Origin of the sequence: Vibrio sp. T3Y01, assembly GCF_013114525.1 — a bacterium.
GTDB lineage: Bacteria > Pseudomonadota > Gammaproteobacteria > Enterobacterales > Vibrionaceae > Vibrio > Vibrio chagasii_B.
Map to the genome: position 1 here is coordinate 57,672 of NZ_VTXJ01000013.1, position 107,353 is coordinate 165,024.

89 protein-coding genes and 2 tRNA genes (1 of these 91 running past the window's edge) are annotated in these 107,353 nt (G+C 44.7%); 62 read left to right on the forward strand and 29 right to left on the reverse strand.

The genetic code is table 11. The features are described 5' to 3' along the window. The 4 genes from F0232_RS15100 to F0232_RS15115 all read left to right on the forward strand — a co-directional run. Positions 1-546, forward strand: partial view of an ammonium transporter gene (locus F0232_RS15100; RefSeq protein ID WP_004738202.1) — the end only. It extends 684 nt beyond the left edge of the window; the window shows 546 of its 1,230 coding nt (coding positions 685-1,230); its start codon lies off the left edge, out of view; its stop codon occupies positions 544-546. A gap of 295 nt (positions 547-841) precedes the next feature. Continuing rightward, a complete protein-coding gene (locus tag F0232_RS15105; RefSeq protein ID WP_105057572.1) occupies positions 842-1,855 on the forward strand; it encodes a Fe(3+) ABC transporter substrate-binding protein in 1,014 nt (337 codons plus the stop codon). A 248-nt stretch (positions 1,856-2,103) separates the two neighbouring features. Continuing rightward, positions 2,104-3,729, forward strand: a complete 1,626-nt coding sequence (locus F0232_RS15110) for an iron ABC transporter permease (RefSeq protein ID WP_061032489.1) — start codon at positions 2,104-2,106, stop codon at positions 3,727-3,729. Continuing rightward, positions 3,729-4,757, forward strand: coding sequence for an ABC transporter ATP-binding protein (locus tag F0232_RS15115; RefSeq protein ID WP_105057571.1), 1,029 nt, complete (start codon positions 3,729-3,731; stop codon positions 4,755-4,757). The genes F0232_RS15110 and F0232_RS15115 overlap by 1 nt, the downstream gene beginning before the upstream one ends. 131 nt (positions 4,758-4,888) lie before the next feature. Here F0232_RS15115 and F0232_RS15120 read toward each other — a convergent pair whose 3' ends face one another. The 13 genes from F0232_RS15120 to F0232_RS15180 form a co-directional block, all read right to left on the reverse strand. Continuing rightward, positions 4,889-6,301: a phosphoglucomutase/phosphomannomutase family protein gene (locus F0232_RS15120; protein WP_105057570.1), complete on the reverse strand. Its 1,413-nt coding sequence runs from the start codon at positions 6,299-6,301 to the stop codon at positions 4,889-4,891. A 73-nt stretch (positions 6,302-6,374) separates the two neighbouring features. After that, on the reverse strand, positions 6,375-8,780 hold the full coding sequence (locus F0232_RS15125) for a N,N'-diacetylchitobiose phosphorylase (RefSeq protein ID WP_105057569.1): 2,406 nt from the start codon (positions 8,778-8,780) through the stop codon (positions 6,375-6,377). A gap of 127 nt (positions 8,781-8,907) precedes the next feature. Then, positions 8,908-10,842, reverse strand: coding sequence for a beta-N-acetylhexosaminidase (locus tag F0232_RS15130; RefSeq protein WP_105057568.1), 1,935 nt, complete (start codon positions 10,840-10,842; stop codon positions 8,908-8,910). 12 nt (positions 10,843-10,854) lie between these two features. Next, positions 10,855-11,739, reverse strand: a complete 885-nt coding sequence (locus F0232_RS15135) for an N-acetylglucosamine kinase (RefSeq protein WP_061032494.1) — start codon at positions 11,737-11,739, stop codon at positions 10,855-10,857. Positions 11,740-11,741: 2 nt separating this feature from the next. Then, positions 11,742-13,463 (reverse strand): glycoside hydrolase family 9 protein, encoded by a 1,722-nt coding sequence (locus F0232_RS15140; protein ID WP_061032495.1) that lies wholly within the window; start codon positions 13,461-13,463, stop codon positions 11,742-11,744. Between the two features lie 98 nt (positions 13,464-13,561). After that, the gene (locus F0232_RS15145; RefSeq protein WP_008222184.1) at positions 13,562-14,557 is read right to left on the reverse strand and encodes an ABC transporter ATP-binding protein; all 996 of its coding nucleotides are present in this window, start codon (positions 14,555-14,557) and stop codon (positions 13,562-13,564) included. A gap of 88 nt (positions 14,558-14,645) precedes the next feature. Then, on the reverse strand, positions 14,646-15,629 hold the full coding sequence (locus F0232_RS15150) for an ABC transporter ATP-binding protein (RefSeq protein ID WP_008222182.1): 984 nt from the start codon (positions 15,627-15,629) through the stop codon (positions 14,646-14,648). Between the two features lie 2 nt (positions 15,630-15,631). After that, a complete protein-coding gene (locus F0232_RS15155) occupies positions 15,632-16,657 on the reverse strand; it encodes an ABC transporter permease (protein ID WP_008222181.1) in 1,026 nt (341 codons plus the stop codon). Positions 16,658-16,659: 2 nt separating this feature from the next. Further along, positions 16,660-17,646 (reverse strand): ABC transporter permease, encoded by a 987-nt coding sequence (locus tag F0232_RS15160; RefSeq protein ID WP_004738220.1) that lies wholly within the window; start codon positions 17,644-17,646, stop codon positions 16,660-16,662. 169 nt (positions 17,647-17,815) lie between these two features. Next, complete coding sequence (locus F0232_RS15165; protein WP_008222178.1) at positions 17,816-19,498, reverse strand: ABC transporter substrate-binding protein; 1,683 nt, start codon at positions 19,496-19,498, stop codon at positions 17,816-17,818. A gap of 698 nt (positions 19,499-20,196) precedes the next feature. Further along, positions 20,197-23,586, reverse strand: coding sequence for a response regulator (locus F0232_RS15170; RefSeq protein WP_105057566.1), 3,390 nt, complete (start codon positions 23,584-23,586; stop codon positions 20,197-20,199). Between the two features lie 216 nt (positions 23,587-23,802). Further along, positions 23,803-24,825 (reverse strand): 16S rRNA (guanine(1207)-N(2))-methyltransferase RsmC, encoded by a 1,023-nt coding sequence (rsmC, locus tag F0232_RS15175; protein ID WP_105057565.1) that lies wholly within the window; start codon positions 24,823-24,825, stop codon positions 23,803-23,805. Positions 24,826-24,935: 110 nt separating this feature from the next. Next, a complete protein-coding gene (locus tag F0232_RS15180; RefSeq protein WP_008222174.1) occupies positions 24,936-26,021 on the reverse strand; it encodes an AI-2E family transporter in 1,086 nt (361 codons plus the stop codon). Positions 26,022-26,097: 76 nt separating this feature from the next. Here F0232_RS15180 and F0232_RS25195 point away from each other — a divergent pair, with 76 nt between their 5' ends. After that, positions 26,098-26,223, forward strand: coding sequence for a hypothetical protein (locus tag F0232_RS25195; protein ID WP_258166754.1), 126 nt, complete (start codon positions 26,098-26,100; stop codon positions 26,221-26,223). Positions 26,224-26,354: 131 nt separating this feature from the next. Here F0232_RS25195 and hemL read toward each other — a convergent pair whose 3' ends face one another. Beyond that, a complete protein-coding gene (gene hemL, locus F0232_RS15185) occupies positions 26,355-27,650 on the reverse strand; it encodes a glutamate-1-semialdehyde 2,1-aminomutase (RefSeq protein ID WP_105057564.1) in 1,296 nt (431 codons plus the stop codon). A gap of 296 nt (positions 27,651-27,946) precedes the next feature. Here hemL and erpA point away from each other — a divergent pair, with 296 nt between their 5' ends. The 3 genes from erpA to F0232_RS15200 all read left to right on the forward strand — a co-directional run bounded on the left by erpA (position 27,947) and on the right by F0232_RS15200 (position 32,767). Then, on the forward strand, positions 27,947-28,288 hold the full coding sequence (gene erpA / locus F0232_RS15190; RefSeq protein ID WP_004738231.1) for an iron-sulfur cluster insertion protein ErpA: 342 nt from the start codon (positions 27,947-27,949) through the stop codon (positions 28,286-28,288). 251 nt (positions 28,289-28,539) lie between these two features. Then, entirely contained in the window at positions 28,540-29,664 is a 1,125-nt protein-coding gene (locus F0232_RS15195) for an efflux RND transporter periplasmic adaptor subunit (RefSeq protein WP_105057563.1), read from the forward strand. A gap of 10 nt (positions 29,665-29,674) precedes the next feature. Continuing rightward, positions 29,675-32,767: an efflux RND transporter permease subunit gene (locus F0232_RS15200; RefSeq protein WP_105057562.1), complete on the forward strand. Its 3,093-nt coding sequence runs from the start codon at positions 29,675-29,677 to the stop codon at positions 32,765-32,767. 83 nt (positions 32,768-32,850) lie between these two features. Here F0232_RS15200 and F0232_RS15205 read toward each other — a convergent pair whose 3' ends face one another. Next, the gene (locus F0232_RS15205) at positions 32,851-34,140 is read right to left on the reverse strand and encodes a peptidoglycan DD-metalloendopeptidase family protein (RefSeq protein WP_105057561.1); all 1,290 of its coding nucleotides are present in this window, start codon (positions 34,138-34,140) and stop codon (positions 32,851-32,853) included. Positions 34,141-34,269: 129 nt separating this feature from the next. Between F0232_RS15205 and tyrS the strand changes: the two genes are divergently transcribed. Both tyrS and F0232_RS15215 read left to right on the forward strand, forming a co-directional pair. Further along, positions 34,270-35,457, forward strand: a complete 1,188-nt coding sequence (gene tyrS, locus F0232_RS15210) for a tyrosine--tRNA ligase (protein ID WP_105057560.1) — start codon at positions 34,270-34,272, stop codon at positions 35,455-35,457. A 423-nt stretch (positions 35,458-35,880) separates the two neighbouring features. Beyond that, a complete protein-coding gene (locus F0232_RS15215; protein WP_061032502.1) occupies positions 35,881-36,726 on the forward strand; it encodes a magnesium transporter in 846 nt (281 codons plus the stop codon). A gap of 108 nt (positions 36,727-36,834) precedes the next feature. On the opposite strand, the gene dacB is transcribed toward F0232_RS15215, so the two are convergent. Both dacB and F0232_RS15225 read right to left on the reverse strand, forming a co-directional pair. Then, positions 36,835-38,268 carry a serine-type D-Ala-D-Ala carboxypeptidase gene (gene dacB, locus F0232_RS15220; protein ID WP_105057558.1) on the reverse strand — a complete coding sequence of 478 codons (1,434 nt, stop codon included), beginning with the start codon at positions 38,266-38,268 and terminating at the stop codon, positions 36,835-36,837. Between the two features lie 111 nt (positions 38,269-38,379). Further along, positions 38,380-39,414 (reverse strand): porin, encoded by a 1,035-nt coding sequence (locus F0232_RS15225; RefSeq protein WP_019824353.1) that lies wholly within the window; start codon positions 39,412-39,414, stop codon positions 38,380-38,382. A 513-nt stretch (positions 39,415-39,927) separates the two neighbouring features. Here F0232_RS15225 and greA point away from each other — a divergent pair. Next, complete coding sequence (gene greA / locus F0232_RS15230; protein WP_008222155.1) at positions 39,928-40,401, forward strand: transcription elongation factor GreA; 474 nt, start codon at positions 39,928-39,930, stop codon at positions 40,399-40,401. A 126-nt stretch (positions 40,402-40,527) separates the two neighbouring features. Here the strand turns inward: greA and yhbY are convergent, their stop codons facing one another. Further along, positions 40,528-40,824 (reverse strand): ribosome assembly RNA-binding protein YhbY, encoded by a 297-nt coding sequence (gene yhbY, locus F0232_RS15235; protein WP_004738252.1) that lies wholly within the window; start codon positions 40,822-40,824, stop codon positions 40,528-40,530. A 114-nt stretch (positions 40,825-40,938) separates the two neighbouring features. On the opposite strand from yhbY, the gene rlmE reads away from it, so the two are divergent. From rlmE to F0232_RS15320, 17 genes are all read left to right on the forward strand, one after another. Continuing rightward, positions 40,939-41,568 (forward strand): 23S rRNA (uridine(2552)-2'-O)-methyltransferase RlmE, encoded by a 630-nt coding sequence (rlmE, locus tag F0232_RS15240; RefSeq protein ID WP_004738253.1) that lies wholly within the window; start codon positions 40,939-40,941, stop codon positions 41,566-41,568. Between the two features lie 107 nt (positions 41,569-41,675). Beyond that, positions 41,676-43,643 carry an ATP-dependent zinc metalloprotease FtsH gene (gene ftsH / locus F0232_RS15245; protein ID WP_105057557.1) on the forward strand — a complete coding sequence of 656 codons (1,968 nt, stop codon included), beginning with the start codon at positions 41,676-41,678 and terminating at the stop codon, positions 43,641-43,643. Positions 43,644-43,731: 88 nt separating this feature from the next. Then, positions 43,732-44,562, forward strand: coding sequence for a dihydropteroate synthase (gene folP / locus F0232_RS15250; protein ID WP_105057556.1), 831 nt, complete (start codon positions 43,732-43,734; stop codon positions 44,560-44,562). A 21-nt stretch (positions 44,563-44,583) separates the two neighbouring features. Then, positions 44,584-45,924 (forward strand): phosphoglucosamine mutase, encoded by a 1,341-nt coding sequence (gene glmM, locus F0232_RS15255; protein WP_105057555.1) that lies wholly within the window; start codon positions 44,584-44,586, stop codon positions 45,922-45,924. Between the two features lie 279 nt (positions 45,925-46,203). Further along, positions 46,204-46,536, forward strand: a complete 333-nt coding sequence (gene secG, locus F0232_RS15260; RefSeq protein WP_105057553.1) for a preprotein translocase subunit SecG — start codon at positions 46,204-46,206, stop codon at positions 46,534-46,536. A gap of 16 nt (positions 46,537-46,552) precedes the next feature. Further along, positions 46,553-46,637 (forward strand) — tRNA-Leu (locus F0232_RS15265). A 53-nt stretch (positions 46,638-46,690) separates the two neighbouring features. Continuing rightward, positions 46,691-46,767, forward strand: a tRNA-Met gene (locus F0232_RS15270). A 234-nt stretch (positions 46,768-47,001) separates the two neighbouring features. Continuing rightward, complete coding sequence (gene rimP, locus F0232_RS15275) at positions 47,002-47,457, forward strand: ribosome maturation factor RimP (RefSeq protein ID WP_004738265.1); 456 nt, start codon at positions 47,002-47,004, stop codon at positions 47,455-47,457. Positions 47,458-47,492: 35 nt separating this feature from the next. Next, positions 47,493-48,980 carry a transcription termination factor NusA gene (gene nusA, locus F0232_RS15280; RefSeq protein WP_008218818.1) on the forward strand — a complete coding sequence of 496 codons (1,488 nt, stop codon included), beginning with the start codon at positions 47,493-47,495 and terminating at the stop codon, positions 48,978-48,980. A gap of 22 nt (positions 48,981-49,002) precedes the next feature. After that, positions 49,003-51,693: a translation initiation factor IF-2 gene (infB, locus tag F0232_RS15285; RefSeq protein WP_008218816.1), complete on the forward strand. Its 2,691-nt coding sequence runs from the start codon at positions 49,003-49,005 to the stop codon at positions 51,691-51,693. A gap of 133 nt (positions 51,694-51,826) precedes the next feature. Continuing rightward, entirely contained in the window at positions 51,827-52,240 is a 414-nt protein-coding gene (gene rbfA / locus F0232_RS15290; RefSeq protein WP_004738271.1) for a 30S ribosome-binding factor RbfA, read from the forward strand. Then, complete coding sequence (truB, locus tag F0232_RS15295; RefSeq protein ID WP_008218812.1) at positions 52,240-53,193, forward strand: tRNA pseudouridine(55) synthase TruB; 954 nt, start codon at positions 52,240-52,242, stop codon at positions 53,191-53,193. The genes rbfA and truB overlap by 1 nt, the downstream gene beginning before the upstream one ends. Positions 53,194-53,411: 218 nt before the next feature. Beyond that, on the forward strand, positions 53,412-53,681 hold the full coding sequence (rpsO, locus tag F0232_RS15300) for a 30S ribosomal protein S15 (protein WP_004740633.1): 270 nt from the start codon (positions 53,412-53,414) through the stop codon (positions 53,679-53,681). A gap of 355 nt (positions 53,682-54,036) precedes the next feature. Next, positions 54,037-56,157, forward strand: coding sequence for a polyribonucleotide nucleotidyltransferase (gene pnp / locus F0232_RS15305; protein ID WP_008218809.1), 2,121 nt, complete (start codon positions 54,037-54,039; stop codon positions 56,155-56,157). Positions 56,158-56,281: 124 nt separating this feature from the next. Beyond that, the gene (gene nlpI, locus F0232_RS15310; protein WP_004740631.1) at positions 56,282-57,205 is read left to right on the forward strand and encodes a lipoprotein NlpI; all 924 of its coding nucleotides are present in this window, start codon (positions 56,282-56,284) and stop codon (positions 57,203-57,205) included. 153 nt (positions 57,206-57,358) lie between these two features. Beyond that, positions 57,359-57,766 carry a MarR family winged helix-turn-helix transcriptional regulator gene (locus F0232_RS15315; protein ID WP_029235552.1) on the forward strand — a complete coding sequence of 136 codons (408 nt, stop codon included), beginning with the start codon at positions 57,359-57,361 and terminating at the stop codon, positions 57,764-57,766. An 88-nt stretch (positions 57,767-57,854) separates the two neighbouring features. Beyond that, on the forward strand, positions 57,855-59,192 hold the full coding sequence (locus tag F0232_RS15320; protein ID WP_105057552.1) for an MATE family efflux transporter: 1,338 nt from the start codon (positions 57,855-57,857) through the stop codon (positions 59,190-59,192). Positions 59,193-59,277: 85 nt separating this feature from the next. Here the strand turns inward: F0232_RS15320 and F0232_RS15325 are convergent, their stop codons facing one another. The 3 genes from F0232_RS15325 to F0232_RS15335 all read right to left on the reverse strand — a co-directional run bounded on the left by F0232_RS15325 (position 59,278) and on the right by F0232_RS15335 (position 63,396). Continuing rightward, a complete protein-coding gene (locus F0232_RS15325) occupies positions 59,278-60,156 on the reverse strand; it encodes a U32 family peptidase (protein WP_017059237.1) in 879 nt (292 codons plus the stop codon). 18 nt (positions 60,157-60,174) lie between these two features. Next, a complete protein-coding gene (locus F0232_RS15330) occupies positions 60,175-61,188 on the reverse strand; it encodes a peptidase U32 family protein (RefSeq protein ID WP_105057551.1) in 1,014 nt (337 codons plus the stop codon). A gap of 168 nt (positions 61,189-61,356) precedes the next feature. Continuing rightward, the gene (locus tag F0232_RS15335) at positions 61,357-63,396 is read right to left on the reverse strand and encodes a bifunctional diguanylate cyclase/phosphodiesterase (RefSeq protein WP_105057550.1); all 2,040 of its coding nucleotides are present in this window, start codon (positions 63,394-63,396) and stop codon (positions 61,357-61,359) included. Between the two features lie 215 nt (positions 63,397-63,611). Between F0232_RS15335 and F0232_RS15340 the strand changes: the two genes are divergently transcribed. The 12 genes from F0232_RS15340 (at position 63,612) to deoD (ending at position 74,720) form a co-directional block, all read left to right on the forward strand. Then, positions 63,612-64,181 carry an SCP2 domain-containing protein gene (locus tag F0232_RS15340; RefSeq protein WP_008218795.1) on the forward strand — a complete coding sequence of 190 codons (570 nt, stop codon included), beginning with the start codon at positions 63,612-63,614 and terminating at the stop codon, positions 64,179-64,181. Further along, complete coding sequence (locus F0232_RS15345; protein WP_061032515.1) at positions 64,165-64,668, forward strand: GNAT family N-acetyltransferase; 504 nt, start codon at positions 64,165-64,167, stop codon at positions 64,666-64,668. The genes F0232_RS15340 and F0232_RS15345 overlap by 17 nt, the downstream gene beginning before the upstream one ends. A 158-nt stretch (positions 64,669-64,826) precedes the next feature. Next, positions 64,827-65,225 (forward strand): DNA polymerase III subunit psi, encoded by a 399-nt coding sequence (locus tag F0232_RS15350; protein ID WP_061032516.1) that lies wholly within the window; start codon positions 64,827-64,829, stop codon positions 65,223-65,225. After that, a complete protein-coding gene (rimI, locus tag F0232_RS15355) occupies positions 65,218-65,673 on the forward strand; it encodes a ribosomal protein S18-alanine N-acetyltransferase (protein ID WP_061032517.1) in 456 nt (151 codons plus the stop codon). The genes F0232_RS15350 and rimI overlap by 8 nt, the downstream gene beginning before the upstream one ends. Positions 65,674-65,833: 160 nt before the next feature. Beyond that, on the forward strand, positions 65,834-67,414 hold the full coding sequence (prfC, locus tag F0232_RS15360; protein WP_061032518.1) for a peptide chain release factor 3: 1,581 nt from the start codon (positions 65,834-65,836) through the stop codon (positions 67,412-67,414). Positions 67,415-67,512: 98 nt separating this feature from the next. Then, entirely contained in the window at positions 67,513-67,668 is a 156-nt protein-coding gene (locus F0232_RS15365; RefSeq protein WP_171731593.1) for a DUF5363 family protein, read from the forward strand. Beyond that, on the forward strand, positions 67,649-68,461 hold the full coding sequence (locus F0232_RS15370) for a TatD family hydrolase (RefSeq protein ID WP_061032520.1): 813 nt from the start codon (positions 67,649-67,651) through the stop codon (positions 68,459-68,461). The genes F0232_RS15365 and F0232_RS15370 overlap by 20 nt, the downstream gene beginning before the upstream one ends. 204 nt (positions 68,462-68,665) lie before the next feature. Beyond that, a complete protein-coding gene (locus F0232_RS15375) occupies positions 68,666-69,928 on the forward strand; it encodes a NupC/NupG family nucleoside CNT transporter (protein ID WP_061032521.1) in 1,263 nt (420 codons plus the stop codon). Positions 69,929-70,437: 509 nt separating this feature from the next. Then, the gene (gene deoC, locus F0232_RS15380; protein ID WP_008218778.1) at positions 70,438-71,214 is read left to right on the forward strand and encodes a deoxyribose-phosphate aldolase; all 777 of its coding nucleotides are present in this window, start codon (positions 70,438-70,440) and stop codon (positions 71,212-71,214) included. Between the two features lie 93 nt (positions 71,215-71,307). Then, a complete protein-coding gene (gene deoA / locus F0232_RS15385; protein ID WP_171750855.1) occupies positions 71,308-72,636 on the forward strand; it encodes a thymidine phosphorylase in 1,329 nt (442 codons plus the stop codon). A gap of 76 nt (positions 72,637-72,712) precedes the next feature. Further along, positions 72,713-73,933 (forward strand): phosphopentomutase, encoded by a 1,221-nt coding sequence (locus F0232_RS15390; RefSeq protein ID WP_105057863.1) that lies wholly within the window; start codon positions 72,713-72,715, stop codon positions 73,931-73,933. 67 nt (positions 73,934-74,000) lie between these two features. Beyond that, complete coding sequence (deoD, locus tag F0232_RS15395) at positions 74,001-74,720, forward strand: purine-nucleoside phosphorylase (RefSeq protein WP_061032524.1); 720 nt, start codon at positions 74,001-74,003, stop codon at positions 74,718-74,720. A gap of 97 nt (positions 74,721-74,817) precedes the next feature. On the opposite strand, the gene F0232_RS15400 is transcribed toward deoD, so the two are convergent. Continuing rightward, the gene (locus F0232_RS15400; protein WP_080566560.1) at positions 74,818-75,429 is read right to left on the reverse strand and encodes a YtjB family periplasmic protein; all 612 of its coding nucleotides are present in this window, start codon (positions 75,427-75,429) and stop codon (positions 74,818-74,820) included. Between the two features lie 109 nt (positions 75,430-75,538). Here F0232_RS15400 and serB point away from each other — a divergent pair, with 109 nt between their 5' ends. After that, positions 75,539-76,519: a phosphoserine phosphatase gene (gene serB / locus F0232_RS15405; protein WP_105057548.1), complete on the forward strand. Its 981-nt coding sequence runs from the start codon at positions 75,539-75,541 to the stop codon at positions 76,517-76,519. Between the two features lie 110 nt (positions 76,520-76,629). On the opposite strand, the gene F0232_RS15410 is transcribed toward serB, so the two are convergent. Further along, entirely contained in the window at positions 76,630-78,978 is a 2,349-nt protein-coding gene (locus F0232_RS15410) for a PilZ domain-containing protein (protein WP_105057547.1), read from the reverse strand. Positions 78,979-79,139: 161 nt separating this feature from the next. On the opposite strand from F0232_RS15410, the gene radA reads away from it, so the two are divergent. Together radA and fusA are read left to right on the forward strand one after the other, a co-directional pair. After that, positions 79,140-80,519 (forward strand): DNA repair protein RadA, encoded by a 1,380-nt coding sequence (gene radA / locus F0232_RS15415; protein WP_105057546.1) that lies wholly within the window; start codon positions 79,140-79,142, stop codon positions 80,517-80,519. A 234-nt stretch (positions 80,520-80,753) separates the two neighbouring features. Further along, on the forward strand, positions 80,754-82,844 hold the full coding sequence (gene fusA, locus F0232_RS15420) for an elongation factor G (protein ID WP_008218763.1): 2,091 nt from the start codon (positions 80,754-80,756) through the stop codon (positions 82,842-82,844). 246 nt (positions 82,845-83,090) lie between these two features. Here fusA and F0232_RS15425 read toward each other — a convergent pair whose 3' ends face one another. Both F0232_RS15425 and F0232_RS15430 read right to left on the reverse strand, forming a co-directional pair. Further along, the gene (locus F0232_RS15425) at positions 83,091-83,303 is read right to left on the reverse strand and encodes a VF530 family DNA-binding protein (protein ID WP_004740608.1); all 213 of its coding nucleotides are present in this window, start codon (positions 83,301-83,303) and stop codon (positions 83,091-83,093) included. A 39-nt stretch (positions 83,304-83,342) separates the two neighbouring features. Beyond that, positions 83,343-84,299 carry a LysR substrate-binding domain-containing protein gene (locus F0232_RS15430; protein WP_061032528.1) on the reverse strand — a complete coding sequence of 319 codons (957 nt, stop codon included), beginning with the start codon at positions 84,297-84,299 and terminating at the stop codon, positions 83,343-83,345. A gap of 103 nt (positions 84,300-84,402) precedes the next feature. Between F0232_RS15430 and F0232_RS15435 the strand changes: the two genes are divergently transcribed. Then, positions 84,403-84,609 carry a DUF1127 domain-containing protein gene (locus F0232_RS15435; RefSeq protein ID WP_105057545.1) on the forward strand — a complete coding sequence of 69 codons (207 nt, stop codon included), beginning with the start codon at positions 84,403-84,405 and terminating at the stop codon, positions 84,607-84,609. Positions 84,610-84,756: 147 nt separating this feature from the next. Here the strand turns inward: F0232_RS15435 and F0232_RS15440 are convergent, their stop codons facing one another. From F0232_RS15440 to F0232_RS15450, 3 genes are all read right to left on the reverse strand, one after another. Continuing rightward, a complete protein-coding gene (locus F0232_RS15440; RefSeq protein ID WP_105057544.1) occupies positions 84,757-85,662 on the reverse strand; it encodes a LysR substrate-binding domain-containing protein in 906 nt (301 codons plus the stop codon). Positions 85,663-86,000: 338 nt separating this feature from the next. After that, on the reverse strand, positions 86,001-87,689 hold the full coding sequence (locus F0232_RS15445) for an AMP-binding protein (RefSeq protein ID WP_061032531.1): 1,689 nt from the start codon (positions 87,687-87,689) through the stop codon (positions 86,001-86,003). 83 nt (positions 87,690-87,772) lie between these two features. After that, positions 87,773-88,516: an AraC family transcriptional regulator gene (locus tag F0232_RS15450; RefSeq protein ID WP_105057542.1), complete on the reverse strand. Its 744-nt coding sequence runs from the start codon at positions 88,514-88,516 to the stop codon at positions 87,773-87,775. A 193-nt stretch (positions 88,517-88,709) separates the two neighbouring features. On the opposite strand from F0232_RS15450, the gene F0232_RS15455 reads away from it, so the two are divergent. The 17 genes from F0232_RS15455 (at position 88,710) to F0232_RS15535 (ending at position 104,765) form a co-directional block, all read left to right on the forward strand. Further along, complete coding sequence (locus F0232_RS15455) at positions 88,710-88,883, forward strand: Flp family type IVb pilin (protein ID WP_061032533.1); 174 nt, start codon at positions 88,710-88,712, stop codon at positions 88,881-88,883. A gap of 173 nt (positions 88,884-89,056) precedes the next feature. Next, positions 89,057-89,587, forward strand: coding sequence for a prepilin peptidase (locus F0232_RS15460; protein ID WP_105057541.1), 531 nt, complete (start codon positions 89,057-89,059; stop codon positions 89,585-89,587). Positions 89,588-89,625: 38 nt separating this feature from the next. Further along, on the forward strand, positions 89,626-90,963 hold the full coding sequence (locus F0232_RS15465) for an AAA family ATPase (RefSeq protein ID WP_171750856.1): 1,338 nt from the start codon (positions 89,626-89,628) through the stop codon (positions 90,961-90,963). Between the two features lie 3 nt (positions 90,964-90,966). Continuing rightward, a complete protein-coding gene (gene cpaB / locus F0232_RS15470) occupies positions 90,967-91,716 on the forward strand; it encodes a Flp pilus assembly protein CpaB (RefSeq protein ID WP_105057540.1) in 750 nt (249 codons plus the stop codon). Positions 91,717-91,724: 8 nt separating this feature from the next. Next, entirely contained in the window at positions 91,725-93,179 is a 1,455-nt protein-coding gene (locus F0232_RS15475) for a type II and III secretion system protein family protein (RefSeq protein WP_061032537.1), read from the forward strand. After that, on the forward strand, positions 93,169-93,441 hold the full coding sequence (locus tag F0232_RS15480; RefSeq protein WP_061032538.1) for a hypothetical protein: 273 nt from the start codon (positions 93,169-93,171) through the stop codon (positions 93,439-93,441). The genes F0232_RS15475 and F0232_RS15480 overlap by 11 nt, the downstream gene beginning before the upstream one ends. 16 nt (positions 93,442-93,457) lie before the next feature. After that, positions 93,458-94,726, forward strand: coding sequence for a Tad domain-containing protein (locus F0232_RS15485; RefSeq protein ID WP_061032539.1), 1,269 nt, complete (start codon positions 93,458-93,460; stop codon positions 94,724-94,726). 2 nt (positions 94,727-94,728) lie between these two features. After that, positions 94,729-95,157 carry a TadE/TadG family type IV pilus assembly protein gene (locus F0232_RS15490; protein WP_105057538.1) on the forward strand — a complete coding sequence of 143 codons (429 nt, stop codon included), beginning with the start codon at positions 94,729-94,731 and terminating at the stop codon, positions 95,155-95,157. Further along, positions 95,157-95,651 carry a TadE/TadG family type IV pilus assembly protein gene (locus tag F0232_RS15495; RefSeq protein WP_061032541.1) on the forward strand — a complete coding sequence of 165 codons (495 nt, stop codon included), beginning with the start codon at positions 95,157-95,159 and terminating at the stop codon, positions 95,649-95,651. The genes F0232_RS15490 and F0232_RS15495 overlap by 1 nt, the downstream gene beginning before the upstream one ends. A 16-nt stretch (positions 95,652-95,667) precedes the next feature. Continuing rightward, positions 95,668-96,882 (forward strand): AAA family ATPase, encoded by a 1,215-nt coding sequence (locus F0232_RS15500; RefSeq protein ID WP_061032542.1) that lies wholly within the window; start codon positions 95,668-95,670, stop codon positions 96,880-96,882. 33 nt (positions 96,883-96,915) lie between these two features. After that, positions 96,916-98,367 carry a CpaF family protein gene (locus F0232_RS15505; RefSeq protein WP_061032543.1) on the forward strand — a complete coding sequence of 484 codons (1,452 nt, stop codon included), beginning with the start codon at positions 96,916-96,918 and terminating at the stop codon, positions 98,365-98,367. 9 nt (positions 98,368-98,376) lie between these two features. After that, positions 98,377-99,342 (forward strand): type II secretion system F family protein, encoded by a 966-nt coding sequence (locus F0232_RS15510; protein WP_061032544.1) that lies wholly within the window; start codon positions 98,377-98,379, stop codon positions 99,340-99,342. Between the two features lie 3 nt (positions 99,343-99,345). Continuing rightward, positions 99,346-100,317 carry a type II secretion system F family protein gene (locus tag F0232_RS15515; protein WP_105057537.1) on the forward strand — a complete coding sequence of 324 codons (972 nt, stop codon included), beginning with the start codon at positions 99,346-99,348 and terminating at the stop codon, positions 100,315-100,317. Then, a complete protein-coding gene (locus tag F0232_RS15520) occupies positions 100,314-101,318 on the forward strand; it encodes a lipopolysaccharide assembly protein LapB (protein WP_061032546.1) in 1,005 nt (334 codons plus the stop codon). The genes F0232_RS15515 and F0232_RS15520 overlap by 4 nt, the downstream gene beginning before the upstream one ends. A gap of 34 nt (positions 101,319-101,352) precedes the next feature. Then, a complete protein-coding gene (locus F0232_RS15525; RefSeq protein ID WP_171750857.1) occupies positions 101,353-103,116 on the forward strand; it encodes a hypothetical protein in 1,764 nt (587 codons plus the stop codon). Continuing rightward, positions 103,113-104,042: a glycosyltransferase family 2 protein gene (locus F0232_RS15530; protein ID WP_171750858.1), complete on the forward strand. Its 930-nt coding sequence runs from the start codon at positions 103,113-103,115 to the stop codon at positions 104,040-104,042. The genes F0232_RS15525 and F0232_RS15530 overlap by 4 nt, the downstream gene beginning before the upstream one ends. A 9-nt stretch (positions 104,043-104,051) precedes the next feature. Beyond that, positions 104,052-104,765 carry a class I SAM-dependent methyltransferase gene (locus F0232_RS15535; protein WP_017065822.1) on the forward strand — a complete coding sequence of 238 codons (714 nt, stop codon included), beginning with the start codon at positions 104,052-104,054 and terminating at the stop codon, positions 104,763-104,765. A gap of 75 nt (positions 104,766-104,840) precedes the next feature. Here F0232_RS15535 and chrA read toward each other — a convergent pair whose 3' ends face one another. Further along, positions 104,841-105,989 carry a chromate efflux transporter gene (gene chrA / locus F0232_RS15540; protein WP_171750859.1) on the reverse strand — a complete coding sequence of 383 codons (1,149 nt, stop codon included), beginning with the start codon at positions 105,987-105,989 and terminating at the stop codon, positions 104,841-104,843. Positions 105,990-106,090: 101 nt separating this feature from the next. Here chrA and F0232_RS15545 point away from each other — a divergent pair, with 101 nt between their 5' ends. Next, positions 106,091-107,017 (forward strand): LysR family transcriptional regulator, encoded by a 927-nt coding sequence (locus tag F0232_RS15545; RefSeq protein ID WP_171750860.1) that lies wholly within the window; start codon positions 106,091-106,093, stop codon positions 107,015-107,017. The last annotated feature ends 336 nt before the right edge of the window (positions 107,018-107,353 follow it).

Sequence of the window (107,353 nt, forward strand, 5' to 3'; positions counted from 1 at the left end):
CTGATGGTTTCAGATTTCGAGAACGCAACAGCAGTGGGTCAAATCTTCCTTAACACCAACGCAGCAGCAGCAGCAGGTGCAATCGCAGCACTACTAGTATGTAAGACAACTTGGGGTAAAGCGGACCTCACTATGATTCTCAACGGTGCGTTGGCTGGCCTAGTAGCAATCACTGCAGACCCTCTATCACCATCACCTCTGTTTGCAGTAGCAATTGGTTCGGTATCTGGCGCATTGGTTGTATTCAGCATCATCGCTCTAGATAAAGCTAAGATTGATGATCCAGTAGGTGCAATCTCAGTGCACGGTGTATGTGGTTTCTTCGGTCTAATGGCTGTGCCACTAAGCAATACAGACGCTACATTCGGTGCACAACTATTCGGTGCAGCAGTAATCTTTGCTTGGGTATTCGGTGCGAGCCTGGCGGTATGGGCTGTACTTAAAGCAACAATCGGTATCCGTGTAAGTGAAGACGAAGAGCTAGAAGGTATGGACATGCACGATTGTGGTGTTGGCGCTTACCCAGAGTTTGTATCAGTAAAATAATCAATAGTATTTGTTTAGCCTGAACGGGTTAGGCAGGACAAAGAAAACCCCATAGCCATTGGTTGTGGGGTTTTGTTATTAATGGTCGAGTAGTTTTGATTGATTTAGATAAACCGAGCTAGCCGGCAACTCTTCGCAAGAATAAGCGGTCACTTTGAAATAGATTGTTACAAAAGTGCGAGACTGATGGCGCAGAGCGAACAATTTTTTTGTCGGATATCATTGTAATTGTGTTATTGATGAATATAATAACGCAACTGATATAGATTATCATTTCGATATAAAGGATTTTACCATGAAAAAACTGCTAACTCTTTCAGCTCTTGCGTGCAGCACTATCGCACCAGCAGCAATGGCTGCAGAAGAAGTAAACGTATACTCTTACCGCCAACCTTTCCTTGTTGAGCCAATGTTCGATGAGTTCACAAAGGAGACGGGTATTGAGGTAAATGTTAAGTTTGCTAAGAAAGGTTTGGCAGAAAAGCTAGCTCAAGAGGGTGAATACAGCCCTGCAGACGTGGTATTAACAGTTGATATCAGTCGTCTATCTGAGCTAACTGAAAAAGGCTTAGTTCAAGCGGTAAACAGCGACGTTCTAGAAAAGAACATCCCGGCTCAATACCAAGATACAGACAACGAGTGGTTTGCTCTAACAACACGTACTCGTAGCGTTTACTCTTCACGTGACCGCGTTGGCCGTCTAGGTGAAGACTTCACTTACGCTGATCTAGCGAAGCCTGAATTCAAAGGTAAAATCTGTACTCGTAGCGGTAAGCACCCATACAACGTTTCTCTAGTATCTTCTATGATTGCTCACAAAGGTGAAGCGGAAACTAAAGAGTGGTTAGAAGGCGTAAAAGCAAACCTAGCTCGTAAGCCTCAAGGTAACGACCGTGCACAAGTTAAAGCTATCAAAGAAGGTCTATGTGACGTTTCTCTTGGTAACAGCTACTACCTAGGTAAGATGGTTAACGATAAAGAGCAAAAAGCTTGGGCTGACGCTGTTTACATTAACTTCCCTAACCAAGAGACGACAGGCACTCACGTAAACATCTCTGGTATGGCAATGGCTAAGTACTCTCCAAACAAAGAGAACGCAGTTAAGCTAATGGAATTCCTATCTGGTAACACAGCACAAGGTATGTACGCAGAAGTAAACTACGAATATCCAGTTAAAGCTGATGTTAAGCCTTCTGAGCTAGTCGCTTCTTGGGGAGATTTCAAAGCAGATACTATCTCTCTAGACCAAATTGCAGATCACCACGAAGCTGCAATCAAGCTTCTAGACGAAGTTAAATTCGACCTGTAATTATTAATATAGGCTTCGGCCAATATTAGATTTAACAACCTCAAGTTGCCGTTTTGGGTACTTGAGGTTGTTTTGTTTTTAGTTAAGTCACTTTTTGAAACAAAGCTCTCGTTTGATCTTGAGAGTTATTAGCACAGCTCCTTGAAGTCATTACCGTATATGGGTATAAATAACCCCCACCACTAAAAGGGCATGAGATGTATTTGCAACTGCATTTGTGTTTCATTAAGCCTCGTTGTAATTAGGCGATGAAAGAAAAGAATTATTTATGGAACACCAGTAGTGGTTTGATAGCTTTACTACTGGTTTTTCCGATCTTAGCGATATTCACCACCGCTGTAGGTGAAACAAATGAGCTGTTTTCTCATTTGATGTCCACAGTGATGCCGACTTACGCTTATAACACTGTTGTTTTAGTGATAGGAACCATGTTCTTGTCGCTGCTATTTGGTATCCCCTCAGCTTGGATCATGGCGATGTGTCGCTTGCCGGGTGAGAAAGTGTTGCAATGGGCATTAGTTTTGCCACTAGCAATGCCAGCTTATATTGTTGGATACATCTTTACCGATTGGTTTGACTTCGCCGGGCCTGTGCAGATTCTGCTTCGCGACCTAACTGGCTGGGGGCCTGGGGAGTATTGGTTCCCGGACATTAGAACCTTGTCTGGCGCAATTATTGTTCTGTCACTTGTTCTATACCCTTATGTATACCTGTTGTGCCGTGCTGCATTCATGGAGCAGAACGTCTCTCTACTCCAATCCGCTAGATTATTGAAATGCTCACCCTGGGAAAGCTTCCGCCGCATCTCTTTGCCGCTTGTGCGTCCATCAATGGCTGTCGGTTTATCACTTGTTGCCATGGAAACCATCGGTGACTTCGGCACGGTCAGCTACTTTGCGGTGAACACCTTAACAACGGCGGTTTATGATACCTGGTTAGGCTACTCAAGCTTGACCGCGGCAGCGAAAATATCGGCAATCATGTTGGTTATCGTGATTCTATTGTTAAGCTCGGAGCGATACAGTCGCCGTAAACAGAAGCTATTTCAAAATCAATTCAGTAGTAGTGAAGATTTTCGTTATGACCTGTCTGGTTGGAAAAAATGGCTAGCAATGTTTTGGTGTTGGGGTCTAGTCTGCGTCGCATTCTTGTTCCCGCTTGGCCAGTTAATTATTTATGCTTATAAATACTTCGGTCAAAGCTGGACTCCAGAATTTAGAGAATACGCGGTTAACAGCTTATATGTTTCTATTGTGGCTGCGATTATCGGTGTGATCATTGCTCTCATTGTGAACTTTAATCAGCGAGTAAGCCCAGGTAAGAGAAGTCAGGCATACATGCGTCTTGCTTCTATGGGTTATGCCGTACCTGGCACCGTGTTGGCAATTGGTGTGATGGTGCCGGTTTTGTTCATGGACCACTTAATTAATGATATTGCGAAAGTGATGGAGTGGGGACGTCCGGGGCTGATCTTCTCTGGCTCTATGTTCGCGCTTATTTTTGCGATGGTAGTGCGTTTTTCTGCGGTTGCTATCGGCAGTGTGGAAAGTAGCCTAAGTAAAGTGTCGCCGTCTTTGGATATGGCTTCAAAGACCATGGGTTGTAACACCAACCAGATGTTGCGCCGAGTGCATCTGCCTCTGATTAAGCGTGGTGCTTTGATTGCAGGACTATTGGTGTTTATCGAATCGATGAAAGAGTTGAATGCAGCGCTATTGCTGCGTCCGTTTAACTTTGAAACTCTAGCTACCTATGTTTATAACTATGCCTCAGACGAGCATCTAGAGCTGGCTGCGATGCCTGCTGTGTTACTTGTACTTGTGGGTCTAATCCCATTGATCATCGTCAACCGTTCTTTGGAGCAAAAAAACTAATGAGCTGTGCATTATCTATTAAAGAGCTGACTTGTAAGTATGAGTCTCAAACGGTTCTCGAGTCGCTTTCTCTTGAAGTTGAACATGGCGAGATCGTATGTCTACTTGGCGCTAGTGGCTGTGGTAAAACAACCTTACTAAAGGCGATTGCTGGATTACTTCCGTTGAGTCATGGGGTGATGGATCTTAACTGTCAGACTATTGATGATGGTAAGAATTGGCTACCACCAGAGCAACGTAACATCGGCATGATCTTCCAAGATTATGCGCTGTTTCCGCACCTTACCGTAAATCAGAACGTGGCATTTGGGCTGCGTGATATGTCTGAGCAAGACAAGAAAGCAAAAGTGAAAGAGATGCTAGAACTGGTTCACCTTGATCAATATGGTGAGCGCTATCCTCATCAGTTGTCTGGTGGGCAGCAGCAACGTGTCGCTATTGCTCGCTCTTTGGCTTATAAGCCTGACTTATTGCTACTTGATGAACCGTTCTCGAACATTGATACCCAAGTTCGTCATGAGTTGATTTCTCAGATCCGCAAGATCTTTAAGAAGCAGGGCGTAACCGCTATTTTTGTTACTCACAGTCGTGAAGAAGCGTTTGCCTTTGCGGATAAAATGGCCGTAATGAATCATGGAGTGATTGAGCAATATGGTTCAGCTTCTGAGTTGTACTTCCATCCATCAAGTAAGTTCGTGGCTGATTTCTTAGGTGGTGGTAGTTACTTAAATGCTCAGCGTATCTCAGATAATGAATTCGAAACCAGCTTGGGCTTAGTGGAAGCAAAAGCGCAAACGGAGATTGATGTTGGCTCTGAGTGTGCGCTGTTACTACGACCTCAGCACATTGTCGCGAGCCATGATACAGACAGTAACTTGTCGGTATTGGAGCAGCAATTCATGGGTGACCATTGTCGCTATGTGATTGAAGCCAATGGGCAAAAGCTACTGGCGACTTCGTCGGAAGCGTTAGAAGTTGGTATGCCAGTGACCGTGAAAGTAGACACTAAAGGCGTACTGGCTTTTTAGGTGTTTTAGTGGCTCAGCTATAAAAAAGCCCAGTACTTTCACCAAAGTACTGGGCAAGAGTTCTTCACCTATAGGCTTTAACAAGGCAGTGATTTGTTAAGTCCCATCTAAAACTGCTGCACTCTATAAGCCTATAGAGAGAGGAAGTCTTTCACTTTTTGAAGAACACGTTCTGCTGTCTCTTTATCTTCCATTTCTGCGAAGATTCGTAGTAAAGGCTCTGTTCCAGAGAAACGAGCAATCACCCAGCCGCCATTCTTAAAGTACACCTTGGCACCATCTTCATAGCTGACTTTTTCAATCTCGTACTCGAACTCAGGCAACTGCTTCTCTACGTAGAGCTTGGTGTAGAGCGCTTCTTTTTCTGAAGGTTTGAATTTGCAGTCACCTTCCGCGGTGTAGGCATAGCCATATTTAGAGTAGATCTCATCAAGGAGCTCAGACAATTTCTTACCCGTTACGCTGATCATCTCAACCAGTAGGCTTGATGCAAAGACACCATCTTTACCTTTGATGTGGCCGCGAATGGTTAAACCACCCGAACTTTCACCACCAATCAGAGAGTCGTCGGCTTCCATTTGCGAGCTGATATGCTTAAAGCCTACTGGAACCTCAAAGCTCTTCTCACCATGATCGGCCGCCACTTTATCGAGTAGATGAGTGGTTGCGATATTGCGAACTACCGAGCCTTTCCAGCCTTTGTATTCCAACAAGTAATAGTAAAGCAGCAGTAGCACTTCGTTTGGGTGAATGAAGCTACCTTTCTCATCGATAATACCTAAGCGGTCAGCATCGCCATCGGTACCAATACCGATGTCATACCCTTCAGCTGCAACCAAGTGCTTCAAGCGATAGAGCGTAGCCGCGCTTGGTGAGGGCATTAGTCCACCAAAATCTGGGTTTTTACCATCGTTGATCACGTCGACATCACAACGACCATTGATAAGTACCGTTTGTAGAGCGTTCTTCGCTACACCAAACATAGGGTCAATCAGTACGCGCAGATTCGCTTTCTTAATCGACTCGATATCGATGAAGTTAATGATCGAATCAACAAAGTCGTTCATTGGATTGATGATCTCGATCTCTTTGTCATTCAACGCTTGTTCGAAGTCGACGCGGATAACGTCTTCGTTGGTTAGAGTTGCGATTTGCTGTTCTATCTTCTCTGTGATGATCTCGTCAGCATCACGGCCACCTTCAATGAACACCTTGATACCATTGTAATCGGCTGGGTTGTGAGAAGCGGTAATACATGCCGAGTAGGTGCAGCCCATCTCTTTCGCTTGGAACATGACGATAGGTGTTGGAACAAACTTATCGATGAAGCTGACTTTGATGTTGTTAGCGGCTAAAACTTCAGCAAACCAACATGCAGCTTTATCGGAAAGGAAGCGACGGTCATAACCGATCACAAATCCGTTTTTGGCTGCATCTTCATTGTTGATGATGTTTGCCAGCGCTTGTGCCACAAGGCGAACGTTCTCTCTGGTGAACTCTTCACCAATGAAAGCGCGCCAGCCACCTGTACCAAATTTAATCATTAGAAAATCCTTTTAGTCTCTTTGCCTCAAACCCAATAGGCTTGAGGCAAGAGTGGTTGGTTAAGTTGCGTGACTAGCCTAGAACAACGACAACATCGTTCACGCTGCCTTCTGCTTGAACTGGGATTGCGCCTTCTACTGACTCACCGTTGATAGTGATAGAGGCAACCCCTTTGCTTACTGCATTCGGGTTCTGTACTGTGATGTTGTATGTCGCACCACGCCATTGACGAGTCACTTCAAACTCTGGCCAATCTGTTGGGATACAAGGATCTACGGTTAAGCCTTCAAAGCCAGTACGGACACCAAGAATGAAGTTGGTTACCGCAAAGTATGCCCAACCAGAAGTACCGGTTAACCAAGGGTGGTTAGCACGGCCATGGTCTTGGTGGTCTTTACCCATGATGAATTGCACGTACGAGTATGGTTCTGCGTAACGTGTTTCAATCATGTCGTTTTGGTTGTATGGGTTAAGTGCATCGTAGAATTTCATCGCACGGTCACCACGGCCAAGTTTCGCTTCTGCTACCCAAGCCCATGGGTTCGGGTGAGAGAAGATAGCGCCATTCTCTTTTACGCCTTGGTAAACGCGAGTGACGAAGCCGATATCATCGTTTGGTGTCGCGAACGATGGAGAGTTTAGGTGCAAGCCGTATTCAGAGAATAGGTTCTCATCGACTGCATCCATCGCTTTCTCTCCGCGCTCCTGAGAAACCGCACCAGATAGAACTGCTAGCGTGTTTGACTCAAGATGTACACGACCTTCAGCTTGTTGAGCTGTACCGATCTTGTCGCCATTTTTGGTTAGACCACGAATGTACCAACCGCCTTCATCATCCCAAAGGTGTGTTTCACACGCTTCACGAACGTTCGCTGCCATTTCTGTGTATTTCGCAACATCAGCGTCGTTATTGCGGAACTTAGCTAAGTCTAAGAATTCTTGCAGAGCCCAGAAGTGTAGGAATGAAACCATTGAAGATTCACCGCCACCTAGGTTCAAACAGTCATTCCAGTCAGCACGTAGACCTTTACAGATACCTGTTTGACCAACGTATTCTGCAGAGAAGTTCAGTGCCGCTTTCATGTGTTCGTAGACTGTCGCTTCACCGCCGTCTGCGTAAGGAATCACTTCGTCAAAGAAGTCGTGCTCGCCAGTTTCCATTACGTATTTGATGATGGTCGGAACGATCCATAGGTGATCATCAGAACATGTGTCTTCAATGCCGTGGATCTTGTCGTCATCTGACGGTGTTGGAACAACCGTTGGTGATTTTGATGGCTCGACGTCTGCTTTCTCTGGATCGAACCAGTCTGGATCGAACAAGTGTAGACCGTAGCCCGCTTTAACTTGGCCGCGTAGTAGGTCGACGATACGTTTACGAGTCATCGCAGGGTTCGCGTGAGGCACTGAGATAGCGTCCTGCGCGGTATCACGGTAGCCAAGACCTGTACGGCCGCCCACTTCAATGAATGATGCAAAGCGCGACCACACCACACAGGTTTCTGCTTGGTATAGTGTCCAGGTGTTGATCATGGTGTCTAAGCCTTCGTTTGGAGACTTGACTTGGAACTTGTTGCAACGCTCGTCCCAGTGATCCTTGATGCCTTGGAACGCTGCATCTACGTTTGCAGTGTCTTGGTACTTTTCACGTAGGCGCTCACCGTTGCCTTTGCCGATACCTAGTACGTAAGCAAAGCGAACTTCTTCACCTGGTTGAATGGTAAATTGCTTATGCAGAGAACCACAGTGGTTGTAACAGGTTTGAGCGCTGTTCGAACACTTACCGTTTTCAACCGCAATCGGGTTAGCTTCATCGCGGTACATACCAAGGAAGTTGTCACGTTGGCCATCGTAGCTGTCTGGTGAGAAGGTTGACGCTAGGTAGTAGAAGCCTTCAAAGTCGTTAGTGTTGTAGTACAGGTCGTATTCCAACACACCTTCTTGGTAAGACGTGCCTGCAGAGTACAGAGACATCTGGTGGTTTTGGTTGTCTGATTGAATGTGGCTGAACGAGAACTCTACAAATGAGAATGTGCTGATAGTACGTGGCTTATCAGTGTTGTTCTTTAGTACAACGTCCCAAACTTCTGCATCTTCGCCCTTAGGTACGAATAGCGTTTTGGTTGCGGTAATACCGCTGTATTCACATTTGAACTTTGAGTATGACAGGCCGTGACGAACTTCGTAGTTTGCTTCATCTAGGCTCTTTGCCACTGGCTGCCAAGAGATAGACCAGTAATCACCAGTCTCATCATCACGCAGGTAGACATAGTGTCCTGGACGGTCAAAGGTGCCGTTTGGACGGAATTTAGTAACACGGTTGTATTCCGGAGAATTGTAGAACGAGTAACCGCCCGCATTGTGCGAAATTACAGTACAAAACTTTTCAGTACCTAGGTAGTTGGTCCAAGGTGCTGGTACATCAGGGCGAGTGATGACGTATTCGCGATTGTCGTTATCGAAATAGCCGTATTTCATTGTCATTTCCTTTTTAACAAACTGCATCTATGCAGCTAATTTTTAAATAGTGATGCTGAGTTTTGTTGGACTGAGCACCTTAATTTGAGTCAGCTATCACTCGGTATGAGCATGCTGTGGTTTGGTTTTATTCAGCTTTCCAAGGGTTGCGGTAATCAACATTGAGTCTGTCGAGTAGCGGCAAGTGACCCTTTAGGCGAGACAGGTAATCAAGCCAGTTTCGGTTGTTTTTGTGTGTCCAACATCCTTCAGCTAAAGCGCTAATTCTTGGGAATACCATATAATCCATACGCTTTTGGTTGGTGACGATCTCACACCATAGAGCACACTGAATTCCGCGGATCCGCTTACGAATTGGGTCGGTGTCGGATATCTCAGCAAGCGCTTCATAGGTATAAGCTTGTTCTAATGGGATAACGGCAGCCCAATCTACGCCCGGCTCTTCCGGAGCATAATCTTGGGTCATGTCGAGATAAGTAAATTGTGCGGGTTGCAGAACCACATCAAAGCCTTGGCGAGCACAGTTTACGGCGGCCTCTTCGCTGAGCCACGAGTAGATGATGGTCTCTTTGCTCACCTTGTCGCCGTGTTGTGCCTCTTCCCAGCCCACCATGCGTTTGCCTAGCTGCTTAAGTTTGTTCTCGGCATAGCGGAACAAGTGGCCTTGTAGATCTTTGCTGTCTTGGTATTGATGTTCTTTCATCAGTGCTTGAGCAGCAGGGCTGTTGGTCCACACTCCAGGTGGCACTTCGTCTGCGCCCATATGAATCAATTCACTCGGGAAGAGTTCTGCGACTTCTTCAATAACGATATCTAAGAACTGATAAGTCCCCGATAAACCTGGATTTAGTACATTGTCGTTGTAGTGCTGAATGCTCTTATATTGAGTGGTGTCCGCTTGCTCTACCAACATATCAGGCAGTGACTTGATCGCGGCGCGGCAGTGTCCCGGGATATCGATCTCTGGGATAACCGTGATGCTGCGCTGTTCTGCGTATTCAATAACTTCGCGAATCTGTTGCTGTGTGTAGAAGCCGCCGTAGTTTTCCGCAATATGGGTATATTGCGGTTCCAATGCATAGTCAGGGCCGCGCCAAGCACCGATTTCAGTGAGTTGAGGTAGTCGCTTAATCTCTATTCTCCAACCTTCATCATCGGTTAGGTGCCAATGAAAAACATTGAATTTGTAGTGCGCCAGTTGGTTGATTAAACGCTTCACTTGCTCCACCGAGTGGAAGTGACGTGCGCAGTCCAACATCATGCCTCGGTATTTGAAACGAGGTTGATCGGCGATTTTGCAATATGGCACAGAGAAGTGTTCAGCATCTTGTTGTTGAACCAATTGGATTAAGCTAGCGACGGCATGCGTAAAGCCTGATTGGCTGCCGGATTCTACGACCACTTGCTGAGCGGTGATCGTTAGCTTGTACTCGGCTTCATCTAAAGTCGGATTACTACGCAGTAGAATGTCACCGTTTTCTTCTGGTGAGAGTTCTGCTGAAACCGCTAGCTCAAACGTAGTCAGTAATTCTTGTTGCAGCCAAGTGCTAGCTTTCTCTGCAAGGTGTGACTGAACTTCAACTGTGCACGCTTTGTTCAGTGCGAAGCCGCCTTGTTTCAGCTCGAATTGATTCGGTTGGGGGATCAGTGCTACCGCTGCCGAATCTACTTCTGGGATTTGGCTGCGTTCACGATATGGTGAAGCCAGCACTATTGGTGATATCGCAACTGGCAGTACCGAGGTTTCGCCTTGGTTATGTGTTTGGATAAAGGCGTCATTGAGACCATCAGAATAGAAACGGAATGGAGCGCTTTGAATACTGAATTCAAGGTAGTAATGGTTGTTCGCCTTTAATACGGTGGTACTTGGCTGGTAAGAACAAAAGCTTCCTACTTGAGTTAATTCACCTTGCGACAGACTCTCTGGAAGGATGAATCGGTCAAATGCAAAATGGAGTGACCAATCAGTTACGTCAAGATCACTTAAGTTATGTACCGTAAGGCCAAATCGGCAGTTGTGTTTTTGTTCAGAAAGAACAGCTAAGTCGATGCGATAATTCATATAACTTCCCTGCTAAGCCTGTTGATACAAGTTGTGTTGTGGTTTTCCGGCAAACATCAATGCGCCTTCGATAGCGTCAAATTGAGGTTCAACGATCCATTGTTGTACTGGTGGTGATAACCAGTTGAGAATGCGCTCTGCGATACTGCCCATCAGGCATACCTTGTCCGCACCTTTGCGATGCAGTGCTAGTACAAACATTTCGATATCAGCGGCGGTTTGCTTGAGCATCTCGATAGCGAGCTCATCGCCTTCGTTAGCTAGTTGAAAAATTACTGGCGAGAATTGACCGTAGTCTTTTGGAATAGCGCCTTTTGACCATTCGACGATGGCATCAACATCATTGCCAAAGTGGTTCATCACGTGTTGAGTCAGTGCTGTCTTGTTGCGAATGCCATCTTCTGCCAGCAGAACTTGTTGAATCAAGCGAAGCCCCATCACCGCGCCGCCACCTTGGTCAGAAATTGGGAATTCACGACCGCCAACCACGTGCTGCTCACCATCTTGTAGGTAGATGCCGCATGAGCCAGTGCCACCAATCATGATGGCGCCGTTTTGGCTATTGTGAGCGCCAATACAAGCACCGTAAGCGTCAGTGTTGAGCGTCATACTGGCGAAAGGGTGTGGCTGAGCCATGAAGTTGAACCATGCTGACTTTTGCTCAGCACCAGCCAGTGCAAGGCCGACATGCATATTTGAAAAATGACTTGATTCGAGTTGCCCTTGTTGTGCCGCTTGAGTAATGGCATCAATAATTGAGCTCATCGCAACATCAACACCTAAAAGGATGTTAGCGCTGCCGCTTTTCGCTTCACCAATGAGTGTGCCTTGGTCATCGCGAATACGAGCACGACAAGACGTGCCGCCACCATCAATACCTACGTAGTAAAGCGTCATGATTATTGCTCCTTACGCTGTGCTAGGAAATTGAATTGCGCAGCGGTTGCCAATAGGAACCAAGCACCGTGAGGGATCCATTGTTCGCCCCAGCGCCAGTTTTGAAGCATGTCATCTTTTTGTGCTGGTGGATTGAACGCAATGTCTTGATCATCTTCAAAGCCAGCGGTGACACCGTTACAGATACCGCCTTTGGCATTGAAAAAACCAAGCTGAGGTAAGTAGTCAGGGTTGTTATGACCGTGGCCATCAAGCATGCACATGTGGTAAGGGTTAAGGCCCAAGATCCAGTCGAGGCTGTTCTGTGAAAGCTGGATCAAACGTTCTTGCAAGCCGTGATCTTTAATATGTGGTTGAACGAGGTAAGCCATGGTTGCAATGGAACCAAGACGTGCGTTTTCACCTTGCCACCAGTAGCCGGTTTCGTTCTTCTGAGCGACGAAGAAAGCATCGCGCTTATCACCATCAACATTTTTTACGTACTGTCTTGGGTAGCCAAATGGGTTGGTGACTTTATCGGTGATGTTGATTTCGAACTGACATGCTTGTTCAACAACAATGCGAGCTTGTTCTTTGAGCTCTGCGTCAGTTTCATTATTGATGTATTCGCACAGGGCTATCACTGGCAACCCTGCTTCCGCGGCGTGGAAGTATGGGCGAGAGCCATCAGCATTAGCTGACCAGAAGTGCTCAAATGAATCATCTGACTGTTGGCGAGAGATTAAACGAGTCGCCCAAGTTCTTGCTTCTGAAAGGTATTGTTCGTCTTGTGTTACTCGGTAAAGCTCATTGGCCGCGAGTAGGGCGCAATACTCATCGATGATGTTCTCTTCACCATCGTTTAGGTACTGTAAGTTGTATTCTTTTAGGTGCCAGTAACCTTTGGTCGCGGTATCAAGATAGGTTTGGCTCGAGTAGCTACCCGATATGTCTAGTTCAGACGCTGCGGCAAGTGCTGCAATAGCCACACCAGCACCTTGTCGGTAGCCGGCTTGCAAATCTGTTGATTTATGGCCTTCTTGAGTGGAGTACGCGCAGATGTCGCGTTGGTTGATATCTTTGCTCCACTTATCGAATACTGTCATGTAGAAGTATCCAGCCGCGTCTTGCATACGTACTAAGAAATCGGCACCGAATAGCGCTTCTTCCATTAGTCGTGTCATAGAGAATTTAGGGAAATCTGGGTTGTTGCTGGTTAAGCGCACGCTTTTAAGCATGTTCCAAACTACCATTGGAATCTGTTGTGGGTTTAGGTAATTGCCATACGACAAGTGGCTAAAATACTTGCTTACATCGCCTGATGCGTCGTACCAACCACCATGAACATCAACGTATCGGTCGGTGCCAAGAATTTGGGCTTGACGATCTTTCTTATCAAAAATGCCGCCACAACGTTGTGACTTAAAGTAGTGAAGCACATCAGAAAAAGTGTGGCTCATTAGTAGGTTGTTACCAATCTCGAACACTTCAGAGCGAAGGTTGTCAAAGCGCAGGTAGTAACGTCCGCTCTCAGTGAATGCGCTGAAATCGATCGTGAAGAATTGCCCTTGATGCCAGTTTGCTACGCGACCCTGTTTTACAACGTCGAAGTTACCCACGGTAATGTGGTTGTCGGCACACACGAGCAATGCAGTGGTACTGGATAAACGCGCTTTCTTTGTCTGCAGAATAGCTTGCTTAGGAGCCGAAGATTCGTAGCCAATATGGTTGGTCAATAACAGCATCAATATTCTCCAAAGGTCCTAGTTTCTTGTGGCTAGGTACCTGAATTGTTTTGGATATAAGTAGTTAGGGTCCGCAGACCCTAACTCAGTCTTAATGTTTAGCTTTCGTGTAGGTAGCAACGAACGAAGTGGTTCTCTGCTAATTGAGTCACGCCAGGAAGTTGTTCTTTACACTTGTCCATCGCGTGAGTACAACGGCCAGCGAATGGACAGCCTACAGATGCTGGCGTCCAAAGCGGGATTTCACCTTTGTTGCCAGCTAATTGGTCATGGATTGATTTCTTTGGATCTGGAACCGCTGAAACCAATAGTTGGGTGTAAGGGTGCTGAGGGTTAGCAATTACGTCATCGGTATCACCCCACTCAACCATGTGACCCACATACATTACTGACAGGTCTTCAGCGATGTAACGCGCAGTGGCGATATCGTGGGTGATGTAAAGCAGAGACATTTGTTTCTCAAACTTCATCTCTTCCATCAAGTTCAGAACACCGGCACGAATCGAAACGTCGAGCATTGACGTCGGTTCATCGGCAAGAACGACTTCTGCACCTACCGCGATGTTACGTGCAAGGTTGACACGCTGACGTTGGCCACCAGACAGCTGGTGTGGATACTTTTTCGCTGTCTCTTTTGGTGGGATTAGGCCTACTTGCTCTAAAAGATCGTATACACGCTCTTCTAGCTCTCTCTTGTTGCCAGAAGTCACCTTCTTGTGGATCAGCAGTGGTCGAGCAATATGGTGGAAGATGTTATGGGTTGGATTCAGAGAACCAAACGGGTCTTGCCATACCATTTGCACACCTTCACGGTAATGCATCAGATCTTTACGGCTTGAGATATCTTGAATATCACGGCCTTTGTACTCAATGGTGCCGCCTGAAGGCGCGTACATTTTTGCGATCATTTTTGCTGTGGTTGATTTGCCTGAACCAGACTCACCAACGACGGCTAGGCCGCGGCTTTTGTACATTTTGAATGACACGTCGTTAATCGCACGCATCATTGGGGTTTGAATGGTGGTACTGCTTATTGGGAAGTCTTTTACGACGTTCTTACCTTCTACCAATAATTGACCGAAATCTTTGCTCATAATTGTCTCCAGAATCCTTATTCGCTTCGCTTGCTTTTTGGCGGTCGGAGCCGCCTTGTTCGTTATTCACGCTGAATCAGCGTGCAAGCTATAGCTTCCTTTGTACTATTGGGTCACCGTACAGGTGGCAGTTCGACAAGTGTCCCGGCTCGATAGAGCGCAGCTTGGTTGGCACCTTGGTACAGGTTTCATGTACACGGTCACAACGAGCTTGGAAGCGACACCCTTCAGGGATCTCTAATAAGTTCAGAGGGTTGCCTGGAATACCGGTTAGTTTTGTCTTTGGCCCTGTTAGTGGAGGGAAAGAACTACCCAGCCCTTTGGTGTAAGGGTGGTAAGGGTTTTCTAGAATATCTTGTGAGTTAGCGACCTCGATAAGCTCACCCGAGTACATGATGCCGATGCGGTCAGAGAACTCGACCATCAACGATAAGTCATGGGTGATAAACAGAATCGAGAAACCAAACTCTTCTTTTAGTGCATAGATCTTTTGTAGGATTTCGCGTTGTACAACCACATCGAGTGCTGTTGTTGGCTCATCCATGATGATCAGCTTTGGATTCAGTGCTAACGCGATAGCAATCACTAGGCGTTGACGCATACCACCAGAGAATTGGTGAGGGTAATCACTCAAACGGCTCGGGTGAATGTCTACGATTTCCAGTAAGCCTTCAGCGCGCTTTTTAGCTTGCTCACGAGTCATGTTCGTGTGACGCATGATTACGTCACAGAACTGCTCTTCCATTGGTAATACTGGGTTGAGTGCGTTCATCGCACTCTGGAATACCATCGACATCTCACTCCAACGGAACGCTTGCATACGGTCATCACTGTATTCAAGAATGTTTTCACCATTGAAGATTACCTCACCACCACTGATGTAAGCTGGCGGCTTATGAAGACGCATTAGCGAGAAAGCAACGGTTGATTTACCACAACCCGATTCACCGGCTAGACCAAATACCTCACCAGGCGCGATATCGAAGCTAACGTTGTTACACGCACGCACATCGCCTGACTCTGTGATGTAATCCACGCATAAGTTGCGGATAGAAATTAGTGGTTCAGACATGATTATTTATCTCCGCTCCAAAGTGCATTTTGTGGTGGTAGTTCTGGTTCGCGTTCTTGTTTATCTTGAGCTGCAAGCTTCTTCCAACGCTTCATACCTTTGTGAGAACGTAGTTGCGGGTTAGCAATCTCATCGACAGCGAAGTTAAGCAGAGCAAGGCCTGTAACTAGCATTGTCAGTGCGATACAAGGAGCTAACAATTCCCACCAAGCCCCAATCAGCATTGATGAAGAGGTTTGAACGTTGTAAAGCATGATGCCCCAGCTGATTGTGTTCGGGTCACCAAGACCTAGGAACGAGATTGTTGCTTCCATCATGATTGCGTACATTACTGAGCCGATGAAGCTTGCACCTACGATAGAGATAAGGTTTGGCAGAATCTCAACGAAGATGATGCGAATTGGAGACTCACCAAGTACTTCTGCTGCTTTGACAAACTCTTTTTCACGCAGTGCAAGAGTTTGAGAGCGAACAACACGGGCGCCCCAAGCCCAGGACATAAAGCCGATAACCAAGGTTATTGTGAGTGGCCCTGCCTCACCGATGAAAGCTGCTACTACGAACAGTAATGGGTATTGAGGGATAACCAGCATGATGTTCATTGCAGCGGTTAGTACATCATCTACACGACCACCGAAGTAACCTGCAGAAACACCGATAACGGTTGCTAGTAAACATACTGTTAGACCAGCACCGAAGCCTACAGCGAGCGATACGCGTGCGCCGTATACCACTTGTGACCAAACGTCACGGCCCATACGAGTCGTACCTAATACGTGGTCTGCTTTTTTAGACATGATCAACGTGCGACGGTCGTCTGCAAGGTTTTGTGCCACCCAGCCGTTCGGGCTAGTTTGTGCAGACTTAACAACAAAGCCTGGGTACTCGTGTGGGTTACCTGTGCGCTTGTCTGGTGCATGTTTGGTGATCAGTGGAGCAGCAAGAGCGCCAAGAACAAAGATGCTTAGGATGATGACGCCAGTTAGGGCCATCGGGTTACGCCAAATGAGTTTTAGAAAGTCTTTCATGATTATTTACCACCCTTACGAAGACGAGGGTCAAGAACTACGTACAGCATGTCTGCAACCAAGTTAAAGAACAGCATGAATAGCGTCATGATAAGTAGCTGACCTTGCAGTACTTGGTAATCACGAGCGTTAATTGCGTTGAAAAGTACGCTGCCAAGACCTGGGTAGTTGAAGATGATTTCGATAATTAGCTGACCACCGATTGCCATACCTAGCGACATAGAAAGTGCTGTCACACTTGGTAGCATTGCGTTACGCGCTGCGTAGTTGAATACCACTCGGTTTTCGCTCAGGCCTTTGCCTTTCGCCATAGTGATGTAGTCTTCAGCAAGCAGGTTGATCATGTTGTTACGCATGTTCACTAGGAAGCCACCAATTTGAACAACTGAAGCACAGAACAGCGGTAAGAAAGCGTGGTAAGCCACATCTTTAATGAATGCCCAGCTTGTCCAATCAGGCACAGTACCAGCGGTGTAAGCGTAACCCGTCGGGAACCACTTCAAGCCGATTGCAAAGGTAAATAGTGCAATCATCGCGATAACTACTTGAGGAACGGCTTGTAGAATCAGCATTCCTGGCGTTACAAAGGCATCGTATTTACTGCCACGTTTCCACGCCGCGAAAATACCTAGGATTGAACCGATAGAGAAAGAAAGAATTACAGCGGTACCAGCTAAGAAAAGCGACCAGCCGAATGCTCCACCCAACAATGAGTTTACAGAAAGAGGGTAGAATTGAATTGATGTACCAAGCTCCCAGCTAAGGATGTTCTTCATGTACGCTGCGTATTGAACTAGCAAGCCGCCATCAACGAAACCTAATAGCTCTTTCATTGCAGCAATACGTTCTGGAGTAACTTGTACCGAAGCGTTCGCAAACATCATGGTAACTGGGTCACCAGGCATTGCTCTTGGAATAATAAAGTTTAACGTCGCTGCAACTAATAGCGCGACAAAATAAAATGACAAACGTCTTAAAAAATAACCCATAACTCACACCTTACTCACCCAGATTGTTTCCCTGTTTCTGGATTCAGGTCGCTCCTAGCGAAATTTGGAACGAAAAATCCCCTGACGACGAGCGCCATACTTTCAATTGAGAGTGTGGGGATTTTTATAAGCGGCGTAAGAGATTACGCCGCAAGGATTGAACGATTACTTATTTAACTGGTTTTAGGTCCAGTACATGAAGTAGACGCTCTGGAATACCAGCCCAAATGTTTGGACGGCCTTTTGGATTTTCTTCGTTCCACCAACCAGTGAAGCGAGTTGTGTTGTATTGGTACATGTAAGCACCAGACATCACAGGGATTGTCACTTGGTCTGCAGCGATGATTTGCTGGATACCGTGTGCAATGTCTAGCTGTTCGTTCTTATCAGCTGTTTTGTAGAAGCTGTTTAGAAGACCATCTAGTTTGTCGTTTTTGTAGAAGTGCATAGCGAAACGAGGCATACCGTCACCAGATTGTAGTGATGAGTTGTAAGCACTGTTCCAGTACGTGTATGGATCCGCACCGTGGAAGTAGTTTGTGTATGCTACGTCGTATGTACCTTCAAGCATTGCTTGGTTGTATACAGAGAAGTCTGGCGTACGAGCTTTCGCTTTGATGCCTACTTCGTTTAGCTGCTCTACCGCTAGTTGAACTGTGTTGTTGAAGTCAGTCCAGCCGTTTGGCGATTGGATCATTAGTTCGAAAGACTTACCAGATGGAGTGTCAACAAAACCATCATTGTTTACATCTTTGAAGCCAGCGTCAGCAAGAAGCTTCTTCGCGCCTTCAGCGTTGTAAGTGTTAAAGCCTTTGTACTTGTTGTGAGTCTTTTCATCAGACCAAGCTTCGAATGCGTAGCCAAGACCAGATGCGAAGTCGTTCACTGTACCGCCACCGTAGAATGCGATGTCGATGATAGTTTGACGGTCAAGCGCCATAGAGAAGGCACGACGGAATTCAACGTTGCTTAATGCTTCATGCTTCGCAGCATCTGGGTGCTTGAAGTTAACAACGAATGCTTGTGTACCTGCAGGCGGGTACCAGTAGTGGTGTTTAGGGCTAGCTGCCGCGTACGTACGGTCGATATCTGGAACGAAAGAAGACGTCCAGTCCATTTCACTGTTTACAACTTTACCTAGGAATTGGTCGTTGTTAGCAATTTGTGGAACACGTAGACAGTCAACATCTAGGTTGTCTGCATCCCAGTAGTTCGGGTTTGCACACTGGATGTATAGTTGTGCTGTAAACGTATCGATTTCTGTAAATGGACCAGAACCTACCGGGTTTTCATTGGTAAACGTTGATGGATCTTTAACGTCTTTCCAGATGTGCTTAGGTACTACAGGTACTTTAGCAATCTCGTAAGGTACGTTTGAGTTTGCTTCTGTTAGGTTGAACTTAACTTGGTTGTCGTTTAGTTTTTCTACAGAAGTTACCCAAGAGTTGATACCAGATTGGTCAAGCTCTGGCTTCTCTTTTACAAGGTTGAAAGAAAAAACAACGTCATCAGCAGAGAAAGTTTCTCCATCAGACCATTTAACACCCTTACGAATGTCGAAAACAACGCTCATCAGATCATCTGACATTTTGAAGTTTTCAGCTAGACGGAACACAGGAGTGTTACCGTGCATTTCGTTAAATACTACTAGCGGCTCGTATAGGAAGTCAGTTGTAGTATGAAGGTTAGTAGCACCAAGGTACGGGTTAAAGTTACGTACGAATGTTGTGTACTCTTTCGGGTGAATAGTCAGTTCGCTGCGTTCTGCAGCTGTTGCTACTGATGCAAAACCTGTCGTAGCAGTTGCAATAATTGCTGTTGCTAGTGCTGTTTTTTTTATATTGGCAAGCATAGCTGTTCCTTACTATTTGCTTTCATTTCACTAATGGATTGAATGTTATCTATCGCTAATTGGTTACTAGATACACACTCTGGTTAAAGGCCTACCTCTTCTTCGTTGCTCCAGATTCATCGCTGTTTCTGAGAAGTGGTAAGAGTGGCCTGTAGGCCTTTGGCAGGAGTAAGAAAACACCTTATCGATGAATTAATCAAACTCGTTTCCCGTCAAAAACGTTAAAAACAGATAACCTCACGTCATTAACGTCAAAACAAGGCGCTTTGGTGGTTTTTTGTTCGTAATTGTTAGGGTGATGTGACTCGCAACTAGTTGAGTGTTGAATATTATATGTAAGTGGTTACTTACATCGGGTGTTTTTAAAGATGGCGGTTATTTCTAATTTAATCTAATTGTAGATCTTGGTCACTTACTAATTTTACGTTAAATTTTCCGAGAAAATTAAATCTGCCGTTCTGTTGTGACTCGCTTCTCAAACTGCAACAAATAGTCAGGCTACGGTTAGAATCGGTGGAGAATAGAGCGAAAATCGGTAGCTGATGCCGATACTCATTACGTCGAAATAGCGTGATATTTCTCTTGTTTAAAGCTGTAAAAGAAGTGGGAGTGAACGGCTCTAATTGTGCTTTTTACGACTCTTATATGTACAAAAAAGCCCACGCAAGGTGGGCTAATAGAGTGATGTTAGTTCAGGATTAACTGGTCAGTAACTTCTGTAGTTTGTCTCTGAGCATCTCAATGTGCGTTCTCTCTGGTGTCTGTTCTTTACAGTGTTCGAGAATGAACTCGATAGAGCTTAGTACTGTTCGCCAGCGAGGTGTTTTAGGCAGCGTTTCTACACGTAGGTATTTGTCTAACGTTCGCGTTTGTAGTGTGCTTCTGTCTAGATAAACGCGCCATAAGCCACTCTTCTCTGCGAACGCAAACTTGGTTTCTCCGGTAACCGATTCCCAGTAGAGGATGGCGTTGGTCATCGCGTCGACTAAGACTTCACGCATTAACTCTTGTTTGTTTTTACCTTCTCCCGTGGCTTTATCTGCCAGACGAGTAAACTCACCACCGAGTTCTTTCAGCTGTTGCAGTTTGTCCTTGTCACCTTCAAAGGCATAGCTAGAAAGCGCTTCAACAGCCGTCTCAAGGTTATTGATACGGTTTGACTTAACACCACCGCCAACATTGAATATGTACATGGTGTCTAGTCCAGAGCCCTCAGGTAACTTGAGGATGTCACTCGGTATGCGCTGACGAGTGTCATCTATATAGATGTCGATATCGCCACAGTAGTGTGCTTGTTCCACTTTCAGGTATTTAGGCGCGATGATTTCGTCGGCCATTGAGCGCTTAAGTTGCTCTTGTCCGCGCCTAAAGAGTTTAGCTGCCGCTTCATTGGCAAAGCGAATACGTTGGTCATCACGAATGCAGATGATGGCCTCTGGTGCAGATTCTAGCTGCTCGAGTAAACGTCCTTGAGTTTCTAGCAAGTTAGCTTCAACCATCGCTCTGTGCTTGAGCTCTAGTTGTAGTTGGTCGTTCTCAAGGCGTCTCTGCTCAGCTTTACTTGCTGATAGATGTGCTGTGATTCGAGCTGCTAGCTCTTGTTTGTTGAATGGCTTAGACAAATAGTCATTAGCGCCGGCTTCGAAGCCGCGTACACGGTCTTCTGCTTGGTTGAGCGCGGTCAGCATTATGATCGGTAGTTGCGCATGGTCATATTGCTTACGCAGTGTCTCACACACTTGATAGCCGCTCATGCCCGGCATCATGATATCGAGGAGCAATAGTTCTGGCTTCTCTTTTTCAATCAACTCGATGGTTTCAGGGCCATCGCAGGCTGTACGTACTCGATAGCCTTCTAGTTTCAAGAAGCTGTCTAGTACACGAAGGTTAACGGGTTCATCATCCGCGATAACCAGCAGTGGACCATCAGGGTTCTCATTGATGACGCTGTTTTCTTGCTGCGTGTTATCAATCAAGTCAGGCGCTTTGAAGTGTGAGTAGCTACCTGATTCGTTGTAGTTTTTAAGTTCTTCTTCTGTTGCCAGAGGCAGAGTAAAGCTGAACGTAGTACCTAGCATTGGCTGGCTACTTACGTATAGCGAACCCCCCATTAATTCAATTAACTGGCGACTGATCGATAAGCCAAGGCCTGCACCTTGGCGATAGTTACTGGCGTCTTGGCCAGCTTGAATCAGAGGTTCGAAGATATGTTCAAGATACTCTGCTGGTATGCCTTGGCCTGTATCGACCACTTGCACACGAATGTTGTCGTCGATTACGCTCGCAGAGATAACGATTTTACCTTCTGATGTGTACTTGATGGCATTGCCGACCAAGTTATACATCACCTGCTCAAGGCGCTGAGGATCGGAGGATACTAGCCCTAAATCACTCGGCACTTGGTTAATAATACGAATCGGTTTATTGCCCAACAGGTGATGAGATAGCTCAAGCACCAAGCTGGTGGCAGCAGACAGATCAACCGCAGATTTCTTAATGTCCAAGCTACCGTAACGCATCTTGTGATAATCAAGCAGATCATCAACCAAGGTTGCTAGTCGCTGACCACTGTTGATGATGATATCCAACTGGTATTTCTGGTTCGCCGGAATAGGGCCATTCGCACCCGATATCAGAGCTTCAGCAATACCAACCATACCATGCAGTGGTGTTCTCAATTCGTGTGAGGTGGTTGCTAAGAATTCATCTTTGAGTTTGTTGGCTAGCTGTAACTCATCATTTTGTTTCTGGATGGTCTTAAGGTTGTCCTCAAGTTCATCATTTTGACTCTTGATCAGCTGCATCTTGTCACGAATTGAACGTTGCATTCGCTCAAAGCTGACAGCCAAGCGACCGATTTCGTCTTTGCGCTCTGTATTGATCATGGTTTCATCAAGGTCACCGGCAGAGACTTTCTCGGCTGCCCATGTCAGTTTAAGCAGCGGGGAGGTGATGAAGTTTGATAAATAGTGCGATGCAACCACCACCAGAATGATGGCGGTGAGCATGACGATAACGAAGATCTTTTCTAGCTGGTGAATACGTGCGAAGGCTTCTTTTTCTGGAAGCTCAACGACCAAAGCCCAAGTGGCGTACTTAAGCTCAATAGGTGTATAGGCCGCAATGATGGCTTGATTCTGAGTGTTATCGAATGTGCCAACAGCGGTTTCGCCAGCTAGTGCTTTGTCCACTACATCTAGGCTTAGATTGATAGATTCTTGCGAATGAGCGAGGCTACGAGGTAAGTGGTCACTACCAACGAGCAAAGTTTGAATGTTAGAGCTCTTGTTTAGATCGGCAATCAGCTTAGTGATGCCGTTGATTGGCAGCCTAAACATCGCGTAACTGTGTAAGTAACCCTGCTGCACAATAGGTGCACCTAACCATGCCGTCTGTTTACCGTTCTCGTCCTTAAAGTCAGAGACAATAACTGGCGTGTAATCTTCATTTGACTTGCGTCGGTCTGTGACGTCTTTGGCCAGGCGCTTGAAGGTAATACCTAGGTTTGAGTCCTTGTACTTACCAGTCAGCAAGTTAGTGCCGTAGTCGTCATTTTTGAAGACGGAGTAAGCAACGTTACCGTTGATATCAACCAATAAAATATCGTCAAAATCGGAGCGCTTAAGCAACTCTAGATAGGCGTTATGATAGCGCTTATGCAGTAGGCGATAACGTTCACTACCAATATAGCTGCTCGATTCTGGAAGAATGGATGTTTTGATCTGATCACCAGAACCTTGGATATAACGTTGCTGAGCATTGCTGCGAGCTTCGTCAATATCCAAGCCTAGGCGTTGGAAGGCATTGATTAAGCCATAGAAGCGTCCGCCACTGGCATTGGCTAGTTCTGAGCGAACAAAGCCCATGACTTGGGATTCTTGAGCCTGTAGGTAGTCGACAATCTGTTGTTGCTTAGTATCACGAACAGAAACAAGGTGCGAAGTACTTTGTTCCTGAAGATCCTGACTGTGCGATTGGAGGAAAAATATCGCGATAAGTGTCACTGGAGTAATACTAAGGACAAGAAATGCCAGCATTAGGGTGTTTTGAAGGCGCTTAAACTTCTGCTTACGATAAAATCTAAACATAAATTGGGTACTACTTTCCTTTGATGTACTGCTAAAAGGGGCGAAAACAAGTACAGAGAATAGAATTAATGGTTTCCAATTTAACGAAATTAACGAGTTTTTTTACTTTGACAAGTAAGTGGTATTTAAAGCGTGTGCAAAAGCTCACTTTTATAGACTTTTGACAAAAATATGAACAGACAGCGCAGATAATGACCCTGCGCTGTGCTAGAGAGGCTACTTGTTTGCGTGGTAGATCGCGAATTTGGTGGTCTTATTTAGAGTCGCGCATTTTCCAAATGCTTGCTCAATAATTGGGATGTATTTTAAGAAGCTGTTGGCAACAATGATCAGCTCACCAGAACGGTTTAAATACTGTGGAGCCTGCGCCAGAAGGGTTTCTGTTGCACTGTAGCTCGTATCCAAGCCCGAGTGGAATGGTGGGTTGCTGATAATGAATTGATAGTCTTGCGCTGTATCAGAGTAGACATCAGAAGCGAAAACTTTGCCCGTTAAGCCGTTCGCTTCCAAAGTTGCTTGGCTAGACGCTACTGCAAACGCACTGATGTCGCACATCTCAAGTTCAATATCAGGATTGCGAGAGGCCATTACTGCACCGAGTACACCGGCACCGCAACCGAAGTCCAACACTTTGCCCTTCAACGTTGGTAATGTATCTAGCAGAAGCTGGCTACCGACATCAAATTCACCATGGCTAAATACACCTGGCAGGCTTTTTACGGTAAGTGACTGCTCACCAATGTTCACCGTGTAGGTTTTAAACCAGTCTTGCAGGTTAAAAGCGGCTGGCTGCTCAAAGCATTGACCCCAGTAGAAAGAGCAACGACGCGCTGAATCGTATTTTACGACCTTACCGTAAGCGGCAAACATCTTCTCAACGCTTTTCACGCCAGAGCGGTTCTCACCAACCACAACAATCTCAGTGTCCTTGCCTAGTTTGGCAAACAGCATTGCCAGTAAAAATTCAGCTTCAGCTTTTGCTTTTGGCCAGTACAACATCACTAAGTCAGCTTTGGTCTCTTCGGTAAACTCAGCGCCGTAAAAACGTTGGATCGTGCTGTAGCCTTCAAGCTGACGGTAGTAGCTGTAGTTTGAAGTAAATACAGAGACTGATTCACAGTGTTTTGCTAACTCAACAGGGAATAAGTCTTCAGCCTCACCGGCAACTAAAACATGTTTACCTTCAAAGTAGGCAAGTTGGCGCTCAGCAATCTGGCTTGGGGCAATATAAGCTGACATAGGACACTCTATTGAATCGTTAGCAAAAAATGAGGGCGGATTTTCGCATAATCCGCCCAAAGCTTGAAGTGTTTAATACTCGTTCGGCAAGTAAGTGATTGAAGAGCGGTTTAACTCTTGTCTTGCTGATTTAAAAAGTCCTTAAACTCTTCATCGTAGATGTTAAATAGAACAATGGTAATCGCAAAAATCAGCGGGCCGTAGATAAGACCAATCAGTCCGAATAGTTGGATACCACCCAGTAGCGAGAAGAAGATCATTAGGGTGTTCATACCCGCACTGCCTTGCATTAACAGCGGTCGTAGTAGGTTATCTATCGAGCCAACAATCGCCACGCAGTAAACGGTTAGGAAGATAGCCCAAGTCGTGTCACCGGTTAAGAACAAGTAAGCCGCCGCCGGGATCCAAATTAGCGCAGTACCTACTACTGGGATGAAAGAGGCAAAGCCCATCATGGTGCCCCAGAATAGGCCTGGGAAGCCAGCAATCCACATACCGAAACCACCAGCTATACCTTGTGCGATTGCAGTTAGGAATGATCCCATCACTGCTGATTTCGATACTTGCTCAATCTCAGCGAGAAGTTTGTCTTCTTGGCTGCGAGACAGAGGAAGAATGTGGCGAACCACACTGATGATTTTGTCATGATCTCTTAGTAGGAAGAACAGAACGAACAGCATCAAGAAGAAGTCCATCAAGAAGTTGGTCGCATCACCAAGGATCTTTGCACTGATGCCGACAAGCTTAGAGCCAAAGCTCGTCGCGAACTCGCCAACTTTTTGTGCGATAGCCTTAGGCTCAATGTTATCGAAAGGCAGGTAGTTATTTACGAACGACAGCGCTTTAACCACGATAGGGTGCTCAAACAGGGTTTGAATACCGCCATGTGTGACCCATTGATAAGTGTTTTGAGAAAATAGAGAGCCTTGCTGCACAATCGCTGCAAATACTGCCAGTAAAGGGATAACAATAATAAAGGTTAAGATCACACAAGATAGCAAGGAGACGAGGTTTGCTTTGTTCGGGATCTTCTTTTCAAGCCACTCATGGATCGGAAACATTAACAGTGAAATGATGAAGGCCATCACGATTGAGTTAACGTATGGTTCTATAAGTAGGTAACAAGCATAAGCCGCGGCGAGCAGCGCAATGATGATTACCCAGTGACTGGAATTGATTTTAATTTTTTCTGACACGGTAATGGTCTCTATATTTGCGTTCTGAGTTTATAATGGCTGCAAAACAGAGAGTTAGCAATGAGGAGTTTTGATAATGGGATGCTGTAATAAAGATAAGAAATGCCAAGATGAAGAGCAGCACACGAAAAAAGAGATCCCTTGGTTCAGAATGTTCCTTGGTACGCTGATGCTGTTGGTTTTCTTGTTCTGGGAACGTTAAGCGCTTTGCCGACATTGGATGACGGATGTGAAAGGGAGGTTCCCTTAAAAAAGCTGAGTGCCATCCATTAAAAAGGGCTGCGTTAATGCAGCCCTAAATTCAATCAGTTAGCGGCTTATCAGCGCTTATGATTATTTGCTTTCTGCAGCAATAATCGCAAGAGAGCGGTCAGCGGCTTCTAGTGTCGCATCAATCTCTTTTGAACCGTGAGCAAGCGATGTGAAGCTAGCTTCGAATGCTGAAGGCGCAAGGTACACACCGTGATCTAGCATTAGGTGGAAGAAGCGCTTGAAGCGTTCTACATCACACTTAGTTACATCTTCGTAGCAGGTTACTGTTTCTTGCTCAGTGAAGAAGAAGCCAAACATGCCACCAACTTGGTGTACTAGCATTGGGATGCCGTGCTTGTCAGCAAGTTGCTTGAAGCCACTCGCTAGCTGCTTAGTTTTTGATGCTAGACGCTTCTCGTTGCCTTCTTCACGTAGAAGGTTCAGACATGCATAGCCTGCAGCCATTGCTACTGGGTTACCAGAAAGAGTACCCGCTTGGTAAACTGGACCCGTTGGTGCGATGTATTGCATCACGTCTTTACGACCACCAAAAGCACCTACAGGCATACCGCCACCGATAACTTTACCTAGACACGTTAGGTCTGGCTTGATGTTGTAGTAAGCCTGCGCACAGCCTTCAGCCACACGGAAACCTGTCATCACTTCATCAAAGATTAGTAGTGCGCCTTCTTGGTCACAGATCTCACGTAGACCTTCGTGGAAGCCTTCTACTGGTGGGATACAGTTCATGTTGCCCGCTACAGGTTCAACGATGATACAAGCGATCTCACCTTTGTTTGCTTCAAACAGCTCACGCACAGAGTCTAGGTTGTTGAATGTCGCCGTTAGTGTGTGCTTAGCGAAGTCTGCTGGTACGCCTGGAGAGCTTGGCTGACCTAGAGTCAAAGCGCCAGAACCTGCTTTTACAAGTAGGCTGTCTGCGTGGCCATGGTAGCAGCCTTCAAACTTAAGAATTTTGTCACGACCAGTAAAGCCACGAGCAAGGCGAATCGCGCTCATGGTTGCTTCAGTACCTGAGCTAACCATACGTAGCTGTTCCATTGAAGGAACCATCTCAGACACAAGCTCAGCCATTTTGATTTCAGTTTCAGTTGGAGCACCGAAGCTAAGACCACGTTGAGCCGCTTCAATTACTGCATCACGGATAACCGCGTGGTTGTGACCAAGGATCATTGGACCCCAAGAGCCAACGTAATCGATATATGCTTTACCATCAGCATCAAAAATAAGTGGGCCATCAGCGCGTTCAACGAAGATTGGAGAACCACCTACGCCATTGAATGCACGAACTGGAGAGTTTACGCCACCAGGAATAGTTTGCTGTGCTTTTTCGTACAGCTCTGCTGATTTGGTCATTGATATATCCTCTTTTGACTGTCGGACCAATTGGCAGGCATTGTACCTATCCATAATCCAACTAGGAATGGTTTAGCTGATATAATCGCCCGAATCTGATTATTTTGTGTGGTTGCACATTCATTTTGTTTTTATTTGATGAGTTTTTAGCAGGAAAAACGGCGATCAGGTGGTGAATACTTGAACGTTTCAGTCAGGTATTGGATAATCAGCAGAATATAAGAAAATACTCAACAACTATGGTCTCGAATTAGATTTGTATCATGTTGTTTTTGACACAGGTAAGAGAGGTTGTCGTGAGCGAAGCAAATATCCCATTGTCTTTTTCTGATGCAGCAGCTACCCGCGTACAAACGCTGATTGCTGAAGAAGAAAACCCAGAGCTAAAACTGCGTGTATACATTACAGGTGGTGGTTGTAGTGGTTTCCAATACGGCTTCACATTCGATGAAAAAGTAAATGATGGCGACACTACGATTGTAAATAGCGGTGTAACGCTGGTTGTCGATCCAATGAGCCTACAATACCTAATGGGTGGCGTGGTTGATTACACTGAAGGCCTAGAAGGCGCACGTTTCTTTGTGAACAACCCAAATGCAACAACTACATGTGGTTGTGGTGCATCATTCAGCGTATAGGCCGAGATTAACGTCGCTTAATTGAAAGCCATATTCGAAGCATCGTAAACGCCGGACTTATGTTCGGCGTTTTTGTTTTTTACACCCTTCATTTTCACTGCCCATTTAGTACACGGCATATTTTTCAAACTGTCGATAGTGTCCAACTTCATTTGTTCTTGGTCTGTTAAGGTTACTCATGTGCATCAGGAAGTTGCACACGATGCGATTGAGCTAATTTACGCGCCTAATGCGCCAGAAAAGGATTTGCTATGCCCACTCTATTTTCTAACTCGCCACTTTTTCAGAAACTTAAACAGCCGTGGTTGGTCTCTCTGACTTTGGTCATACTGCTTTCTATCTGGCTGGGTTTAGGTGTGGGACAAGCCGAAGAGTCGCCTGAGCGAAAAGCGACAGAGATTCCATTAGCCAAGGTTTCTTACCAAACATTTACCTCATTACCCACCTTTAGAACCATTGATTTATACGGTCGAACAGCGCCCGATAGACATGCGCGATTAGGCGCAGAGGTTGCGGGCAAGGTCGTCAGGCTCAACGTTGCCAAGGGTGATACTGTAAAAGCAGGACAAGCTATTGCTCAGATCGATAAAGGCGACTTGGAAATACAGTTAGAGCGAGCATCGGCTCTGTATCGCCTCAAACAGAAAGAATTTAGAGCGGCGCAGTCATTGAAGAAAAGAGGGCTGCAAGGGGAAATTGCTTACACCACTGCAGAGGCTTCGTTAACAGAAGCGAAAGCTATGATGCGCAATGCGGAGTTGGCTTTAAAGAATACTGTGATTACTTCGCCTTTCTCGGGTGTGGTTCAAGATTTAATGGTCGAGCTCGGTGATTTCGTTGGCGTTGGCGACCCCGTTGCTGGTGTGATTGACCTTGACCCTCTGGTGATTAAAGCGGATGTCAGTGAGCGTCATATTCAGCATCTGTTAGCCAATCAAGATGCATTGGTTCGTCTACTTGGCAGAGAGGAAGTAGAAGGGCGATTACGTTATGTGTCTCGAATCTCTTCAGCTTCTACTAATACCTTCCCAATCGAAATTGAAATCGATAACTCTGATGGCTTACTGCCCGCCGGTGTCAGTGCTGAAGTAAAACTCAATCTAGAAACAAGAGATGCTATCAAGGTGACACCTGCGATGTTGGCATTAGACGAAGCGGGTAACCTAGGAGTTAAAACTCTGGTGTCAGTTGATGATGCGCCAAGCGTTAAGTTTGTTGGCATACAGCTAGTGAAGGCTGAGCAAGATGGAGTTTGGCTCACGGGCTTAGGTCAACAGGTCGATATTATTACCGTCGGACAAGGCTTTGTACGTGATGGTGATTCGGTGATTGCGGTTGAGCAAGGTGCTGAACTCTCAAATACAGTGGCTGAGTAGGAGATAACTGATGTATTCAATTATTGATGCAGCTTTGTCTCGTGCTCGCACCATGCTTTCTCTGTTGGCGCTTATTCTGGTCGCAGGTGTTATTACTTATATCACGATACCTAAGGAGTCGAGCCCCGATATCACCATCCCGATTATCTATGTTTCAGTTGGGCATCAAGGGATCTCACCAACCGATGCTGAGCGTCTGTTAGTTCGACCTATAGAACAAGAGCTTAGATCCATTGAGGGCGTAAAAGAGATGAATTCAACCGCCGCAGAAGGGCATGCTTCTGTGGTGTTGGAGTTTAATGTTGGGGTTGACCTTACCAAAGCGATGGCCGATGTACGTGACGCCGTTGATCTTGCCAAGCCAAAACTACCAGAAGACAGTGATGAGCCGACGGTTAATGAGGTAACCCTCGCTTCTGAGCAGCCTGTGCTATCTGTGGTGTTATTCGGTACTGTTCCTGAACGTACCATAGTGCAAATTGCTCGAGAGCTTGGAGATAAATTAGAGAGCTATCGCCAAATATTAGAGGTCGATATTGCCGGTGACAGAGAAGACATTGTTGAAATCATCGTTGACCCTCTGCTTATGGAAAGCTACAGCCTAGATCAAGCCGATATCTATAACCTGATTGCGCTAAATAACCGCGTTGTAGCGGCTGGGTTTGTTGATACTGGTTATGGTCGATTCTCGGTCAAAGTCCCTTCGGTGTTTAACTCCTTAAAGGATGTGCTTGAGTTACCTATCAAAGTGGATGGCAAACAGGTCGTTACTTTTGGTGATGTAGCCACAGTTCGTCGAGCATTTAGAGATCCAGAGAGCTTTGCGCGTTTAGATGGGAAATCTGCGGTGGTCTTGGATATCAAGAAGCGAGCGGGTGAGAACATCATTGAAACCGTAGAGCTGGTGAAAGCGGTAATGGCTGGGGCTCAGCAGCAAGCTGAGTGGCCAAACAATCTGTTGGTTAAATACACTTGGGATGAATCGAAAGATGTGAAGATCATGCTCAATGATCTTCAAAACAACATCTTATCCGCCATCATTCTGGTGGTGATCGTAATCATCGCTATTCTTGGTGTGCGTACTGCTTTGTTAGTCGGCATCTCAATTCCTGGCTCATTCCTCACGGGGTTATTGGTTCTCTCAGTATTTGGGTTAACCGTTAACATTGTAGTGCTGTTCTCTTTGATTATGGCGGTGGGGATGTTGGTCGACGGCGCGATTGTGGTGACTGAATTTGCCGACAGGAGAATGCAAGAGGGAGAAGGACGTAAAGATGCCTACCGAGATGCCGCTAAGCGGATGGCGTGGCCTATCACCGCTTCTACAGCAACGACTTTAGCAGCATTTGCTCCGTTGCTGTTCTGGCCGGATGTGACGGGCGAATTCATGAAGTTCTTACCGCTAACTCTGATCGCGACTTTAACGGCTTCATTGATTATGGCGCTGTTGTTTGTGCCGGTTTTAGGTGGCTTGATTGGTAAACCTCAGTACGTTTCGCCTCAGAGTCAAGCTCGAATGGTGGCTTTGCATAATGGTGATTTTACTCAAGCGACAGGCTTAACTAAGGCTTACTACCACACACTTTCTTTAGCGATTAAGCACCCATTTAAAATTCTGTTTAGTGCGATACTACTCGCGGTTGCGGTAGGCTTTACTTACTCTAAAGCAGGTCTAGGAGCCGAGTTTTTCCCTGAGGTTGATCCACCATTCTTTAACGTTAAAGTGCGCTCACATGGTGATCTATCTATCCAGGAAAAAGATGAGATCATGCGCGATATTGAGCTGATGATGCTCAATCATGATGAGTTCGATACCGTTTACACGCGTACTGGTGGTGACGACCAGATAGGTTTGATTTCGATAACACCTGTTGACTGGCAATACCGCCGCAGCGTTAAAGCGATCATCGAAGAACTTAAAGAGCAAACTGCTCAATACGCTGGCGTTGAGATTGAATATAAGTTCCCAGACGCTGGCCCGCCAGTTGAAAATGACTTGGTGATCGAGCTGTCGGCTAAAACGCCCGAGCAGCTTAATCAGGCAGCAAAGATTGTAAGAAGCTGGGCGGATGGTAATCAGGCACTGACCAATATCAGCGACACTGCAAGCAAAGACGGTATCGATTGGAAGGTGGATATCCGCCGTGACGATGCCGCGCGTTTTGCAGCTGATGCCACCTTGGTGGGTAATACCGTTCAATTTGTAACGAATGGCTTAAAAATTGGTGATTATCTTCCTGATGACTCAGCAGAAGAAGTCGATATCTTGGTGCGTTATCCGAATGATAAAAGGGATATCGGACGCTTCGACCAGCTAAGAGTCAAAACGCCAGCAGGCCTGGTTCCGATAACTAATTTTGCTCAGATCGTTCCAGACCACAAGCAAGACACCATCAAACGCCTTGATGGTAAGCGAGTCGTCAACATCATGGCAGATATGGAAGAAGGGTATAACCTTGCTTTAGAACTGCCAAAGATCGAGCAGGCGTTAAGTGAACTAGGGCTTCCAGATAGCGTAGATTTTCGTATTCGTGGTCAAAATGAAGAGCAGGAGAACTCGTCAGCCTTTTTGCAAAGTGCATTCTTAGTAGCACTAGCGGTGATGGCTTTGATTCTTATCACTCAGTTCAACAGCTTCTATCAAGCCTTCTTAATTCTAAGTGCAGTCTTGTTCTCTACGGTTGGCGTGTTCGTTGGCTTACTGATTTTCCAACGTCCGTTTGGCATCGTGATGTCGGGAATTGGGGTAATAGCGCTCGCCGGCATAGTCGTGAACAACAACATCGTGTTGATTGATACTTATAATCAGCTCATCAAAAGAGGCTTGGACAAGCGAGATGCGATTCTAAGAACTGGTGTTCAGCGTTTAAGGCCAGTAATGCTCACGACGGTTACGACTATCTTAGGTTTAATGCCGATGGTGTTAGAGATGAACATCGACCTGATTAATCAAAAGATAGAGTTTGGCGCGCCAAGTACACAATGGTGGTCACAGCTTGCGACCGCTATTGCTGGTGGTTTGGCGTTTGCCACGGTGCTGACTTTAGTATTAACCCCTTGTTTGTTAATGCTTGGACGGAACAACAAACCTGAAAAACAGTAGCTAGTTGTGGTATGTGAGCATAAAAAAGAGCGCCTTGATGGACGCTCTTTGCATTTTCTATTTTGCTGTGAAGCTACAAACGCCTAGTTAGTCGCTAGTAACTGACCGTATCGCTCAAGGTTCTTCAATCGAATCTCAGAGTTTGCAATAAAGGTTGCTTTTGCCTTACCCGTTAGAGACTTAGATTGAGGTAACTTCACGGTACGCGCATTCTTGTGAACGCCATTAACTAAGAACTCGTAGTGCAAGTGTGGGCCTGTTACACGGCCTGTGCCGCCCAGAGTACCAATAGTTTGACCTTGCTTAACTCGTTGCCCTGTTTTCACCATGCGTTTCTTCATGTGCAGGTACTTAGTGATGTAAGTGTTGCTGTGTCGGATGAACACGTAGTTACCGTTGAACTGGTTGTAACCAGATTTCTGTACGATACCATCACCGGCGGCCCAGATAGGTGTGCCAACTGGGGCTGCATAGTCGGTGCCTCGGTGAGCACGAACCTTACCGGTTACTGGGTGTTTTCGGCGTGGGTTGAAGTTCGAGGTTACACGACGAAAATCGATAGGAGAGCGCAGGAAGGCTTTCTTCATCGCTCGGCCGTTTTCGTCGTAGTAGTTACCGCTTTTATCGTCTAATACCGCAGTAAATGAATCGCCTTGGTTTTTGAATACAGCTGCCATGATTTTGCCACGACCAATCACTTCGCCTTCAACCACCTTCTCTTGATATAAGATTTTAAAGCTGTCGTTCTTACGAATATCCAATGCAAAGTCGATATCCCAACCAAAGATACCCGCAAGCTCCATGATTTGGTTGGCGGTTAAGCCTGCACTGACGCCTGCATTCCAGAAGTTAGAGGTAATATTGGCTTCGGCGTAGTTGTATTGGTAAGCGACTTCTTTTTTATCAAAACTTGAAGTGAATGAATCGCCGGATTTGGTGATTTTGAAGCTTTCAAACGCGCTTAGTTGGCGTTTGAGCTGAATAAGGTCGTTGTTCTCATCGAATCCGAACTGCAGCACATCACCTGGTCTTAGGTTCGAGAGCTGCTTTTTGATGTCTTGATTGGTATTGAGAAGGTTGAGTAACAAGCGGTATGAGAGACCAATACGTTCAAATAAAACAGAAGTGCTTTCGCCAGAGCGAACCGTGTATTTTTCCCAGTTAAGGACAGCCGTTGGTGGCGCGTCATTCGAGCTTACTAGCGCAGAAGCATCGATGCTCAAAGGGTAGTGTTTTCCTACAACAAGCGCGCCCGTATCGTCACGTAAGCTGTTGACGTCGGGAAGTAAGAAGAGCGCTATGAAAATTATGGCACTAAAAAATGCGATAAAAGCCCGGTGCAATATAGGAAGGCGTGCAAAAATAGACAACATGTTCCGGTTCGTTCTGTAAATATTATGAAAATCGGCGACGGAATAGTGTAACTGGTTTCAAAATACATCGCTATTCAAGTAAGATGTCTAACTATTATATTTTTGCCAAATCTGTGGGAGTGAACAAGAATGGCGAGTATTGAAGCTGCACTAGCCGAGATCAAACGTGGCGTAGAAGAACTAATTCCAGAAGACGAGCTGATTGCTAAATTAAAAGAAGGTCGTCCTTTACGCATTAAACTGGGTGCCGATCCAACGGCTCCAGATATTCACCTAGGCCATACGGTTATCTTTAACAAGCTTCGTGCTTTCCAAGAGCTTGGTCATGAAGTGACATTCCTGATTGGTGATTTCACTGCAATGGTTGGTGACCCATCAGGTAAAAACTCAACACGTCCACCGCTAAGCCGCGAAGACGTATTGAAGAATGCTGAAACTTACAAAGAGCAAGTTTTCAAAATTCTAGACCCTGCGAAAACACAAATTCGTTTCAACTCTGAGTGGCTATCTGACCTTGGCGCAGAAGGTATGATTCGTCTTGCTTCTAACCAAACGGTTGCTCGTATGCTTGAGCGTGATGACTTTAAAAAGCGTTACGCTGGTGGTCAACCAATCGCTATCCACGAATTCATGTACCCACTTCTACAAGGTCACGACTCTGTTGCACTAGAGAGCGATGTTGAGCTTGGCGGTACTGACCAGAAGTTTAACCTGCTAATGGGCCGTGAACTGCAAAAAGCAGCAGGTCAAAAACCACAAGCGGTACTGATGATGCCACTACTTGTTGGTCTAGACGGCGTTAAGAAGATGTCTAAGTCTGCACACAACTACATTGGTATCAGCGAAGCACCAAGCGAAATGTTTGGTAAGATCATGTCTATCTCTGACGATCTAATGTGGAGCTACTACGAGCTTCTGTCTTTCCGTCCGCTTGAAGAAGTGGCAGAGCTGAAAGCTGGCGTTGAAGCGGGTAAAAACCCACGTGACGTTAAAGTGCTTCTGGCTAAAGAGATCATTGCTCGTTTCCACAGTGAAGCAGATGCTGATGCAGCAGAGCAAGAGTTCGTTAACCGCTTTGCTAAAAACCAAGTGCCAGATGATATGCCTGAGTTCGAATTCGAAGCAGGTCTACCAATCGCTAACGTTCTAAAAGAAGCGGGCCTAGTAAACTCGACTTCTGATGCGATGCGTATGATCAAGCAGGGTGCTGCTAAGATCGAAGGCGAGAAAGTTGAAGACAACAAACTGGTACCAGAAGTTGGTACAGCTGTTTACCAAGTAGGTAAGCGTAAGTTTGCTCGTATTACTATCAAGTAATAACGTACATCAATGATTTAATAAAAGGCATCTACGGATGTCTTTTTTATTGACAGAGAATTGACGAAGTCTTTTTAACAGCATTGCTACACTATGCGCGCTGTCGAACTGACAGTAATTTTGGAGATTTTTATGAACAATACCGACCATCCTCCTAGTTTGAATGGAGAAGAATAACCTGTCTCGGTATTGATCTATTGTCCTGCCGTTCAGGTAGGGTATCTTTGTTTTCCCTTCATTCTTTTCCACACTCTAGATTCTAACAAGTAGACACATCAGTGCTTTAAGCTCTTGGTGCGCTCAGTTATATGCTTTATGTATCGAGTTATACGCTTTTGGTGTACACCGCTTTATGTTTGTGAAGTACTCTCTGTAGGCTACTTGTTTTGATGGTCGTTACCTTTGCCAATCGGGAGATTCGCCATGACGGTAATGAACAACACTTTTTTATCTATTGAAGCTCTGTACTCAGAGCAAGACATCCAAGCTGTATCGAATGCATTTCAGCAATACGGGCGTGAACAGCAGGTCAGGCTTTTGAACTGTATGCCGCTTGAAGATGCAGTACTTGTATTAGGGCAATGTTCTCTAAGTACGATTCAAGCTCTACTTAGTGAGCTAGAGGAGCAAGGCTTTGAAAAGCGCTCGCGACATCTAGCTCACCAACTAGGGCTAATCTATTCAGAGGTTGAGCCTCAACAGGGGTACCTTTCTACAGGTGTATTAAGCCATGTTAGACAGCGTATCGGTTGGATTATTGCGCTGGCACTGCTAGGTATCGTTTCTGGTCTTATCATCGCTCAGTACGAAGATATCCTTAGCCAACTGGTACTGCTAGCTATCTATATGCCAGTTATCGCTGCAGCGGGAGGTAACACGGGAACACAAGCCGCTACTCTGGTGATTCGAGCCTTAGCCACTGGTGAATTGAAAAAACGCCAGTGGGCCAATGTTCTATGGAAAGAGTTTAGAGTAGCGATTTGCTTAGCACTGGCGATTGCCGCGGTAATGATTGGACGTATCTTGTTGTTCAGTGAAAACCAGTCTACTGGTGGTTACGACATTAACATGATTGCCTTTGCTATCGCTGTTGCTCTGTTTATTCAGGTGACAATATCGACGGTTCTTGGCGGCGGGTTGCCTATCGTGGCTCGTTTGTTCAAGTTGGACCCTGCAGTGCTAGTGAGCCCGGTATTAGCATCAATAGTAGACATCTCGGGGATGTGGATCTATTTCACGGTCGTGAATGCGTTTTTAGGCATCGCCTAGCGCTTATTAAATAGTAACAGCACTTCGAAAATAAAAAATGGCGCTAAAGATCTAAGATCTTCAGCGCCATTTTTATTGCGTCATAAACCGCTTACAACAAACGGCTCGCTATTTGGACTGGCTCTGTGTTTGACTGTATTCAATCACATCTTTATAAAAAGCACGTTCAAACTGCGTAATCGGTGCTTCTACTGGTTTGTCCGGGTCTTGCTCTTCAGGGAAGTAGTCACGAACAAATTGTACGAATAGCGAGCTTGGCTTCCCAGACTCATCTAAGCCATATCCCGCCATATTGTAGGTTCCGTACAAAGAACCACTCTTAGCTATGATATTGCTTTGAATCGGCGCTTTCCTCATGCTTTGTCGGTACTTAAGCGTTCCATTCATACCTGATGTTGGCATGGCTTCGATCAGCTTGAGCTGTGAGTCGTTTTCCCAGATATAACGAAGCACTTTAGCCATGGTCTGCGATCTCATTCGGTTGTTTCTAGATAACCCAGAACCATCAACGAGCTGCGCTTTGCTGAGATCGATATTCGCTTTGGTCAGCAGTATCTGTTTTATTGCTTCAGTGCCGTTATTGAAACTCCCCGATTGCACATAAAACCTTGCTCCCAAGGTTTTGGTTAGGTTGTCTGCGATCAGGTTATCTGATTTTTTGAGCATGGTATCGAGCAGCTCTGGAAGTTTCGCTGAGTGATGACTAGCAACTAATGTCGCTTTGTTTGTGCCTTCTTTAGCTCCAATGAGTACATCACCCTTTACTTGTATTTTCAGCTCTTTAAGTAGTGAGTTCACCACTTGAGAGGTGTAAAGCTCAGGATTTTGAATAGCGAACTTTAGTGGTAGTGGCTTCTTACGTTCCACTAAGCAGCCAGAGAGCGTGTACGAGTTGTTTGGCGTTGTGATGAGCTCTAAGTCGCACTGGGTGGCTTTTTGTCCTGAACGCGTCACTGTGGCTGCATTGGTTGTCACGTCTATCGGATAATGGGCTGGAATATAGACGCGAGTGCTACCGTTATCTTTTGTATAAATAGAGGCTTGTGCACAGTTGCTGTCTAAGGTCATCGCACTAGAAGGCGCGCTGTAACAAACGCCTAGAATGTCCCAAGGCCAGCCTACCGCTCGTTGATAGCCTGTATAAGCCGTGTTATCCAGGTATAAGTTGCCTTTGATGGTTCTGGATTGCGACTTAGCGTACTGAGCTAACAGGCTTTTTAGCTGTTCACGTTGCAGAGTTGGATCACCGCTAAATGAAATGATTGAATCATTGCCAGAACGAAGAATGCTAGTCGTGTAATGAAAGTCATCTCCCAACTCTAGCTTGGCCGCTAAAGCCGTCACCAGTTTTAACGTGCTGGCTGGTGGATAAAAGTCATCGCTATTGGTATCAAGCTCGCTTGAATCATTGCTTAACGATTTGATGATCAAACTCGTACTACTACCATCGGGCAGTGTATCTAGAGGGGCGTATGCGGAAGCGTTAACAGATAAAGCGCTAATGGAAAAACTACATAGCAGTAGTGTGGATAGAAGGCGCATAGAAGATTGTCTTGGATGGCTGGTGTTTTCAGTATACAGATATAAAAAACGCCCGCTAGAGAGCGGGCGTTTTGATTCTCAATTAACTAATGAATCATTAGTCAATCAGAATTAGAAGTCGTAACGTAGACCTAGAGCTAGCTCGTCTTCAGCGTCTGCTTTAGATGCAGGACCGTTAACAAGACCAACAGAACCTAGCTTGTCACCTTCAGAAATTAGGTTGAAGTTGTACGAGATGTACGTACGGAAGTTAGGCTTGAAGTAGTAAGTCGCATCGATTGCAACGTTGTCAGCTGAAGTTTCACCGTCAGTTTCTGCGTTGTTGTACGTTAGCGTGAATGCAGTTTTTTCTAGCGTGTATGCTGTTGCAAATTCGTAACCAGTGTAGTCACCGTTCTTCTTCGCTAGCTCACCGTCTGTGAATGTACCAGCAAAGTATAGAGCGTCAGTACGGAAAGATGCCGCTAGCATGTACTCGTTTTGCTCGTCTTGGTCAGCGTAACCAGCACCTAGCTTAAAGCCAGAATCGCCGATAGCGTAGATACCAGATAGAGAGTAGCCGTCTGCGTTGTTGTCAACGAATTCGCCACCAGTTTCTGAACGGTCAGCAAAACGGTAGCTTGCTTTAACGCCTAGGTCTTGGAATTGACCTTTGTATGAAACCATGTTGTCAGAACGATCTGCTACAGCAATTTTCATTGCCGCAGAGTTACCGTGGTAAGACATGATATCGGTAAAGTCTGTGATAACACCTAGTGCACCATCGTTTTTACCGTAAGTAACTTCACCGAAGTTACCGCCGATACCAGCGTAAGTGTAACGGTTAGTAATGTCACCGTCGTTGTTATCAGTAGAGCCGCCGTTTTCAGCAGTTGTGAATTCGCCTTCGTAGAAACCAACACCGTATAGGCCGTCTTGGATTTCAACTTTACCTAGGAAGTTAAGACGTACACGTGTTTTGTCTTCAGCTTTGCCGTCTTTTAGAGATAGACGAGCTTCAGCACGACCACCGATCTCTAGAGAAGTGCCGTTAGAGCTGTATACAGAAGTGCCGTCGATACCACCAGCTTGTTTACCGTCCGCTGCTACTGCGTTAGTAGCAAGAGCTGCAGCAGATACAGCAAGCGCGATCATAGTCTTGTTCATGTTATTATTTCCTAATTACTGTCCATAGAAGTTTTATCAAGGATTTGAACCCTTTTGTGTATTGCCTGTATTAATCAGGCTTCATAACCATGATTAGAACAGAAGTCTGAAAAATGCCAGTGCAATCCATGGGTTACTTTTTACCTCTAAAGTTCCATAGTCAGTTAGTAAAATGATATAAAACTAAAAAATGAACACTGTTTTATTATATTTGTTGTTGTTTAAGTTGTTGTTTTAAAGTGTCTTTTATAAAAGTGTGATCTGCGTTTATTTTGTTTGTTTTTTGTTTTTTTAGGTATTTATTTGTCGTCTTATTGATTAGGTCGTTATTATTCATTTTTGTGATGTCTGTAATTTAGACCTAGATACAGCTTTTATAACGCAAAGTGGAATAAAGATGATTTAGCCATAAAGTTTGTTTACACTAAGCCAAATCGTTTTGTTTCTACTACCCAATAAATACGTTGGGTGTATTTATGTTCGCCAAAGAAAGTTTTGGCATAGAGGTAAAAAATGGAAAAGGTTCCAATGACAGTACGTGGCGCTCAGCAGCTACGTGATGAATTAGATCGCCTACTTAAGCTACGCCCTGTTATCTCAGCAGCTATTGGTGAAGCACGTGAACTAGGTGACTTAAAAGAGAATGCTGAATACCACGCCGCTCGTGAAGAGCAAGGTATCTGTGAAGCTCAAATCCGTGATATCGAATACAAGCTATCTCTAGCTCAGATCATCGATGTAACCCAAATGGAAAACACGGGTAAGATTATCTTTGGTACAACAGTAACTCTGATTGATGTTGATACAGACGAAGAGTACCGTTACCAAATCGTTTCTGAAGACGAAGCCGATATCAAAACTGGCCGTATCTCAGTGAAGTCACCAATTGCTCGTGGTCTTATCGGCAAGATGGAAGGCGACGAAGTGATGATTTCGACTCCTGGCGGTGATAAAGATTACGAAATTGACAAAGTAGAATATATCTAATTGAATTTTCTTTGTTTCTGATAAGTAAAAAGGTCGCTAAATGCGACCTTTTTCGTTTCTCACGCTACACTAAAAGATAAGCGCACTGGCTATCCCTTTGTGAAGCTAGCTTATTATATGGCTAACTTATTTACGTGGAATCTCGATTTTACGTGCTTCTGACTGACGGAACAGTACTAGAACTTTACCGATAGTCTGTACTTTCTCAGCTTTAGTTTCACGTACAATTGCATCGATAATCAGCTGCTTAGTTTCACGGTCTTCTGATGCAACTTTAATTTTGATCAGTTCGTGGTGGTCTAGAGCTAATTCGATTTCCGCTAGAACAGCTTCAGTAAGTCCATTTGCGCCCATTAGCACTACAGGTTTTAAACTGTGAGCTAGGCCCTTTAGATGCTGCTTTTGTTTGGTACTTAGGTTCATTACGCGGCCAATTTTCTTTACTATTAGGGTTGAAAAAACCTATTTTAACGCCATCTAATGCTGAAGACTATAATTTATTCGGCAATTAGTACTTTCCTCCACTTTAGGTATCCAATGAGCAAACAGAAACACTCGGCCAGTTCAGGCCGTTGGTTGAAGGAACACTTCGACGACAAGTACGCAAACGAAGCAAGAAAGAAAGGCTATCGCTCACGTGCTTATTTCAAAATGGAAGAGATTCAAACGAAAGATAAATTGCTGTCTCCAGGGATGACCGTTGTGGATTTAGGTGCGGCGCCTGGTGGTTGGTCTCAATATGCTGCTAAGATTGTTGGAGACAACGGACAAATCATTGCGTGTGACTTGTTACCAATGGATCCAATTGCTGGCGTTAGCTTTTTACAAGGCGATTTTCGTGAAGACGCTGTTCTTGAAGCCTTATTGGAACGTATACAACCAAACATGGTTGATGTCGTGATGTCAGATATGGCACCTAATATAGCGGGCAACAACTCTGTAGATCAGCCTAGAGCTATGTATTTAGTTGAATTAGCTTTGGATATGTGTCGACAAGTTCTAGCTACCGATGGTAGTTTTGTTGTAAAAGTATTCCAAGGCGAAGGGTTTGATCAATACGTTAAAGACGTCCGTGAGATGTTTAAAACGGTGAAAGTCAGAAAACCCGACTCTTCTCGAGCTCGTTCTCGTGAAGTGTTTATCGTAGCCACTGGTTACAAAGGTTAACGATTCTCTTCCAAGAGTGAGAGTTAACAATATGGCTACAGGTTACAAACTGTAGTACCCTACCTTTAATTACAATTAGTTATCGAGAGGCTGACACCTTGAGTGACATGGCAAAAAATTTAATTCTGTGGCTTGTTATCGCAGTAGTGTTGATGTCGGTATTTCAGAGCTTCGGCCCTGGGGAAAGTAACGGCAGAGCAGTAGATTACACCACGTTTGTACAGGAAGTTGGCCAAGGCCAGATTCAAGACGCACAGTTCAATAACAGCGAAATCACTTTCACACGTCGTGGCGGTGGTGCTAAGTATGTAACTTACATGCCTGTTTATGATCAAAAGCTACTTGATGACTTAATTAATCAAAACGTAAAAGTTCAGGGCACACCACCTGAAGAGCAGAGCCTACTTGGTACTATCTTCATCTCATGGTTCCCTATGATCTTACTGATTGGTGTATGGATTTTCTTCATGCGTCAAATGCAAGGCGGTGGCGGCGGTAAAGGCGCGATGTCTTTCGGTAAGAGCAAAGCTCGAATGATGAGCGAAGAACAAATCAAAACGTTGTTTGCGGATGTTGCTGGTTGTGACGAAGCAAAAGAAGACGTGAAAGAGTTGGTTGACTATCTTCGTGACCCAAGTCGTTTCCAAAAACTGGGTGGTAAGATCCCTACAGGTATCCTGTTGGTCGGTCCTCCAGGTACAGGTAAGACATTGCTTGCAAAAGCGATTGCTGGTGAAGCGAAAGTACCGTTCTTTACTATTTCTGGTTCTGACTTCGTTGAAATGTTTGTAGGTGTTGGTGCATCTCGTGTGCGTGACATGTTCGAACAAGCGAAGAAAGCGGCACCTTGTATCATCTTTATCGATGAGATTGATGCGGTAGGTCGTCAACGTGGCGCTGGTGTTGGTGGTGGTCACGATGAGCGTGAACAAACATTGAACCAAATGCTGGTTGAGATGGATGGTTTCGAGGGTAATGAAGGTATTATTGTTATCGCTGCGACTAACCGTCCAGACGTACTAGACCCAGCACTACTTCGTCCAGGTCGTTTTGACCGTCAGGTTGTGGTTGGTCTACCAGACGTACGTGGTCGTGAACAGATTCTTAAAGTACACATGCGTAAAGTTCCACTATCTGGCGATGTTGAACCATCTCTGATTGCTCGTGGTACTCCAGGTTTCTCTGGTGCAGACCTTGCAAACCTTGTGAACGAAGCAGCGCTATTTGCAGCTCGTGGTAACAAGCGCAATGTCTCTATGGTTGAGTTTGAACTGGCTAAAGATAAAATCATGATGGGTGCTGAGCGCCGTTCAATGGTGATGTCTGAGGAAGTGAAAGAGTCAACGGCTTACCACGAAGCCGGTCACGCAATTGTTGGTCGTTTGGTACCAGAACACGATCCTGTGTACAAAGTATCAATCATTCCACGTGGTCGTGCGCTTGGTGTAACCATGTACTTGCCAGAGCAAGATCGTGTGAGCATGTCTCGCCAACATCTAGAGTCTATGATTTCTAGCCTGTACGGTGGTCGTCTTGCTGAAGAACTTATCTACGGTAAAGACAAAGTGTCAACTGGTGCGTCTAACGATATCGAACGTGCAACTGATATTGCTCGTAAGATGGTTACGCAGTGGGGCTTCTCTGAGAAATTGGGTCCTCTTCTTTACGCAGAAGAAGAAGGCGAAGTTTTCCTAGGTCGCGGCATGAGCCAAGCTAAGCACGTTTCTGATGACACGACTAAGCTTATCGATGAAGAGATTCGTATCCTTATCGACCGTAACTACGATAGAGCTAAGAAGATTCTTGAAGATAACATGGATATCATGCATTCGATGAAAGACGCTCTAATGAAGTTCGAAACGATCGATGCAGGTCAAATTGATGACTTGATGGAGCGTAAGCAAGAGATTCGTGATCCAGCTGGTTGGGGTGATCAGGTAAAAGCTGAACCTACAAAGGAAGAAGCAAAACCTGAAGCTAAGGCAGAAGAAGCTAAAGCGGAACCTAAAGCTGAAGAGTCAAAAGTTGAAGAAGTTAAATCTGAATCAGATGATGCTCAAAACAAAGATTCTTAATCGCTAAACTATCAATTAAAACCCTGAGTACGCTCAGGGTTTTTCTGTTTATAGCCTATGGTGTTTTTCCCTTTAAGATCGGCCTTCCATGATATTAAAAGCAAATAATAAAACTCTCGTGTTAGATCGCCCACATGTGATGGGTATCCTCAATGTCACCCCTGACTCTTTCTCTGACGGTGGGAAATTTAACTCACTTGATAATGCCTTACAGCAAGCTGAACGCATGGTTCAAGCGGGCGTTAGCATTATCGATATTGGTGGTGAGTCAACTCGACCTGGCGCTCCTGATGTTTCGTTAGAAGAGGAGCTTGCCCGTGTCATTCCTGCTATTAAAGCCATTCGTGCCAAGTTTGATGTGTGGATCTCGATAGATACCAGTAAAGCGGAAGTGATGCGCCAAGCTGTTGAAGCGGGCGCTGATTTGATCAATGATGTGCGCGCTTTGCAAGAGCCTGGAGCATTACAAGTCGCCGCTGATGCTAATGTTCCGATTTGTCTGATGCACATGAAAGGTCAGCCGAGAACCATGCAAGCTAACCCAAGTTATGATGATGTTCTTCAGGATGTAGAAGCATTCTTGCAAGAAAGGGTAGAAGCGTGTGAGGCGGTGGGTATTTCAAAAGATCAGCTGATCCTTGATCCTGGCTTTGGCTTTGGGAAAACCATCGAACACAATTATCACCTACTAGCGCATCTTGAAAAGTTTCATTCGTTAGGCTTACCTGTTTTAGCGGGGATGTCGAGAAAATCGATGATCTTTAAATTGCTAGACAAGGTTCCGGCCGACTGCATGGTCGCAAGCGTCACTTGCGCGACGATTGCCGCGATGAAAGGCGCACAAATTATTCGCGTTCATGATGTCGAGGAGACACTGGAAGCGATGAAAATAATCGAAGTGATGAACAACAATCACTAAATATAATTAAGGAAAATCACTATGTCTGATAAAAGACGTTATTTCGGCACAGATGGTGTGCGTGGCAAAGTAGGCCAGTACCCGATCACACCTGATTTTGTTCTGAAGCTTGGCTGGGCTGCTGGTCGTGTACTTGCGAAGCAAGGTACAAAGAAAGTTATTATCGGTAAAGATACGCGTATCTCTGGTTACATGTTGGAGTCTGCGTTAGAGGCAGGTCTTGCTGCTGCTGGTTTACAAGCGACGTTCACTGGTCCTATGCCAACACCTGCTGTTGCTTACCTAACACAAACATTCCGTGCTGAAGCGGGCATCGTAATCTCGGCTTCACACAACCCTTATTACGATAACGGTATTAAATTCTTCTCTTCTGAAGGCACTAAACTTCCAGATGATATCGAGCTGGCGATCGAAGCTGAACTTGATAAAGAGATTGAGTGTGTTGACTCTTCTGAGCTTGGTAAAGCAGTTCGTCTAAACGATGCGGCAGGTCGATACATTGAATTCTGTAAGAGCACGTTCCCGAATCAAATGACCCTTGCTGGCATGAAGATTGTTGTTGACTGCGCTCACGGCGCGACTTACCACATTGCTCCTGCGGTATTCAAAGAGCTAGGTGCTGAGGTTGTTGCTATTGGTGTTGAACCAAACGGTACCAACATTAACCACGAAGTGGGTGCGACGGATGTTCGCGCTCTTCAGGCGAAAGTGCTAGAAGAGAAAGCTGCACTAGGCCTTGGCTTTGATGGTGACGGTGACCGTATCATCATGGTTGATGAGTTAGGTAACAAGGTTGATGGTGACCAAATTGCTTACATCATTGCTCGCGATGCATTGCGTCGTGGTGAGCTGAAAGGTGGTGTTGTTGGTACGCTGATGACCAACCTAGGTATGGAAAACGGCCTTAAGCAGCTAGGTATTCCATTTGTGCGCGCTGCAGTTGGTGACCGTTATGTAATGGAACAACTGCTAGCAAAAGGCTGGAAGATCGGTGCTGAAAACTCAGGTCACGTTATCCTGCTAGATAAAGTGACAACTGGTGATGCTATCGTTGCAGCACTGCAAGTTCTTGCTTCAGTAGTTGGCAGTGAAATGACATTGAATGAGCTTTCTCAAGGCATGACGCTATACCCGCAAGTCTTAGAAAACGTTCGTTTCAGTGGTGATTCAAACCCACTGGAAGCAGACGCAGTGAAAGCAGCTGTTGTAGAAGTAGAAGCTGAGCTTGGCGAGAAGGGCCGTGTATTACTTCGTAAGTCTGGTACAGAGCCACTATTGCGCGTAATGGTTGAAGGTGAAGATGCTGAACTGGTTCAATCATCAGCACTTAAGATTGCAGATGCAGTAAAAGCAAACTGCTAATTTAGTGGTTTGCTCAGCAGGTACCATTAAGAGTGCTTGTACGTAAAAACGGTTGAATTATAGAGTGGTCAAAAGGGGTACAAATGAGTTTTGTGTCGCTTTTGGCCTTTTTTTAACCGTTCACTTGGTAAAGGCTTATTTTTTAGCAAATTCTCCTTGTCAGCCATCGTCGCATTCGCTAGTATTGCTCGGCCTTCAGTTAGGAGGTCGCTAGCCTTGTTCTTGAAAATAACTTTTTTGAACGGCGCTGGCTCAACAATTAGGAACATAGGTGGAAAAATGTTTACAGTTCTACTTGTGATTTACCTGTTGGCAGCGCTTGGTGTAATTGGCCTAGTGTTGATTCAACAAGGTAAAGGCGCAGATATGGGAGCCTCTTTCGGTGCTGGCGCTTCAAACACTGTGTTTGGTGCTAGTGGCTCAGGAAATTTCCTAACCCGAATGACTGCAATTTTTGCAACTACATTTTTTATCCTTAGCTTAGTGCTTGGTAATATGTCTACACATAAAACTGAGTCACAATGGATGGACCCGACTCAAGGTCAGGTAATCCAACAAGCTGAAGATGCAGTGAGTGAAGTTCCGGCGCAAGGCGACGAGATTCCACAATAATCTGTAAAGATTTGATGCCGAGATGGTGAAATTGGTAGACACGCTAGCATGAGGTGCTAGTGCCTTAGGGTGTGAGGGTTCGAGTCCCTCTCTCGGCACCATGTTTACAAACTTGTAAAACATCTTGTTGGGCGTATAATGCTCGCAAGTCGGACGCGGGATGGAGCAGCTTGGTAGCTCGTCGGGCTCATAACCCGAAGGTCGTCGGTTCAAATCCGGCTCCCGCAACCAATTTTAAGTGCTATATTTAGTCTTGATTGGTAGCAAGTTTGCACAGTGTGAACCTCACTGTGAGTTAAGTGTGATATCGAATGTGATGGCACTTAGCATATAAGGGTCCAGCAACAAAAACCCCGGCTTATACGGGGTTTTTTGTTATCTAAGCATTTGTAAATGCGTTTAGATAATGTTTGCTTGGAATTTAAATTGGGCTTTGAGCCCTTTTTTTGTTTCTGGAGTGGTTAAATGACTGGTTTAGAAAGACAACTTACTGAAATGCTTGACGCTCCAGTAGCAGCATCAGGTTATGAGTTAGTTGGATTAGAATTTATTCGTGCTGGTGAGCACTCAACGCTACGTATTTACATCGATTCTCCAAACGGCATCAATGTAGATGACTGCGCTGAAGTTAGTCACCAAGTAAGTGCCGTAATGGATGTTGAAGATCCAATTTCAGTGGCTTATAACCTTGAAGTGTCTTCACCAGGTTTAGAGAGACCACTGTTCAAAGCAGAGCATTACCAACAATTTATTGGTCACGAGGTAAGCATCGTTTTGAAAATGGCTGTCGGCAACCGTCGTAAATGGAAAGGTGATATCCAATCTATTGAAGGCGAGACAGTAAAAGTATTAGTTGAAGGACAAGAAGAAGAATTCGTCCTGAGCAATATTGCGAAAGCGAACCTGATCCCTAAATTTTAGTTCTCCTAGAGAGAAGAGCTTAAGAGGCTAGATTAATGAACAAAGAAATTTTGGCGGTAGTAGAAGCTGTTTCTAATGAGAAAGCAGTTCCTCGTGAGCGTATTTTTGAAGCGCTTGAAATCGCGCTTGCAACGGCAACAAAAAAGAAAAGCGAACTAGAAATTGAAGTTCGTGTTGAAATCGACCGTAAAACAGGTGATTTCGAAACTTTCCGTCGTTGGGAAGCTGTTGAAGTTGTTGAAAACCCAACAAAAGAGATTTCTCTTGAAGCTGCTAAGTACGACGATCCAGAGATCGAACTTGGCGGTTTCATTGAAGATGACATCGAGTCAGTAACGTTTGACCGTATTACGACTCAAACTGCGAAGCAAGTTATCGTACAAAAAGTACGTGAAGCAGAGCGTGCTCAAATCGTTGAGCAGTTCATCGACAACGAAGGTGAGCTAGTAACTGGTGTGGTTAAGAAAGTTAACCGTGACACGATCATCCTAGACCTAGGTAACAACGCTGAAGCGGTAATCCTACGTGATGACCAACTTCCTCGTGAAAACTTCCGTCCAGGCGACCGTGTACGTGGTCTTCTATACGCAGTTAAACCAGAAGCTCGTGGCTTCCAGCTATTCATTACTCGCTCTAAGCCAGAAATGCTAGCTGAGCTATTCCGTGTTGAAGTACCTGAGATTGGCGAAGAGCTAATTGAACTTAAAGGTGCTGCACGTGACGCAGGTTCTCGTGCTAAAATCGCTGTGAAAACAAACGACAAGCGCATTGACCCAGTGGGCGCGTGTGTTGGTATGCGTGGTGCACGTGTACAAGCTGTATCTGGCGAGCTTGGCGGCGAGCGTATCGATATCGTTCTTTGGGACGATAACCCAGCTCAGTTCGTAATCAATGCAATGGCTCCTGCTGATGTTGCTTCTATCATCGTTGATGAAGATGCACACTCAATGGACATCGCTGTTGAAGCGGACAACCTAGCGCAAGCTATCGGCCGTAGCGGTCAAAACGTACGTCTAGCATCTCAACTGACTGGTTGGGAACTGAACGTAATGACGGTTGAAGACCTTCAGAAGAAACACCAAGAAGAAGCGGTTGCTTCGATTGAAAACTTCATGAAGCACCTAGACATCGAAGAAGACTTTGCTCAGCTACTTGTTGAAGAAGGCTTCTCTACGCTAGAAGAAGTGGCTTACGTACCAGTAAACGAACTTCTTGAAGTTGATGGCCTAGACGAAGGTATCGTTGAAGAACTACGTAACCGTGCAAAAGATGCACTAACGACTCTAGCACTTGCGAAAGAAGAGACGTTTGACGGTGTTGAACCTGCTGAAGACTTGCTAGCACTTGAAGGCCTAGAGCGTGAAATGGCTTACAAACTTGCAGCAAAAGGCGTGGCAACATTGGAAGACCTAGCTGACCAAGGCGTTGATGAACTAGAAGGCATTGAAGACCTAACTGCAGAACGTGCGGGCGAGCTAATTATGGCAGCACGTAACATCTGTTGGTTCGGCGACGAAGAATAATTCAGCAAGGAGAGAAAGCGGTATGACACAATTAACAGTTAAAGCACTGAGTGAAGAGATTGGTACGCCAGTTGACCGCTTAATTGAACAACTTGCTGATGCAGGCATGAAGAAATCAGGGTCGGATCAAGTAACTGATTCAGAGAAGCAAACATTGCTAACGCACCTTAAAAAGGAGCATGGCGATACTTCTGGTGAAGCAGAGCCGACTCGTTTAACTCTTCAACGCAAGACCCGCAGCACGCTAAGTGTTGCCGCTGGAGGCGGTAAGAGTAAGGATGTTCAAGTAGAGGTACGTAAAAAGCGTACTTACGTGAAGCGCAGCGCTATTGAAGATGAAGCGAAACGTGAAGCTGAGGAAGCAGCTAAGCGTGAAGCGGAAGAGAAAGCACGTCAAGAAGCTGAAGAGCTTGCGAAACGTGAAGCTGCAGAGAAAGCACAGCGCGAAGCTGATGAGAAAGCAAAACGTGAAGCGGATGCAAAACGTGATGCTGAAGAAAAAGCTCAACGCGCCCAAGCTGAAAAGGCTAAAAAAGACATGAATTCAAAAAATGCAGACGCTAACGCACAAGCGAAAAAAGAAGCGGATGAACTAAAAGCTCGTCAAGAGCAAGAAGCACAGCGTAAAGCTGAAGCTGAAGCGGCGAAGCTAGTTGAAGAAGCTCGTAAGCTAGCTGAAGAGAACGAAGCGCGCTGGTCTGAAGAAGAGCAGAAGAAGAAAGAACAAGAGAAGTCTGCGGACTACCACGTGACAACTTCTACTTACGCTCGTGAAGCTGAAGATGCAGCTGACCAGAAAGAAGAAAAAGCGCCTCGTCGTCGTAAGAAGAAAGCAGCTCCAGCTAACCAACCTGGCAACAACCGTGGTGGTCGCAACCAACGTGGTCGTGGTGCTAAAGGTAAGCTTGCTAAACCAACTTCAATGCAGCAAGGCTTCGATAAGTCAGCAACTGTTGCTAAATCTGACGTTGCTATCGGCGAAACTATCGTTGTATCTGAACTGGCTAGCAAAATGTCAGTTAAAGCAACTGAAGTTATCAAAGTAATGATGAAGATGGGCGCTATGGCGACTATCAACCAAGTGATTGACCAAGAAACAGCACAACTTGTTGCTGAAGAAATGGGTCACAAGGTAATCCTACGTAAAGAAAACGAACTTGAAGAAGCAGTACTAGCAGACCGTGATAACGATGCTATCGCTGAAGGTCGTGCTCCAGTTGTTACTATCATGGGTCACGTTGACCACGGTAAAACATCGACACTTGACTACATTCGTAAAGCACACGTTGCTTCTGGCGAAGCTGGCGGTATCACGCAGCACATCGGTGCTTACCACGTAGATACTGACAACGGCATGATCACTTTCCTTGATACTCCTGGACACGCGGCGTTTACTGCTATGCGTGCACGTGGTGCTCAAGCGACAGATATCGTTGTACTAGTAGTGGCAGCAGACGATGGCGTAATGCCACAAACAATCGAAGCGATCCAGCACGCGAAAGCGGCAGGCGTTCCTCTGATTGTTGCTGTGAATAAGATCGATAAAGAGGGTGCAAACCCAGACAACGTTAAGAATGAGCTAGCTCAATACGACGTAATCCCTGAGGAATGGGGCGGTGAGAACATGTTCGTTCACATCTCTGCTAAACAGGGTACAAACATCGATGGTCTTCTAGAAGCAATCCTTCTTCAGTCTGAAGTTCTTGAACTGACTGCAGTTAAAGAAGGCATGGCATCTGGTGTTGTTGTTGAATCTCGTCTTGATAAAGGTCGTGGTCCAGTTGCAACAGTCCTAGTTCAGTCAGGTACTCTAAACAAAGGCGACATCGTTCTTTGTGGTCAAGAGTACGGCCGTGTTCGTGCAATGCGCGATGAAAACGGTAAAGAAGTAGTGACAGCAGGTCCTTCTATCCCAGTAGAGATCTTAGGTCTTTCTGGTGTACCAGCTTCAGGTGATGAAGCAACAGTAGTACGTGATGAGCGTAAAGCTCGTGAAGTTGCGAACTACCGTCAAGGTAAATTCCGTGAAGTGAAACTAGCTCGTCAACAGAAAGCGAAACTAGAGAACATGTTCTCTAACATGGCTGCTGGTGAAGTTGCTGAACTGAACGTAGTACTTAAAGCTGACGTTCAAGGTTCTGTAGAAGCAATTGCTGACTCTCTACTGAAACTATCAACTGACGAAGTTAAAGTGAACATCGTAGGTTCTGGTGTTGGTGGTATTACTGAAACTGATGCAACACTTGCAGCAGCTTCTAACGCTATCATCCTTGGTTTCAACGTTCGTGCTGATGCAACTGCGCGTAACACGGTTCAGAACGAAAACCTAGATCTACGTTACTACTCAATCATTTACCAACTGATCGACGAAGTGAAACAGGCTATGGGCGGTATGCTTGCTCCTGAATTCAAACAAGAGATCATTGGTCTTGCTGAAGTACGTGACGTATTTAAGTCACCTAAACTTGGCGCGATCGCTGGTTCTATGGTTACTGAAGGTGTAATTAAGCGTAACAACCCAATCCGCGTACTACGCGACAACGTTGTTATCTACGAAGGTGAACTAGAGTCACTTCGTCGCTTCAAAGACGACGTTCAAGAAGTTAAGAATGGTTACGAGTGTGGTATCGGCGTTAAGAACTACAACGACGTACGCGTTGGTGACCAGATCGAAGTATTCGAAATCGTTGAGGTTAAACGTACTCTAGACTAATCGTCTGTACGACTCGACATATTGACTAAGGTTACTAACATTACTAGTAAAGGTAAGAAGTAATCGGTTGTTGAATACACCATGGGGGGCTGGTAATTACCAAGCCCCCCATCTTTCTAAGTGAGAAAAGAAAATGTCAAAAGAATTTAGCCGCACACAACGTGTGTCTCAGCAGCTTCAAAAAGAGCTTGCTCTTATCCTACAACGTGAAGTTCGTGATTCACGTATCGGTATGGTAACGATCTCAGACGTAGAAGTGTCTCGTGACCTTGCGTACGCAAAAGTATTCGTTACTTTCCTATGTATTGGTGAGCAAACACCTGAATCATGCCTTGCTGCTCTTAAAGAGCATGAAGTGCCAATCCGTATGGCGCTAGGCAAGCGTATTCGTCACCGCCTAACACCTGAAGTACGTTTTACTTACGACAACACACTAGTAGAGGGCATGCGTATGTCTAACCTAGTAAGTGAAGTTCTGAATGACGACAAGCGTAAGCAAGAAGCTGCAGGCCGCACTGACGAAACTCAGTCTAAGGGCGAAGAGTAATGGCTCGCCGTCGTAAAGGTCGCCCTATTAATGGGGTAATTCTGTTAGATAAGCCAACGGGCATTTCATCTAATGATGCACTGCAAAAAGTAAAGCGTATTTACTTTGCAGAGAAGGCAGGGCACACAGGTGCACTGGATCCTCTTGCGACCGGCATGCTGCCAATCTGTCTTGGTGAAGCAACGAAGTTCTCTCAGTTTCTTCTAGATTCTGACAAACGCTACGTTGTGATCGCTAAGCTTGGTGAGCGTACCAACACTTCGGATTCAGATGGTGAAGTGGTTGAAACTCGTGAAGTGAATGTGACTCAAGAGCAACTTGAGCGTTGCATTGAAAGCTTCAAAGGTGAAACAGACCAAGTACCATCGATGTTCTCTGCATTGAAGTACCAAGGCAAGCCATTGTACGAGTACGCTCGTGCTGGTATCGAAGTCCCACGTGAATCACGTAAGATCACTGTCTACTCGATTGATCTGCTTCGCTTTGAAGGTGATGAGGTTGAGATGGAAGTACACTGTTCTAAAGGTACTTATATCCGCACGATCACGGATGACCTTGGCGAAATGCTAGGGTGTGGTGCTCACGTGACCATGCTTCGTCGTACTGGTGTTGCGAAATACCCTTACGAGCGCATGGTAACATTGGAGCAGCTTAACGAGATCTTAGAGCAAGCGCAGGCGCAAGAGATTGCACCTAAAGAGCTGCTTGACCCGTTACTAATGCCAATGGATACTGCCGTTGAAGATTTACCAGAAGTAAACCTTAATGCCGAACTGACAGATTTGGTTCAGCATGGTATGCCTGTTCAGGTTGCCGGTGCGCCAACGGAAGGTACGGTTCGCATGACAAGCGGCGAAGAGAAGCTGTTTGTTGGCGTTGCTCAGATCGCGGACGATGGCCGAGTTGCACCGAAACGTTTGGTTGTTTTCAGAGATGAAGAGCCACAAGCGTAACGCTGAAACCGAGTTAGGTATTGGTGTTTAGCCTTGAAAAGCGAATCAATAAAGTAGAAAGCGAACGCTTAATTTAAGCGCTTCGCTTTTTTCGTTTCTAAGGCCATCGATTGTTATTGCACCAAATGACAAACTTCCCTATAATCCTCGGCTCGCGTAGCGGCTGAATCAGAGATTGGCTGCTACAAATATTAAACTACTCTTATCAGGAGAGAATTATGTCTCTGAATGCAGAAACTAAAGCAGCAATCGTTGCAGAATACGCGCGCTCTGAAGGCGACACAGGTTCACCAGAAGTACAAGTAGCACTACTTACTGCTTCTATCAACCACCTACAAGGTCACTTCAAAGCTCACAAAGGCGATCACCACAGCCGTCGTGGTCTTCTACGTATGGTTTCTAGCCGTCGTAAGCTTCTTGACTACCTGAAAGGTAAAGACCTTTCTCGTTACCAAGACCTAATCAAGCGCCTAGGCCTACGTCGCTAATAGCGATGTCTGCAAAGACTGTTTGAAGAAAAAGGAGCATTTATTGCTCCTTTTTTTGTGCCTGAAAGACAGAGTTTGAGCTATTTCACGGAGCTTTTTCAGTACGAAAATATCCCTGTATATAAAAATAGTTTATACTATGCCTCGCCTGTACAGCTAACTGTATAGGTATTATACGACCCAGAAGTTACAGTCACAGATGTCGGCCAATAGGTCGCGACTATTCAAAGTGGATGTACGCTGTATTTTTTCGATACAGCTCATAAAATCCGTCTGCTTCGACTAGTCGCGATTGGTGATTTTTGGGTTTCAACTTACTGACTCTAAAGAACAATCTTTAGATAAAGGAAATACAATGTTTGAGAAACCAGTTGTAAAAACGTTTCAGTACGGTAACCACACAGTTACTCTAGAAACTGGCGTTATTGCTCGTCAAGCTACTGCAGCAGTTATGGTAACAATGGACGATACTTCAGTATTCGTATCTGTTGTTGGTAAAAAAGAAGCGGTACAAGGTCAAGACTTTTTCCCTCTAACGGTTAACTACCAAGAGCGTACATACGCTGCTGGTAAAATCCCAGGTGGCTTCTTCAAGCGTGAAGGTCGTCCATCAGAAGGCGAAACACTAACGGCTCGTCTAATCGACCGTCCAATTCGTCCTCTTTTCCCAGATGCATTCAAGAACGAAGTTCAAGTTATCGCTACAGTAATGTCTGTTAACCCAGACGTTCAGCCTGACATGGTAACAATGATCGGTACTTCTGCAGCACTTGCTATCTCTGGTATCCCGTTCAACGGTCCTATCGGTGCAGCACGTGTTGGTCACATCGACGGTCAACTAGTACTTAACCCAAGCAACACTGAGCTAGAAACGTCTAAGCTTGACCTTGTTGTTTCTGGTACTGCTGGTGCGGTTCTAATGGTTGAGTCTGAAGCAGACAACCTAACAGAAGAAGAGATGCTATCAGCGGTAGTATTTGGTCACGATCAACAACAAGTTGTTATCAACGCGATCAACGAATTCGCAGCCGAAGTTGCTACTCCTGCATGGGATTGGGTTGCTCCAGAAGAGAACACTGCGCTTAACACTCGCATCGCTGAGCTAGCAGAAGCGAAGCTAGTTGAAGCTTACCAAATCACAGAGAAAATGACTCGTTACGACCGTATCCACGAGATCGCGGCTGAAGTTAACGAAGTTCTAGTATCTGAAGACGAAGAAGTAAACCTAAAAGAAGTTCACTCTATCTTCCACGACCTAGAGAAAACAGTGGTACGTCGCAGCATCATCGCTGGTAACCCACGTATCGATGGCCGTGAAAAAGACATGGTTCGTGCACTGGACGTTCGCACTGGCGTTCTTCCACGTACTCACGGTTCTTCTCTATTCACTCGTGGTGAAACTCAAGCTATCGTTACTGCTACGCTTGGTACACAGCGTGACGCTCAAATCATCGATGAGCTAACAGGCGAGCGTAAAGATAACTTCCTACTACACTACAACTTCCCTCCATACTGTGTTGGCGAAACTGGTTTTGTAGGTTCTCCTAAGCGTCGTGAAATCGGCCACGGTAAGCTAGCTAAGCGTGGTATCGCTGCAGTAATGCCTTCTGTTGATGAGTTCCCATACACAGTTCGTGTTGTATCGGAAATCACTGAATCTAACGGTTCTTCTTCAATGGCTTCTGTATGTGGTACATCTCTAGCGCTTATGGACGCAGGTGTTCCAATCAAGTCTTCTGTTGCGGGTATCGCAATGGGTCTTGTTAAAGAAGGCGATGACTTCGTAGTTCTTTCTGACATCCTTGGTGACGAAGACCACCTAGGTGACATGGACTTTAAAGTAGCAGGTACTAACGACGGTATCACTGCACTTCAAATGGACATCAAGATCGAAGGTATCACTAAAGAGATCATGCAAATTGCTCTTAACCAAGCGCAAGGTGCACGTAAGCACATCCTTTCTGTAATGGATGAAGCTATCTCTGGTGCTCGTGAAGATATCTCTGAGTTCGCTCCACGTATCCACACAATGAAAATCAGCTCTGATAAGATCAAAGATGTTATCGGTAAAGGCGGCGCAGTTATCCGTGCTCTTTGTGAAGAAACGGGTACTACGATCGAAATTGAAGACGACGGCACAATCAAGATTGCTGCTACTGAAGGCGCTGCTGCTAAAGAAGCTATCCGTCGTATCGAAGAGATCACAGCTGAAGTTGAAGTTGGCCGCATTTACCAAGGTAAAGTTGCTCGCCTAGCTGACTTCGGTGCATTCGTAACTATCCTTCCAGGTAAAGATGGTCTAGTACACATCTCTCAAATCGCTGACAAGCGCGTTGAGAAAGTGTCTGACTACCTAACTGAAGGTCAAGAAGTTCCTGTTAAGGTTCTTGAGATTGACCGTCAAGGCCGTGTACGTCTAAGCATGAAAGAAGCAGTTGAAACGCCGGCTGAAGGCGAAGCACCTGCTGCTGAGTAATTCTCAGTGTGTCGATAGTGATATCGCTTTTTAGTGATTTTTAACCTATCGTCAACAAAGCATGTTATAAAGGGGAGCATATCGCTCCCCTTTTTAATTGCGGTCATAACAGGAGTAATTATTTGTGAAATGGTTTCAAACCGCGAGTATGTGTTTACTGCTTGTACTAACTGGTTGTGCAACAACATCAGATAACGCCTCAAGTTGGGTTTACCCGCCTATGGCTGTGCCATTGCAACCAAGCGTTCAGCAAGAAGTTCAGATTGCACGTTTGAGTCAGCTACTGCAGCGCCCAGATCTGAATGATGAAGTTAGAGCTAAGATGCTGTTTGAACGTGGCAACTACTACGACAGTGTCGGTCTAAGGGATTTAGCGCGTTTAGACTTCAATCAGTCTCTTTCATTGAACCCTGCTCAGCCTGATATCTTCAACCTTTTGGGCGTCTACTTCACGCAAGTAGGGGAGTTTGATGCGGCTTATGAATCTTTCGACTCTACGCTCGAGCTTGATCCTGCGAATTCATATGCTGAGAGAAACCGCGCTATCGCACTCTATTATGGTGAGCGTTACGACTTAGCCAATGAAGAAATGATGAAGCACTACGCCGATGATCCGAGCGATCCATTCCGCGCGCTTTGGTTATACATCATTCAGCATGAGCTAACGCCAGAGCAAGCTAAGCTTGACCTGCAAAAACGTTATGAGAATCATGACGAGCAGTGGGGCTGGGTATTAGTCGCTATCATGCTCGATGACATCACTGAAGAGCAGGCATTCAAAGCGATCTTAACCGGTACTCGTGATAACACGTTGCTGGCACAGCGTTTAACTGAGACATATTTCTATCTGGCTAAGCGTTACCACATGAACGGTGACTACGCGAATGCGATCTCTTTGTATAAGTTGTCGGTCTCTTTTAACGTATTCGAATACGTAGAGCATCGTTACTCTTTCTTAGAGTTGAGCCGTATTTTCACTACGCTAAAAGCAGAGCACCTCGCTCAAGCTAAGCTAGCTGAAGCAGAGCAAGAAGCTGATGCTCGCTAAATAGATTATTTTTACTATCAAAGCCGCTGCCAGTCAGCGGCTTTTTTGTGCCTACTTTTTATGATCTTTGTCTCGTTTTGGATTGCTTTTTATTTAAACAGGATTAAAATAGTTAGCTTTGCTAACTAAGTGCTATTCTTTGATTGGATGAGTATGCTAAACCAGAATTTAGAGAAGATAGAACGCTTCGCCTCGAAAGTATGGCGAACACAAGTAAATGAAGATCCTATCTGCCAGTTGAGCTTCAATGAATATGACTACTTGAAGGTGATTCAGGCCTCTCCTGAGCCGATTCGATTGACCGATCTTGCTATTGAAATGCAAGTGACTAAGCCTTCAGCGACCACTATGGTACAAAGGCTTGAGAGAAAAGGCCTGGTCGAGCGTAAGGCTTCATTGGAAGACGCGAGATCTAAACTCGTAGTACTGACGCACAAAGCAGAATTAGGTTTAGAAGAAGAGAGCAAGATCTATCATGTGATGGCACAAATACTGGAAAGTCGTTTGTCTGAGCAAGAGTCTACGCAATTGAACCAGTTATTAGACAAAGCGTTGAAGTAATTAATTTAGATATTTAGTTAGCCTTATTAACTAATTTATCGAGTCATATCCCACTGATATGTGACTCACAATGAAAGTAGAGTAAGAGATGAGTAACTCAATTAGTCGTCAATTTTGGCGATACACAATCCCAACGGTAGCAGCGATGCTGGTTAATGGCCTCTACCAAGTGGTGGATGGCATCTTTATCGGTCGTTATGTCGGCGCTGATGGGCTGGCGGGTATCAACGTCGCGTGGCCAGTGATCGGTTCGATTCTTGGCCTAGGTATGCTGGTGGGTGTCGGTACTGGTGCGCTGGTATCGATTCGTCAAGGTGAAAAAGACACTCAAGGTGCTAAGCAGATCTTAGCCACGGGTTTAACCTTGTTGTTAGCCATAACACCAATTGTTTCTGTATTGCTGTATCTGTTTGCCGATAACTTTTTGCTTTGGCAGGGCGCTGAAGGGCGAGTGTATGAGCTTGGCTTGCAGTACTTACACATCTTGATTGGAGCCAGTGTATTTACCTTGGGTTCTATCGCAATGCCGTTTCTACTGCGTAACGACGATAGCCCGAACTTAGCAACAATCCTGATGATTATTGGTGCGGTTATTAATATCGTTCTGGATTACGTGCTTATCGCTCTATTTGGATGGGAGTTGATGGGCGCGGCATTGGCTACAGCGATTGCTCAGTTTGTGGTAACGGCTCTCGGCTTGGCTTACTTCTTCTCACGTCGAGCAAACCTACGTTTACGTTGGAATGAGTTGAGATTGAAACTGGATGTGATTCCACAAATCTTCGCGATTGGTACATCAAGCTTCTTTATGTACGCTTATGGTTCGATGATGGTGGCGTTGCACAATGCGTTGTTCTCTCAATATGGCGACCAGTTGATGATTGGTGCGTACGCGATTTTAGGCTACATCGTGACGGTTTATTACCTCACGGCTGAAGGTATCGCCAACGGCATGCAACCATTGGTGAGCTACAATCATGGTGCGCGTAACCAAGCGAACATCCGTAAGCTACTTAAGATTGCGATGATGAGTTCAGTATTGATTGGTGTGGCGTTCGCGCTGCTTCTGAACGCGTTCCCACGTGAGTTTGTGTCAGTATTTAACTCAGACGAACCTCAGCTAGTTGAGTACACCGTGTTGGGTATTCGACTTCACATGTTTGCACTGGCGCTGGATGGCTTCTTGGTTGTAGCGGGTGCTTACTATCAGGCAGTGAACAAGGGCAGCAAGGCGATGTTTGTGACGATAGGCAATATGCTGATCCAACTGCCGTTCTTGTACATTATGCCTAAGTTGTACGGTGTGCCGGGGATCTGGATTGCGTATCCACTGTCTAACATCGCGCTAAGTGTTGTGGTGATGGTAATGCTCTACAAAGATCTAAAGAAGCTCGATGCCTCACCGATGGAAACAGCGACGGCATAGGTCGCGTTTCTTAAGTCGAATAAAAAAGGTCTAGCGAATGCTAGACCTTTTTTATATCTGTTGCTGGTTAGTCCAATGTAAGGAACTAGATGTTCTTAACGTCTAAACCTGCAAGCTGATGCCAGTAACCATTGCATTGGCGGCTTTCAATCTTCATCGGTTTTTGACCTTGCTCGTTTGCTCTGAAGTTATTGATTTCAGAGAAGGTATCGATACCGAGTGGGCTTAAACGAACCACATCAACCAAGTCGTGCATATTTGGCAAATCATTGACTAGGTTGTAACAGTAGCCTGATTGCGTCTGGATACCATTAAGATTGAAGACTGATTGGCCTTCTTGGCTTTCTACTTGTAGCCCTGTTGGGTACTTGATACAGCAGGTTTCGCAATCGTCTTTAGCTTTGTTTTCCGCGCGAGCGGTAAAGCAGCGTGCTGAGTAAGCAAGCGGCAGGTAGCCGTGGCTAAACACTTCTACTTCGAACTTATTACGGATGTTCAGTTCTTCACACTGGGTCATTACGTTGCTTAGCCATTCGCGAGAAAGCTCAACCGGCATACACCAACGCGTCATACCTTGTTTCAAGAACAGGTTCAGGGTGCGCGCGTTGTAGGTGTTCACTGCTGGGCCAACCACGAAAGGTACTTTGCTTTCGCTGGCCAGTTGAATTGCAGACACATCATTGGCTTCGATCGCAAAGTCACCATTATCGATGTACTTCTTCATGATGTTGACTTCGCTTGGCGCTTCGAGCAAAGCCATGGTCGAGAGGACAACTTGCTTACCTGAAGCAGACAGCTCTTTAGCAATGTCCATCCAGTGTTTCGCTTTCATCTCACGACGTTTTGAACACACAGCTTCACCTAGATAGATGATGTCGGCAGAGCTTGATTTCGCTTGCTCATAGAAGCTTTCAACGTCTTGTTTTGGCCAAAAATAAAGAAGAGGGCCTAATGCGTATTTCATTGAGTTCTCCATTTGGCTCTATTGCCATTTACGGTGATAAGCGCCAAGCGTGGTTTGTGTACCTTCAGATACATTCGCCAGTGTCGCATTCCAAGCTTGTTCCACTTGGTATTGTTCTGGGTTCGCTAAGTAGCGATCGATAGCTGCGCGCCACGTGCGAGTGACTTGTTCAACATAAGCAGGGCTGCGTTGGCGACCTTCAATCTTCACTGAGGCAACATTTGCCGAGAAAAGCTCAGGCAACATCGATAGCGTGTTGAGGCTGGTTGGCTCTTCAAGTGCGTGATAGCGCTTACGTTCACCATCGATATCTGCTTCAAAGCGGCCTTTACACAACGTTGGGTAACCTGCGTTTTCACCTGCTTCATATTTATCGATGAGGATTTCGTTCAAGCGAGACTCGAGGCCAGTTTCTGTTTCTTGCCAGCGAACGTATTTCGCCGGAGAACAAGCACCAACGGTGTTTGGTGATTCGCCAGTCATGTATGAAGAGAGGTAGCAACGACCTTCAGCCATGATGCACAAGCTACCAAAAGCGAATACTTCAAGGTCAACGTCAGAAGTGATATTACGAGAAAGCTGTTTGACCTGATGAATCGACAACACACGCGGCAGTACGACACGCTTAACGTTGAAATTTTTATGGTAGAAGTCGATAGCTGCTGCATTGGTTGCCGATGCTTGCACTGATAAGTGCAGTTCAAGGTCTGGGTACTTATTTGCTGCGTACTCAAGCACCGCGATGTCTGCGATGATCAGCGCATCAACACCCAGTGCAGCGGCGTTGTCTACGGCATTGGTCCAACGGTCGAAGCCATTTGGGTGAGCAAATGTGTTTAGGGCAACATGAATTTTCTTGTTGTGGTCATGCACATACTGCACAGCACGATCGAGCTTTTTACCCGCAAAGTTTAGGCCTGCAAAGTGTCGGGCATTGGTATCGTCTTTGAATCCGATATAGACAGCATCCGCACCACAATCAATAGCGGTTTTCAAAGCAGGTAAGTTACCCGCTGGGCATAAGAGTTCCATTTGCTCACTACCAGTAGAATTAAGTTGAAGCGAGCATTTTATGAAGAATTGTGAATGACGGAATTGATGTAAGGCAGGTTTAGATGGATAAATCTGCTTTTACTCCGTTTGAGGTACTGACGAGTGACCATTTTACATGTTGGCTTGGTTTAAATTTGAGGTACTTGATTAGTTCTTATGACGGCGGTTTTGGGCAAACAACTCTTCGACATCTTGTTTTGGTTGCGGACGATAGAAGTGGAAGCCTTGAATCGAACTACAGTTGAGGTTAGACAGCAGAGTCGCTTGCTCACTGGTTTCGACACCTTCAGCAACCACAGTTAAATCGAGAGATTTACCTAGGTTGATGATGTTTTCAATTACGGTGATTTGCTTTGGTAGGGTATCGATATCAGAGATGAAAGCACGGTCTATCTTAAGCTCATCAATTGGGAAGCGAGCAAGGTAAGACAGTGAAGAGTAGCCGGTACCAAAATCATCAATGGAGAGAGCAAAGCCAAGTTTCTTGATGGCGTTAAGCATTTGAAGTGTGTGTTCACTATCACTCATTACCGCGCTTTCCGTTAGCTCAAACGTAATCGCACTTGGATCAAGCTCGGTCGAACGCAGCAATTTTTCCATGTAATCAATCAGCTTTGGATTACCAAACTGTTCTGGAGATAGGTTGATCGCGACACGACCTGGAAGGATACCTTGCATCTTCCAGCGTTTAACCGTAGCAAATACTTCGCGCATCACCACTCTACCAAGTTGTTCGATAAGACCAGCTCGCTCCGCTACAGGAATGAACGCGGCCGGGCTGATATAACCTTCGACAGGATGCTTCCAACGTACCAGAGCTTCAGCGCCGTTGATGGTGAAATCACGGGCATTCACTTTCGGTTGATACCAAACCTCTAGTCCATTTTGTTGCAGCGCTTTTTGTAGCTCTATCTCGAGCCACAGTCGCATGCGCGCTTCTTTGTTCATCTGCTCGTTGAACTTAATTAAGCGGTTACGACCACGATCTTTGGCTTCATACATCGCGGTATCGGCATTTTGCAGCAAGATACGCGCATCGGTGCCGTCTTGAGGAAAGCGTACGCTACCAATCGAGCAAGCTAGGCGCTTACTAAAATGGTGAAGGTCAAAAGGCTGATTGATCAGTGAAATGATCTTTTCTGCTAGTGTTTCTGCGGTTCTAGGGTGTTCCGGTTCTGGCAGAATGATACCAAATTCATCGCCGCCTAAATGGCCGACCACCGCTTGACGAGGCAGTAATCGTTTAAGGCGTGAAGCCACTTCTTTGATCACTTTATCGCCAATGTGGTGCCCTAACGAGTCATTGATATTCTTAAAGTTATCAATATCCAAGTACATCATGACAACCGGTGTATCGTTGTGAATGAATTGCTCTAGGCGCTTGGTAAAACCGACTCGATTGTAGAGTTTAGTCAGCGCGTCTATGTAGGCATCTTCACTATTGGCTGGTGTGTATTGTTTGGTTGTCTCTTGAGCGTCTTGAATGAGTACCAGTTGGGTGCTGCTTCCAAGAATAGCGGTTGAGTCTATGTGCAGTTGAACTTTACGTTCGAAGCCGCATCGGGCACCCGTTAAGCAAACCAAACCAGACTCAGAAATAATAGAGCTGAGGCTGTTATTGAAGACTGTTTTGGTTTGTTCATCGATAAATAAGCGTCCTAACTCTTCACCAATCAATTCGGTGGTGGAGTTAAAACCAAGCAGGCGTGCAGCAGCTGGGTTAGACGACAAAATGTAGTCGTTTTCAACCAGTAGTAGCCCGTCGGGTAGCAGTTGAGAGAGCTTATGGAATTTTGCTTCGGATTCTTCTAAAGAACGAACCAGTACTTGATTTTCTGACGTATCGAAGGCGTGGAAGACGATGTAATCCGTATTCTTACCATTGGTCAGTGGAGACAAGCTGAAGTGGAGGCTAGTATCAAGGTCTGTTTCGTTGAGGGTGACTTCGGCTTCAATGGTTTCGCCGTTGAATGCGCGTTCGTAGTAAGGCTTTAGGTGTTGATAGAATTGTTCGCCTAAGGTTTGGCGGTCGTTCATGCCTGCAAGTTCAGCTTGGCTCAAACCAGCAATATCGCAATAACGCTCATTCACCATAAAGTAGTTATGTTGAGCATCAAGCACTGCAAAAAAGAAAGGGCTGTTTGCAGTTAGCTGGGTAAACCAATGTTGTAGTTGCTGGGGAGGCATCAAAGTACTACCAATTCTCCAAGAGCTTGATTATTCACAATCGATAAATAGTTATTACTTTTGTGTGGTTATCGATATTTACCTGTGAGTGCAGCGATCCGCTGTAATTCTCATTACCTGAATTACTATAACTGTGATTTTCAGGATATTAAAGGTCGGGCATCAAACAGAAGTTAATTTGATACATAACAGTAACTGAGATCTTAACATCATCTATGATGCATTCCATATTATTGACAAAGTTACGGATAAGTCACGTGATAAACAAGATTCGCACTCAACTAGTTCAAAATGCCGCATCAATTTTGCGATCTCCAGTCCAGTTATTGCCTAAAACAGTACAAAAAAGAGCCTTGTTAGAGGGGCTTAAGAACGTATTCAAAGAGGCGCTAGAAGACGGTGACTTTGAGTTCCTAGAAGATAAATGGCTTAAAGTCTCGATAAAGGATATGGGGTTAAGTTGGTGTATTAGCTACCAAAATGAGCAACTGGTTGTAGCGGATAAAGAGGTTGCTGAAGATGTAAGCTTTAGCGGGAATCTCAATGATCTTGTACTGATTGCGGGGCGTAAAGAAGACCCAGATACGCTTTTCTTCCAGCGTAGACTGTCTATTGAAGGCGATACCGAGCTCGGTTTAGAAGTCAAAAACTTGATGGACAGCGTAGATTTAGACTTATTGCCAACTCCCTTGAAAACTTTGTTAAATCAATTAGCTGATTTTGTGCAGAAGGGAGTACAATCCCCGGATACACAAAGTGAGGTAATGAATGCTTATTCGAACTGAAGCACCGGCAGATATACTTGTCATTGATCGTTTATTGAAATCTGTTTTTGAAACGGATGCAGAAGCCAACCTGGTTATGAGCTTGCGTGAGAATAGTCATTTAACGCTGTCGCTGGTGGCTTGTTCTGATGAAGGCGAGGTTGTTGGGCACCTGATGTTTAGCCCGATCACGCTGCATGGTGACGATCATAACTGGCAAGGGCTTGCTCCGCTTGCAGTGAAAGAAGAGTTTCGCAATCAAGGTATTGCCAAAGCATTGGTTGAAGATGCTTTCTCTACTTTGGTTGATTTTGGTTACCCAGCCTGTGTCGTGCTTGGCGATCCTGCGTACTACGGTCGTTTTGGTTTCAAAGCCGCGAGCGAATTTGGTTTGAGTTGCGCTTGGGATGTACCTGAAGGTGCTTTTCAAGCCATTGAGTTGGTTGAAGGTGCACTTACTGGGCATGCTGGTGAAGTGGCTTACAGCCAAGAATTCAATGAGTTATAAGGCTACTTCTCACGCAATATGATGCAAACTGATTTAGTCTAAATAAAGGAGCTTGATGCTCCTTTATTTTTTGTTAGTATCAGCCCAACTCTCATAAGCGGTTTTGAAGTTCGTTCAAACAAACCGCCGACCACCAACCTAAGGTTATAACCCTAGATATGTCACAAACACACGCACAGTACCTGCAAGAGATGGGCATAAGCCAATGGGAGCTTAGTCATCCAGAACGTTTGGCGGGTTATGAATCAAAACTGACTCCGCTAGCGAGCGATTGCAAGTTACTGTTGGTTTCGCCTGATAAACCTCAGGGCGAGCTCGCAGTGATGTTTGAGCGTGTGCTGAAAAGTATCAAGCTTGATTTATCTCAGGCACTACATATTCAGCCTCAACACCTAACCTCTATCGAACTTGGTGATGTTGAATGGGTGTGGTTTGCTGGTTGTGAATCGACTCAAGAGATTAAAGCTAAAACACTGCAATCCCCATTGTTGTCCGACATCAATGGCAATAACCAACATCGCCGTGACTTATGGCAACAAATTTGTGCATATGACTAATCAATTTTTACCGACTTCATCACATCATCTAGACGCTATTTGGCAGATAGAACAGGCTGCGCACTTTCATCCATGGTCAGAAAATATGATCCGAGATCTAGATAGTCGAGGCGCTTGTCATCATGTTCTTGAAGTCGATGGGCGAGTCGTCGGCTACTTCTTCGCGCAGAATATCGTTGGTGAAGTAACGCTATTAAATATTGCTGTGGATCCAAGCCAACAAGGCAAAGGCTACGGTAAAGCGCTGACTGAGCACTTCCTAGATATGTGTGAACAAGCTAACGCAGAAAGCGCGTGGTTAGAGGTTCGCGAAAGTAATGTGAACGCGTTTAATCTTTACGAAAAGGTTGGCTTTAATGAGGTGGACCGCCGTCGTAACTATTACCCAACCAAGCAAGGACAAGAAGACGCCATCATTATGAGCTATCTTTTTATGTCTTTTAACTAGCCATCTTGTCGCTTTTCGCTAAGCAGAGAATAAGCGGCAAAATAGGGTGCAAACTGACCCTTTAGAAAGTGACACGCTTTCTGTATAATCCGCACACAGAATTCAAGGGCAAGTATTATCTACTTGCCCTTTTTACGCTTTAGATCAGCAAAGGGCGACTATGTCTTTCCAACAAGAAGTGAGCAAACGTAGAACGTTTGCAATTATCTCTCACCCGGATGCGGGTAAAACCACGATTACTGAAAAAGTTCTTTTATTCGGAAACGCGATTCAGAAAGCGGGTACCGTAAAAGGCCGTGGCTCTAACCAGCACGCTAAATCTGACTGGATGGAGATGGAAAAAGAACGTGGTATCTCGGTAACTACGTCGGTAATGCAATTCCCATACAATGATTGCCTAGTAAACCTACTCGATACTCCAGGACACGAAGATTTCTCGGAAGATACGTACCGTACATTAACGGCGGTTGACTCTTGTTTGATGGTTATCGATGCTGCGAAAGGTGTCGAGGATCGTACTCGTAAACTGATGGAAGTAACGCGTCTGCGTGATACACCAATCGTAACGTTTATGAACAAACTTGACCGTGACGTTCGTGACCCAATGGAAGTGCTTGATGAAGTAGAAAGCGAGCTAGGTATGGCTTGTGCTCCAATTTCATGGCCAATTGGTTGTGGTAAAGAGTTTAAAGGTGTTTACCACATTCACCGTGACGAAACGATCTTGTACGAATCTGGCCACGGCCACGAGATCCAAGAAGTTCGTATCATCAAAGGTTTAGATAATCCTGATCTAGATGAAGCGGTAGGTGCTGATCTAGCGGAAAGCGTACGTGAAGAGCTAGAGCTTGTTATCGGTGCTTGTCCTGAGTTTGATCAAGATCTGTTCCTTGCTGGTGAGCTAACACCTGTTTACTTCGGTACCGCACTGGGTAACTTTGGTGTTGACCATATGCTTGATGGCTTAACGAAGTGGGCTCCAGCACCGCAAACTCGTCAAGCTAACGAGCGTGATGTTGTTGCGACAGAAGAGAAGTTCTCTGGTTTCGTATTTAAGATCCAAGCAAACATGGACCCTAAACACCGTGACCGTATCGCTTTCATGCGTATCGTATCTGGTACTTACAGCCAAGGTATGAAGATGAACCATGTTCGTACCGGTAAGAACGTCAGCATTTCTGATGCGGTAACTTTCATGGCGGGCGACCGTGCACGTGCTGAAAAAGCGTATGCAGGTGACATTATCGGTCTACACAACCACGGCACAATTCAGATTGGTGATACCTTTACTCAAGGTGAGAACCTGAAGTTCTCTGGTATTCCAAACTTTGCGCCTGAGCTATTCCGCCGTATTCGTCTACGCGATCCTCTGAAGCAGAAGCAACTTCTAAAAGGCTTGGTTCAGCTTTCAGAAGAGGGCGCAGTGCAAGTATTCCGCCCTATGCAGAACAACGACCTGATCGTTGGTGCGGTTGGTGTACTTCAGTTCGACGTGGTTGTAGCGCGCTTGAAAGCAGAATACAACGTAGAAGCTATCTACGAAGGTGTTAACGTTGCAACAGCTCGTTGGGTTGAGTGTGATGACGCTAAGAAACTGGAAGAGTTCAAACGTAAGAACCAATCTAACCTGGCGCTAGATGGTGGTGATAACCTGTCTTACATCGCACCAACGATGGTGAACCTGAACCTAGCTTCAGAACGTTTCCCTGACGTTAAGTTCCGAGCGACACGCGAGCACTAATTTCTTCGATCTCTATTCGAGTTAAACAGAAACGTCTATTGTTCTGCAATAGGCGTTTTTTAATGCGTGCCATTTTAGACAATAAGCTTGAGGTAAATATGTTGGGTTGGATAAAAGCTTGGGGTAGGAAATACGATAAGTGGTGTGAAGAGCTTGGATTGACACCTGAAAACAAGCGTAGTTGTGTTCCTTATCGTCGAGATCCTCAAGGGCAGCAAGTTGAGAGTGGAAAAGATGACACAGCAAACAAGTGATTTTCCGCTATTTGATACCCATTGCCACGCGGACTTTGAGGCGTTTGAGCAAGGTTTTTCCCATGAGCAGAGCGTTGATGGGTATATCAAAGAGGCAAAACAGGCTCAAGTTGAGAAGTTACTCATCCCTTCTATAGGTCAAAACAACTGGCATAAGCTTGAAAAGATCGCACAATCTCACCCCAATGTTTACTACGCATTAGGCTTCCATCCTTACTTTTTAGAGCAAGCGGATGCGGCGCAATTTGAGGAACTTAATCAATTACTCGCTTCAAAAACACGCCAGTGTGTAGCCATTGGTGAGTGTGGGCTGGACTTTTTTGTGGATGTGGAACAGGAGAAACAAGAGCGCTTTTTCATCCAACAAATGGAGCTTGCCAAGGCGTTTAATTTGCCTCTGATTATCCATGAAAGGAAGTCTTACAACCGTCTTATTCAATTAATAAAGCAGCACAAGTTTACTTTAGGTGGGGTAATTCACGGTTTTTCAGGAAGTGAACAGCAAGCTTTGGTGTGGATCAAGCTTGGTTTCTATATTGGTGTCGGTGGAACGATAACTTACCCAAGAGCGCAAAAAACACGCACAACCATCGCTAAATTACCGCTTGAGAGCTTGGTGTTAGAGACCGATGCTCCGGATATGCCAACCTATGGAAACCAAGGAAATGTTAATCATTCCAAACATTTAGTTACGATATCAAATGAACTTTTTTTGCTTAGAAAAGAGTCAAGGCAATCGATTGCAACGCAAATTTGGCAAAATAGCCATCGCGCATTCGGTATATGTGAATAAAATCTAATGTTTTTGTTTATCGTTTGCGTAAATTGCATCTCCATTGTGATTTGAGTCACATTTGTGTGTGAATGGTACATGAATCTTCTACGAAAGTGTGAGGGCGGCATTACTTTATTAGTGGTCGCATGAGTATAATTGCCCCCGCTTTATAGCCCCATTTTGTAACACGCCAATAAATAACTAATAAGGAAGTCATAAACTATGAGCCTGTTTATGAGCCTAGTCGGCATGGTTGTACTGATTGCAATCGCAGTACTACTATCTGACAACCGCAAAGCTATTAATATCAGAACAGTGGGTGGCGCATTCGCTATCCAATTCGCACTTGGTGCATTCGTACTTTACATCCCTTGGGGTCGTGATTTGCTTGCAGGTTTCTCTGCTGGTGTAGCAAACGTAATCGACTACGGTAAAGACGGTACTGGTTTCCTATTCGGCAGCCTAGTTAACTTCTCTGTTGACGGTATCGGTTTCATCTTTGCTTTCCAAGTTCTACCAACACTGATCTTCTTCTCTGCACTTATCTCTGTACTTTACTACATTGGTGTAATGCAGCTAGTAATCAAAGTTCTTGGTGGTGGCCTTCAGAAAGCTCTAGGTACTTCTCGCGCCGAGTCAATGTCTGCAGCAGCAAACATCTTCGTTGGTCAAACAGAAGCACCTCTAGTTGTTCGCCCATTTGTTCCTAAGATGACTAACTCTGAACTATTCGCAGTAATGTGTGGTGGTCTAGCATCTGTAGCTGGTGGTGTACTAGCGGGTTACGCATCTATGGGTGTTCCTCTAGAGTACCTAGTTGCAGCGTCATTCATGGCAGCACCTGGTGGTCTATTATTCGCTAAAATCATCAAGCCTGAAACAGATACGCCAGACGATAACATCGCTGACGACATCGACGGCGGCGACGATAAGCCAGCTAACGTTATCGACGCAGCAGCAGGCGGCGCGTCAGTTGGTCTACAACTAGCTCTTAACGTTGGTGCAATGCTACTAGCATTCATCGGTCTAATTGCTCTAATCAACGGTATCCTAGGTGGCATCGGTGGTTGGTTCGGTATGGAAAACCTAACTCTAGAACTTCTTCTAGGTTGGATCTTCGCACCGCTAGCATTCATCATTGGTGTTCCATGGGAAGAAGCAACTATTGCTGGTTCTTTCATTGGTCAGAAGACAGTTGTTAACGAATTCGTTGCATACCTAAACTTCGTACCATACGTTGGTGAAAACGCTCAAGTTGTTGCAGCGACTGGTCAAGTGATGTCTGAGAAGACTCAAGCTATCATCGCATTCGCACTATGTGGTTTCGCAAACCTTTCTTCTATTGCGATTCTACTAGGTGGCCTAGGTGGTATTGCACCAAGCCGTCGCCAAGACATCGCACGTATGGGTGTTAAAGCGGTTGTAGCTGGTACTCTATCTAACCTGATGGCAGCAACAATTGCTGGCTTCTTCCTATCTTTCTAATCAAGTAGATTTAGATATATAGACGCCACTTTAATATCGCCCCGTAGCAAGAAATTGCTGCGGGGCTTTTTTGTTTTTAGGCCTATTGATTCTGAACATGAGTTCGATTCGATGGTGGGTCTAAAATGTTTTTTTGAGATACAAACCGTTTGCGTTCTAAGGAGCACTACAATTTATTAATGGATACCTATAATGTATAGGCTCAAGGGATAGGATGTCTCTTGTTGGCAAGAAAGTAACCGCTTGGATTCGTCCGTGGTTATTCTTCTGGGATTAAGCCAAACTTAGCGATACGCTATAGATGTTAGACACAACATGACTGATTTGTTGTGCCATAGACCAAACTGGTACTGTGCGGTGACAAGGATTGCAATTGGTAACGAAAGTTATCAAGTCTTCAGGGAACCAAGTCCGTTCATTTGTGACTACTGAGCATTACTAAAATATCCATCTATACTGGATGGAGGGCGAAGTAGTTAACTATTTGAATATATTGATCGGAGATAGAAATGAGCGATTTAAAAGCAGCAGCTCTACGTGCACTTAAACTTATGGACCTAACTACGCTAAATGACGACGATACTACTGAGAAAGTAGTGGCGCTTTGTCACGACGCGAAGACTGCAGTAGGCAACACTGCTGCAATCTGTATTTACCCTCGCTTTATCCCAGCAGCTAAGAAAGCGTTGCGTGAGCAAGGTACTCCAGAAGTACGTATTGCGACTGTAACTAACTTCCCTCATGGTAATGATGACATCGAGATCGCAGTTGCTGAAACAAAAGCAGCAGTAGCATACGGTGCAGACGAAGTCGACGTAGTATTCCCATACCGCGCTCTAATCGCTGGCAATGAAGAAGTAGGTTTCGAGCTAGTTAAACAGTGTAAAGAAGCATGTGGCGACATCACACTGAAAGTAATCATCGAAACTGGTGAGCTAAAAGAAGAAGCACTGATCAAGAAAGCATCTGAGATTTGTATCAAAGCTGGCGCTGACTTCATCAAAACTTCAACAGGTAAAGTGCCAGTAAACGCGACTCCAGAGTACGCACGCATGATGCTAGAAGTTATCCGTGACATGGGCGTTGCTAAAACTGTTGGTTTCAAACCAGCAGGTGGCGTACGTACCGCTGAAGATGCAGCACAATACCTAGCGATGGCTGATGAGCTACTAGGTGCTGAGTGGGCAGACAACATGCACTACCGCTTTGGTGCTTCAAGCCTACTAACTAACCTTCTTAATACATTAGAAGTGACAGACGAAACTGCTGATCCAGCAGCATACTAATCCTTTAAAAGTCTGTTTGATGGAGTGGCGTTAAGTCACTCCATATTACCTCTTTCCCTACAAACCATACTCACTAGAGTTTGGGAGGCACTAATGTATCTACCTCAAGAAATTATTCGCAGAAAACGTGACGGTGAAGTCTTAACAGCCGAAGAAATTAACTTCTTCATTCAAGGCGTCGCTAAAAACACGGTTTCTGAAGGCCAAATTGCAGCATTCGCAATGGCTATCTTCTTCAACGAAATGACAATGCCAGAACGTATCGCACTAACATGTGCAATGCGCGACTCAGGCATGGTGATTGACTGGAGCCACATGAATTTTGATGGCCCAATCGTTGATAAGCACTCTACTGGTGGTGTTGGTGACGTTACTTCTCTGATGCTTGGCCCTATGGTGGCAGCATGTGGCGGTTTCGTTCCAATGATCTCTGGTCGTGGCTTAGGCCACACTGGCGGTACCCTAGACAAGCTAGAATCTATCCCTGGTTACAACATTACACCAACCAATGAAGTGTTTGGTGAAGTAACCAAAGAGGCGAGCGTTGCTATCATCGGTCAAACGGGCGACTTAGCGCCAGCTGATAAGCGTGTTTACGCGACGCGTGATATCACAGCAACAGTCGATAACATCTCGCTAATCACGGCTTCAATCCTATCTAAGAAACTGGCGGCTGGCCTAGATTCTCTAGTAATGGATGTAAAAGTAGGTTCAGGCGCATTTATGCCGACTTACGAAGCCTCTGAAGAGCTAGCGAAATCTATCGTAGCAGTAGCAAACGGTGCAGGCACCAAGACTACAGCAATCCTAACGGATATGAACCAAGTTTTGGCTTCTTCGGCGGGTAACGCAGTAGAAGTTCGCGAAGCGGTTCAATTCCTAACGGGTGAATACCGTAACCCACGTTTGCTAGAAATTACGATGGCATCGTGTGCTGAAATGCTAGTGTTGGGTAACCTTGCAAAAGATTCAGAAGAAGCGCGCGAAAAACTGATGGCAGTACTGGATAACGGTAAAGCAGCAGAGTGCTTTGGTAAAATGGTAGCGGGCCTTGGTGGTCCAGCAGACTTCGTAGAAAACTACGATAACTACCTAGAAAAAGCAGAAATTATTAAACCAGTGTACGCGCTAGAAAGCGGTGTGGTATCAGCAATGGATACTCGTGCAATTGGTATGGCTGTCGTTGGTATGGGCGGTGGTCGCCGCGTAGCAACGGACAGCATTGATTACGCAGTCGGTTTCGATAGCTTCATTCGTCTTGGCGAAGTGGCAAGCGATGAGAAACCATTAGCAATGATTCATGCTCGCAACGAACAACAGTGGCAAGAAGCTGCAACGGCATTACAAAATGCAATCACTGTGGGCGGAGAATATACAGCAACACCAGACGTTTACCGTCAGATTCGTTCTGAAGACGTGTAAATAACCGTTATCGGTATACCTCGTGTATACCGATAATCAAAACGCTGGTGCAAAGAGCAATAAGTTGGTGAAGAAAATGAAAAGAGCATTTATTTTAGTTTTAGATTCATTCGGTATCGGTGAGACAGCGGATGCAGACAAATTCGGTGATGTAGGTTCTGACACTATGGGCCACATCGCAGACCATTGTGATAAAGGTCTTGCAGACAATGCCGATCGTCAAGGTCCTCTGACGCTGCCAAACCTGTCTAAGCTAGGTTTAGCGATGGCTCACAAAGAGTCTACAGGTCGCTTTGCTCCTGGTGTGGATGCAGACGCGGAAATCATTGGCGCTTATGGTCACGCTGCTGAGCTGTCTTCTGGTAAAGACACGCCATCAGGTCACTGGGAAATCGCAGGTGTACCGGTACTGTTTGATTGGGGCTACTTCACCGACAAAGAGAACAGCTTCCCTAAAGAGCTGACTGATCGCATTCTTGAGCGTGCAGGCTTGTCTGGCTTCCTAGGTAACTGCCACTCATCAGGTACTGAGATCCTAGATAACCTAGGTGAAGAGCACATGAAGACTGGCTTACCAATCTTCTATACTTCTGCGGACTCTGTTTTCCAGATCGCTTGTCACGAAGAGACATTCGGCCTACAAAACCTATTAGACCTTTGTCAGATTGCTCGTGAAGAGCTAGAAGACTACAACATTGGTCGTGTTATTGCGCGTCCGTTCGTTGGCCCTGGTAAAGGTCAATTTGAGCGTACTGGTAACCGTCGTGATCTTTCTGTTGAACCACCTGCGGCAACTATCCTACAGAAGCTTGTTGATGAGAAGGGCGGTAACGTTCATTCAATCGGTAAGATTTCTGATATCTACGCAGGCTGTGGTATTACTCAGAAAACCAAAGCAACAGGTATTCCTGCGCTATTTGAAGCGACTAAAGATGCGATCAATGAAGCGGGCGATAACACGATTGTGTTTACTAACTTCGTTGATTTCGACTCAGCTTACGGCCACCGCCGTGATGTTGCGGGCTACGCTGCTGCACTTGAGTACTTCGATGGTCGTATCAATGAAATCATCGATATGATGAAAGAGGATGATGTACTTATCCTTACTGCTGACCACGGTTGTGATCCAACATGGCCAGGTACAGACCATACTCGTGAACACATCCCTGTGATTGTTTACGGTAAAAATGTTCCAGCTGGTTCTTTAGGCCGTCGCGATACGTTTGCTGATATCGGCCAAAGCTTGGCGTCTTACTTTGGTACTTCGCCAATGGAATACGGTGAAAGCTTTTTATAATTGGTAATGAATAAAAGAGAGGGAGACCTCTCTTTTCTTTTTTGTTTTGAGATTAAGGATATTTTCAATGGCTACTCCACATATTAATGCTGAAATGGGTGCATTCGCTGATGTTGTTTTAATGCCTGGCGATCCGCTACGTGCTAAATACATCGCTGAAACCTTCTTAGAAGAGGTGGTTCAGGTGTGTGACGTGCGCAATATGTTTGGTTACACAGGTACTTATAAAGGTCGTAAGGTATCGGTAATGGGGCACGGTATGGGTATTCCATCTTGTTCGATTTACGCGACTGAGCTTATTAAAGACTTTGGTGTGAAAAAGATCATTCGTGTCGGCAGCTGTGGTGCAGTGAGCGAAGATATCAAAGTGCGCGATGTCGTGATTGGCATGGGGGCATGTACCGACTCTAAAGTGAACCGTATTCGCTTCAAAGGTCATGACTTTGCCGCTATTGCTGACTACAAAATGGTTCGCGCGGCAGAAGATGCAGCTAAAGCACGCGGTGTTGATGTAAAAGTCGGTAACTTGTTCTCTGCTGAGCTTTTCTACACGCCAGATCCTGAAATGTTTGAAGTGATGGATAAATACGGCATTGTTGGTGTAGAGATGGAAGCGGCTGGCATCTATGGTGTGTGTGCTGAATATGGCGCAAAAGCTCTGACTATCTGTACCGTGTCTGATCACATCAAAACAGGTGAGCAAACCACATCAGATGAGCGTCAAACAACCTTCAACGACATGATGGTTATTGCGTTAGACTCTGTACTTCTTGGTGACCAAGAGTAATTATTCTTCACTGTAGCTTGATAAAGTAACAGATAACAAAAAGCCCCGTTGCTGCCTGAGCGTCGGGGCTTTTTATTGGATAACGTAATTGCGCTATTTATGAATTTACGTTCTTCAGAAGTAAGTTCTCGCCTGACTTGGTTGGTCTTCTACGAATCAACATAATAAACAGCACACCACTGACGAAGCCCATTAATACCATACCAATCATGTAGCGATCACTTTTGCGGTAGTGGTGATCCGATATCGCTGTCATTTTACCTGTCTCAAAGGTGACGCGGATAAAACCGATGATGGTGTTTTCTTTCGAGTAAATGGGTTCAACGAGTTGTTGCCTACCGATACTCGCGGTTGAAAGTGGCGTATCTAAGCCGAGGACCTCGCGTACTGACAGCGCCTTTTCGCTCGAAGCCAGTCGAATGCCTTCTGCATCATAGATGGTGGTATCAAACACCAGTCGATCTTGAGATAGCTGATTGGTCAGATCAAGCAGTCGCTCTTGGTCTTGTTGTGCGATCATTTTGCTGGCTGAAAGGGAAGCTTGAGAGATAAGCAGCTTGGTAAGTGTCTCGAGCTGTTTCGCTTGGATCTTCTCGTTACCCTTACTGATCACGACCGTATTTTTAATCGTAACGACGAACATAGTAGCCAACAAAATGAGGGCTAACATTCGCAAAGCGTTACGTATTGAGAACAATGATTCATTCATGTTTCACGGGGCCTGAAATAAACAAATGTTATGATTAAGACATATTGAGACTTGCGTTTTCAAATTGCAATAGGTTAACGTTTAGCATAGTTAATTAGGAATCATACACATGGACGCTCAGAAATATCTGCCGATAAAAAGGCATACTACATTATTAACTCGACTCCCCGAGACTCGTTTCGCTTCTCAACTCGCTAAAGCCAAAGCTAACTGGATTGTATTTGGCGAGTACCTATCACCGCAATCTTTCGATGACATCGACTTTTTCACTGGCATTTACAACACCGTTTTAGATACGTGGAAAGTTGGCCATTACGAAGTGGCATTGATGTCTGGCAACCTAACGCCTGCACATGAAGAAATCCTACAGGCTTTGAAGCTTGATTATGCTTGCCTTAGCGAAGTTCCAGACTTATCTAAGCCGGGTTTGATCGTAATGGATATGGATTCCACAGCGATTCAAATCGAGTGTATCGATGAAATAGCCAAGCTCGCTGGAGTAGGAGAGTTAGTCTCTGAAATTACAGAGCGTGCTATGCAAGGAGAGTTAGATTTCGAACAGAGCCTGCGTCAACGAGTTGGAGCACTGAAAGGTGCGGATGAGTCGATTCTAGAGCAAGTGCGCCAATCACTGCCTTTCATGCCAGACTTAGTTGGACTGGTGAATACGCTTAACAAACTGGGTTGGAAAACCGCTATCGCATCGGGTGGCTTTACTTACTTCTCTGATTACTTAAAAGACACGCTAGACTTAGATCATGCCCAGTCGAATACTTTAGAAATCGTTAAGGGTAAATTGACAGGGGAAGTGTTGGGTGATGTAGTTTCGGCGCAAACCAAAGCCGATATCTTAGTCGAACTGGCTGAAGAGTATGAGTTGGAGCTACATAACACGGTTGCTGTTGGTGATGGCGCGAATGACTTGGTGATGATGGGCGCTGCTGGTTTAGGTATTGCCTTCCATGCAAAACCAAAAGTCGAGCAACAAGCTCAAACTGCTGTGCGTTATGCTGGCTTAGGTGGGGTATTGTGTATCCTGTCTGGCGCGTTGGCTAAGCAACAAAAAATCAGCTGGCAGGCGAAACCGTAAAGGTTCACAACAGCATGATTATTTAATCGTGTGATATTACAAAGACACAAAAGCAGGCACTGAGCCTGCTTTTCTTTTTTATTGTACCTAGAGATGATGGAGTATTATGACTAACGCGTTAGCTCCAATCGGATCAACACTTCATCGGTAATATCTTCTATCTCACCATAACCGATAAACGCGGTGATCTCGTTTTCTAGCTTCTTCGCTTGGTGCATGCTGATACGAGCAAGCTCTTCTAAATCCGATTGGAATAAGGTGGTCAATGGATTGAAGATTGGCGCGGTCGTAACGCGAAGTACATACACATCACCTAAGTGCTGCGCTTTCTTAATGAATAAGATTCTTTCTTTTGCCGAGGCAAAGTCTTTCACCAACTTAGTATGTACTGATTGGATCTTGTCGCCGAACTTCACCGCAGCGATATAGACGTCGTGGTGTTTAGGCTCTGCACCCTCGATTCTCTTTAGGGGCTCAGCCAGCAGCGAATTGGTGTGGCCTTTAAATATAGGCTCCAGTGAGAACTTTTGGTTGTGTCCAAGTTTCGCCAATAAAGTCAGGTGTTTATTGAGTGGGAAATTCACACCAATGATCTTACAACGCAGTGTTGAACTTGGTTTATCAATAAAGATAGGGCTACTGACCATCTTGCTTAACAAAATATTGTGCAGTGACTCAAGTAAGGAGTTCGTTGGCAGTATCTCTCTCTTCTTAATCAGCTTGCTTTGGTTTTGATCGATAAGCCCATTCAGGAACGCGATAGTACGCATTGTCTTAGCGTTCTCAGCAATTACTAATTGGACATTTCGGCCATTGGGACTCACACGAATCACGTGATAAGGCACTGTGCTTAATGGCAGATTCTTATCGTAAAGCTGTAGCTCATTAAAGTTCACGATCACCGGATCATTGATCTTGAGGACCATTGGCTGTTCAAGAGTAATGCTCAACCCACGTTTCGAGATATCTAAGGTGTGGCCGTTTGCCGCTGCGCCATCTTGTGAGGTAAGTTGCAACGGTGACTTAAACTGGTATCTCGGTTCTTTACGACGGGTCTGAGAATCAAAATAGATACTTTGAATGTTCCCAACCACAGTGCGTGGGTGGCGGAAGCGGTTTAGTTCACTGCTTGGAATGCGTGGCTTTTCACTCAACAAGTAATCCGCAGCACTCTCGTGATCGCCAATCTCTTGCAATATACCGCAATGCGTCAGTTGTGCTGAGCTTTGCGCTAGCGTGTCTGAATGTTTGGCTAAAGCTTGTCGCTCCGTTTCTGATAATTCGAATACAGAGAATTTAAACGCCTTCCAACTTTTACGCTTACCACCAATGTGCCAGAACAGTTGTCTTTGTTCACGAGTCGCTTCAGGTAACATCATCGAATAGAACAGCGTCTTATTTTGATGTTCATGAGTAAACGAATAGATAACGTTGCTGGTGCCTTTCACACCGGGCTTCGCCAGTAAGTTCATGCGCTGTTCGTTGAACAGAGTTCCTAGTGCCTGTTGGTTTCGCTCGTCGTGCCAGTATTGCCATAGCGGATGGTTGTTATCTGTAAGCAGTGCAAGCTTGAGTTCACTGCCACTAAAGAACAGAGGAAGGTTACAAGTGTGTTTTAGATAGGTGTGCTCGATACCTCGAGTGCGGGTTCGAATAACTCTATCTTGATTTTCGTGGCTGGTTTTCTTGCTTGTGCTATTTAAAGACTCATCAAGTAAACGCGCCACAATATTGTTGTCGCTTACCTTGATGGTTCTTAGGAATTTAACCGCGTCATTTTCATAGGATTCATCAATCCCGAGCACACGAAATTCTACTGCTTGGTTTACATCGGTTTCGAGTGACTTCTCAACCAGCTCGGTAAACTTAACGCTGATGATTTCACCTAGGTTATAGCGAAAGACGCTTGGTACTTTGAATTTTGCGCCTGAAGGAGAGATATCGACCGTGACACCGTGTAGGCTTTGTCCTTTTGAAGTGGTGACCTCAACTTGTGAGCTTATCTTGAGTCGGTTCTCTTGACGCTTTAAGTCATAACCTAGGTTAATGGCTTCAGCTTCATAAGGGCTGTTGGCACTGGTGATGTCTTGGGTGTTTTGAGAAGCACTATTAACAACACTACGCAGAGGTTGAGTTCTTGGAGTCATCACTAACTCCCAAGCGCCTTCGGTGTAGCCTTTGAATTTTTTTGTGCCGCGCTGATAGGCATTTAACGCGATGTCGTCGAGCCAGTGTTTACGGCCATCGAGTGTGAACTGACGACACTCATTATCGATACGTCCGCGTAAATCAATGCTCTTTGTACATGGAGCCATGATACGATTCAGTTCCATTTTAACGAGCAGCTTCAGAGACGGTGATTCGCCTTCTGTCATTTGAGAAAGAAGGAATTCGAAATCTTCGGCATGATAAGCCGGGATAAGACGCTCTGCTATAGATAGAATTTCAGATTGCTGCATACTTTTCTTGTTAGAATGGAAGGTACATTTATGTTATCGACTAGTTTAAATCGATCTTTAAATATAAGTGGTATGACTGCAACGTTTATTTGCACCCGTACGGTCAAATAAGTCACAAATTGACAACATCATTGTGTAACTGGGTAAATTATTGAGGTTTTATGGCTAAGGCAAAGCGAGCTTATGTGTGTAATGACTGTGGGGCTGACTTCCCACGTTGGCAAGGACAGTGCAATGCGTGTGGTGCTTGGAACACAATTACAGAAGTTAGGTTAGCCGCTTCACCTCAGGTAGCGCGCAATGAACGATTGAGTGGCTATGCTGGTAGCGCAACAGAGTCTTCGGTTCAAACACTGTCAGAAATCGACCTGCAGGAAGTGCCTCGTTTTAGTAGTGGCTTTAAAGAGCTCGACCGCGTGCTTGGTGGCGGTGTTGTACCGGGTGCTGCGATCCTTATTGGTGGTAACCCAGGGGCGGGTAAATCGACACTATTGTTACAAACCATGTGTCTGCTCTCTTCGCAACTTCCGACCCTTTATGTCACGGGCGAAGAATCTTTGCAGCAGGTCGCGATGCGTGCGTCTCGACTTGGATTGCCAAAAGAGCATCTAAAGATGCTCTCAGAAACGAACGTGGATAAGATTTGTCAGGTTGCCGAAAAAGAACAACCTAAGATCATGGTTATCGACTCGATCCAAGTAATGCATGTCGCTGATGTTCAATCTTCACCAGGCAGTGTGGCTCAGGTTCGTGAGTCAGCCACTGCACTGACTCGTTTTGCTAAGCAGAATAATGTAGCAATCTTTCTCGTTGGACACGTAACTAAAGATGGTACGTTGGCGGGCCCTAAAGTGCTTGAGCATATTATTGACTGTTCAGTGTTGTTAGATGGCGGAACAGACAGCCGTTTCAGAACGCTACGCAGCCACAAAAACCGTTTTGGTGCGGTGAATGAGCTGGGTGTGTTTGCCATGACTGGTCAAGGCCTAAAAGAAGTCAGCAACCCATCGGCTATATTCTTGTCTCGTGGTGAAGAAGAGACATCAGGCAGTTCAGTGATGGTGGTATGGGAAGGTACCCGACCACTGCTTGTTGAGATCCAAGCGCTGGTGGATTACTCCCAGTTGTCAAACCCTCGTCGAGTCGCGGTTGGTCTTGAGCAGAACCGTCTTTCTTTGTTACTTGCAGTGCTGCATAAACACGGCGGCTTACAAATGGCTGACCAAGATGTGTTTGTGAATGTCGTCGGTGGTGTTAAAGTAACCGAAACTAGTGCTGATCTTGCATTAGTCATGGCATTACTTTCTAGTTTCAGAGATCGCGCATTACCTAAAGATGTGGTGGTTTTTGGTGAAGTAGGCCTAGCGGGTGAGATTCGTCCTGTACCTAGTGGGCAAGAACGCTTGAATGAAGCATTTAAACACGGCTTTAAGAAAGCAATTGTTCCTGCAGCTAATATGCCGAAAGGTGGTATCCCAGGAATGCAAATCCACGGAGTGAAAAAACTATCAGAGGCAATTAATGCTTTTGATGAGTTGTAATTGAACTCACTTCAGCTAATCTATACAGCAGCAATTCAGTCTAACTTGAACCCCGATTGGGCTTTGGGTTAGCACTATAATTAACAATCATTTAGATTGTTTCTACAGCGTGCCTTTTTCTAAATGTTAGGAAAAGGCAAAGTTTTTTAGTCCCAAATGCATGCAAAGCTATCAGTCTTCACAGATTGTGATATACTCTGCGCGCATTTTATATCCTATTAACAGAGTAAGACAATGGCAGATTTATCGAAATACAGAAACATTGGTATTTTCGCGCACGTTGATGCGGGTAAAACAACTACCACTGAGCGTATCCTTAAGCTAACTGGTCAAATCCACAAGACTGGTGAAGTACATGACGGCGAATCAACGACTGACTTCATGGAACAGGAAGCTGAGCGCGGTATTACTATCCAATCAGCAGCTGTAAGCTGTTTCTGGAATGATCACCGTCTAAACGTTATCGATACTCCTGGACACGTTGACTTCACAGTTGAAGTATACCGTTCTCTTAAAGTACTTGATGGCGGTATCGGTGTATTCTGTGGTTCTGGTGGTGTTGAACCTCAATCAGAAACTAACTGGCGCTACGCTAACGAATCAGAAGTATCTCGTCTGATCTTCGTTAACAAACTAGACCGTATGGGTGCTGACTTCTACCGCGTTGTTGACCAAGTTAAGAACGTTCTAGGCGCTACTCCGCTAGTAATGGTTCTACCAATCGGCCGCGAAGATGAATTCGTTGGTGTTGTAGACCTACTAAGCCGTAAAGCATACGTTTGGGATGACACTGGTCTTCCTGAAAACTACGAAATCAAAGATGTTCCTGCGGACATGGTTGATGACGTTGAGCAATACCGTGAAGAGCTAATCGAAACTGCTGTAGAGCAAGACGATGACCTAATGGAAGCTTACATGGAAGGTGAAGAGCCTTCTATCGAAGACATCAAGCGTTGTATCCGTAAAGGTACTCGTGATATCGCATTCTTCCCTACGTTCTGTGGTTCTGCATTCAAGAACAAAGGTATGCAACTTATCCTTGACGCTGTAGTAGATTACCTACCAGCTCCAACTGAAGTTGATCCTCAGCCTCTAACTGATAAAGAGACTGGCGAACCAACTGGTGAAGTTGCAACAGTATCTGTAGATGAGCCTCTACGTGCTCTAGCATTTAAGATCATGGACGACCGTTTCGGTGCTCTAACGTTCATCCGTATCTACTCTGGTGTAATGAAGAAGGGTGATACAATTCTTAACTCAGCAACAGGTAAAACTGAGCGTATCGGCCGTATGGTTGAGATGCAAGCTGATGAGCGTAACGAACTTACATCTGCACAAGCTGGTGACATCATCGCTGTTGTAGGTATGAAGAACGTTCAAACTGGTCACACTCTATGTGATCAGAAGCACGAATGTACTCTTGAGCCAATGATCTTCCCAACTCCAGTAATCTCTATCGCTGTATCTCCAAAAGATAAAGGCGGTTCTGAGAAAATGGGTATCGCGATCGGTAAAATGGTTGCAGAAGATCCATCTTTCCAAGTTGAGACTGACGAAGAAACTGGCGAAACTATCCTGAAAGGTATGGGTGAACTTCACCTAGACATCAAGGTAGATATCCTTAAGCGTACATACGGCGTTGACCTTGTAGTAGGTGCTCCTCAAGTAGCTTACCGTGAAACAATCACGAAAGCTGTTGAAGATAGCTACACGCACAAGAAGCAATCTGGTGGTTCTGGTCAATTCGGTAAGATCGATTACCGTATCAAACCAGGCGAAGCAGGTTCTGGCTTCACGTTCTCTTCTTCAGTTGTTGGCGGTAACGTTCCTAAGGAATTCTGGCCTGCAGTTGAGAAAGGTTTCGCATCTATGATGGAAAACGGTGTTCTTGCTGGCTTCCCAACTCTAGATGTTGAAGTAGAACTATTCGACGGTGGCTTCCACGCAGTTGACTCATCTGCAATCGCATTTGAAATCGCAGCGAAAGGCGCATTCCGTCAATCTATGCCTAAAGCGGGTGCACAACTTCTTGAGCCAATCATGAACGTTGACGTATTCACTCCAGAAGATCACGTTGGTGATGTAATCGGTGACCTTAACCGTCGTCGTGGCATGATCAAAGATCAACAAGCTGGCGCTACTGGCGTACGTATCAAAGCTGACGTACCACTATCAGAAATGTTTGGTTACATCGGTCACCTACGTACTATTACTTCAGGCCGTGGTCAATTCTCTATGGAATTCCTACAGTACTCTCCATGTCCAACAAACGTGGCAGACGAAGTAATCGCTAAAGTTAAAGCAGACAAAGAAGCTGGTAAGTAATTAGCTCTTTTCTAAATTAACTAGAAAGCCCCGCAAGTGAAAGCTTGCGGGGCTTTTGTTTTATGGGAATCATAATACGAGATACGAGATACGAGATACGAGATACGAGATACGAGATACGAGATACGAGATACGAGATACGAGATACGAGATACGAGATACGAGATACGAGATACGAGCCCCTAAAAAGTAGACACAGGGGGAATCCCGTATTCAGCAATACGGGACTGATACAGCGGGGGGAGGCTAACGCTTTAAATCAATGTAGATTTGCTCTACTTTAGTTCGTGCCCATTCTGTTTTGCGCAGAAACTTTAAGCTCGATTTGATGCTTGGGTCCTTTTTGAAGCAGTTGATATTTACCATGTAGCTCAACTCTTCCCAACCGTAATGTTCAACCAATTCTGTTAGCAGTTTTTGCAGTGTGATGCCGTGAAGTGGGTTATTTGCTTGTGTCATGAGATTTACTCGTCATTTATTTGCTCTCAGTATATCAGTTTAGCCATCGGAGTTTCCCGACCATTTCAATGAGAAGTCGGTATCGACGATGTTGAGCATTTCCCTTCCTTTGTTACCAAACTCACTGACCTGCGTTTCTATCCATTTGGAGAAGCGTTGAATCTTGTCGCGATGAAAGTATCCAGGCGGCGCACATAAGAAATAGTTGTATTTTGGTCTTAGCGCTGTATTACCAATTCTAACTAGCTTCCCTTCTTGCAGGTATCGATACACTAAGCTGTGTTTGACTAAGGCGACTCCTTGAACAGAGAGTGCACCTTCTAGTACAAAGTGAGAGCCATCAAACTGCAACGTGGTGTGACCGCCTTCAACGCCTACTTCATTAAGCCATATTGACCAATCCATATCGGGCCATCGGTCTTCAATTAGCTCGGCTTTGTGCAGGTCCTCGACACTGTATATTCCATACTTCTCTTGATAGAGCGGATGACAAACAGGATATAACACCTCATCCATTAGCCAGCGCGACTCTAAGTTTGGGTAGTTACCGTGCCCGTAGCGTATACAGATATCAATACTTGAATCCTCAAAGGTGATCAGCTTGTTGGTCGGCTCAATCAACATAGAAAGGTCTGGATGTCGCTCTCTGAAATCCCCAATCCTTGGCACTAACCAATGCTGGGCAAAAGATGGAACGGTCGAAATTGATAACTGATTAGGGTTAGGGTCTTGGTTGATTCTTCTTACGCCATCTTGAAGGTGAGCAAAGCCTTTTTTCGCTTGTAGGTACAGTACTTCGCCTTCATGAGTTAAGACTATTTTTCGGTGTTGGCGAATAAACAGATCTGCGCCTAACCACTCTTCAAGTTGGCGAATTTGTTGGCTGACTGCTGCGGCTGTAACAAACAGGGTTTCTGCAGCGAGCTTAAAGCTACCTTTGTCGGCTGCGATATAGAAGTAGTAGATCCCTTGGAATGGTGGGGTACGCTCTCTCACATTAGTTTTCCTTAACTGAATGCCAGTATCTATCGTTTGTCGACGTTGCTCTGTTGGTTGATTATTAACCATAACAAAGCAAAAGATCAACAGGAGAAAGGCTATGAATACGATCACAGCAACAGCAAATACCAACCATTCATTTTTGTCATCATTATCAATTAAGAAATTCTATTCTAAATTAAGCCTGTACTTTCAAAATCGTAGAACCAGAAAGCAACTGTCTGAGCTACCCGATTATTTACTGAGAGATATCGGTATTACGTCGGAACAATTCGAGAAAGAACTGAAGAAGTCATTTTGGGAGTGATTCAAGGCAACGTAGCTTTTAACTCGATGTTGCTTTAACTCAACATAGTTTTGTCGGTGTCGAGAGGTTTACGTTACCGTTCTATGTTGAGTTAGGTTTATGGTTTATTTAAGCCTATTCCTTGTTTAAGTAATTAGTAGGTGAGATCTAATTCTCCAATAGCTCGTTTACTTCTTCATGCAACCAATTGGTGAACGCAGTAATACGCTCTTCTCTCGGGGAGTTAGGATCAAAGCACAGGTTTACTTGAACACCAGGTGTCATGCCAATATCAAAAGGCTTCACTAGCAAGCCGCGTTCGATGAAGTCACCAGCTAAGCTGTCTGTTGCCAAGCAAACCCCATGCCCCGCCATGACCGTGGTTAACCCCATATCAAAGGTACCGACCTCCATCCACTGAATGGCGCTGCTTTGAGTCGATATGTTTGCTTGCCTAAACCATTCCTCCCACGGGAAACAACCGCTATCAAACTGAATCAGCCAACATTTGAGGAGTTGTTCCGGTGATGTGAAGTTCAAAGAGTTTGCGAGTTCAGGAGAACAAAAAGGGTAAACCGGTTCGTTGATTAGCATCTCTAGAATCAAGCCTTCTTCAACGCATAGATCTTCGCCCTGCAGAATAGCCACATCAATCTCACCATGTTTTAAATTTGGGGTATCAGACCCTGTTAGCACCTTAATTGGGATTTCTGGGTGCTTTACCGAGAACTTCCACAGCCTAGGCAGTAACCAACGAGAAGCAAAAGAAGGGGGAGTTCTAACAACAAGCAGCCCTTGAATAGGTTCTGATTGGATCTTGTTTAACCCCAGCAGAACCTCTTGAAATCCATCAGAGACATGTCTAAAAAGTGTGTGCCCTTCATGCGTCAAAGTCATTGCACGCCCCTTACGAATAAAGAGCTTACATCCAATCTGTTCTTCTAACTGTCGAATCTTCTGGCTGACGGCTGCTTGAGTGACGAACAGCTCTTCAGCAGCTTTGCTGTAATTGCTCAAGCGAGCCGCAACTTCAAAGTAACGGAGACCTGAAAGGTGACGCAGTCTATTGTCCATAATCTCAGCTTATAGTTCTTGTTAATAATGGTTGTTCGATTATCGAACAGGTTGTTTTCATAATAGCGATAAATAAACAGGGAATACAAGAGAGAGAACATGAAAGCAATAACCTGCTGGGTCGGTATATTTGTTACTCAGGTACTTAAAATCAATGATAATACTAAGGTGAGGAAGCCGAATAAATCTAGACAAGTTGTTTGCTTGGAATCGTTAAGTCATCGAATGAGAAAGGATGTCGGCTTAGATTACGAGAGTAGTGATGCTGCGGATTATACTAAGTACTTATAATGTGAGCTTACAAAAAAGGAGCCATAATGGCTCCCTTTCGATTTTAATTATTCTTCCCAAACCACCAATTTATCTTTCGGCCAGTTATGACCGGCTTCATGGTACTTCTGCTCTAGTACATGGCGTTTGATCTTGAGTGTTGGTGTTAACACACCATTTTCAATACTCCATGGTTCTTTAATCATCAGTACGCCCTTGATCTTCTCATGAGACGCGAGCTTCTCATTCATTCTCTCGATCACTCGTTTAGTGGTTCTCTCGTAGCGAGCGCGATCAAAGTTAGGGAAGTCATGTGGGACAACAAGCAGAATTGGACCAGGTAAGCCAAGGCCAATCAGACACATCATCTCTACGCGGCTGTACTCAAAGAGTTTGTTCTCGATTGGCACTGGCGCGACAAACTTACCTTTCGCAGTTTTAAAGGTGTCTTTTTTACGCCCTCGAATGGTGAGGTAGCCTTCGCTATCAATATCACCAATATCACCGGTGTGCAGCCAGCCTTCAGAATTAAATGACTCTTGCGTTGCAATGTCATTTTTGTAGTAACCAGAGAATAGGCCTTTACCACGAACTAAAATCTCTTCATCTTCGGCAATCTTAAGTTCAATGCCAGGACCAGCATTACCAACGGTACCAATCTTATCTGCTCTGAACGGATAATTTAATGTGCTGTAAGCAAAAGACTCAGTCATCCCCCACGCTTCGGTAATGTGTAAACCAACGCTTTCATACCATGCAAGTAGCGCTGGTGATACTGGTGCGGAGCCACAGCCTAGAACGCGAGCTTGATCTAGGCCTAAGCCATCAGCAAGCTTCTTCTTAATGATGTTATTAATGAACGGGATCTTCAGCAGAATGTTCAGTTTTTTCTGCGGCAGCTTATCTTGGATGCGCTGTTGGAACAGGGTCCATAAACGAGGGACAGAAATAAACAGAGTAGGACGCTGCATCTTCACATCATCAATGAAGGTGTCTAAAGATTCTGGGAACGCCGTTACCACCCCGCCCATGACTGAAGAACCAAAGATGTAGACTCGCTCTGTAATATGAGCCAGTGGTAGGTAAGAGAACAGACGGTCATCTTTTTGGATACCGATATGATCGATCAGTCTCTGAACTGACCACGTAAAGGCACCGTATGTGAGCATTGCGCCTTTTGGTAGGCCAGAAGTCCCCGATGTGTAAACAAGAGACATAAGCTTATCATCGTAATGCTGAGGACGTTTGGTGGTTGGTTCATGTGCTTCGATGAGCTGTTCAAATGTATGTTGGCACTTTGGCGCGGTATCGTAGGGTAGCGAGATACTAATCAAACTTGTGTTGTCATCTAGTACTTGTTGTGTTGCCTTAGGGTCATCCAGTTTACCTGCAATCACAATTTTACTTTCACTGTGCTCGATACAGTATTGGATGGTATCTGCACCTGCGGTAGGAAAAATTGGGACGCTGACAAAATCTCCTAACATCATGGCAAGATCACAGATAAACCATTCCGCACAGTTTTTAGAAATAAGCGCGACTCGATCGCCGGGCTCGGCACCGAGTGCCTCTAGTGCAGACGCCAGTTTTAGTGCTTTATCAGCCACTTCTTTGTACGTGAACTCGACAAACTGGCGGTTAATAATTTGTTTTAAATAGACCTCATTTGGACGTTCTTCTGCCCATTTAAGAATCATATCATTAGGTGTAGGGAGAGCTGTTGCTTGTTCTTGGCTAAACTCGTTAGGCTGAATCATTGTCTAACTCCATGTTTTTCGCTAAGTTATTTTTGTTAAAATCATGTTAAATGTACCATGATTTTTTCTTTTAGGGAGTAAAATTAGCGTTTTCTGTTATCCATGCAGGCTCGTCTGTAACTTGCAGGCGTTACGCCAGTTCTTTTCTTGAAGATTCTTGAGAAATATGACACATCCTTGTATCCACATTGATAAGAGATAACCGCTATTTTTGATTCGGTATCGGCCTCGATTAGCTTCTTGGCTAATAAGATTCGTTTATCACACACGAAGTCACGAAAGCTTACCCCAAAGTGTAGATGAAACTTCTTAGAAAAGTAGGTGGTGGAACAGTGACATTTCTCTGCAATCTCCGTTTCTCTTATCTCCTTGTTAATATTATCCATTACAAAGTTTACGACTTCAGACGTGAACAGCTTTGCTGACAGCTGGTTGTTGTTATTCGTTTTTCGGTCAAGATCGAAGTGAGGGTCAAAGATATGCTGTGTTTTACTCTTTAGTTCTTCGAAGGCACTGGTCAGATGATTGTTACTCGTTTCTATAATGAAAAATATATTCTTATGATTTCGAATGATATTAGGTATCTCAAATGGTGAAATTAAAACTATCCGCTTGTTTAGGTTTTCACAAATAGATAATGCCATGGTAAGTAATTGAATTTCACTTTCTCTATTTAAAATGAAAAATACAATTCTTACATCTAAGTTACTGATAACTGATATATCTTGTTGAAAATTTTCCACAGGGAAGTAACGACTAACTTTATTTATAATAATTGAATTAAACTCGCTATCTATATCTGATAGTAGTGGTGTTATTAATTTCATTTCTACTAAACCTGTATCATATATAAATGGCCAGATGTGAAAATTCAGAAATAAGGGAATTATTACAGAGATTAGAAGTACAACAAAAAAGTGCAAGTAAATGGCAAAAAAATCCTAACCGAATGTGTGACTCACCTCTAGATTTACTTTACAGGTAAACGAAGCCTGTTATGAAAATCAAGGAGAGGTTGTCATGGGTAAGTTTTTGAATAATTGCAAAGAATTCATGAAAGATGAAGAAGGGTTGACTGTAATCGAGTATGTAATCGGTGCAGCATTATTGGTTTTAGGCTTAACAACTGTATTTTCTGGCCTAGGTAATACTCTGGCAAATAAATTAAACGCTATTGTTGCCAATGTAGGTTAGTGGTTGAAGCTATGAACAATAATAAACTGAGACGGCAATCGGGGTTAACTACGGTCGAATACGTGATTGGTGCGGCCTCGCTTGTCCTTGCTGTTGGGTTAGTTTTCTCTGGGATGGCAACAGCCTTACTTAGTAAGTTTCAGAGCATTATATCGAGTGTATAAATAGAACATATGATTAATGAGCCTTCTGCTTTTTGGGCACTGCTAATTGCAGTTTCGGTATACGATGTTGAAAAGCATCGTATACCTAATAAAATATTGATACTTCTTTTGTTTGTTTATTTTTTGTCAATGTTTGATAGCAATTATACGTTGGGCTTTTTCTTGTCTTCATTAGCAGGGTTTGCAGTACTTTTTGGGTTTGGTTTGCTTTTGTATTTTATGAGAGCAATGTCTGCAGGTGATGTGAAGTTATTGGGCGTTGTTGGAATGTATCTTGGGTGGGGACAAATACTTGATGCATCGTACTTTATCTTACTTGCTTCTGGGATGATCGGACCCTTTTATTTACTTTATAACTACGCTAACTCAAGTAGTGTCAGCATTAAAGGTTATTTCCAAAATAAACTTATTTTATTGAGTGGTGTTTCACCAGTCAAAGATGAGCGTACTAATTTTCATAATCGATACTTAAATAAAGTGACAATGCCTTTTGCCCCCTCTGTTGTCATAGGATTAGCGATGTATAGCTATTTTAATTAAAGCTGTTGTTGGTAAGCTTTGTGGAGAGGAATAATATAATGGATATTATAGGGCATACGGCTTCAACAACATTAAAACCGCAAATATCAGCTCCTGTTGTCCCAACATCACTTGATACGTTGGGAATTCCTGAAGTCGTGATTGAAAATCTCGTACTTAAGCATTTGTCTGCATACCCTAAATCGGACGTTTTAGAACTTTCCAACCATATATGTGTTGTGACTCATATTGTGGAAAGTGCTTTGGCGGTATTGAGGAAAAAATCTCTAATTGAGGTTTTTCAACCTACCTCAGATCTTTCTCTCTCATCTGCATCACATAGTCACGTTCGTTACTCTCTCTCAGAGAAAGGGCTAGAAGAAGCCGATTTAGCTTTCAAGCGTGATGCTTATTTAGGTCCAGCCCCAGTTTCTCTTGAGCAATATAGTGAGGTGGTCAAGCAGCAAGACCTTAGGGCTGAGCTCGTGACTCGTCCACATGTCGAGGCGGCGTTAAGTGATGTCTATGGCATCGATAAAATGATTTTCGTCCTAGGGCCGGCAATAAACTCAGGGCGAGCCCTTTTGTTATATGGGCATGCTGGTACTGGTAAAACCTTTGTTGCTAGCCGTATTGTCAACGCTTTGCACACTTCGGTGTTTATTCCTTATGCCGTCTATGCGCTTGGCAATATTATCAAGGTTTTCTCTGCACAACACCATAAACCTTTAGATAGAAACGGCAGTACCAAAGCTATCTCGCTAAAAGATCAATACGATAAGCGCTGGCTTAACTGTGAGAGACCGAATATCCAGGTCGGTGGTGAGCTCACCATGGATATGCTTGAGGTGAATCACTCAGAAAACAGTCGAGTCTGGTTAGCCCCGGTACAGATGATGGCAAACAATGGAATTTTCGTGATAGACGATCTTGGCCGTCAACCTATGCCTGTAGACACATTGCTGAATCGATGGATAGTGCCGATGGAGTACGCTTTTGATTATCTATCGCTGCCCAACGGTCAGCAAATTACGATGCCGTTTGTTTTAACTCTCGCCTTCTCTACCAACTTAAATCCAAAGAAAATCAGTGATCCCGCATTTTTGCGTCGTTTAGGTTACAAAATTGAATTTAAGCCTCTTATGCAGCGTGATTACGAAGCGTTGTGGATGAATGTTGCCGCAGAGAAAGAGGTTGAACTTCAAGACGGTTTCTTTGAGCGTTTATCCCAAATGCACACTTTATACAAAGTGCCATTTTTCCCCTGCTTGCCGAAAGATCTGGTAGGTATAAGTAAAGATATTCTTTCGTTCGAGCAACTCCCGCCGGTTATCACATTCGATATTCTTTCCATGGCTTGGGAAGTTTATTTTACCTCTGATGGACATGAGGAATAACACATGAATAAGAGTCAAGTTTTCCTACTATTTTTACTGTCCGTAGTATTTGGTTTAGCTGCTGTTTTTTTCGCTAAACAATGGATGGAAAATCAAGTACAGCCAACAGTCGAAGTTGAAACTGTGGAGCGTCATCCAGTAGTTGTGGCCTCACAAGAGATTGAAGCTGGAACGATAATTGAAGAGCAGTTCCTAACCACGAAGTTAATGGAAGTCGATTGGATTAACGAGAATAACTACTCCGATGTTTCAGAACTCGTTGGCAAGGTGGTTGCAAATACCATTTATGCCGGAGAGGTTCTCCACAAAATGCGTTTTACTGTTCCTGGTGAAGGTTCAACATTAGCGGCATTGATCCCTGAGAATAAGAGAGCGGTAACGATCCGAGTTGATGACGTCATAGGTGTCGCTGGGTTCCTATTACCTGGGAATAAGGTCGATATTCTTAACACCGTTTCTTATAGCCAAAATTCAGCGTCGACTCGAACAGTATTGAAAAACATTAAGGTCTTGGCTGTAGACCAAACAGCTAAAACGAAAGAAAACAGTCCGATTATCGTGAGAGCTGTGACGTTAGAGGTTTCCCCTCAAGATGCTGAAAAATTACTGACGGCAAAGAGTAAGGGGAGTATTCAACTAACTTTGAGAAACCCACACGAAGTCGAGAAAAAAGTGGCTCGTCGATATGTACCTAGACCAAGTGTAACCATCATCAAAGGTACTCAAGCATCTAGTGTTCGCGTCAAGGATTGAGGTGAGATATGAAAATAATATTAACGTGTGTTTTGAGCCTAGTTTGTTTTTCTACATTGAGCTTTGCCGCTCTTCAAACTGGGAAAACCGTCACGGTTCCTCATCACAAATCAACGCATGTCGTTTTATCGGGTAAGGCTAGCAAGGTGTCACTTGGTGACCCTGATGTCCTTGATATTGTGATGCTTAAATCTAACGAGTTATTTTTGATAGGTAATAAATTAGGTGCTACCAACCTAATGGCTTGGGACGCTCGAGGGCAGTTGATTGAGTCTATCAATATTGAGGTTACTCATGATCTTAATAGTTTAAAGGCTAAGTTATATGAGTTCCTTCCTGATGAAACTATCGAAGTACATAGTGCGCAAAACCGTTTGCTGCTGAGCGGTCAGGTGAGCAACCAACAGCAGATGAATGTCGCGATGAGAATTGCAGAAACTTACTCCTCCGGGCAAACCGCAGATGAGTCAAAAGAGAGTGGTAGTGAGCAAGCAGCGGCGACTGGGGTCATCAACTTAATGTCGATTGGTGGTGCTCAGCAAGTCATGCTAGAGGTCACTGTCGCTGAAGTGCAAAGAAGCTTAGTTCGAAAATTCGATGCTAACTTCCATTTCTTCCAAACCAGTGGTTCTGATTTTTCATGGGGAGCGTCTTCTGTGCCTGCTGGTGTATTGGGTGCAACGCCGATTTTTGATATTCCCACCTCAACAGATTATGGGATTTTAGGTTCTTTTATCGATAGCAATACATTGTTTACCTTTGCTCTGGATGTTGCAAAGCAGAATGGTGTAGCCAAAGTTTTGGCTGAGCCGAATCTAACCGCGTTAAGTGGTTCAAAAGCTGAATTTTTAGCGGGCGGTGAGTTCCCAATCCCTGTGCCTGATGAAGACGGCATCACCATTGAATACAAAGAATATGGTGTAGGGCTGAAATTCATCCCAACGGTTCTTAGTGATAAAAAAATCAACCTGAACTTGGCTGTTGATGTGAGTGAAATTGCGAATAGTAGCTCGCTAACGATTGATCCTGGTACTACCAACGCGACTTACTTCATTCCACCTATTACGCGTCGTAGTGCATCTTCAACACTTGAGTTAGCAGATGGCCAGACTATCGGTATTGCAGGTTTACTGAGTGAGAATGTGAGAGATATCAGCAACAAGATGCCAGGCTTTGGTGATGTGCCGATTTTAGGGCAGCTTTTCAACAGCCAAGAGTATGTATCTGGCGAAACCGAACTGGTTATTCTTGTGACTCCAAGGCTTGCCAAGCCAATCGACCGCACGAAAGTGACATTACCAACAGATGCTTTCGTCGACCCTAATGACTTGGAATATTATTTGTTAGGCCGAAGCGCTTACATTGCTGAACCGTCTGAATCCACTTCAGAGCAATCTCAATCAGCACAGGCCGTATCGCCAACCGACGGCGGTAGTGAAGGCTCATTTGGTCATGATTTATAAGGAGATAGATATGATTAGAATAATGATGGTCTTTCTCGTGATGGTGCTAGTTGGCTGTGCTAATGATGCCCGTTTGGGGCATTCAGTAGCACTAGTGAAAACAGAACAAACATATAACCCTAATGCGACCCAAGAGAATCTACTCGAAGTACCGGACGGTACAGGGGAGCGGATGCAGGCTGGTTACGACCGATATGTTGGCAGAGGTGAAAATGATCTGTCCGGAAGCAGTAGTAGCCAGATCCTAGAAGAGTTTAACTAAATCTGGAGGTACTCACATGTTGTATCGAGTATCACAAAGCCCCAAAAAGCAACAAGGCTTAGTCGTAGTCATGATTACAGCCGCTTTGTTGGTTTTTTTAGCTGTCTCAGCGTTAGCTGTCGATATCAACCATATGGTTGTGAATAAAACGCGGTTACAAAATGCAGTCGATTCTGCTGCGCTAGCTGCCGCAACTATTTTAGACAATAGTAAGGATAAAGATGCCGTAGATGCAGAGGTTGGCACCGCATTAAATGCTATGGCAGCCGCCACAGGTAATCATGAATTTGATTTTAGTACGGCTTCTGTAAACATTGATTATTCAAATGATCCTAAGGATTTTACAGGAACAGCAACGTTCGGTGCAGATGATGATGTCTATGTGCGTGTTCGTGTCGATTCCTTGGATATGGATGAGTTTTTCATTCAAATGTTTGGACTAGAAAAAACCGTTTCGGCGAGTGCGGTTGCTGGCCCTAGTTCTGGTCAGGTCGTTGTTAATAATGTTGTGCCAATTGGTGTGTGTATTGGTGATGGCACGTCGGATAATGATGTCTCACCAGAAGATGGGTACCATGATGTGACTGGTGAGGAAATAACCAGTGTTTTTGGTTATGAAGTTGGCACCGTTCATGCGTTAAAGGTCGGCGACAAGAGCTTATCTGAAATGGGGAATGGTAATTACCACCTTCTTGATTTTGGATCTGGTGGTAAAACGGTGAAAGAAGGTTTAGGCGGCAGTTATGATTATCCGGTTAAAATTGGCGAAGACATTACAACGAAGCCGGGTGGCACGGTAGGTCCGACTGGTGATGGTCTAAATACTCGTTTTGGTGATTATGGCGGCGGTTTATCAGCCTCCGATTACCCTTCAGATTATGTAACAACGGAACCTACAGACGAAATAACAATTGATGCGAGTACAGGTGAGATCGATTTTGATGGCACTTACAGTTACGCACAATATGAAGCTGATACCAATGCATGTATTGCTAGTGGTGGTAGTGGTTGTGCGTCTAATGGTGTCGCATGGCGTCGTATTTTAGCCATACCTATGGTGGATTGTTCAGGTAAAAGCGGTGGTACCACTGACTTTACAGTGAACAAAATTGGTTGCTTCTTTTTGTTGCAAAAAGCACCGACAAATAATTCAGGTACTCCTGCCGTATTTGGTGAATTTATTCACTCCTGCAGTGTGACAGGTGGGGCGGGTAGTACGACCTCTACAACAGAAGGGACTTATAGGATTGTTTTGTATAAGGACCCTGATAGTGGGGAGTCTTGATTATGAAACGGTTGAGAAAACGACAAAGCGGTTTTGCAGCTATCGAGGTGGTACTGGCCACACCCGTATTATTGTTCTTTATGGTATTGGTGCTTGAATTCGGAAATATATTGATTCATTACAACGTCATTTCAAAGTCAGTGCAAAATGGAGCGCGTTATGCGGTTAGTGAAGTGTATGGGACTGTTGGCGGCACAATAGCCCCTACGTCAGAAATTCAGAATGTAGTGGTCTATGGTCAAAATAGTGTGGGCACGGCGGTACTCTCTTCATTGACGACAGCAGATGTCACTGTCACTCAGCCATCTGGCGATAGCTATGTGCGAGTAAGTGTTACCTATGATTATGTTCCACATTTCTTGTCTATTCCCTTTTCGTCGGAGAGCTTTGCCATTCCATTAAGTGTGACTTCGGTTATGAGGGTGCTGTGATGAAAAGGCTAAAAGGGCGTATTAAAGGACTTGCCATCGTTGAATTTACATTAGTGTCATGGCTGATTTTTCTTTTGATTTTTTTAATCTTGGCATTTGGTGCTTATATATTTTCACTACAAATGGTCAGTGAAGCGACAAGGAAGGCGGCTAGACTGGCGACAGTATGCTATGTCTTAGATAGAGATAATATTGGTGCAATGGTGGTGGATGAGATCCCGCTGGTTGGGTTTTCTGGTGCTAATTTAGAGGTGGCTTACCTTGATGCGAGTGGAGGGGAGATAGCATCAGATTTCGAAGATAACTTCGATGATATTAAGTTTGTACGTGCCAGAGCGACTGGCTACGGCATTCAGTTGATTAGTAACCTAAGTTTCTTAGGTAACAATGGGTTTCTTGCTGCCCCTGCATTCGAAACAATTTTACCGGCTGAAAGTTTAGGGGTTGTTAGGGCAGATTCTGACATTAAGAATCGATGTCCCGAAGTTATCTAGTACAGGAGTTTGATGTATGGGGGAAGCAATTCAAATGACGCCTAATGAGGGTGACATTACGCGTTTGAGAACTAATTTAAAGGTCTGGTTAATATACAATACTGAGGCTTTTCATTCGCATATGAGCCACGAATTGAAGAAATGCCGAAACGTACATGTGACGGCTTTTTCACTCTCGGCAATGAGCGAGGAATACCTAAAAAGTGCTGATGTTCCAGAACTCATTTTTGTCGAGGCCAATGGAAATTGGGCTCAAAAAATGGTTGAACTGCAAGGGTATGATCTGTCGCTTGAGGACGAGAACCTATCTTTGGTTGTGCTGGGAGATGAAAGTGATAATGGGGCGTTAAAGATAGCACTTCGCTTGGGAGCATCAGACTTCTTGTCGCACAATGTCATGCTCTCTGATTTACTCCCTCTGTTGAAAAAAACAGCGGCCGAAAAACTTGAGAACTCGAACTATGGTGAGTTTATTTTGTTTTTGAATACGAAAGGGGGGATGGGGGCGACAACTCTGGCTTTGAATACCGCTATTGAGATGGCCAGTCAGCATCCTAATGAAGTGCTTTTGCTCGATATTGATCTCCAATTTGGAGTAATTCCTGATTACTTAAATATTATTCCTACCTACAGCGTTTCTGATGCAATAAATAGCGCGAATGACCTGGATGAAATCTCCTTAGGAACTTTGGTCAATAAACATGAATCTGGTCTTCATGTTCTAAGCTTTAAGCATGAAAACAATGCTGATGATTTCGAGCAGGCACAAAAAATAGGCAGGCTGCTGCCTATATTGCGCCGTTTTTACCCTTATGTGGTGATCGACCTATCTAGAGGGTTAGATCATGTATTTGCATCTGCTATATCACCAGCAACGAAAGTGCTTCTGGTTTTACAGCAGAGTTTAGTGTCAGTAAAAAACACAAGTAGATTAATTAAGTCTCTGAAGTTTGAGTACGGCTTACAAAGCGACGCAATAGAGGTGATCCTTAACCGTTACGAAAAACGACATTCTATTAAGTTAAAGGACATTGAGCAGGCGGTGGGTAACCACGATATCCACTTGATGCCTAATGACTTTAAAGTGGCACTAGAGAGTGCCAACTTGGGGCAGCCGTTAGTTCAGTCGAGAAAGAAAAGCTCAATTACTCGTTCTATCATCGATTTGTCTCACGTTCTTTCACCACCAGAGCAAGAAGAAAAAGGCTGGTTGAAAAAGTGGTTTTCATAACGGGTAGATGAATAGTGAACACGAGGGATTGTGATGTTCTTTAAACGAAAAAATGTAAATCCAGAGTTTGAAAAAAGAGTAGAACAGATTTCGCATGACTCAGAAGATACCAACCCTGTTGAGCGTTTATCCAGTGTTGATACGTCTAGTCAATCTCGCAGTTCTGAAGCGAATGTAGAAAAGGAAAAAGCGATTGATGAAGCTCGAAAAGTGTTAGAGCAAGAGTTATCAATCAAACACTTTTTTCATAAGCAACTGCTTGAGACCCTAGATTTAGGATTACTTTCAAGTTTGGAAAAAGAGCGGGCTAAGGTTGACTTGCATGAAGCCATTTTACAGTTGATGGCTGACGATGGTAGTCATGCGCTGAGTGCTGAAGGGCGAAAGCGGGTTATAAAGCAGATAGAAGATGAGGTGTTTGGTCTTGGGCCGTTGGAGCCTTTACTCGCTGACCAAACCGTTTCAGATATCTTGGTGAATGGTCCTAAGAGCGTTTATGTCGAGCGAAGAGGTAAGCTTGAAAAGACGCCGTATACTTTTCTTGATGATCGCCATTTAAGAAATATCATTGACCGTATCGTAAGCCAGGTTGGTCGCCGAATCGATGAAGCATCACCTATGGTAGATGCCCGTTTAGTTGATGGATCTCGTGTGAATGCAATTATCCCTCCTCTTGCGCTTGATGGCCCTTCTGTTTCTATTCGTCGCTTTGCGGTTGATCGTTTAACGATGGATAACCTGATTGACTACAACTCAGTTTCGCCGCAAATGGCTAAATTTGTTGAAGCTGCGGTTAAAGGTGAACTCAACATATTGATTTCAGGTGGTACTGGTTCGGGAAAAACGACCACGTTAAATATCTTCTCCGGCTTTATTCCACGTGACCAGCGAATCATTACAATAGAGGACTCTGCGGAGCTTCAACTTCAACAACCTCATGTTATTCGTTTAGAGACTCGCCCTGCAAACCTAGAAGGTAAAGGGGAGATAAGTCAGCGGGAACTCGTGAAAAACACCCTACGTATGCGACCCGATAGAATCGTGGTTGGTGAGGTTCGTGGTAGCGAAGCGGTTGATATGTTAGCTGCGATGAATACTGGCCATGACGGCTCTCTCGCGACAATCCATGCCAACACCCCTCGTGACGCCTTAAGCCGTGTAGAAAACATGTTTTCTATGGCTGGTTGGAATATCTCAACCAAAAACTTAAGAGCTCAAATTGCTTCAGCTATCCACTTAGTCGTTCAAATGGAACGTCAAGAAGATGGTAAACGCCGTATGGTGAGTATTCAGGAAATCAACGGCATGGAAGGTGAGGTAATTACGATGTCGGAAATTTTCCGATTCCAACGTAAAGGTATTGATGAAGAGGGCAATATCCTCGGTTACTACACCGCAACGGGTGTGGTGCCTCAGTATCACGACCAACTAGTTAAACGTGGTCTTGACCTGCCTTTCGAACTCTTTACTGAAACTCACAGTTAAGGAGAGATTATGGATAACGTAAGTGTTTCATTAGCACTATTGTTTATCGCGGTACTTTTTATCTCCCAAGCACTATTGCTACCTGCTGCGGGGAAAAAAGCAAAGCATAAAGAGTTATCTCGTCGCTTAAAAGAGACGCAGCGTAATATTGATGAAGAGAGTTTGTCTTTGTTAAAAGAGCATTATAACAAAGACTTATCCCCCATCGATCGTAAGCTCATTGTGGTTCCTTATTTTGCTAGCTTGAAAAAAATGTTGGAGTTGGCAGGTATTAGAGTCGCGTTAAGTCGCTTTCTGTCGACTGTGACTCTTTGCGGGCTTGCGCTGACATTGATAGCCATCATGACAAATCAAGTGTGGTTTATCTGTGTCGCAGCCTTCATCCTTGTTTGGGTTATCGCTTACCTATATGTGCAGAATCGAGTGACTTATCGAATGGCTCGATTTGAAGAGCAACTCCCAGAAGCTTTAGACATCATTCGCCGAGCATTACAAGCTGGGCAGCCTCTTGTGCAGTCTTTTAATGAAGTGGGTGAAGAGCTACCAGATCCGATAGGCACTGAGTTTAAGAACACGTATAACCTGCTTAACTACGGTTATGACTTGCGCCTGGCTATTTTACAGATGGCTGAACGTGTACCAACGGTTTCTATGTTGGCTTTCTCTAGTGCCGTGATGTTGCAAAAAGAGACTGGGGGTAACTTGTCTGAGAACCTCCAAAAAGTATCTGAAGTACTCAGAGCTCGCTTTAAGTTAGAAAGAAAAGTGAAGACGCTCTCGGCTGAAAGTCGATTATCGGCATGGATATTAACACTATCTCCATTTGGGTTGTTTTTTGCTTTAAGAGTTGCCAGCCCAGAATACATAGAACCGCTTTACCAAGATCCCCGAGGTCTATCAATGGTTAGTGTGGGTATAGTGCTGTTGGCTGTCGGAGCCTTATGGATCAAAAAGATCATTAGCATAGAGATATAAGCCATGGACCTATTAAATATTGAAGTGTGGGAGCAGATGTTAGCTGACTTTGGAGTGAGCTCTCAGATGGTTATCTATGCGATGATTCTGCTTACTACTGTTTTATTAACATTAACGCTAGGGTTCCTATTTTTGGGTGCTCGTTCCCCCTTAGACAAGAAGCTTAGACAGATTTCTGAAGACGGACAGGTGAGAGGTAAAAAACCGTATGACTTCTCTAATACGCTAGAGTCATTAAGCCCTTTTCTTAGTAAAGGGAATAAAAAAGACAATGAAACCTACTCAGAAAAGCTCATGCACGCAGGGTTTCATGAGAAGAATGCTTTGTCCGTTTTCTATGCGTTAAAAGTGCTGTCGAGCTTAGTAGGTGTTATCGCTGCTTTCATGGTTTATTACATCTCATTAGGTGGTAGTTACAACAATTTATTGATTATGACGTGTGTTTTTCTAGGGACTTTTACACCTAATATTGTACTGAGCAAGCTGCAAAAAGAACGTCAGAAAAAAATCAGAAACGGAGTGCCTGATGCACTCGATCTTCTCGTTGTATGTACCGAGTCCGGATTGGGCTTTAATGCGGCCCTTGGGCGTGTCGCGTCTGAGCTATACGTCTCTCAACCTGAGCTTGCAGATGAATTGGATACGGTTTTTGCCAAGATACAAGCTGGGGTAACCATGCCCGATGCGCTTAGACAATTCATCGAACGAACTGGCCTTGTTGAACTAGAAGGCTTGGTATCTTTGCTTTCTCATGCCTCCAGAATGGGGGGAAGTTTAGCGCAAACACTGCGTGATTATACGGAAGATTTTCGAGATAAACGCCAGCAAGCGGCAGAAGAGGTGGCTGCGAAAATACCGACTAAAATGTTATTTCCTATGCTGATTTTTATTTGGCCTTGTTTTTTCATTGTTGCACTTGGCCCGGGACTACTTATCGTAATGGACGCATTGAGTGCGCCGGGAGCAAGTTTATGATGTTATACAATAAGTTCCTTCTACTTTTCCTACCGATACTACTACTCGGTTGTGCATCATCTGATGAACCAACTAATCAATTTGATGCAGAACTGTATTCCGGTAAACCGATAGATACGTTAACGAATGATGACCCTCCTTTGAGTGAGAAAGAAGCGATCATGCGTGGTGACGTGGCATTAAGGGACAACAACATCGATCTAGCCTTGTATGAATACATTCGCTCACTGTCTTTTCCTGAGCAAGAGTTTCACGACAAAACGCTGTTTACTATAGGAAAAATCCATTCATCTCGTGGCAACGCGGCGCTTGCCGAGAAAGCGTATTTGGCGGCCTTAGATTTCAATCCAGCACATACCGAGGTACTGGAGGAATTAGGCGTTTTGTATACGAAGCAGCGACGAACGGATGAAGGTCGAAGTTATTTCTTTAAAGCGATTAATGCCGACCAAGTTCGTTTGAAAAGCAGTGAAACGATTAAAAACCACCAAGCGTTAAGCCAAAGTGAAGTCGCTAGCTTGAAGGTCGACAGTATGTCTCCTGCATCAGCGTATATGGGAATTGGTGTGTTGGAAGATGTCGACGGAAAGCATCAGATAGCTCAAGAGTACTTCAAAAAGTCACTGCAGATAGACAAAAACTCATTCAAAGCTCTGTTGAATATGGGCTACTCCCATTACATGTACGGCAATTACAAGGAAGCGTATCAGTACACGCGTTCAGCTCTAGAGTTAGAGCCAAATAGTGAGAAGGCCCAAAACAATCTAGCCCTCATTTATCTGGCTTCCGGTGATGTTAAGAAAGCCACTAATATGTTTATGCGACATATGGATACGCCTGAGGCGTTGAATAATGTAGGGTATTTCCTAATATTACAAGGTAAGCCGGATGAAGCCGTTCCTTACCTTCAGCAAGCAATAGACAAGAAACCATCGTATTACAGAGTTGCGAACGAAAACTTAAACAGAGCATTAGCGGAAGTGAGAGAGATGGAGCAATAGTCGTTTAAATTTTGGCTCAGTGAAAAGGATATTCATGTCGCCTAAAAGTGAGAGTTTTAAAAAAGATATCATTGTTATCTCTGTCATCTGGCTCGTTTGTGCCACTGTGATCTTTATTTACAAATGGGAGAGTGTTTCAGCTCTTAACCTGAATGACAATGACGACTATATGCGTTTCGTTCAATTTCAGGATTGGATGGCAACTGGACATTGGTACCTAGAGCCAATGAATAATTTTAATGCCGCTGACGGCATTGTTATTCATTGGTCTCGCTTTCCTGATTTAATCTTATCGCTCGTAGCTTTTCCATTGTTGTTTATCGTCGATGATAATCTTGCTTATACAATATCAATTTCTCTTGTCCCTCTGCTTTACTTGCTACTTTTTTCTCTGTCATGCTTTTACCTAGCTGACCACCTCTTCGGTACCAAGTATCGCTTTATTAGTATGATGTTTGCGATTTCTTCGCCGTCAATTATCCATTTTTTACCCGGTTCTATTGATCATCATAATATTCAGCTGGTCTTCGCGGTCCTATTTCTAGCTTTAACGCCATTGAATCATGAGCAGTTGCGCCATGCGTGGCGTGTTTATGCGCAATCTATCTTGCTGTCTCTATCTTTATGGACGGGGCTTGATAATGTTTTGCTATTCATGTTTTTTTTCGCGATTTACACCGTGTATTGCGGTCTTGTTCGCCATCAGTGGTTTGGCTATATCTCTAAGTTGTATGCGAGTTCCGCTCTGTTTGGGATTTGTGCGGTTTTATTAAATCGGCCTTACGATGAGTTTTTTGTTTTTAAGTACGACGAAATATCATTTGTTCTCATCATCCTTTTCTTCTGTGGCTGGCTTTTCGTTAATGTTTATCATCGGTTTATGAATGAAGATAACAGTCTACTGCAAAAGGTTTTTCTGTTCGTATTTCTAGCTGTTCTATTTTTAATCCCAGTGGCAGTGCTTTATCCATCACTCAGCAGTGCGCTATTAATTGATTACCCTCCGATACTTAAAGTCTATTGGTTAGACCAAGTGACAGAAGCGAAATCGGTCGTTAGATATGTCGCAAGTCATGGTTTTTTCTCGATCGAGAATTACGCTTTGCTGGTGATTCCTGCCACTTTGTATCCACTTTTTAAGCGTAAAAATCACCACTGCACAATTTTGTATCTCATCTTTATGTTCAATTTAGCCCTTGCGATCTTTTGGCAGATTAGAGTCATGAGGTTGTGTTTTGTGCTAGCGGCTCCCCTCCAAGCATACGTGATACTTCAGTTAGCAGATTACATCCGTTCCTCCATCATAAAAGCGACGGTTATTACTTCTGGAGCACCACTAGCGGTCGCCTTTGTCATTCTCGCGTTGTCGCCAACCGAAGAAATTACAACTACTCTTGATCAAAAGGAGCAATCGCTGAAGATTCATAAGGTGTTAAAAGATAACGATATAAATTCGCACACCATACTTTCAGGGATTGAAACGGGGGCTCCAGTGTTGGCAAAAACGGATAATCGAATTATTGCTGCTCCTTACCATCGAAATATTGTTGGGAACCAATTTCTTATTGAAGTGATGCTAGAGGAAGATCTGAGCTTAGCCGAAAGGAAAATCATAGAGAAAAGCATCGATATCATTGTTATTGGCAATGACCCGCATTTGTTGATTTTAAAGGACTCGGCGAGCGAGGAGGCATTTATCAATAAGCTGTACAGCTCAGATACGCCAACTTGGTTAGATGTTGTGTACGACAATATTGAGAATGGGTACCGAGTGTTTCGAGTCAGGGAGAGTTCATGAAGAATCAAACCATAGCGCTGTTACTCCCGTGCTATAACGAAGCCGGAGCGGTTGGAAAAACGGTGGCTGACTTTCAACGTGCACTACCAAGTGCGACGATTTATGTGTACGACAATAACTCCACTGATGGTACGGTCGAAGAGGCGCTGCAAGCTGGTGCTGTTGTTCGCCACGAGTATCGTCAGGGCAAAGGTGAAGTCGTGCGACGGATGTTCTCAGATATTGATGCTGACATTTATATTATGGCTGATGGTGATGATACCTACGACGCCTCCATTAGCCCTACACTGATTGAACAACTGGTTACTGAACAGCTCGATATGATCATTGGCAGTCGAGAGCGCTCTTCCGAGGCTTATCCTGCAGGACATATTTTGGGTAATAAGATGTTTTCGACTCTGATAAATAAAGGGTTCAATGCTCAATTGAATGATGTTTTCTCTGGCTATCGAGTGATGAGTCGCCGGTTTGTAAAAACGGTTCCTATTTTCAGTGATGGCTTTCAAATTGAGACGGAACTAACCGTGCATGCATTGCACCATAATATGTCGATCAAAGAAGTACCCACTCATTATCACTCAAGGCCTGAAGGCACGGCGAGTAAGCTGAATACATTGAGTGATGGGATCAAAATCCTCAACTTTATTTTGTTCCTGCTACGAGACGTAAAGCCGATGTTTTTTTTCGGTGCTCTGTCGGTGTTGCTTTGCTTTATCTCATTGGGATTAGGGATTCCCGTCATTATCGATTTTATTGATACCGGGCTCGTTGAAAGAGTTCCAACAGCTATTCTGTCTAGTTCAATTGCACTTATCGCGGTGATGTCTTTCTTTTGCGGCTTGATACTCGACAACGTGTCGCGCGGCAGACGAGAGATGAGGATCCTTTCAATATTAAGAAGTCACGATCACAAGCCATCTCAATAGGATTCAGGAATGAGAATAAACAAGGATGAAGACAAGGAGTGGCTCGATTATTTGTCCCGTTTCAGTGATGAATATGACGAGCGAGTCTACGAAAGCAGTACAACAGGCTATGTGATGAGGGCGGGTCATATAGCGTGTGAGAAGCCTTTCAGTAACAGAGAGCATTTCTCGAAGGTGCTAGAAGTGGGTTCAGGGACGGGTGAACACTTGAGACATGTTCAGCATAGTTTTGACGAGTATACGGTCAGTGATGGCGATTCTGCCGCACTTGAAGTGGCAAAAAGGCAACTCAGTAACACCAGTACTTATGACAAGCTCGTTTTTAATGTAACGAATGCACGAGCGTTAGACTTTGAAAGTAACTGCTTTGATCGTGTTATTGCGACACATATATTGGAACACCTTTATGAGCCTCATCTTGTGATTAAAGAATGGCTTAGGGTATTAAAGCCGGGCGGCACTTTGTCCATTTTGATTCCTACAGACCCAGGTATTGCATGGAAAGTTGGTCGCTATATGACGACAAGAAAACTTGGAGTGAAAAAGGGGTGGAACTACGATTACATTATGGCGAGAGAACATGTTAATCCCTGCAATAATTTGATCGCCTTTTTAAAGTACTATCTCCCTGATAATAAACACTCTTTTTGGCCATTAAGCCCAATCCCGCTCATTGATTGCAATTTGTTTTTTAACTTCCATGGAATCAAGCCTGCTAGTTAAAGGTTCGACGGCTCCTATCGTTCAGTCGTAAGCAAGAAGTTAGGTATTCACTAACTTCTTGCTTCGGTTAGATCTTTAGTTAACAAAGCCAGTAAGAGCGCCGAATAGCATAAACATGCCGACAAGCCCTACGATTGGCATCTTGACCGTTTTCAATAGCCACACACCTATGATGATCAGAGCGAAGTCTAAACCGCCACTCACCGCACTTGTGAAGATTGGCTGATACAGAGCCGCAAGTAGTAACCCGACTACCGCTGCATTCACACCTGTAAGTGCACCAGCAACCAATGGTTTACTTGCGATTGCCTGCCAGTTTTTCAATACCCCTAGTAGTAATAAGAAGCCCGGTAAGAACACGGCGATTGTCGCTAACAAAGCGCCAGTAATTGGTGCTGATGGCATTAATACATAGCCTAGGTATGTCGCTAAGGTAAACATAGGACCAGGTACAGCCTGTGCTGCAGCATAGCCCGTTAGGAACGCATCTTGGGATAGTTGGTCACCAATACCATTCTGCAACAATGGAAGTACCACATGACCGCCACCGAATACTAAGCTGCCAGCTTGATAGAACAGACCAAATACCTCAATACCTTGAGAGTATGCACTGAACAGAGGAAGGCCAACCAACAGCGCAACAAAAATAACGAGCGGTGTTATGGAGATCTTGTGTATTGATGGAACCGTTTTGATGTCTTGTGAGGTCAAAAACTTGCTGCCAATGATTGCGGCAAATAGAAGTACCAAGATTTGCGGCCAGATCCCAGGAAGCAACAGGAGAACCACGGCAGTCATGACACATAAAGCGGTCGCGACTTTCGATTGGCAAAAGTTTTTGTACATGCCAAATGTGGCATCAGCAACCACCACCACTGCGAGTAGCTTCAAACCGTGAATAATTGAATTAAACAGAGGTGCTTCCAATAGCTGATTGCTCATCAAAGCTAATATCAACATTAAGATGACAGATGGGGAAGTAAAGCCGATAAACGCAGCAATCGCACCCGTTAAGCCACCTCTTTTGTAGCCAACCGCAAAGCCAACTTGGCTTGAACCTGGGCCGGGTAGAAATTGACTAAGCGCGACAATTTGCCCGTACTCTTCATCAGATAGCCAGTTAAGTTTCTCAACAAAGGTTTTACGGAAGTAGCCAATGTGCGCAGCTGGTCCACCAAAGCTAATCCAGCCAAGCCAGAAAAAGGTTTTAAAAATTGAAAGCATGATCGATTCCAAATAAATGTTTAGCGTAATTTATGGTGACTTGCACTATGATTCAAATTAATTGTTTTAATTATAACTATTAATGAAATAGGTTCTGCTGGATGGCTGATTTTAACTGGAAAGGTATCGATCTTAACTTATTGATAGCTCTGCAAGCGTTATACAAAACGAACAGTGTAAGTAAAGCGGCTGAGCGCTGTTATGTCAGTCAGTCTGCAATGAGTCATAGCCTTCAACGACTTCGAAAGTTGTTTGATGATCCTCTGTTTGAGCGGGTAGGGAGCAAGATGGAAGCAACGGATAGAGCGATTGAATTATCCAGTACTGTCGATGCCTTGCTCAATACCATTCAATCTGAAGTACTACTCTCTAAATCATTTGATGCAACAACTTACCAAGGCAGTTGGAAGATTGGTCTTACCGATTATGCCGAGCAGATGTTTGCTCCAGTGTTGTTTGATCTCATTAAAAAGTCCTCTCCTGATTCTCAAATTGCGTTGTTCAACGTAAATCGAGCTAACTATCAGCGAGTATTTGAAGATTCTAAGCTTGATATGGCGATCGGTAGCTTCGGTGAAGTGTCTAAGCTATACAGAACCAAGCACTTGTACACAGAACAGCACGTCTGCTTGCTCGACAATTCAGTGTTGTCGATCGAAGAGCCCATGTCTTTAGCACAATTTGCATCTGTTGGGCATGCTTTGGTTTCTCCTGCCGGAGTGATAAAAACGGGAGTCGACAGTCGCCTAGCTGAACTTGGCTTAAGTCGAAAAGTGGTTATTGCTTCGAGTAACTTTTTAACGGTAAAGCGCTTAATTCGTGGTAGAGAATTGCTCTGTATAGTGCCTAAGCTGGTGGCTCGTAATGGCATTGAGGGTGAAGAAGCACTGTTGGCTGTCAAGCCACCGATAGATGTACCGGATTTCGATATACAGCTTGTCTATCGGAAAGCGAAGCATTTAGATGATAAAAATAAGTTACTTAGAAGGTTGATTACTGAAGCTGTGTCGTCTGTGATTGCTGAGTAATGTTTTGTATTGGGGGATAACCACACTTTTTCTAATTATTTAAGGAAAAATCAGGTTAATAATAAGAATCCGACTATACTTAATTTACGACTCAAAGCAGTCGGAAAGAATAGGCTTTTTGATTTACCTAAGTAAAAAAATTGGTTATATCCTCATGATATAGCTCAAAAACCTACCAGGCTAAACGGATTTAGTTGGTCTAAAAAGCGCTAGCTCCCCCTAGCGCTTTTTCTTGGTTCATCGCGGATTAGCGGGAACTAAAAACAAAAACGGTAGTAAGTGATATGGTTTAGTCGCCAAACAAAAATCATACACAAACTACCGTTTTCATGCCGA

Coding starts and splice junctions, on each gene's coding strand:
- F0232_RS15105 (WP_105057572.1), top strand. CDS start 842: ATGAAAAAACTGCTAACTCTTTCAGCTCTTGCGTGCAGCACTATCGCA.
- F0232_RS15110 (WP_061032489.1), top strand. CDS start 2,104: ATGAAAGAAAAGAATTATTTATGGAACACCAGTAGTGGTTTGATAGCT.
- F0232_RS15115 (WP_105057571.1), top strand. CDS start 3,729: ATGAGCTGTGCATTATCTATTAAAGAGCTGACTTGTAAGTATGAGTCT.
- F0232_RS15120 (WP_105057570.1), bottom strand. CDS start 6,301: ATGATTAAATTTGGTACAGGTGGCTGGCGCGCTTTCATTGGTGAAGAG.
- F0232_RS15125 (WP_105057569.1), bottom strand. CDS start 8,780: ATGAAATACGGCTATTTCGATAACGACAATCGCGAATACGTCATCACT.
- F0232_RS15130 (WP_105057568.1), bottom strand. CDS start 10,842: ATGAATTATCGCATCGACTTAGCTGTTCTTTCTGAACAAAAACACAAC.
- F0232_RS15135 (WP_061032494.1), bottom strand. CDS start 11,739: ATGACGCTTTACTACGTAGGTATTGATGGTGGCGGCACGTCTTGTCGT.
- F0232_RS15140 (WP_061032495.1), bottom strand. CDS start 13,463: ATGCTGTTATTGACCAACCATATTGGCTACGAATCTTCGGCTCCTAAG.
- F0232_RS15145 (WP_008222184.1), bottom strand. CDS start 14,557: ATGAGCAAAGATTTCGGTCAATTATTGGTAGAAGGTAAGAACGTCGTA.
- F0232_RS15150 (WP_008222182.1), bottom strand. CDS start 15,629: ATGTCTGAACCACTAATTTCTATCCGCAACTTATGCGTGGATTACATC.
- F0232_RS15155 (WP_008222181.1), bottom strand. CDS start 16,657: ATGAAAGACTTTCTAAAACTCATTTGGCGTAACCCGATGGCCCTAACT.
- F0232_RS15160 (WP_004738220.1), bottom strand. CDS start 17,646: ATGGGTTATTTTTTAAGACGTTTGTCATTTTATTTTGTCGCGCTATTA.
- F0232_RS15165 (WP_008222178.1), bottom strand. CDS start 19,498: ATGCTTGCCAATATAAAAAAAACAGCACTAGCAACAGCAATTATTGCA.
- F0232_RS15170 (WP_105057566.1), bottom strand. CDS start 23,586: ATGTTTAGATTTTATCGTAAGCAGAAGTTTAAGCGCCTTCAAAACACC.
- rsmC (WP_105057565.1), bottom strand. CDS start 24,825: ATGTCAGCTTATATTGCCCCAAGCCAGATTGCTGAGCGCCAACTTGCC.
- F0232_RS25195 (WP_258166754.1), top strand. CDS start 26,098: ATGGGATGCTGTAATAAAGATAAGAAATGCCAAGATGAAGAGCAGCAC.
- hemL (WP_105057564.1), bottom strand. CDS start 27,650: ATGACCAAATCAGCAGAGCTGTACGAAAAAGCACAGCAAACTATTCCT.
- F0232_RS15195 (WP_105057563.1), top strand. CDS start 28,540: ATGCCCACTCTATTTTCTAACTCGCCACTTTTTCAGAAACTTAAACAG.
- F0232_RS15200 (WP_105057562.1), top strand. CDS start 29,675: ATGTATTCAATTATTGATGCAGCTTTGTCTCGTGCTCGCACCATGCTT.
- F0232_RS15205 (WP_105057561.1), bottom strand. CDS start 34,140: ATGTTGTCTATTTTTGCACGCCTTCCTATATTGCACCGGGCTTTTATC.
- tyrS (WP_105057560.1), top strand. CDS start 34,270: ATGGCGAGTATTGAAGCTGCACTAGCCGAGATCAAACGTGGCGTAGAA.
- F0232_RS15215 (WP_061032502.1), top strand. CDS start 35,881: ATGACGGTAATGAACAACACTTTTTTATCTATTGAAGCTCTGTACTCA.
- dacB (WP_105057558.1), bottom strand. CDS start 38,268: ATGCGCCTTCTATCCACACTACTGCTATGTAGTTTTTCCATTAGCGCT.
- F0232_RS15225 (WP_019824353.1), bottom strand. CDS start 39,414: ATGAACAAGACTATGATCGCGCTTGCTGTATCTGCTGCAGCTCTTGCT.
- greA (WP_008222155.1), top strand. CDS start 39,928: ATGGAAAAGGTTCCAATGACAGTACGTGGCGCTCAGCAGCTACGTGAT.
- yhbY (WP_004738252.1), bottom strand. CDS start 40,824: ATGAACCTAAGTACCAAACAAAAGCAGCATCTAAAGGGCCTAGCTCAC.
- rlmE (WP_004738253.1), top strand. CDS start 40,939: ATGAGCAAACAGAAACACTCGGCCAGTTCAGGCCGTTGGTTGAAGGAA.
- ftsH (WP_105057557.1), top strand. CDS start 41,676: ATGGCAAAAAATTTAATTCTGTGGCTTGTTATCGCAGTAGTGTTGATG.
- folP (WP_105057556.1), top strand. CDS start 43,732: ATGATATTAAAAGCAAATAATAAAACTCTCGTGTTAGATCGCCCACAT.
- glmM (WP_105057555.1), top strand. CDS start 44,584: ATGTCTGATAAAAGACGTTATTTCGGCACAGATGGTGTGCGTGGCAAA.
- secG (WP_105057553.1), top strand. CDS start 46,204: ATGTTTACAGTTCTACTTGTGATTTACCTGTTGGCAGCGCTTGGTGTA.
- rimP (WP_004738265.1), top strand. CDS start 47,002: ATGACTGGTTTAGAAAGACAACTTACTGAAATGCTTGACGCTCCAGTA.
- nusA (WP_008218818.1), top strand. CDS start 47,493: ATGAACAAAGAAATTTTGGCGGTAGTAGAAGCTGTTTCTAATGAGAAA.
- infB (WP_008218816.1), top strand. CDS start 49,003: ATGACACAATTAACAGTTAAAGCACTGAGTGAAGAGATTGGTACGCCA.
- rbfA (WP_004738271.1), top strand. CDS start 51,827: ATGTCAAAAGAATTTAGCCGCACACAACGTGTGTCTCAGCAGCTTCAA.
- truB (WP_008218812.1), top strand. CDS start 52,240: ATGGCTCGCCGTCGTAAAGGTCGCCCTATTAATGGGGTAATTCTGTTA.
- rpsO (WP_004740633.1), top strand. CDS start 53,412: ATGTCTCTGAATGCAGAAACTAAAGCAGCAATCGTTGCAGAATACGCG.
- pnp (WP_008218809.1), top strand. CDS start 54,037: ATGTTTGAGAAACCAGTTGTAAAAACGTTTCAGTACGGTAACCACACA.
- F0232_RS15315 (WP_029235552.1), top strand. CDS start 57,359: ATGCTAAACCAGAATTTAGAGAAGATAGAACGCTTCGCCTCGAAAGTA.
- F0232_RS15320 (WP_105057552.1), top strand. CDS start 57,855: ATGAGTAACTCAATTAGTCGTCAATTTTGGCGATACACAATCCCAACG.
- F0232_RS15325 (WP_017059237.1), bottom strand. CDS start 60,156: ATGAAATACGCATTAGGCCCTCTTCTTTATTTTTGGCCAAAACAAGAC.
- F0232_RS15330 (WP_105057551.1), bottom strand. CDS start 61,188: ATGGAACTCTTATGCCCAGCGGGTAACTTACCTGCTTTGAAAACCGCT.
- F0232_RS15335 (WP_105057550.1), bottom strand. CDS start 63,396: ATGCCTCCCCAGCAACTACAACATTGGTTTACCCAGCTAACTGCAAAC.
- F0232_RS15340 (WP_008218795.1), top strand. CDS start 63,612: ATGATGCATTCCATATTATTGACAAAGTTACGGATAAGTCACGTGATA.
- F0232_RS15345 (WP_061032515.1), top strand. CDS start 64,165: ATGCTTATTCGAACTGAAGCACCGGCAGATATACTTGTCATTGATCGT.
- F0232_RS15350 (WP_061032516.1), top strand. CDS start 64,827: ATGTCACAAACACACGCACAGTACCTGCAAGAGATGGGCATAAGCCAA.
- rimI (WP_061032517.1), top strand. CDS start 65,218: ATGACTAATCAATTTTTACCGACTTCATCACATCATCTAGACGCTATT.
- prfC (WP_061032518.1), top strand. CDS start 65,834: ATGTCTTTCCAACAAGAAGTGAGCAAACGTAGAACGTTTGCAATTATC.
- F0232_RS15365 (WP_171731593.1), top strand. CDS start 67,513: ATGTTGGGTTGGATAAAAGCTTGGGGTAGGAAATACGATAAGTGGTGT.
- F0232_RS15370 (WP_061032520.1), top strand. CDS start 67,649: ATGACACAGCAAACAAGTGATTTTCCGCTATTTGATACCCATTGCCAC.
- F0232_RS15375 (WP_061032521.1), top strand. CDS start 68,666: ATGAGCCTGTTTATGAGCCTAGTCGGCATGGTTGTACTGATTGCAATC.
- deoC (WP_008218778.1), top strand. CDS start 70,438: ATGAGCGATTTAAAAGCAGCAGCTCTACGTGCACTTAAACTTATGGAC.
- deoA (WP_171750855.1), top strand. CDS start 71,308: ATGTATCTACCTCAAGAAATTATTCGCAGAAAACGTGACGGTGAAGTC.
- F0232_RS15390 (WP_105057863.1), top strand. CDS start 72,713: ATGAAAAGAGCATTTATTTTAGTTTTAGATTCATTCGGTATCGGTGAG.
- deoD (WP_061032524.1), top strand. CDS start 74,001: ATGGCTACTCCACATATTAATGCTGAAATGGGTGCATTCGCTGATGTT.
- F0232_RS15400 (WP_080566560.1), bottom strand. CDS start 75,429: ATGAATGAATCATTGTTCTCAATACGTAACGCTTTGCGAATGTTAGCC.
- serB (WP_105057548.1), top strand. CDS start 75,539: ATGGACGCTCAGAAATATCTGCCGATAAAAAGGCATACTACATTATTA.
- F0232_RS15410 (WP_105057547.1), bottom strand. CDS start 78,978: ATGCAGCAATCTGAAATTCTATCTATAGCAGAGCGTCTTATCCCGGCT.
- radA (WP_105057546.1), top strand. CDS start 79,140: ATGGCTAAGGCAAAGCGAGCTTATGTGTGTAATGACTGTGGGGCTGAC.
- fusA (WP_008218763.1), top strand. CDS start 80,754: ATGGCAGATTTATCGAAATACAGAAACATTGGTATTTTCGCGCACGTT.
- F0232_RS15425 (WP_004740608.1), bottom strand. CDS start 83,303: ATGACACAAGCAAATAACCCACTTCACGGCATCACACTGCAAAAACTG.
- F0232_RS15435 (WP_105057545.1), top strand. CDS start 84,403: ATGAATACGATCACAGCAACAGCAAATACCAACCATTCATTTTTGTCA.
- F0232_RS15440 (WP_105057544.1), bottom strand. CDS start 85,662: ATGGACAATAGACTGCGTCACCTTTCAGGTCTCCGTTACTTTGAAGTT.
- F0232_RS15445 (WP_061032531.1), bottom strand. CDS start 87,689: ATGATTCAGCCTAACGAGTTTAGCCAAGAACAAGCAACAGCTCTCCCT.
- F0232_RS15450 (WP_105057542.1), bottom strand. CDS start 88,516: ATGAAATTAATAACACCACTACTATCAGATATAGATAGCGAGTTTAAT.
- F0232_RS15455 (WP_061032533.1), top strand. CDS start 88,710: ATGGGTAAGTTTTTGAATAATTGCAAAGAATTCATGAAAGATGAAGAA.
- F0232_RS15460 (WP_105057541.1), top strand. CDS start 89,057: ATGATTAATGAGCCTTCTGCTTTTTGGGCACTGCTAATTGCAGTTTCG.
- F0232_RS15465 (WP_171750856.1), top strand. CDS start 89,626: ATGGATATTATAGGGCATACGGCTTCAACAACATTAAAACCGCAAATA.
- cpaB (WP_105057540.1), top strand. CDS start 90,967: ATGAATAAGAGTCAAGTTTTCCTACTATTTTTACTGTCCGTAGTATTT.
- F0232_RS15475 (WP_061032537.1), top strand. CDS start 91,725: ATGAAAATAATATTAACGTGTGTTTTGAGCCTAGTTTGTTTTTCTACA.
- F0232_RS15480 (WP_061032538.1), top strand. CDS start 93,169: ATGATTTATAAGGAGATAGATATGATTAGAATAATGATGGTCTTTCTC.
- F0232_RS15485 (WP_061032539.1), top strand. CDS start 93,458: ATGTTGTATCGAGTATCACAAAGCCCCAAAAAGCAACAAGGCTTAGTC.
- F0232_RS15490 (WP_105057538.1), top strand. CDS start 94,729: ATGAAACGGTTGAGAAAACGACAAAGCGGTTTTGCAGCTATCGAGGTG.
- F0232_RS15495 (WP_061032541.1), top strand. CDS start 95,157: ATGAAAAGGCTAAAAGGGCGTATTAAAGGACTTGCCATCGTTGAATTT.
- F0232_RS15500 (WP_061032542.1), top strand. CDS start 95,668: ATGGGGGAAGCAATTCAAATGACGCCTAATGAGGGTGACATTACGCGT.
- F0232_RS15505 (WP_061032543.1), top strand. CDS start 96,916: ATGTTCTTTAAACGAAAAAATGTAAATCCAGAGTTTGAAAAAAGAGTA.
- F0232_RS15510 (WP_061032544.1), top strand. CDS start 98,377: ATGGATAACGTAAGTGTTTCATTAGCACTATTGTTTATCGCGGTACTT.
- F0232_RS15515 (WP_105057537.1), top strand. CDS start 99,346: ATGGACCTATTAAATATTGAAGTGTGGGAGCAGATGTTAGCTGACTTT.
- F0232_RS15520 (WP_061032546.1), top strand. CDS start 100,314: ATGATGTTATACAATAAGTTCCTTCTACTTTTCCTACCGATACTACTA.
- F0232_RS15525 (WP_171750857.1), top strand. CDS start 101,353: ATGTCGCCTAAAAGTGAGAGTTTTAAAAAAGATATCATTGTTATCTCT.
- F0232_RS15530 (WP_171750858.1), top strand. CDS start 103,113: ATGAAGAATCAAACCATAGCGCTGTTACTCCCGTGCTATAACGAAGCC.
- F0232_RS15535 (WP_017065822.1), top strand. CDS start 104,052: ATGAGAATAAACAAGGATGAAGACAAGGAGTGGCTCGATTATTTGTCC.
- chrA (WP_171750859.1), bottom strand. CDS start 105,989: ATGCTTTCAATTTTTAAAACCTTTTTCTGGCTTGGCTGGATTAGCTTT.
- F0232_RS15545 (WP_171750860.1), top strand. CDS start 106,091: ATGGCTGATTTTAACTGGAAAGGTATCGATCTTAACTTATTGATAGCT.